General features: G+C 66.9%; 97 protein-coding genes, 1 tRNA gene, 2 pseudogenes and 2 riboswitches (2 of these 102 only partly in view). Of the genes and pseudogenes, 36 read left to right on the forward strand and 64 right to left on the reverse strand.

All coding sequences use genetic code 11. The annotated features are described in order from the left end of the window. Positions 1-1,587: the 5' portion of a TIGR04222 domain-containing membrane protein gene (locus tag JYG32_RS13845; protein WP_213263839.1), read on the reverse strand. 84 nt of this gene lie to the left of the window's left edge; only the first 1,587 of its 1,671 coding nucleotides appear in the window; it begins with the start codon at positions 1,585-1,587; its stop codon lies beyond the left edge, outside the window. 890 nt (positions 1,588-2,477) lie between these two features. On the opposite strand from JYG32_RS13845, the gene JYG32_RS13850 reads away from it, so the two are divergent. After that, positions 2,478-2,732 (forward strand): hypothetical protein, encoded by a 255-nt coding sequence (locus tag JYG32_RS13850; RefSeq protein ID WP_213263840.1) that lies wholly within the window; start codon positions 2,478-2,480, stop codon positions 2,730-2,732. Positions 2,733-2,859: 127 nt separating this feature from the next. Here JYG32_RS13850 and JYG32_RS13855 read toward each other — a convergent pair whose 3' ends face one another. From JYG32_RS13855 to JYG32_RS39590, 3 genes and pseudogenes are all read right to left on the reverse strand, one after another. Next, on the reverse strand, positions 2,860-3,537 hold the full coding sequence (locus JYG32_RS13855; RefSeq protein ID WP_213263841.1) for a hypothetical protein: 678 nt from the start codon (positions 3,535-3,537) through the stop codon (positions 2,860-2,862). A 60-nt stretch (positions 3,538-3,597) separates the two neighbouring features. After that, positions 3,598-4,311, reverse strand: coding sequence for a hypothetical protein (locus JYG32_RS13860; protein WP_213263842.1), 714 nt, complete (start codon positions 4,309-4,311; stop codon positions 3,598-3,600). A gap of 1,469 nt (positions 4,312-5,780) precedes the next feature. After that, a pseudogene (locus JYG32_RS39590) lies at positions 5,781-5,876 on the reverse strand (portal protein); the annotation flags it as partial. Here JYG32_RS39590 and JYG32_RS38900 point away from each other — a divergent pair. Beyond that, a pseudogene (locus JYG32_RS38900) lies at positions 5,877-6,047 on the forward strand (tyrosine-type recombinase/integrase); the annotation flags it as partial. Positions 6,048-6,101: 54 nt separating this feature from the next. On the opposite strand, the gene JYG32_RS13870 reads toward JYG32_RS38900, so the two are convergent. Then, positions 6,102-6,177 (reverse strand) — tRNA-Arg (locus tag JYG32_RS13870). Between the two features lie 252 nt (positions 6,178-6,429). Between JYG32_RS13870 and JYG32_RS13875 the strand changes: the two genes are divergently transcribed. After that, positions 6,430-7,323 carry a c-type cytochrome gene (locus JYG32_RS13875; RefSeq protein ID WP_213263843.1) on the forward strand — a complete coding sequence of 298 codons (894 nt, stop codon included), beginning with the start codon at positions 6,430-6,432 and terminating at the stop codon, positions 7,321-7,323. Between the two features lie 115 nt (positions 7,324-7,438). Here JYG32_RS13875 and JYG32_RS13880 read toward each other — a convergent pair whose 3' ends face one another. Continuing rightward, positions 7,439-9,526 (reverse strand): UvrD-helicase domain-containing protein, encoded by a 2,088-nt coding sequence (locus JYG32_RS13880; RefSeq protein WP_174384474.1) that lies wholly within the window; start codon positions 9,524-9,526, stop codon positions 7,439-7,441. A gap of 275 nt (positions 9,527-9,801) precedes the next feature. On the opposite strand from JYG32_RS13880, the gene JYG32_RS13885 reads away from it, so the two are divergent. The 8 genes from JYG32_RS13885 to JYG32_RS13920 all read left to right on the forward strand — a co-directional run bounded on the left by JYG32_RS13885 (position 9,802) and on the right by JYG32_RS13920 (position 20,081). Further along, on the forward strand, positions 9,802-10,509 hold the full coding sequence (locus tag JYG32_RS13885) for an SGNH/GDSL hydrolase family protein (protein WP_213263844.1): 708 nt from the start codon (positions 9,802-9,804) through the stop codon (positions 10,507-10,509). Positions 10,510-10,742: 233 nt separating this feature from the next. Next, positions 10,743-11,795 carry an oxidoreductase gene (locus tag JYG32_RS13890; RefSeq protein WP_174383858.1) on the forward strand — a complete coding sequence of 351 codons (1,053 nt, stop codon included), beginning with the start codon at positions 10,743-10,745 and terminating at the stop codon, positions 11,793-11,795. 139 nt (positions 11,796-11,934) lie between these two features. After that, positions 11,935-12,297: a hypothetical protein gene (locus tag JYG32_RS13895; protein WP_011350564.1), complete on the forward strand. Its 363-nt coding sequence runs from the start codon at positions 11,935-11,937 to the stop codon at positions 12,295-12,297. 113 nt (positions 12,298-12,410) lie between these two features. Continuing rightward, a riboswitch (glycine riboswitch) is annotated at positions 12,411-12,514 on the forward strand. A gap of 32 nt (positions 12,515-12,546) precedes the next feature. Next, positions 12,547-12,680: riboswitch (glycine riboswitch) on the forward strand. 84 nt (positions 12,681-12,764) lie between these two features. Further along, a complete protein-coding gene (gcvT, locus tag JYG32_RS13900; RefSeq protein WP_213263845.1) occupies positions 12,765-13,883 on the forward strand; it encodes a glycine cleavage system aminomethyltransferase GcvT in 1,119 nt (372 codons plus the stop codon). 116 nt (positions 13,884-13,999) lie between these two features. Then, positions 14,000-14,380, forward strand: coding sequence for a glycine cleavage system protein GcvH (gcvH, locus tag JYG32_RS13905; RefSeq protein ID WP_174383856.1), 381 nt, complete (start codon positions 14,000-14,002; stop codon positions 14,378-14,380). Between the two features lie 66 nt (positions 14,381-14,446). Beyond that, positions 14,447-17,374, forward strand: coding sequence for an aminomethyl-transferring glycine dehydrogenase (gcvP, locus tag JYG32_RS13910; RefSeq protein ID WP_213263846.1), 2,928 nt, complete (start codon positions 14,447-14,449; stop codon positions 17,372-17,374). Positions 17,375-17,525: 151 nt separating this feature from the next. Next, positions 17,526-18,662, forward strand: coding sequence for an alginate lyase family protein (locus JYG32_RS13915; protein ID WP_213263847.1), 1,137 nt, complete (start codon positions 17,526-17,528; stop codon positions 18,660-18,662). 30 nt (positions 18,663-18,692) lie between these two features. Then, on the forward strand, positions 18,693-20,081 hold the full coding sequence (locus tag JYG32_RS13920) for an L-serine ammonia-lyase (protein WP_174383853.1): 1,389 nt from the start codon (positions 18,693-18,695) through the stop codon (positions 20,079-20,081). A 115-nt stretch (positions 20,082-20,196) separates the two neighbouring features. Here the strand turns inward: JYG32_RS13920 and JYG32_RS13925 are convergent, their stop codons facing one another. Further along, positions 20,197-20,469, reverse strand: a complete 273-nt coding sequence (locus JYG32_RS13925; protein ID WP_213263848.1) for a type II toxin-antitoxin system RelE/ParE family toxin — start codon at positions 20,467-20,469, stop codon at positions 20,197-20,199. Next, complete coding sequence (locus tag JYG32_RS13930) at positions 20,466-20,939, reverse strand: hypothetical protein (RefSeq protein ID WP_213263849.1); 474 nt, start codon at positions 20,937-20,939, stop codon at positions 20,466-20,468. The genes JYG32_RS13925 and JYG32_RS13930 overlap by 4 nt, the downstream gene beginning before the upstream one ends. Positions 20,940-21,229: 290 nt before the next feature. On the opposite strand from JYG32_RS13930, the gene JYG32_RS13935 reads away from it, so the two are divergent. Continuing rightward, on the forward strand, positions 21,230-22,933 hold the full coding sequence (locus JYG32_RS13935; protein ID WP_213263850.1) for a thiamine pyrophosphate-binding protein: 1,704 nt from the start codon (positions 21,230-21,232) through the stop codon (positions 22,931-22,933). Continuing rightward, a complete protein-coding gene (locus JYG32_RS13940) occupies positions 22,930-24,027 on the forward strand; it encodes an ADP-heptose--LPS heptosyltransferase (RefSeq protein WP_213263851.1) in 1,098 nt (365 codons plus the stop codon). Before JYG32_RS13935 ends, JYG32_RS13940 begins: the two co-directional genes overlap by 4 nt. A 48-nt stretch (positions 24,028-24,075) precedes the next feature. On the opposite strand, the gene JYG32_RS13945 is transcribed toward JYG32_RS13940, so the two are convergent. From JYG32_RS13945 to exaC, 3 genes are all read right to left on the reverse strand, one after another. After that, entirely contained in the window at positions 24,076-25,110 is a 1,035-nt protein-coding gene (locus JYG32_RS13945; protein ID WP_174384270.1) for a helix-turn-helix domain-containing protein, read from the reverse strand. A gap of 204 nt (positions 25,111-25,314) precedes the next feature. Continuing rightward, a complete protein-coding gene (locus JYG32_RS13950; protein WP_213263852.1) occupies positions 25,315-25,857 on the reverse strand; it encodes a hypothetical protein in 543 nt (180 codons plus the stop codon). Between the two features lie 344 nt (positions 25,858-26,201). After that, on the reverse strand, positions 26,202-27,728 hold the full coding sequence (gene exaC, locus JYG32_RS13955) for an acetaldehyde dehydrogenase ExaC (RefSeq protein WP_174384272.1): 1,527 nt from the start codon (positions 27,726-27,728) through the stop codon (positions 26,202-26,204). Positions 27,729-28,059: 331 nt separating this feature from the next. Here exaC and JYG32_RS13960 point away from each other — a divergent pair, with 331 nt between their 5' ends. Next, positions 28,060-28,488 carry a pyridoxamine 5'-phosphate oxidase family protein gene (locus tag JYG32_RS13960; protein WP_213263853.1) on the forward strand — a complete coding sequence of 143 codons (429 nt, stop codon included), beginning with the start codon at positions 28,060-28,062 and terminating at the stop codon, positions 28,486-28,488. Between the two features lie 99 nt (positions 28,489-28,587). Here the strand turns inward: JYG32_RS13960 and JYG32_RS13965 are convergent, their stop codons facing one another. Then, positions 28,588-30,192 (reverse strand): MFS transporter, encoded by a 1,605-nt coding sequence (locus JYG32_RS13965; protein WP_213263854.1) that lies wholly within the window; start codon positions 30,190-30,192, stop codon positions 28,588-28,590. Between the two features lie 155 nt (positions 30,193-30,347). On the opposite strand from JYG32_RS13965, the gene JYG32_RS13970 reads away from it, so the two are divergent. Further along, entirely contained in the window at positions 30,348-31,232 is an 885-nt protein-coding gene (locus JYG32_RS13970; protein WP_213263855.1) for a LysR family transcriptional regulator, read from the forward strand. 31 nt (positions 31,233-31,263) lie between these two features. Here the strand turns inward: JYG32_RS13970 and eutC are convergent, their stop codons facing one another. The 4 genes from eutC to JYG32_RS13990 form a co-directional block, all read right to left on the reverse strand. Next, on the reverse strand, positions 31,264-32,058 hold the full coding sequence (gene eutC, locus JYG32_RS13975) for an ethanolamine ammonia-lyase subunit EutC (RefSeq protein ID WP_111015617.1): 795 nt from the start codon (positions 32,056-32,058) through the stop codon (positions 31,264-31,266). After that, entirely contained in the window at positions 32,055-33,452 is a 1,398-nt protein-coding gene (locus JYG32_RS13980) for an ethanolamine ammonia-lyase subunit EutB (protein WP_213263856.1), read from the reverse strand. Before JYG32_RS13980 ends, eutC begins: the two co-directional genes overlap by 4 nt. A gap of 101 nt (positions 33,453-33,553) precedes the next feature. After that, the gene (gene eat / locus JYG32_RS13985) at positions 33,554-34,966 is read right to left on the reverse strand and encodes an ethanolamine permease (protein ID WP_174383988.1); all 1,413 of its coding nucleotides are present in this window, start codon (positions 34,964-34,966) and stop codon (positions 33,554-33,556) included. A 186-nt stretch (positions 34,967-35,152) separates the two neighbouring features. Further along, positions 35,153-36,616, reverse strand: coding sequence for a mechanosensitive ion channel (locus JYG32_RS13990; protein WP_213263857.1), 1,464 nt, complete (start codon positions 36,614-36,616; stop codon positions 35,153-35,155). 276 nt (positions 36,617-36,892) lie between these two features. Between JYG32_RS13990 and JYG32_RS13995 the strand changes: the two genes are divergently transcribed. Then, positions 36,893-37,771 (forward strand): AraC family transcriptional regulator, encoded by an 879-nt coding sequence (locus JYG32_RS13995; protein ID WP_213263858.1) that lies wholly within the window; start codon positions 36,893-36,895, stop codon positions 37,769-37,771. A gap of 80 nt (positions 37,772-37,851) precedes the next feature. Here JYG32_RS13995 and JYG32_RS14000 read toward each other — a convergent pair whose 3' ends face one another. Together JYG32_RS14000 and JYG32_RS14005 are read right to left on the reverse strand one after the other, a co-directional pair. Next, the gene (locus tag JYG32_RS14000) at positions 37,852-38,253 is read right to left on the reverse strand and encodes a zinc ribbon domain-containing protein (protein ID WP_213263859.1); all 402 of its coding nucleotides are present in this window, start codon (positions 38,251-38,253) and stop codon (positions 37,852-37,854) included. A 10-nt stretch (positions 38,254-38,263) separates the two neighbouring features. Beyond that, on the reverse strand, positions 38,264-40,372 hold the full coding sequence (locus JYG32_RS14005) for a heavy metal translocating P-type ATPase (RefSeq protein ID WP_249744546.1): 2,109 nt from the start codon (positions 40,370-40,372) through the stop codon (positions 38,264-38,266). 4 nt (positions 40,373-40,376) lie between these two features. Here JYG32_RS14005 and JYG32_RS39695 point away from each other — a divergent pair, with 4 nt between their 5' ends. The 4 genes from JYG32_RS39695 to JYG32_RS14015 all read left to right on the forward strand — a co-directional run bounded on the left by JYG32_RS39695 (position 40,377) and on the right by JYG32_RS14015 (position 42,042). After that, the gene (locus tag JYG32_RS39695; protein WP_249744547.1) at positions 40,377-40,523 is read left to right on the forward strand and encodes a hypothetical protein; all 147 of its coding nucleotides are present in this window, start codon (positions 40,377-40,379) and stop codon (positions 40,521-40,523) included. Between the two features lie 5 nt (positions 40,524-40,528). Next, on the forward strand, positions 40,529-40,918 hold the full coding sequence (locus JYG32_RS39700) for a hypothetical protein (RefSeq protein ID WP_249744548.1): 390 nt from the start codon (positions 40,529-40,531) through the stop codon (positions 40,916-40,918). Between the two features lie 51 nt (positions 40,919-40,969). Next, a complete protein-coding gene (cadR, locus tag JYG32_RS14010) occupies positions 40,970-41,401 on the forward strand; it encodes a Cd(II)/Pb(II)-responsive transcriptional regulator (protein ID WP_011546785.1) in 432 nt (143 codons plus the stop codon). Between the two features lie 68 nt (positions 41,402-41,469). After that, entirely contained in the window at positions 41,470-42,042 is a 573-nt protein-coding gene (locus tag JYG32_RS14015; protein ID WP_174384161.1) for a PadR family transcriptional regulator, read from the forward strand. A gap of 45 nt (positions 42,043-42,087) precedes the next feature. Here JYG32_RS14015 and JYG32_RS14020 read toward each other — a convergent pair whose 3' ends face one another. From JYG32_RS14020 to JYG32_RS14035, 4 genes are all read right to left on the reverse strand, one after another. Next, complete coding sequence (locus tag JYG32_RS14020) at positions 42,088-43,518, reverse strand: FAD-binding oxidoreductase (RefSeq protein ID WP_213263861.1); 1,431 nt, start codon at positions 43,516-43,518, stop codon at positions 42,088-42,090. Between the two features lie 15 nt (positions 43,519-43,533). Next, positions 43,534-44,322, reverse strand: a complete 789-nt coding sequence (locus JYG32_RS14025; protein WP_174384163.1) for an ABC transporter substrate-binding protein — start codon at positions 44,320-44,322, stop codon at positions 43,534-43,536. A 58-nt stretch (positions 44,323-44,380) separates the two neighbouring features. Then, a complete protein-coding gene (locus JYG32_RS14030; RefSeq protein ID WP_213263862.1) occupies positions 44,381-45,535 on the reverse strand; it encodes a pyridoxal phosphate-dependent aminotransferase in 1,155 nt (384 codons plus the stop codon). Between the two features lie 209 nt (positions 45,536-45,744). Then, a complete protein-coding gene (locus JYG32_RS14035) occupies positions 45,745-46,413 on the reverse strand; it encodes a TetR/AcrR family transcriptional regulator (protein WP_213263863.1) in 669 nt (222 codons plus the stop codon). Between the two features lie 121 nt (positions 46,414-46,534). On the opposite strand from JYG32_RS14035, the gene JYG32_RS14040 reads away from it, so the two are divergent. Together JYG32_RS14040 and JYG32_RS14045 are read left to right on the forward strand one after the other, a co-directional pair. Then, positions 46,535-48,187, forward strand: a complete 1,653-nt coding sequence (locus JYG32_RS14040) for an acyl-CoA dehydrogenase family protein (protein ID WP_213263864.1) — start codon at positions 46,535-46,537, stop codon at positions 48,185-48,187. A 50-nt stretch (positions 48,188-48,237) separates the two neighbouring features. Continuing rightward, the gene (locus tag JYG32_RS14045) at positions 48,238-49,746 is read left to right on the forward strand and encodes a class I adenylate-forming enzyme family protein (RefSeq protein ID WP_213263865.1); all 1,509 of its coding nucleotides are present in this window, start codon (positions 48,238-48,240) and stop codon (positions 49,744-49,746) included. A 113-nt stretch (positions 49,747-49,859) separates the two neighbouring features. Here JYG32_RS14045 and JYG32_RS14050 read toward each other — a convergent pair whose 3' ends face one another. The 4 genes from JYG32_RS14050 to hemE all read right to left on the reverse strand — a co-directional run bounded on the left by JYG32_RS14050 (position 49,860) and on the right by hemE (position 59,198). Beyond that, positions 49,860-50,999 (reverse strand): branched-chain amino acid ABC transporter substrate-binding protein, encoded by a 1,140-nt coding sequence (locus tag JYG32_RS14050; RefSeq protein WP_174384501.1) that lies wholly within the window; start codon positions 50,997-50,999, stop codon positions 49,860-49,862. Positions 51,000-51,083: 84 nt separating this feature from the next. After that, positions 51,084-55,016, reverse strand: a complete 3,933-nt coding sequence (putA, locus tag JYG32_RS14055) for a trifunctional transcriptional regulator/proline dehydrogenase/L-glutamate gamma-semialdehyde dehydrogenase (protein WP_213263866.1) — start codon at positions 55,014-55,016, stop codon at positions 51,084-51,086. 377 nt (positions 55,017-55,393) lie between these two features. After that, positions 55,394-57,655 carry a primosomal protein N' gene (locus JYG32_RS14060; protein WP_174380350.1) on the reverse strand — a complete coding sequence of 754 codons (2,262 nt, stop codon included), beginning with the start codon at positions 57,653-57,655 and terminating at the stop codon, positions 55,394-55,396. 448 nt (positions 57,656-58,103) lie between these two features. After that, positions 58,104-59,198, reverse strand: coding sequence for a uroporphyrinogen decarboxylase (hemE, locus tag JYG32_RS14065; RefSeq protein WP_249744549.1), 1,095 nt, complete (start codon positions 59,196-59,198; stop codon positions 58,104-58,106). Positions 59,199-59,347: 149 nt separating this feature from the next. On the opposite strand from hemE, the gene JYG32_RS14070 reads away from it, so the two are divergent. After that, on the forward strand, positions 59,348-60,148 hold the full coding sequence (locus JYG32_RS14070) for a transporter substrate-binding domain-containing protein (RefSeq protein WP_213263867.1): 801 nt from the start codon (positions 59,348-59,350) through the stop codon (positions 60,146-60,148). A gap of 279 nt (positions 60,149-60,427) precedes the next feature. Then, the gene (locus JYG32_RS14075; RefSeq protein ID WP_213263868.1) at positions 60,428-60,583 is read left to right on the forward strand and encodes a hypothetical protein; all 156 of its coding nucleotides are present in this window, start codon (positions 60,428-60,430) and stop codon (positions 60,581-60,583) included. Positions 60,584-60,869: 286 nt separating this feature from the next. Here the strand turns inward: JYG32_RS14075 and JYG32_RS14080 are convergent, their stop codons facing one another. The 26 genes from JYG32_RS14080 to JYG32_RS14205 form a co-directional block, all read right to left on the reverse strand. Next, positions 60,870-62,597, reverse strand: coding sequence for an AMP-binding protein (locus tag JYG32_RS14080; protein ID WP_213263869.1), 1,728 nt, complete (start codon positions 62,595-62,597; stop codon positions 60,870-60,872). A 242-nt stretch (positions 62,598-62,839) separates the two neighbouring features. Continuing rightward, a complete protein-coding gene (locus JYG32_RS14085) occupies positions 62,840-63,265 on the reverse strand; it encodes a F0F1 ATP synthase subunit epsilon (RefSeq protein WP_006477288.1) in 426 nt (141 codons plus the stop codon). A 161-nt stretch (positions 63,266-63,426) separates the two neighbouring features. Next, positions 63,427-64,821: a F0F1 ATP synthase subunit beta gene (atpD, locus tag JYG32_RS14090; RefSeq protein WP_174380346.1), complete on the reverse strand. Its 1,395-nt coding sequence runs from the start codon at positions 64,819-64,821 to the stop codon at positions 63,427-63,429. Positions 64,822-64,886: 65 nt separating this feature from the next. Next, positions 64,887-65,762 carry a F0F1 ATP synthase subunit gamma gene (gene atpG / locus JYG32_RS14095; RefSeq protein ID WP_034183837.1) on the reverse strand — a complete coding sequence of 292 codons (876 nt, stop codon included), beginning with the start codon at positions 65,760-65,762 and terminating at the stop codon, positions 64,887-64,889. 69 nt (positions 65,763-65,831) lie between these two features. Continuing rightward, complete coding sequence (gene atpA / locus JYG32_RS14100; RefSeq protein ID WP_126359028.1) at positions 65,832-67,373, reverse strand: F0F1 ATP synthase subunit alpha; 1,542 nt, start codon at positions 67,371-67,373, stop codon at positions 65,832-65,834. A 44-nt stretch (positions 67,374-67,417) separates the two neighbouring features. Further along, a complete protein-coding gene (locus JYG32_RS14105; RefSeq protein ID WP_213263870.1) occupies positions 67,418-67,957 on the reverse strand; it encodes a F0F1 ATP synthase subunit delta in 540 nt (179 codons plus the stop codon). A 2-nt stretch (positions 67,958-67,959) separates the two neighbouring features. Next, entirely contained in the window at positions 67,960-68,430 is a 471-nt protein-coding gene (locus tag JYG32_RS14110; RefSeq protein ID WP_174380344.1) for a F0F1 ATP synthase subunit B, read from the reverse strand. 129 nt (positions 68,431-68,559) lie between these two features. After that, on the reverse strand, positions 68,560-68,832 hold the full coding sequence (gene atpE / locus JYG32_RS14115) for a F0F1 ATP synthase subunit C (protein ID WP_021160442.1): 273 nt from the start codon (positions 68,830-68,832) through the stop codon (positions 68,560-68,562). A 75-nt stretch (positions 68,833-68,907) separates the two neighbouring features. Next, positions 68,908-69,759 (reverse strand): F0F1 ATP synthase subunit A, encoded by an 852-nt coding sequence (gene atpB / locus JYG32_RS14120; protein ID WP_213263871.1) that lies wholly within the window; start codon positions 69,757-69,759, stop codon positions 68,908-68,910. A gap of 109 nt (positions 69,760-69,868) precedes the next feature. Further along, complete coding sequence (locus tag JYG32_RS14125; RefSeq protein WP_213263872.1) at positions 69,869-70,393, reverse strand: ATP synthase subunit I; 525 nt, start codon at positions 70,391-70,393, stop codon at positions 69,869-69,871. A gap of 567 nt (positions 70,394-70,960) precedes the next feature. Continuing rightward, a complete protein-coding gene (locus JYG32_RS14130; RefSeq protein WP_213263873.1) occupies positions 70,961-72,094 on the reverse strand; it encodes an SLC13 family permease in 1,134 nt (377 codons plus the stop codon). A gap of 7 nt (positions 72,095-72,101) precedes the next feature. Then, positions 72,102-72,995, reverse strand: a complete 894-nt coding sequence (locus JYG32_RS14135; RefSeq protein ID WP_174380341.1) for a ParB/RepB/Spo0J family partition protein — start codon at positions 72,993-72,995, stop codon at positions 72,102-72,104. A gap of 31 nt (positions 72,996-73,026) precedes the next feature. Next, a complete protein-coding gene (locus tag JYG32_RS14140) occupies positions 73,027-73,806 on the reverse strand; it encodes a ParA family protein (protein ID WP_174380340.1) in 780 nt (259 codons plus the stop codon). A gap of 49 nt (positions 73,807-73,855) precedes the next feature. Continuing rightward, on the reverse strand, positions 73,856-74,542 hold the full coding sequence (gene rsmG, locus JYG32_RS14145) for a 16S rRNA (guanine(527)-N(7))-methyltransferase RsmG (protein WP_213263874.1): 687 nt from the start codon (positions 74,540-74,542) through the stop codon (positions 73,856-73,858). Beyond that, positions 74,539-76,509 (reverse strand): tRNA uridine-5-carboxymethylaminomethyl(34) synthesis enzyme MnmG, encoded by a 1,971-nt coding sequence (gene mnmG / locus JYG32_RS14150; RefSeq protein ID WP_213263875.1) that lies wholly within the window; start codon positions 76,507-76,509, stop codon positions 74,539-74,541. The genes rsmG and mnmG overlap by 4 nt, the downstream gene beginning before the upstream one ends. Positions 76,510-77,132: 623 nt before the next feature. After that, complete coding sequence (locus JYG32_RS14155) at positions 77,133-77,888, reverse strand: ABC transporter ATP-binding protein (RefSeq protein ID WP_213263876.1); 756 nt, start codon at positions 77,886-77,888, stop codon at positions 77,133-77,135. Then, positions 77,888-79,672: a branched-chain amino acid ABC transporter ATP-binding protein/permease gene (locus JYG32_RS14160; protein ID WP_213263877.1), complete on the reverse strand. Its 1,785-nt coding sequence runs from the start codon at positions 79,670-79,672 to the stop codon at positions 77,888-77,890. The genes JYG32_RS14155 and JYG32_RS14160 overlap by 1 nt, the downstream gene beginning before the upstream one ends. A gap of 4 nt (positions 79,673-79,676) precedes the next feature. Continuing rightward, positions 79,677-80,732, reverse strand: coding sequence for a branched-chain amino acid ABC transporter permease (locus tag JYG32_RS14165; RefSeq protein ID WP_174380335.1), 1,056 nt, complete (start codon positions 80,730-80,732; stop codon positions 79,677-79,679). Positions 80,733-80,931: 199 nt separating this feature from the next. Continuing rightward, on the reverse strand, positions 80,932-82,089 hold the full coding sequence (locus JYG32_RS14170; protein ID WP_174380334.1) for an ABC transporter substrate-binding protein: 1,158 nt from the start codon (positions 82,087-82,089) through the stop codon (positions 80,932-80,934). A 473-nt stretch (positions 82,090-82,562) separates the two neighbouring features. Beyond that, positions 82,563-82,994, reverse strand: a complete 432-nt coding sequence (locus JYG32_RS14175; RefSeq protein WP_213263878.1) for a hypothetical protein — start codon at positions 82,992-82,994, stop codon at positions 82,563-82,565. Positions 82,995-83,208: 214 nt separating this feature from the next. Next, positions 83,209-84,183, reverse strand: coding sequence for a branched-chain amino acid ABC transporter permease (locus JYG32_RS14180; RefSeq protein WP_213263879.1), 975 nt, complete (start codon positions 84,181-84,183; stop codon positions 83,209-83,211). Continuing rightward, complete coding sequence (locus JYG32_RS14185) at positions 84,183-85,067, reverse strand: branched-chain amino acid ABC transporter permease (RefSeq protein WP_174380332.1); 885 nt, start codon at positions 85,065-85,067, stop codon at positions 84,183-84,185. Before JYG32_RS14185 ends, JYG32_RS14180 begins: the two co-directional genes overlap by 1 nt. 128 nt (positions 85,068-85,195) lie before the next feature. After that, positions 85,196-86,395, reverse strand: coding sequence for an ABC transporter substrate-binding protein (locus JYG32_RS14190; RefSeq protein ID WP_174380331.1), 1,200 nt, complete (start codon positions 86,393-86,395; stop codon positions 85,196-85,198). 77 nt (positions 86,396-86,472) lie between these two features. Beyond that, on the reverse strand, positions 86,473-87,228 hold the full coding sequence (locus JYG32_RS14195; RefSeq protein WP_174380330.1) for an ABC transporter ATP-binding protein: 756 nt from the start codon (positions 87,226-87,228) through the stop codon (positions 86,473-86,475). Next, positions 87,225-88,004, reverse strand: coding sequence for an ABC transporter ATP-binding protein (locus JYG32_RS14200; RefSeq protein ID WP_006477266.1), 780 nt, complete (start codon positions 88,002-88,004; stop codon positions 87,225-87,227). Before JYG32_RS14200 ends, JYG32_RS14195 begins: the two co-directional genes overlap by 4 nt. A gap of 451 nt (positions 88,005-88,455) precedes the next feature. After that, complete coding sequence (locus JYG32_RS14205) at positions 88,456-90,141, reverse strand: GMC family oxidoreductase (RefSeq protein ID WP_213263880.1); 1,686 nt, start codon at positions 90,139-90,141, stop codon at positions 88,456-88,458. Between the two features lie 406 nt (positions 90,142-90,547). On the opposite strand from JYG32_RS14205, the gene JYG32_RS14210 reads away from it, so the two are divergent. Continuing rightward, positions 90,548-91,447 (forward strand): LysR family transcriptional regulator, encoded by a 900-nt coding sequence (locus JYG32_RS14210; protein ID WP_174380328.1) that lies wholly within the window; start codon positions 90,548-90,550, stop codon positions 91,445-91,447. A 161-nt stretch (positions 91,448-91,608) separates the two neighbouring features. Further along, complete coding sequence (locus tag JYG32_RS14215) at positions 91,609-92,142, forward strand: class IV adenylate cyclase (protein ID WP_213263881.1); 534 nt, start codon at positions 91,609-91,611, stop codon at positions 92,140-92,142. 80 nt (positions 92,143-92,222) lie between these two features. Here the strand turns inward: JYG32_RS14215 and JYG32_RS14220 are convergent, their stop codons facing one another. Beyond that, positions 92,223-92,708 carry an Lrp/AsnC family transcriptional regulator gene (locus JYG32_RS14220; RefSeq protein ID WP_006408082.1) on the reverse strand — a complete coding sequence of 162 codons (486 nt, stop codon included), beginning with the start codon at positions 92,706-92,708 and terminating at the stop codon, positions 92,223-92,225. 106 nt (positions 92,709-92,814) lie between these two features. Between JYG32_RS14220 and phhA the strand changes: the two genes are divergently transcribed. Beyond that, positions 92,815-93,741, forward strand: coding sequence for a phenylalanine 4-monooxygenase (gene phhA / locus JYG32_RS14225; RefSeq protein WP_213263882.1), 927 nt, complete (start codon positions 92,815-92,817; stop codon positions 93,739-93,741). A gap of 136 nt (positions 93,742-93,877) precedes the next feature. Further along, on the forward strand, positions 93,878-94,186 hold the full coding sequence (locus tag JYG32_RS14230) for a 4a-hydroxytetrahydrobiopterin dehydratase (RefSeq protein WP_174380325.1): 309 nt from the start codon (positions 93,878-93,880) through the stop codon (positions 94,184-94,186). 92 nt (positions 94,187-94,278) lie between these two features. Here the strand turns inward: JYG32_RS14230 and JYG32_RS14235 are convergent, their stop codons facing one another. Next, complete coding sequence (locus JYG32_RS14235) at positions 94,279-94,509, reverse strand: DUF3717 domain-containing protein (RefSeq protein WP_034183818.1); 231 nt, start codon at positions 94,507-94,509, stop codon at positions 94,279-94,281. A gap of 122 nt (positions 94,510-94,631) precedes the next feature. On the opposite strand from JYG32_RS14235, the gene JYG32_RS14240 reads away from it, so the two are divergent. Then, entirely contained in the window at positions 94,632-95,324 is a 693-nt protein-coding gene (locus JYG32_RS14240; RefSeq protein WP_006401494.1) for a response regulator, read from the forward strand. Between the two features lie 116 nt (positions 95,325-95,440). Then, the gene (locus JYG32_RS14245; protein ID WP_174380324.1) at positions 95,441-96,925 is read left to right on the forward strand and encodes a sensor histidine kinase; all 1,485 of its coding nucleotides are present in this window, start codon (positions 95,441-95,443) and stop codon (positions 96,923-96,925) included. 151 nt (positions 96,926-97,076) lie between these two features. Here the strand turns inward: JYG32_RS14245 and JYG32_RS14250 are convergent, their stop codons facing one another. The 7 genes from JYG32_RS14250 to mnmC form a co-directional block, all read right to left on the reverse strand. Beyond that, positions 97,077-97,607 (reverse strand): SET domain-containing protein, encoded by a 531-nt coding sequence (locus tag JYG32_RS14250; RefSeq protein WP_174380323.1) that lies wholly within the window; start codon positions 97,605-97,607, stop codon positions 97,077-97,079. Between the two features lie 179 nt (positions 97,608-97,786). Then, positions 97,787-98,899 (reverse strand): NADH:flavin oxidoreductase/NADH oxidase, encoded by a 1,113-nt coding sequence (locus JYG32_RS14255; RefSeq protein WP_174380322.1) that lies wholly within the window; start codon positions 98,897-98,899, stop codon positions 97,787-97,789. Between the two features lie 213 nt (positions 98,900-99,112). Next, positions 99,113-99,823 (reverse strand): glutamine amidotransferase, encoded by a 711-nt coding sequence (locus tag JYG32_RS14260; protein WP_213263883.1) that lies wholly within the window; start codon positions 99,821-99,823, stop codon positions 99,113-99,115. Positions 99,824-99,851: 28 nt separating this feature from the next. After that, complete coding sequence (locus JYG32_RS14265; RefSeq protein ID WP_072442632.1) at positions 99,852-100,490, reverse strand: MarR family winged helix-turn-helix transcriptional regulator; 639 nt, start codon at positions 100,488-100,490, stop codon at positions 99,852-99,854. 507 nt (positions 100,491-100,997) lie between these two features. Continuing rightward, positions 100,998-102,113, reverse strand: a complete 1,116-nt coding sequence (locus JYG32_RS14270) for a YbdK family carboxylate-amine ligase (RefSeq protein WP_174380320.1) — start codon at positions 102,111-102,113, stop codon at positions 100,998-101,000. 14 nt (positions 102,114-102,127) lie between these two features. Beyond that, on the reverse strand, positions 102,128-103,342 hold the full coding sequence (locus JYG32_RS14275) for a cation:proton antiporter (protein WP_174380319.1): 1,215 nt from the start codon (positions 103,340-103,342) through the stop codon (positions 102,128-102,130). A gap of 673 nt (positions 103,343-104,015) precedes the next feature. Then, positions 104,016-105,962 carry a bifunctional tRNA (5-methylaminomethyl-2-thiouridine)(34)-methyltransferase MnmD/FAD-dependent 5-carboxymethylaminomethyl-2-thiouridine(34) oxidoreductase MnmC gene (gene mnmC / locus JYG32_RS14280; protein ID WP_213263884.1) on the reverse strand — a complete coding sequence of 649 codons (1,947 nt, stop codon included), beginning with the start codon at positions 105,960-105,962 and terminating at the stop codon, positions 104,016-104,018. Positions 105,963-106,350: 388 nt separating this feature from the next. On the opposite strand from mnmC, the gene JYG32_RS14285 reads away from it, so the two are divergent. Continuing rightward, positions 106,351-106,629 carry an HU family DNA-binding protein gene (locus tag JYG32_RS14285; protein WP_006401505.1) on the forward strand — a complete coding sequence of 93 codons (279 nt, stop codon included), beginning with the start codon at positions 106,351-106,353 and terminating at the stop codon, positions 106,627-106,629. A gap of 129 nt (positions 106,630-106,758) precedes the next feature. Here the strand turns inward: JYG32_RS14285 and JYG32_RS14290 are convergent, their stop codons facing one another. Then, the gene (locus JYG32_RS14290; RefSeq protein ID WP_283842728.1) at positions 106,759-108,072 is read right to left on the reverse strand and encodes a GTP-binding protein; all 1,314 of its coding nucleotides are present in this window, start codon (positions 108,070-108,072) and stop codon (positions 106,759-106,761) included. 146 nt (positions 108,073-108,218) lie between these two features. After that, complete coding sequence (locus tag JYG32_RS14295; RefSeq protein ID WP_174380316.1) at positions 108,219-108,668, reverse strand: lytic transglycosylase domain-containing protein; 450 nt, start codon at positions 108,666-108,668, stop codon at positions 108,219-108,221. A 366-nt stretch (positions 108,669-109,034) separates the two neighbouring features. On the opposite strand from JYG32_RS14295, the gene gspD reads away from it, so the two are divergent. From gspD to gspF, 3 genes are read left to right on the forward strand one after another with little or no spacing between them, the layout of a single operon-like run. Beyond that, the gene (gene gspD / locus JYG32_RS14300; RefSeq protein WP_213263886.1) at positions 109,035-111,365 is read left to right on the forward strand and encodes a type II secretion system secretin GspD; all 2,331 of its coding nucleotides are present in this window, start codon (positions 109,035-109,037) and stop codon (positions 111,363-111,365) included. Beyond that, positions 111,362-112,861 (forward strand): type II secretion system ATPase GspE, encoded by a 1,500-nt coding sequence (gene gspE, locus JYG32_RS14305; protein ID WP_174380314.1) that lies wholly within the window; start codon positions 111,362-111,364, stop codon positions 112,859-112,861. Before gspD ends, gspE begins: the two co-directional genes overlap by 4 nt. 4 nt (positions 112,862-112,865) lie before the next feature. Next, positions 112,866-114,083, forward strand: a complete 1,218-nt coding sequence (gene gspF, locus JYG32_RS14310) for a type II secretion system inner membrane protein GspF (protein WP_174380313.1) — start codon at positions 112,866-112,868, stop codon at positions 114,081-114,083. A gap of 33 nt (positions 114,084-114,116) precedes the next feature. On the opposite strand, the gene JYG32_RS14315 is transcribed toward gspF, so the two are convergent. Beyond that, positions 114,117-114,527, reverse strand: a complete 411-nt coding sequence (locus tag JYG32_RS14315) for a general secretion pathway protein GspC (protein ID WP_174380312.1) — start codon at positions 114,525-114,527, stop codon at positions 114,117-114,119. A 175-nt stretch (positions 114,528-114,702) separates the two neighbouring features. Between JYG32_RS14315 and gspG the strand changes: the two genes are divergently transcribed. Continuing rightward, a complete protein-coding gene (gspG, locus tag JYG32_RS14320) occupies positions 114,703-115,155 on the forward strand; it encodes a type II secretion system major pseudopilin GspG (protein ID WP_006759194.1) in 453 nt (150 codons plus the stop codon). A gap of 39 nt (positions 115,156-115,194) precedes the next feature. Continuing rightward, on the forward strand, positions 115,195-115,343 hold the beginning of the coding sequence (locus JYG32_RS14325) for a GspH/FimT family pseudopilin (protein WP_174380311.1). It continues 421 nt past the right edge of the window; only the first 149 of its 570 coding nucleotides appear in the window; it begins with the start codon at positions 115,195-115,197; the stop codon falls past the right edge of the window.

Genomic DNA, 115,343 nt, shown 5'->3' on the forward strand with positions numbered 1-115,343 from the left:
CGACGACGAGCAGTTGCTGTCGGACGCGCTCGAACCGCCGCCGGTCCTCGCCGCCCCAACCGAGAGTGGCGGCGGCGCCAGCACGATGCCCGAGTACGCAGCCCACGCGGTACCGGCCATTGCGCCTGCACCGAACAGCGCGGCGGTCCACACCAGGTCGTCCGCCGCCCCGCGCTCACCATTGCCCGCGTCGGGCGTACCGGCGGCATCCCGCACCACTCCGGCGTTGTGCACGGCACGCGCATCGTGCGAGATCCGGCGTGCAACGAGCGCCGCCCGTCCGGCGGACGTTGTCCCGCCCCGCCCGAAGCCCGTCAGACGCCGCACAAGAATCCGGTATGCGATCGCGAACGCCGCCATGCAAATGACGAGCAGCAGCACGGGTCGACCGCGACTCAGGCCGACCGCGAGTTTCGCGGCACCGGTGCCGAGCACGAGCAGCAAGATCGCGCGGGCGGCCAGGCGCGACACGCGCATCTCGCCGGGTGCCCAGAGCCAGCCCTGCGCGTGCAGCCCGTCGGCCAACTCTTGCGCATAACGCGCGAGCCGCTGGCGAAACACGCCGTAGCGCACTTCGCCGTCCGGCTGCTCGTTCAACCAAGAACAGTGGTCGTCATACGGGCCCGCGTGTTCCAGGTTGCCGATCTTCACATACCCGCCGTGTTTCGGGACGGTTCGCAACTCGATCGCGCCCGCATGCGCGAGCGACATCGTCACCACCTGCGCGAGCCGCGATTCGCCGCCGGTGAGAAAGGCGACCTCATCGGCCGTCAGGCCGTCGGACGTCTTGCGGGTGCGCCCACCCCAGCGCCGCCACCGGTACTCGATCCATTGCAGGCCCACGATCAGCAACAACGCGACAACGCAGGCCGGCACGTAGAACGCGAGAAACTGCGGCCCGGTGTAGTTCAGCACGTCGAAGTCCTGCGCCGACGCGCAGGTCGCGGCGACGCTCGCGGCGGCCGCGGGCCATACGAGTTTCGGCAGCCGGTTACGCCAGGACCTGCCGGCCGACGGGGGGGCCAGCGAATCCGGTTTCCCCGGCGCGCCCGCATCCGGCAGGTCCGGCTCCGGCAGGTCGGGCTCCGGCAGGTCGGGCTCCGGCGATCCGGGCTCCGCGTGCGAGCCGACGGGCCGCGGCCAGATCGACTCCGGCGGCTCGCTGCCGAACAGCCGCCGATAGCTGTCGAGCGTGTCGCGATAGCGCTGCGCGTACACGGCGGCTTCGTCCGGCGCGCCCGTGCCCGGCATGTGATGCAGCCGCGCGCGCAGCACGCCGGCGCAGAAGACGTCCCAGTATTCGAGTGTGTATTGCAGGTGGAAATGCCAGGCGGCATCGACCGCGACCGACGGCGTGACCGGATGCCCGGCCGCCTGCGCGAGAAACGCGAAGCGCTTGTATTCGTCGATCACGGCCAGCGCGTGCGCGTGCGACCAGCCTTCGGCCTCGGCAAGGCGCCGGCTGTACGGCAGCGGCGCGTCAGGGTCGTCGGGGGAATAGGCTTGCAGGCGCACGAGCAGCGCCTGCTGCGCATCGTTCAGCGCGCGGGCCTCGACTGCGGTCGAGGTAGACGGGATGGCAGCCATCGGGAGTCGGCGCGATGCGCGGACGGCCGCCGCGATCGACGCTTGGAGTTGTCGTTGCGGGCAATTCTCGCACAACAGTGCAGCGGTGCGATGCCGGTTCGCCGGCCCTGCCCGAAGCCGTGCGATGCGACAGGCCCCGGAAGGGGGGCGCGGTCGATCCCCTGCAAGACGGGACGCTCGATAGCACCGCGCCGCGTCTCAATACGGTCGTCGCGACCGAAGGGTGGCTGCGCCGCCAAATGTGTCGGATGACCAGCGCAACACCTACTGGGTGAAGCTATACAAAACGCCGAAACTCCATAACCCAGGCGCGTAGCCGTCTAGGCGCGACCGTCGTTCGCGCCAAATACTGTCTTCGGAGTTTTATCAGCGCACCGCAACCCCTTACAAATCAATGCCTTGCGCAACTCGCAATTTGCAAAACCAAGGCTAATTAAGGTCGATCAGCGCTACCCAAGCTCGTCCAAACTGTAATTTCACTGTAGTTGCGATAGTCGGAGCGAAACGGTTCAGCACGCCTCTTCGCTCACTGTTACACGCGTCTCGTCATCTCTGACAGGTGGCTACACGTCGATAGCACGTGCTACTGTCTGAGCAGATTTCGTCACAGGAAATCTGCGTAGGATTCGCGTTTGTTTGGAGGTAGATACAGCCTCTCACGGCTGCCGCATGCTCGTATGCGACCCGGTGCCAATCTTGCCGACGGGAAAGCTTTGGCGCTCCTTGGCCACGTTGTTTCGCGCCAGCATTGTCGCGGCGTCTTCCTGATCAATAAGGTGAAAGCCGGGCTCCCTCCGCATGACGGTCAACGGTCACCCAGTAGCACTCGAGGGCGACATGGCGCCGTGTTGAGCGCCGTTCATCGCACCCCGACCTCTTTGGAGAATGACATGAAGAAGAAGCTCACCGCCGCCCTGATCGCCTCGCTGTTCGCCACTGTTACGTACGCTCAGGCGCCCGGTTCCACCGCGCCTCCCCCGTCAAATTCGGCCTCCACCAATGTAGGTTTAGCGGAGTCCCCCTCTGCAACGCTCGGCACGACGCGCAGCGCCACCGAAGTGCACAAGCACAAGGTTAGCCATCACCGGAAAAAGCCGTTCATCCTTGACAAGGCGAACCCGGATGGTAAGTCGAGCCTGCAATAACAGCCTCAGACCCATTAGAACCCTGCTTCGCGGAGTTCCCCCGATCAAGGCGAAGTGAGTCTTTGGCCTTCTCAATGGCGAAGACCATGCACGGGAACCTTCGATGACATGCCTCAGCTTGGCGTATTCATCGTGACGGCATTAAATAGAACCTGTTCGCTGCAGTGCTGTACACCACATTCGCCTCGCTAGTACCGGCGTCATAAGTAAGCCGGAGTCGATCGGAGCGCACCTCGGGGCACACGGTGCCATTGATCTTGCACGACGAAAGAAATATCTCGACGACATGCTGTGGCTGGAAGAACGCTTGCATATTCCACGGCACATATGCCGCATTCGTCGCCGTGCGACTCTGTACTTTGTTGTTGACGATGGCGCTCTGCGCCAGCCCAAAGGCGTAGATTTGATTCGGAACCTGATTCACGACGCTGTACACGTCGAGGGCAGTCCGTCCTGTCGAATCGAGCGCGTCGAAATGGCCGTTCCTGAAGCGATATTCGATCCCGGCAACGGCGGGCAGATCCGTGATCGCATTGATATGGATCGTTTCCGCCGCGCGGAGCGGGGTCGTCGTCATGTACACGAACCAGGCATCTTCGATAACGACCTTATTTGACTTTAAGGGCTTGAACACGACCCACGCGATCGGGTACTCACCGGGCGCTTCTGACGAGCGCGCGTCGCTTCCCGCGCTGCCAACTACGGATGAAGCGACTGGCCGCGCCAATGCGCAAGTCAAGCCGTCAGCGTAAATCTTTTCGAGTCCGCTTTCATCGAAGGCGACGTTGATGATGAATGGCGTCATGGTGAGCTCCAGTCGTCGCCGCGCCGCATACAGTCACGGGCACGGCGACGAAATCGACCGTCAAGCTACGTGCAACCCCGAACGACCGCCTTCCCCAGCCACCTGAGCGGCAGCCAAGCTTCCGACAAAATCCTTCGAGCTTCGCAAGCCGGCTTTCTTCAGATAGAACGTGTTCGTTTGGTCATTGAAGCCAACGTCCGCCTGCGGACTGGTACTGCTCAGTGTGATATTGAGGGCGTTACTCGCGACTGCGGCAATAACCGAACCGTTGTTGCTGTAGGACGAGAGGAACAGTGACAATTTCTCGAGCGGCGTGAACGTCGCATTCACGTTGTAAGGCACGGATACGGCATTCAGCGGCGCCGACGTCTGCACGTTGTTGATCACCACCGGCTGAGCAAGACCGAAGCTGAAGTTACCGGGCGTCTGCTGATTCCTCAGGTTGAACGTCCCCGGATCGCCTCCCTGTGCCTCGGTGAACCTCCCTCGCTCAAACGAGTAGATCCAGCCCGGCTGGATCTGCGCATCCGTTTGCGATGTCATTTTGATAGTCGCACCGGATTGGAGGGTCGTCGTCGTCGCGTACATCGTAAATTGCTCTTGCCACGTAACCTGGTTCTCATGCAGTGGCTGGAACGACACCCATGCAACTGGAAGGGAGCCGCCGCTAATCGGGTTCGAGACTACGCTCTTGACCAGCGTCACGTATAGGCCGCTGTCATAAATGGTGTCGAGTCCTTTGGTGCTTATCGAAACGTTAATCTGGAAGTTCATTTTGATCTCCGATATTTAAAATGACGATACAAAGACACTCAATCGACCAACATACAGCAACAACAAGCCGCGACTACGCACCCCATCACTCAACGTATTTACGCTCGAACGAATGAGCTACAATGCGCCAACCAATGCATTTATTTTCGAAGTAAATCACCACCGACCCCGAATACGAAAATAATCCACAAACCAAAGTGTCACCGACAACAGAATCGCGACAACAATCATAAAACAGCTTATCACCTATCAACCATCCATTGGACGTGTAGACTTGATGGCATACCGAGCGCACGTCAATGAGTATTCAATACGGACACGCTGCAACTGAGCGCCAGTGCATCCGGCACGTGCATCGCACATACGACAATAGATAACTAGTTGCCCGTTGTGACACTCAATAATGGTATTGCCGAATTTTCATACGCACGCGCATCTTCTCCGACACACCCTTTTCAAGCGATGGTCTATTGATTTTATCTGCCAGCCCCATCAAACAAAAAATCAATAATCTTTCAATCGCAAATTACCTCCAAGAATAGACCACGGAATGAGGCACGTAAACCTCAATCGATCAAACAGAATCCCTGACAGTCCAACATGAAAATCAACCCGAAAAAGTCATCAAAACAAATAATTGTTCAATAAAAACAAGCCCATGAATTCGATTCACAAATCAAACCATTTAATAAAAAATTGCAAACCCTTACAACCGGCCGACTTCAATACCAAAATGATTAACAGGGTTGCAGCGCCGTGAATAAAATCGAAATGCCGGGGCTGTGTATCCAAGACGTATGAATCTGCAGTGAGTCCTCCTCCCCATCAACCTTCATGCGGCGGGTCCCTGGCAAATGGCGGACATGCGATCCGCCCTGACCAGCCTCGATGACACTCATCCTCTGCATCCCAGGGAGCAACTAGTAACTTTCGGAGGGTGTCCGGCTATGAGGCCAGGACGAGCACCGGCTTTCCACATACGCCACTCGCGTGGCCGGCTGATACTCGGGGACAGGCTTTTACTGCACGAAGCCGAAATTGTGCGATCAGCCCATTGTCGAGGAAGACCCAAGGCAGAACAGGAAAGCACGGAGACTGCATAACCACGGCGCATCAAAGTGCATAACAAAATCGCCCTGTCGATCGCCGGGCGGCCCGCAGCAGCCGGTGCATGCCTGCATAAGAACTGTTCATTTTTGCGGGCAGGTGGGGCGGGGGGCAACTGCGCGCACCGGGTCCGAATCGCCATCCCGGGGGCAGGGTCGGGCCCTTGGGTCGCCCCTCCGGCGCGTCAGGCGGCCCGCCACGGCCCTGCGGCGGGCTCGTCCGGCCCCTTTGGGGGTGCATCTAGGCGGCGGCCGCCCTGAGGTGCTCTAATCCGCCGAGGCCGCGCATGGGCGACAGACGTAAAAAAGCCGCCGGCACCGAAGTGCCCGACGGCTTTGCTGTGCCAGGTGTGCGCTCGGACGTCAGCCCTTCGGCATCTCAAAGTCGCTGAACCTCACGATCTCGATCCCGAGCCAGTCGTTCACCTCCCGGAGCCGCGCCTTCAGCGGTTCGATCTGTGGGTGAGCAGGCATGTGCAGCGCGGTACACCGTTACAGGTATTGAAGGAACTGGGTGGGTGGGAAACGCTGGAGATGGTGCAGCGCTACGCGCACCTGTCGGCTGACCACCTGGCGCATTGGGTCGCGCCACTGACGGCCGAGCCGGCACCGCGGTTAGCTGCAATTTAGCTGCAATGAGTCTGTCCGACGAGGGAAGGAAACCGCTGAGAGCCTTACTAGGCTTGGCGCGCCCGGCTGGGATCGAACCAGCAACCCCTGCCTTCGGAGGGCAGTACTCTATCCATTGAGCTACGGGCGCTTGTGACAGTGAAACGACCCCGATATACAGGCCGCCCACGATTGGCAAGACGGCAAGGATACCCGGTTTCCCATGATGCGTCCACCTTGCCCGCCGAATCGCCGCCGGGCCGCGCTGCGTGCGGGTAAACACGCGCCATCGCGCCGCTCGCCGTCATGTAAACGTTCCGTCTATAATCGTCCGTGCTTCATTGGACTGCCATTTTGCCGTTGCACCGCGCTCACAATTCCTATTCATGGAGACGAGGCAAGCATGAGCGAAGCACCCCACGAATCCCCCGTCAAAACCCCCGGGCAGCTGATTGCCGTCATCATCGCGTCGTTCGCGATCCCGATCGTCCTGATCATCATGTTCGCCACCTATGCGAACCATGTGTTCCGTTCCGGTGCCGGCACGGATGCGCTATCCGACGAGCAGGTCGCCGCGCGCATCGCGCCGCTCGCGCAGGTCGACGTGAAGGACGCCAACGCGCCACGCACGTACAAGACCGGCGAGGAAGTCTACAAGGCCGTGTGCGTGACCTGCCACGGCACGGGCGCCGCCGGCGCGCCGAAGTTCGGCAACAAGGACGACTGGGCACCGCGCATCTCGCAAGGCTTCGATACGCTGCTGAAGACGGCCCTCGCAGGCAAGGGCGCGATGCCGGCGCGCGGCGGCACGAGCCCCGACGACGTCAGCGACTATGAAATCGCCCGCACGATCGTCTACATGGCGAACAACGACGGCGCGAGCTTCCCCGAACCGGCCGCGCCGGCCGCCAACGCGGCGCAGCCCGCCAGCGGCGCTGCAGGCGCCTCGGGCGCAACCGACGCCGCAAGCGCGCAAATCGCCGCCGCGCAGGCCGCGATCGCCGCGATCCCGAAGGCCGGCGAACAGCCCGCGGCCGCACCGGCCAGCGCCGATGCCGCAACTGCCGGCAAGGCGCTGTACACGTCGACCTGCCAGGCCTGCCACGCGGCGGGCGTGCTCGGCGCGCCGAAGTTCGGCAGCAAGGAAGACTGGGCGCCGCGCCTGAAGGACTCGATGGATACGGTCTACAACTACGCGCTGCACGGCAAGGGCGCGATGCCGCCGAAGGGCGGGGCAAACGCATCGGACGCCGACGTGAAGGCGGCCGTCGACTACATGGTCAACGCGTCGAAGTAACGCCGGCCGGCCAGTAAAAAACCCCCGCGGCGCATGCGCATCGCGGGGGTTTTGTTTTGCCGGATCGCCGGCCGCCGGATCGCCGGGCCGCCGTGCGCCCGACGGCGCCGACGCATCACTTCTGCAGCAACGCCTTCAGGCTCGCGAGCCGGTCCTTCGGCGACATCGGCGCCTCTTCCGGCGTGGGCGGCGGCGCTTCGTCGAGCCCCATCTCGGGAATGAAGCGCGACGGCTCGCATACGACCGTCTCGCGCGCCCGCTTGCGCTTCTTGCACCAGTTCAGGTGCAGGCTGCGCTGCGCGCGCGTGATCGCGACGTACATCAGCCGGCGCTCTTCCTCGATCCGCTCGCTGTCGATCGGGCCGTCGTCCTCGCTGCCGCCGCGGTGCGGCATGATGCCCTCCTCGACGCCGACCAGGAACACGTGCGGATACTCGAGCCCCTTCGACGCATGGACGGTCGATAGCCGCACGGCATCCGGATCCTCGTCCTTGCCCTCGAGCATCGACATCAGCGCGACGGTCTGGATCAGGCCGAGCAGGTTCTTGCCCGTATCGGCGAGCCCGTCCGCGTTGTGGAAACCTTCCGCCTCGCCGTCGACGGCCTCCGTCTCGGGCTTCGTGCCCTTGCGCTTCAGCCATTCGAGGAATTCGAGCACGTTCTGCCACTTCGACTGCGCCTGCCGCTCGTCGAACGCGTCGTACAGGTACGCCTCGTAGTGGATCGCCTCCATCATGTCGTCGAGCACGACGGTCGCGGGTTCCTTGTCCGCGCGGTCGGTCAGGCGCTGGATGAAGTCGCAGAACATCCGCAGCGGCTCGACCTGGCGCGCGGACAGCCGCGCCTCGATGCCGCCCATGTACACGGCCTCGAACAGCGACACCTTCGCCTGCCCCGCGAACGAGCCAAGCGCTTCGAGCGTCGTGTTGCCGATCCCGCGGCGCGGCGTCGTGACCGCGCGGATGAACGCGGGATCGTCGTCGGCGTTCGCGATCAGCCGCAGGTACGCGCACAGGTCCTTGATCTCGGCCTTGTCGAAGAACGACTGGCCGCCCGACAGCACGTACGGGATCCGCTCGCGCCGCAGCACCTGCTCGAAGATGCGCGCCTGGAAATTGCCGCGATACAGGATCGCGTAGTCGCGGAACTGCGCGCGCCGCTCGAACTTGTGCGCGGACAGCCGGAACACGACCGATTCGGCTTCATGTTCCTCGTCGTTGCACGGCGTGACGGTGATCGAATCGCCCATTCCGTGCTCGGACCACAGCTTCTTCTCGAACAGCTTCGGGTTGTTCGCGATCACGTTGTTGGCGGCGGTCAGGATCCGCACCGTCGACCGGTAGTTCTGCTCCAGCTTGACCAGGTGCAGCTTCGGGAAATCCTTGCCGAGCTGCGCGAGGTTCTCGAGCGTAGCGCCACGCCAGCCGTAGATCGCCTGGTCGTCGTCGCCGACCGCCGTGAACGCGGCGCGCGGGCCCGCGAGCAGCTTCAGCAGCTCGTACTGGCACGCGTTGGTGTCCTGGTACTCGTCGATCAGCAGGTAGCGCAGCTTGTTCTGCCAGCGGTCGCGCACCTGTTCGTTCTTCGCGAACAGCTCGGCGGGCAGGCGGATCAGGTCGTCGAAGTCGACCGCCTGGTACGCATGCAGCGTCGCGACGTAGTTGCGGTAGACCAGCGCGGCCTGGTGCTCGTCCTCGTTGGCCGCGATCGCCATCGCCTCGTCGGGCATGATCAGACCGTTCTTCCACAGCGAGATGATGCTCTGGATCTTGCGGATCAGCCCCTTGTCGGTCGTGCCGAGCTGCTCCTGGACCATCCCGAAGCAGTCGTCCGAATCCATGATCGAGAACTGCGGCTTCAGGCCGACGTGCTCGGCCTCCTGGCGCAGGATCTGCACGCCGAGCGAGTGGAACGTGCAGACGGTGAGCTGGTTGACGGGCACCTTGCGGCCTTCCTTGCCGGGCGTGGTGAGCGTCTTGCCCTCAAGCAGCTTCCCCACGCGCTCGCGCATTTCGGCGGCCGCCTTGTTCGTGAACGTGACGGCGGCGATGTGGCGCGGCTCGAAGCCTTTCGCTTCGATCAGGTGCGCGATCTTCTGCGTGATCACGCGGGTCTTGCCGCTGCCCGCGCCGGCGAGCACGAGACAGGGACCGTCGAGGTAGCGCACCGCTTCGTTCTGGGCGGGATTGAGGCCTGCGGACATGATGACGGATGGTGTTGCGGTTGACGGCGGAACGCCGGGAGGATGCCGTGCGCGGCAGGCTGGCGAAGCAGGCGGACACGCGGGCAGGACGCGCATGTTAACACGTCGGCGGCGCGCATTTCGGGAGCGCCGCCGGACGGGGCCGCGCGGGCGGATCGCCCGGCCGCACCCTGTCCGTCCGGCCAATCCGGCCCCGTTCTCGCACCGATCGGCCACAATACGCAGACACCGGCGCCGCCCCGCGCCGGGCCCGCAAGAATCACCGGATCGACATCATGGGATACCCGTTCGCCACCGCTGCCCTCGGCCCGCTGCTGTTCGCGCAGGGGCGCTACGTGCGTCGCGTCACGCCGCGGCTGCCCGAGGCCGCCGGCCCGCGCGACGGCGTTGCCGGCGACGGCCCGCCGCTGCGCGTGCTGGTGGTCGGCGACTCGGCCGCCGCGGGCGTCGGCGTCGCGACGCAGTGCGACGCGCTGTCCGGGCAACTGGCGAACACGCTGGCGGCCACGCACCGCGTGAGCTGGAAGCTGCTCGCGCGCACGGGCCTGACCACGCGGGAGCTCGTCGACTGGCTCGCCGCCGAGCCGGCCGAACCGTTCGACGTGGCCGTGACGTCGCTCGGCGTCAACGACGTGACGGGCGGCGTGCCGCCGGCCCGCTGGCAGGCGCAGCAGGCCGAACTCGTCCGGCTGCTCGCCGCGCGCTTCCGGGTCCGGCACGCGATCCTGTCGGCGGTGCCGCCGATGGAACGCTTCCCGGCGCTGCCGCAGCCGCTCGCGTGGTATCTCGGGCAGCGTGCGAAGCGGCTCAACACCGCACTGGCCGATTGGGTCGCCACGCAGCCACACTGCACGTTCCTGCGGGTCGCGCTGCCGCTCGAGCGCCACCTGATGGCCGCCGACGGCTTCCACCCCGGCGAAGCGGCATGCGCCGTGTGGGCCGCCCAGGTCGCGGCGGCCGTGCGGCAGCGGGCGGCCGCATGACGCGGCGCGGCGCCCGCGCGCCGGCCTTGCGCCGCGAAGCCGGGCAGGCCACTACCCGCGCGCGGCGCACGGGTATGCGCAAAATGCCGGATTCCTTTGCGCACACGCCGCGTCGCGCCGCGCATTTCGCTCAACGCGCCAGTACAAGCGGCGGCGCCATGCCAAAATAGCCGATCGTCCTCGCGCCGCCTCGGCGCGCCATCCTTTAATTTCCTTCGCAGCCAGGAATTGCCATGTCGTCATTGCTCAGGATTGGTTTGATGGGTTTCGGTTTCGCCGGCGCGACGTTCCACGCGCCCGTGATCGCCACGAGCGGCCGCACTGAAGTCACCGCGATCGCGACGGGCCAGCCCGATCGCGCGCGGGCCGCGTATCCGAATGCGCGCGTCGTCCCCGACCTCGACACGCTGCTCGGCCTCGACGACATCGAGTGCGTGGTGATCGCCACGCCGAACGACACGCACTTCGCGCTCGCGCGCCAGGTGCTCGAAGCCGGTCGTCACGTGGTCGTCGACAAGCCGGTCACGCTCACCGCCGACGAGGCGCTCGCGCTCGCGCGGCTCGCGAACGCGCGCAGCCGGCTGTTCGCGCCGTTCCACAACCGCCGCTGGGACGGCGATTTCCTCACCGTGCGCCGCATCGTCGAATCGGGCGAGCTCGGCCGGCTCACCTACTTCGCGTCGCACTTCGACCGCTTCCGGCCGACGCCGCGCACGCGCTGGCGCGAGGAGCCCGCCCGCGGCGGCGGCCTGCTGCTCGACCTCGGCCCGCACCTGATCGACCAGGCGCTCGCGCTGTTCGGCGTGCCGGAAACCGTGAGCGCGACCGTCAAGACGCGCCGCGACAACGGCACGGCGCCCGATCTCGTGCACCTGCTGCTCGGCTATCCGGACAAGGACGTCGCGCTGCATGCGAGCGCGCTGGTGGCGATCGAGCCCGCGCGCTTCACGCTGCACGGCACGCGCGGCAGCTACCAGAAGTTCGGGCTCGACACGCAGGAAGACCAGCTCAAGGCCGGCCTCACCGCGGACGACGTCGAGTTCGGCGGCGGCAACCCGCCCGGCCTGTTGCGCGTGCTCGACGGCGAAGTCGAGGTCGAGCGCCCGGTGCCGACGCTCGACGGCCAGTATGCGGAGTTCTATCGCGCGCTCGCCGCGTCGATCCGCGACGGCGCGCCGTTCCCGGTCACCGCGCAGGACGCCGTCGACGTGATGACGATCATCGAGCTCGCCGCGCAGAGCGAGCACGACGGCCGCCGGCTGCCGTTCGTGCGCCGCACGGTCTGACACCGCGCGCCGGCCGGTTGCGCCTGGATCAGCCGGAACATTCGGTTACAAATACCGGGGGAACGAAAGTCAGCGGTACACCTGTCTGACGCGTTTCTCAAAAAAGTCGATCCGACACCAATCCGTCAGGAGAATGTTGATGCAACGGTTGATTCGCGCAGCAGCGTGCTGCGTGCTGGTTTCCTCGCTCGCGGCCTGTATCGTGCAGCCGCAGCAGCCGGTCCGTCCGGCGCCCCCGCCGCGGCCGAATCCGCAGGTCGTCGCGAACGAGCGAATGCAACAGATCCAGGGCCGGATCGACAACCTGCACCGCCGCATCGACGCGCGCGTGAACGGCGGCTACTACCCGCCGCCGTACGGCGCGCAGCTTCATCACCGCCTCGACGTGATCCGCCAGGAGTCGAACGACATGTCCGCGCAGCACAGCGGCGGCCTGTCCGGCGACGAGCAGCGCGTGCTGAACCAGGAACTCGACACGGCCGCGCGCGCGATCGGCGAGTAACGCGCCGGCGCCCGCCGGAGCGGAAAAAGCGGCGGCACAGGCTGCCGCCGCTTGTCGCGAAGCGACATTCTTTTGCTCAAATTGACAAGGCCCACCCGCTCGCGTACAGTCGCCCGCACGCGTCGGGAGAGCGTGTGACCGCGTAGCTAGCAACGCCGGTCGCGCCGCCGAAGGGGCACACCCGCAAACTCTCAGGCAAAAGGACCGACCGCGTCGGGGAATCCCGTCCGCGCATTGCGCGGGCCGCACTCCCCGCACTCTGGAGAGCGGCAGTAGCCCGCTGCGCACATGCTGCGCGGGCAAGCTGCCCACCGAAGGGGCGCGCGCTCGCCGGGCTTTGCCCGCAGTGCAATCTCTCAGGTATCGAGGACAGAGGGGCATGTACCGGATCGCTCGCAGCCCGTCGGCCGCGGCGGTCGGCACATGGCCGTTCTGATCCGCGCGCAAGCGCCTTGCCTGAGGCCTCGATGACTGCACTGAATCACACCCCGCTCAACGCCGCGCACCGCGCGCTCAATGCCCGCATGGTCGACTTCGGCGGCTGGGACATGCCCGTCAACTACGGCTCGCAGATCGAAGAACACGAAGCCGTGCGCACCGACGCCGGCATGTTCGACGTGTCGCACATGTGCGTCGTCGATTTCACCGGCAGCCGCGTGCGCGCATTCTTCGAGCACGCGATCGCGAACAACGTCGGCAAGCTCAAGACCCCCGGCAAGGCGCTCTACTCGTGCCTGCTCAATCCGCAGGGCGGCGTCATCGACGACCTGATCGTCTATTACTTCACCGAAGACTTCTTCCGCGTCGTCGTCAACGCCGGCACCGCCGAGAAAGACATCGCGTGGTTCAACCAGTTGAACGAGCAAGGCGGCTACGGCGTCACGATCGCGCCGCGCCGCGATTTCGCGATCGTCGCCGTACAGGGCCCGAACGCCCGCGAAAAAACCTGGACGACCGTGCCCGCCGCGCGCGCCGCAACGAGCGAGCTGAAGCCGTTCAACGCCGCGCAGGTCGCCGGCACGCCGTTCGGCGATCTCACCGTCGCGCGCACCGGCTATACCGGTGAAGACGGTTTCGAAGTGATCGTCCCGGCCGTGCATGTCGAAGCGCTGTGGAACGCACTGCAGCAAAACGGCGTGCGCCCGTGCGGGCTCGGCGCGCGCGACACGCTGCGCCTCGAGGCCGGCATGAACCTGTACGGCCAGGACATGGACGACACCGTCTCGCCGCTCGACGCGGGCCTCGCGTGGACGGTCGACCTCACCGCGCCGCGCGACTTCGTCGGCCGCGCCGCGCTCGAGCGCGACGGCACGCGCGCCGCGTTCGTCGGCCTGATCCTGCAAAAGGAAAACGGCAAGGCGGGCGGCGTGCTGCGCGCGCACCAGAAGGTCGTCACGCCGCACGGCGAAGGCGAGATCACGAGCGGCACGTTCTCGCCGTCGATGCAGGAATCGATCGCGTTCGCACGCGTGCCGGCGGCCGTCCAGGTCGGCGACACGGTCCAGGTGCAAATTCGCGACAAGAATCTTCCCGCGCGCGTGGTAAAACTGCCGTTCGTGCGCAACGGCAAGGTCCTCGCTGCGTAACGGCCGGGGGCCCGCCTCCCGGTAAGCCGGGAAATGGCGCCCGGCACAACCACACCCGGCGCGCCATGGCGGCGCGCCAGCAGAACGAATTACACCCTTTTATCCAGGAGCATCCGATGAGCAACGTCCCGGCCGATCTGAAATACACCGACGAACACGAGTGGATCCGCACCGAAGCCGACGGCACGCTGACGGTCGGTATCACCGATCACGCGCAGAGCACGCTCGGCGACATCGTCTTCCTCGAACTGCCGGCAGTCGGCAAGTCGGTGACCGCGGGCGACGCCGTCGGCGTCGTCGAATCGGTGAAGGCGGCATCCGACATCTACTCGCCGGTGTCCGGCGAGATCGTCGCCGTCAACACGGAAGCCGCCGACACGCCGGAAGAAGTGAACAGCGACGCATACGGCGTGTGGCTCTTCAAGATCAAGCTCGCGGCCGGCGCATCGACCGACAAGCTGATCGACGCAGCCGCCTACACCAAGCTGATCGACTAATTCCCTCACCCGAAACCGCGCGGGGCCGGCCAGCCGCCCTGCCCCGCGCGGGACCAGAGTCACGCCATGAAGCTCGAACACCCGGACCGCCTGATGAACCGCACGCCCCTCTCGCTCGCCGCGCTCGAAACGCACGACGCGTTCGCCGAACGCCACATCGGCCCCGACGCCGCCAGCCAGCAGGCCATGCTCGACACGCTCGGCTTTGCGTCGCGCGCCGCCCTGATGGACGCCGTGATCCCGGCCTCGATCCGCCGCGCCGAAACGCTGCCGCTCGGCCCGTTCGCGCAGCCGAAGAGCGAGGCCGAAGCCCTCGCCGCGCTGCGGGTTCTCGCGGACAAGAACCAGGTGTTCCGCTCGTATATCGGCCAGGGTTACCACGACACGCACACGCCGGCCGTAATCCTGCGCAACGTGCTTGAGAACCCGGCGTGGTACACGGCCTACACGCCGTACCAGCCCGAAATTTCCCAGGGCCGCCTCGAGGCGCTCCTGAACTTCCAGCAGATGGTGGCCGACCTCACGGGCCTCGCGATCTCGAACGCGTCGCTGCTCGATGAAGCCACCGCCGCGGCCGAAGCGATGACGCTGCTGCAGCGCACCGGCAAGCCGGCGTCGAACGTGTTCTACGTCGCCGACGACGTGCTGCCGCAGACGCTCGAAGTGATCCGCACGCGCGCGCTGCCGATCGGCATCGAGGTCAGGACGGGCCCGGCCGCCGACGCCGCACAATCGAACGCGTTCGGCGTGCTGCTGCAATACCCGGGCGTGAACGGCGACGTGCGCGACTACCGCGCGCTCACCGAAGCGATTCACGCGGCCGGCGGCCACGTGGTCGTCGCGGCCGACCTGCTGGCACTCACCGTGCTGACGCCGCCCGGCGAATGGGGCGCGGACGTCGCGATCGGCAACACGCAGCGCTTCGGCGTGCCGATGGGCTTCGGCGGCCCGCACGCCGCGTATCTCGCGGTGCGCGACGAATTCAAGCGCCAAATGCCGGGCCGCCTCGTCGGCGTGACGGTCGACGCGCAGGGCAAGCCCGCGCTGCGCCTCGCGCTGCAGACGCGCGAACAGCACATCCGCCGCGAGAAGGCGACGTCGAACGTGTGTACCGCGCAGGCGCTGCTCGCGATCATGGCCAGCATGTACGCGGTCTATCACGGTCCGCACGGGCTGAAGACGATCGCGCTGCGCGTGAACCGCATCGCGGCGCTGTTCGCCGCCGGCGTGAAGCAGCTCGGCTTCGCGACCGTCAACGACACGTTCTTCGACACGCTGACGATCGACACCGGCGTGCGCACCGCGCAGGTTCACGAATTCGCGAAGGCGAAGCGCATCAACCTGCGCCGCGTGAGCGACACGCAAGTCGGCGTGTCGGTCGACGAAACGACGACGCGCGACGACCTCGCCGATCTCCTCGCCGTGTTCGCGCAGGCCGCGGGCGGCACCGCGCCGGCCGTCGACGCGCTGGACGCGGGCGCAGCCGGCGTCGCCGCACTGCCGGCCGGCCTCGAGCGCACGAGCGCGTACCTGACGCACCACGTGTTCAACCGCCACCATTCCGAAACCGAGATGCTGCGCTACCTGCGCAGCCTGTCGGACAAGGATCTCGCGCTCGACCGCTCGATGATCCCGCTCGGCTCGTGCACGATGAAGCTGAACGCGACGTCGGAAATGCTGCCCGTCACGTGGCCCGAATTCGGCGGCATCCACCCGTTCGCGCCGGCCGACCAGACCGTCGGCTACCGCGAGATGATCGACCAGCTCGAGCAGATGCTCGTCGCGGCCACCGGCTACGCGGCCGTGTCGCTGCAGCCGAACGCGGGCTCGCAGGGCGAGTACGCGGGCCTGCTGATCATCCACGCGTACCACGCATCGCGCGGCGAAGCCCACCGCGACGTGTGCCTGATCCCGGCGTCCGCGCACGGCACGAACCCGGCATCCGCGCACATGGCCGGCATGAAGGTCGTGGTCGTCGCCTGCGACGCGCAGGGCAACGTCGACATCGCCGACCTGAAGGCGAAGGCCGACGAGCATTCGAAGGACCTCGCGGCGATCATGATCACGTATCCGTCGACGCACGGCGTGTTCGAGCAGAACGTCCGCGAAATCTGCGAGATCGTCCATGCGCACGGCGGCCAGGTGTACGTCGACGGCGCGAACATGAACGCGATGGTCGGCCTGACCGCGCCGGGCCAGTTCGGCGGCGACGTGTCGCACCTGAACCTGCACAAGACCTTCTGCATCCCGCACGGCGGCGGCGGCCCGGGCGTCGGCCCGGTCGCGGTCGGCGCGCACCTCGCGAAGTTCCTGCCGAACCAGCGTTCGACCGGCTACGCTCGTGACGAAAACGGCATCGGCGCGGTGTCGGCCGCCCCGTACGGCTCGGCGTCGATCCTGCCGATCTCGTGGATGTACATCGCGATGATGGGCGCGAAGAACCTGACCGCCGCGACGGAAACCGCGATCCTCAACGCGAACTACATCGCGAAGCGCCTCGCGCCGCACTATCCGGTCCTGTACTCGGGCCCGGGCGGGCTGGTCGCGCACGAATGCATTCTCGATCTGCGTCCGATCAAGGATTCGAGCGGCATCAGCGTCGACGACGTCGCGAAGCGCCTGATGGACTACGGCTTCCACGCGCCGACGATGAGCTTCCCGGTGCCGGGCACGCTGATGGTCGAGCCGACCGAATCGGAATCGCAGGAAGAACTCGACCGCTTCATCGCCGCGATGATCGCGATCCGCGAGGAAATCCGCGCAGTCGAGGAAGGCCGCGCCGATCGCGAGGACAACCCGCTGCGTCACGCACCGCACACGGCGGCCGTCGTCACCGCGAACGAATGGCCGCACGCGTACTCGCGCGAACAGGCTGCGTACCCGGTCGCATCGCTCGGCACGAACAAGTACTGGCCGCCGGTCGGCCGTGCGGACAACGCCTACGGCGACCGCAACCTGTTCTGCTCGTGCGTGCCGATGTCGGAATACGCATAACGCGCGCCAGGCCCGGAGCCGTCCGATGATGACAGCACCGCACGCAACTCCGTGTTGCGTGCGGTTTTTGCGTTCGCCGCTCGAACCGGTGCGCGTTCGTCCGCCAATCCGGCTAACATCACACGCGATCCAGCCAATGAAGGAGTTCCGCATGGTGCGTCCGATGTTTCCGGGCCATGGTGCAATGCAGAGCCGGCCGCGCGCGCGCCGGTTCGTGCCGATGCTCGTCGCGTCGCTGTCGTTCGCCGCTGCCGGCCTCGGCGCGGCCGGCAGCGCGCGCGCGGCGATGAATTTCTGCGCGGCGCCGGCACTGCAGGCGAGCGAGACGACGCAGGCCGAGCCGGGCGTGCAGGCGCTGATCCGCAGCGTCGACGCGCGCATCGGCGAGCAGCCGAAGGCGATGGCGCGCGTGCACACCGAGGGCACGCTGCCGCACGAAGGCATCTACGACCAGAGCGCGGCCGCGCTTAAGGACATGGACCTGATGCGCGACGCGGCGCTCGCGTGGCGCGTGACGAACGCGCCGCGCTACCTGCAGCTCGTCGACCGCTTCCTGTCCGCGTGGGTCGCGACCTACCAGCCGAGCTTCAACCCGATCGACGAGACGCGCTTCGAAAGCCTGATCGTCGCGTACGACATGACCGCGAGCGCGCTGCCGGTGAAGACCCGCAACGCGACGGCAGCGTTCATCGCGAAGCTCGGCGCGGGCTATGTCGCGCAGATCGACACGCAGAAGCGTCCGCTCGCCGGCACCTGGCGCAACAACTGGCAGAGCCACCGGATCAAGCTGATCGCGCTGTCCGCGTTCACGCTCGGCGACCGCAAGATGATGAACGCCGCGCAGCGGCTGTTCGTCGAGCATCTCGCCGACAACATCGGCCCGGACGGCAAGACGTGGGATTTCGAGGAACGCGATGCGCTGCACTACGCTGTGTACGACCTGCAGCCGCTGGTGACGGCCGCGCTCGCCGCGCGCCGCTTCAACCGCAACTGGCTGCGCGAGCGCGGCGCGAACGGCGCGACGCTCGAGGCCGCGCTCGACTGGCTCGTGCCGTACGCGCTCGGCGAGAAGACCCACGAGGAATTCGTGAATTCGCCGGTGCCATTCGACGCGAAGCGCCGCGAGGCCGGCCTGCCGGGCTACACGGGGCAGTGGGACCCGAAAAACGCCACCGAACTCTTTCATCTGGCCGCGCGGCTCGACGGGCGCTATGCCCGCGTCGCGCAGCAGCTTTCCCCAACGCCGCCCGCATGGCTCGCCGCGTGCCTGCCATTACAGGCGCGCTAGCACTACTCTTAAAGCAAGGCAGGTATCGAAATGGCAGTCAGCGTGTTTGACCTCTTCAAGATCGGCATTGGTCCGTCCAGTTCGCATACGGTCGGACCGATGCGCGCGGCGCTGATGTTCGTCCAGGGCCTCGAGCGCGACGGGCTGCTCGATGCGACGGCCCACGTGAAGGTCGAGCTGTACGGCTCGCTCGGCGCCACCGGCAAGGGCCACGGCACCGACCGCGGCGTGATGCTCGGCCTGCTCGGCGATGCGCCCGACACCGTCGATCCCGAAACCATCGACGCGCGGCTGGACGAGGTCCGCAAGTCGAAGAAGCTCGCGCTGCTCGGCACGCATCCGGTGCCGTTCGTGCTGAAGGAGAACATCGCGTTCTACCGCCAGGCGCTGCCCGAGCATCCGAACGGGATGAAGCTGCGCGCGTCCGACGCGAACGGCACGGTGCTGGTCGAGCGCACCTACCTGTCGGTCGGCGGCGGCTTCGTCGTGACGGCCGGCGCACCGAACACGAAGGTGCTGAGCGCGGCCGAGCAGATGACGCACCCGTTCCGCACCGGCGCGGAGCTGCTCGCGCTGACCGAATCGACCGGCAAGTCGATCGCGCAGCTGATGTGGGAAAACGAGCGCGCGTGGCACACCGAGGAAGAAACGCGCGACGGGCTGCTGAAGATCTGGGCCGTGATGCAGTCCTGCGTGTCGCGCGGCTGCGGGATCGGCAACCCCGATGCCGACGGCAACCTGCCCGGCCCGTTCCAGGTCAAGCGCCGCGCGCCGCAGTTGTACCGCACGCTGACGGGCAGCCCGGAGCGCGCGCTGCAGGACCCGCTGTCGATGATCGACTGGATCAACCTGTACGCGATCGCGGTCAACGAGGAAAACGCGGCCGGCGGCCGGGTCGTCACCGCGCCGACCAACGGCGCGGCCGGCATCATCCCGGCCGTGCTGCACTACTACACGCGCTTCACGCCCGGCGCGAACGAACAGGGCGTGATCGACTTCCTGCTGACGGCCGCCGCGATCGGCATTCTCTACAAGCTCAACGCGTCGATCTCGGGCGCGGAAGTCGGCTGCCAGGGCGAAGTGGGCGTCGCCTGCTCGATGGCGGCCGGCGCGCTCGCGGCCGTGCTCGGCGGCACGCCGCACCAGGTCGAGAACGCGGCCGAGATCGGGATGGAGCACAACCTCGGCCTCACCTGCGACCCGGTCGGCGGGATGGTGCAGATCCCGTGCATCGAGCGCAACGCGATGGCGTCGGTGAAAGCCGTCAACGCGGCGCGCATGGCGCTGCGCGGCGACGGCTCGCACTACGTGTCGCTCGACTCGGTGATCAAGACGATGCGCGAGACCGGCGCCGACATGAAGACGAAGTACAAGGAAACGTCGCGCGGCGGGCTGGCGGTGAACATCGTCGAGTGCTGAACGCCCCCGGGCCCATCGCTTCGCGCCAGGCCGCCGAGGGGCCTATTCCCCGAAGGGCCTCACTTCGAGGCCGAAAACCTGGAGCGCCCCCGCTTTTTCTTGAGAGCGCCGCGCATCACGGCCACTGCCGCCGCGCATGCAAGACGCGGAGAATCTCCACGATGTTGTCGGCCGGCCGGATGCGATATACGAGCACGTAGTTCGGCGCGACCACCAGCTCGCGCGTGCCCGCCACGCGCCCTTGCCGATACAGTTCGGCGCGCGCGGGCAACGCCGCGGCCCGCTCGTCCAGTTCGAGCGCGGCCAGCGGGTCGTCCTGGGCGATGTAGTCCATGATCGCGGCGCGGTCCTCACACGCCTTCGGATGCCAATGCAGCGCGAGGGTCAAACAGCATTACCCCGCTTGCCCGCAATCCGTTGACGCAGCGCGGCACGGCGCGACGCAAACTCTGCGCTGACCTCGGCATCGGGAATCGACGGGGGAATCGACGGGCGCGGATCGTCCAGCGCCTGCTGCACCTGCTCGCGAAACCAGCGGTCGTGGACAGCCGCTTCATGAGCCGCTTTCAGCGCGGCCGCACGATCGGGCCGCGCCGCCCGGCCGGCTGCATCCGGGTCGAAATCCGACGCGTCCACATCGAACCGGCTGATACCGATATCGCGCAGAAACCCGACCAACGTTTCAAAACGACGGAACACGCGCACGTCGCCGCGCTTGGCCGACAGGAGCCGTTCGCTTGCGCCGCAACGGGCCGAAACGGCCCAGCCGTTGCCGCAGCCGATCACACGCGCGGCGCGCACGGCGCCGGCCTCGACGAGCTGGACGAGCGTCTTTTGATCGATTGTTTCGGTTGCCATGCTGGATCCTCGATCCCGTTAGTCATCCCAGAAATTTTACTATTGAATGGCATCCCGTTTTATTATTATTCGGGAGGTACGACATCGATGCTCGAGACCTGTATTCGCGTCGACATCCGTAGCCCTCAATTCTCCCAGTCGAGCGATCACGCACAAGCCGCCCTTTCGGCCAACCGCCACCGGCGAACGCGGGCGACGCGCCGTCCGAATCACTCCGTGTTCCGACACTTTTCAGCGCCCCGCCGACAGGCGTAAGCTGTACATCCCGCTACCCAGGGAGACGGCAGCCCATGTCGCATTCCAAGGATCTCGAGCCGCGCGCCACCACCGGTGCGCGACTGCTCGTCGATGCGTTGCTCGCCAATCACGTCGAACGCGTGTTCTGCGTGCCGGGCGAGAGTTTCCTCGCCGTACTCGATGCGCTGGCGGACGACACCGCGCGCATCCAGACGGTCGTCTGCCGCCACGAGGCGGCCGCCGCGAACATGGCCGAGGCGGTCGGCAAGCTGACCGGCCACCCCGGCATCGCGTTCGTCACGCGCGGGCCCGGTGCGACGCATGCGTCGATCGGCGTGCACACCGCGTTCCAGGATTCGACGCCGATGATCCTGTTCGTCGGCCAGTGCGCGCGCGAGCATCTCGACCGCGAAGCCTTCCAGGAAATCGACTACCGCCGGATGTTCGGCCAGATGGCGAAATGGGTCGCGCAGATCGACGACCCGCGCCGCATCCCTGAATACCTGAGCCATGCGTTCCACGTCGCGACGTCCGGCCGGCCCGGGCCGGTCGTGCTCGCGCTGCCGGAAGACGTGCTGTCCGACGCGTGCGCGCCGCAACCCGTCGTGCCGGCCGCGAAACGCGTCGCCGCCGCTCCGTCGGCCGCGCAGATGGACGAGCTGCGCGAGCGGCTCGCGCGCGCGGAACGGCCGTTCGCGATCGTCGGCGGCAGCGGCTGGACGCCCGACGCGTGCGCGAACCTGCGCACCTTCGTCGAGCGCTGGCAACTGCCGGTCGCGTGCGCGTTCCGCTACCAGGACACGATCGACAACGCGCACCCGAACTACGCGGGCGACGTCGGGCTGGGGATCAACCCCGCACTCGCGAAGCGCATCCGCGACGCCGACCTGCTGCTCGTGATCGGGCCGCGCCTCGGCGAGGCGACGACCGGCGGCTACACACTGCTCGACATCCCGAAGACGCGCCAGACGCTGATCCACGTGCACCAGGGCGCGGACGAGCTCGGCCGCGTGTATGCGGCCGACCTGCCGATCGTGTCGGGGATGCCCGAGATCGCCGCGCCGCTCGCCGCGCTCGAGCCGCCCGAGCGCCCCGCGTGGGCCGGTGCGGCCGCAGACGCGCATCGCGCGTACCGCGAATGGCACGCGCCGCTGCCGATGCCCGGCGACGTCCAGCTCGGCGACGTGATGGTGCAGTTGCGCGAGCGCCTGCCGCACGACGCGATCCTGACCAACGGCGCCGGCAACTATGCGATCTGGCTGCATCGCCACTTCGCGTACCGGCACTTCCGCTCGCAGCTCGCGCCGACGAGCGGCGCGATGGGCTACGGCATCCCGGCCGCGCTCGCCGCGAAATCGCTGTACCCGTCGCGGACCGTCGTCGCGCTCGCGGGCGACGGCTGCTTCATGATGGCCGGCAACGAGCTCGCGACCGCGATGCAGTACGGGCTGAACATCGTCGCGATTGTCGTCAACAACGGGCATTTCGGCACGATCCGCATGCATCAGGAGCGCAACTACCCTGGCCGCGTGCATGGCACGGGACTCACGAATCCCGATTTCGCCGCATATGCGCGCGCGTTCGGCGCGCATGGCGAGACGGTCGAGCGCACCGCCGATTTCGCGCCCGCGCTCGAGCGCGCGCTGACCTGCGGGCTGCCCGCGCTGATCGAGATCCGCATCCCGCAGGACGCCAGCACGCCGGCCGCGACGCTCGAACAGATCCGCGAGCAGGGCCGCCGCGCGCGCGGCGGATGACGATGGACACGCGCACCGTGCCGCCCGGCGTCGCGCTGTCGCATGACGACGCGCTCGTGCTCCCCGGCACGCTGCTCGCGCCCGACGGCACACTCGTCGCGCCATACGACGTCGAGCACGGCAGCGCCCGCGCGGTCGGCCACGTGCCGGCTGCGTCCGCGCTTGGCCTGCTGCACGCCGCGCACCGGCCGTTCCGGCTCGACTACGACGGCGCGACGCATGTGCATGTGATCAACGGGATGGGCGTCACGCTCGGCGATTCGGTGATCGGGCTGACCGCGCTCGCCGCGCTGCGCGCAGCGCACGCGGGCCTGCGCTTCACGCTTTACCGGCCGGCCCGCGCGCCGCGCTATGTCGACGCGCTGTATGCGCTCGCGGCCGATGTCGTCGCGCCGTCGCGCACGCTGCCGTGCCCCGTCGAAGCGCTGCCCGCGGACGCGCCGTGCATCGACGTCGGCAATCACCTGTACTGGCCCGCGTTCGCGCGGCTGCCGATGATCGATTTCTTCCTCGACGCGCTCGGCGCCGACCCGGCCGCCGTGCCGGCCGCCGCGAAGCGCAACCGCTGGCTCGCGCGGCTGCCGCTGCCCGCGCTGCCGGCCGCCTGGCAGCGGCCGTACGTGCTGTTCTGTCCGAGCGCGAGCACCGCGGTGCGCAGCGTGCCGCCCGCGCTGCGCGCGGCGTTCGTCGACCGGCTCGCGCAACGCTACGGGCTGCCGGTGGCCGGATTCGGCCCCGTCGCGCATCCGGCCTATGTCGACGTGAGCGGCGACGCGACCGACACCGCACGCTTCATTGCTTGGGTCAAGGGTGCAAGCCTGCTGTTCGCGCCCGACACGGCCGCGCTGCATCTCGCCGACGGTTTCGACGTGCCGACGCTCGCGTGCTTCACGACGATCGGGCCGGCGCTGCGCGTGCGCGACTATCCGCATTGCGTGCCGGTCGAACTCGACGTGCCGGCCGAATTGCGCGGGCTGCATCGCAGCGAGCGGCCGGACGATCTCGCGGCGGTCGAAGCCGCATATCGCGCGATCGACTGGGATGGGCTTGCATGGCCGACGCCGCGCGAAGCGGCAGCGACCACCACCGGATAAGGAAACAGGACGCGACAGCCAGCCGGAACGCCGACCGCGCCGCCGTCGTCACCCCGCCGCGACCATCACCGCGCGATCGCGCAGCGTCTCCGACGGCCGCTTGCCGAACAGCCGCCGGTAATCGGTCGCGAACTGGCTGAGATGCCAGAAACCCCACGCCTCCGCGACATCCTGGACCGAGCCGGCCGTGCGGCCGCACAGATCGCGCCGCGCGCCGTTCAGCCGCAACGTGCGCAGATAGGACGCGGGCGCCATCCCGAGCACGTCCTGGAAGCAGTACTGCAGCGTGCGCCGGCTCACGTGCAACTGCTCGCACAGCTCGGGCACGCCGACCGGACGCGTGCGGTGCGCGAGCACGTAGTCGCGCGCCTGCTCGACGATCCAGCGGCGCGTCGACGGCGCGCGGCCAGCGCCGTCGTCGGCCGGTTGCGCGCACGCATCGAACAGCGCGGCCAGCACCTCGGCCTGCAGGTCGTCGCGCTGCGCATCGGGCAGCGGACCGGTCACGGCCACCGCGCCGTCGAGCCGGCGGCCGAGCAGCGCGCACAGGCGTGCGAGCCGCGCATCGCCGACCTGCATCACGCGCTGCGTAAACAGCCGCTCGTCGAGCGCGCAGCGTTCGACCTCCTCCGCATAGCGGCGCAGCACATCGCCGCGCACGACGACGCCGTAGATCGAGAACTGCGCGGGCGTCAGCAGTTCGAATTCGACGTTGCCGGGCCGGAACGCGAGCGCGCCGGGCCCGATGCGGCACGCATCGACGCGCGCCGTGCCGTCGTCCACGAGCGGGATGCCGAACCAGTACGCATCGCCGCGCACCTCGCATGCCTGGCGCAGCAGGTGGCTCGTCGATTCGCGAAACAGCTTCATCGTGTCGAGCGGCAGCTCGGTCAGCGTGCCGACGAAGCGGCCGGCCGCGAGCTGGTCGTAGGTCTGCCGCCAGCCGATCAGGTTGCGCGCCTGCTCGTCCGCGTCGTGCGCGACGCTGACGACAGCCTGCCCGGCCAGCGCGTCGTCGCCCTGCGCGTTGCGCCGCGTGTCTTCGGCCGTCGGTTCTTCGATACTCACCACCTGTCGATCCATCGTGTTCTCCCTCACCTGCCCGGAACCGCGCCTGTCACGCAAGTCCCGTGCCGAACCGCGTGGCCCGGCGAACGACCCGTCATTCCACGCTATCCGGCCGGTGTGCGCGATACGGGCGCACCCGAAGGCGGCGTGCCGCGCACGCCGCCGGTGCGATCCGCGCTGCGACCGCGCATATCCGCCGCCGCCGCTGCCGAATACCGGCTACCCGGCCGGCTTCAGCCGCACGACCCGCGTACCGCAATTGCCATACGCCTGCGCGACCGCCAGCTCGACGATCGCGCTTCCTGCCGGCCAGGGCGCCGCGTCCGCTTCGGGCAAATCGGCACGCAGCATGGCGCGGCCGTTGATCCGGTAGCGAATGCCGCGCACGAAATCGACGAACAGCAACCCGACACCGCTGCCGTCGCACGCTGCTGCGTCGATCCGGCCGCCGTCGCCGTATGCGAGCAACGCGAACCGCAGCGTCTTCGTGTCGACCACGCGGACGACGGGCAGCAGATCGCCGTTCGCGTCGCGCAGGCTCTGCACGATGTCGCACGTCACGGGTGCGCGCCCGCCGCATGCGGTGCCGACGAACATGAACGGCTGCGATTCGACGAACTGCCGCACGCCGATGCTCACGCGCGTCGTGACGACATCGCTCATCCGCGCGGCTTCGTCGGCCACGCCGAAGCGGTGCTGCGCGTCAAGTTCGCCCGCGTGGAATACGGGGTGGCGCGGAAAGGATCGGGGCGGTTCTGCCATGCTGGTTGTTGTTGCACGCATCGGCTCACCGTGCCGCCGCGCACACGCGACTGCCGGTATCGTTTCCGGCGCTGGCCGCGACGACGCGCGGCCGACGCCGGGGGGCGGATGGCGAAGTCGAAAATGGCGAAGTGCCGGGTGACCGGATGGCCCGATGGTCGGTAGTCAGCGCATCGCAACCGCGTGTGCGCCGCTCGACGGCCGGGCAAGTGCCGCCCGGCCGTCGAACATTCAACGCAGCCCGCGCGTCACGCGTATCACCATCGAACACGGCAACCATACCGGCCGGCGCTGCTTTGCCGACCGGCCGACCCCGGCGCTTCGCCACTGCCTTGACGATCAGGTCAGAAGAACCCGAGCGCCTCGGCCTGGTAGCTGACCAGCAGGCACTTCGTCTGCTGATAGTTCGACAGCGCCATCTTGTGCGTCTCGCGGCCGATCCCCGACTGCTTGTAGCCGCCGAACGCCGCGTGCGCCGGGTACAGGTGGTAGCAGTTGGTCCACACGCGGCCGGCCTCGACCTCGCGGCCCATCCGGTACGCACGCGTGCCGTTGCGCGTCCACACGCCCGCGCCGAGCCCGTAGAACGTGTCGTTCGCGAGTTCGATCGCTTCCTGCTCGTCCTTGAACGTCATCACCGACGCGACCGGCCCGAAGATCTCTTCCTGGAACACGCGCATCTTGTTGTTGCCGAGCAGCATCGTCGGCTTCACGTAGTAGCCCGTGCCGAGATCGGCGGCCGGCGCCGTGCGTTCGCCGCCCGTCAGGCATTGCGCGCCTTCGCCGCGACCGATGTCGATGTACGACAGGATCTTGTCGAGCTGCTGCTGCGACGCCTGCGCGCCGATCATCGTCTGCATGTCGAGCGGGTGGCCGGACTTGATGCGCTCGACGCGCGCGACAGCCTTCTCGATGAAGCGTTCGTAGATCGATTCCTGGATCAGGATGCGCGACGGGCACGTGCACACTTCGCCCTGGTTCAGCGCGAACATCGCGAGCCCTTCGAGCGCCTTGTCGAGGAACGCGTCGTCCTGGTCGAGCACGTCGGCGAAGAAGATGTTCGGGCTCTTGCCGCCCAGTTCGACCGTCGACGGGATCAGGCTGTCGGCCGCCGCGCGCAGGATGTGCTGGCCGACCGGCGTCGAGCCCGTGAACGCGATCTTCGCGATCCGCTTGCTGGTCGCGAGCGCTTCGCCCGCTTCCTTGCCGAAGCCGTTCACGATGTTGATCGTGCCGGCCGGGAACAGGTCGCCGATCAGCTCCATCAGCACGAGCACCGACGCGGGCGTCTGCTCGGCCGGCTTCATCACGACGCAGCAGCCGGCCGCGAGCGCCGGCGCGAGCTTCCACGCGGCCATCAGCAGCGGGAAGTTCCACGGAATGATCTGGCCGACGACGCCGAGCGGCTCGTGGAAGTGATACGCGACGGTGTTGTCGTCGATTTCGGAGATACCGCCTTCCTGCGCTCGGATGCAGCCCGCGAAGTAGCGGAAGTGGTCGACGGCGAGCGGCAGGTCGGCCGCCATCGTCTCGCGCAGCGGCTTGCCGTTGTCGATCGTCTCGGCCACGGCCAGCAGCTTCAGGTTCTTTTCCATCCGGTCGGCGGCGGCGAGCAGCAGGTTCGCGCGCTCGGCCACGGACGTCTTGCCCCACTTGCGGCGCGCGGCATGCGCGGCGTCGAGCGCCAGCTCGATATCGTCGGCGCCCGAGCGCGGAATGCGGCAGAACGGCTGGCCGTTGATCGGCGACACGTTCTCGAAATACTCGCCCTTCACCGGCGCCACCCATTTGCCGCCGATGTAGTTGTCGTACTGCTGACGGTACGGGTATTCGACGTCGAGGCCCAGTTGTTTCAGGTCAAACGGGTTCATACATGTCTCCTGTTCATCGTGCTTGTGTCAGTACAGCGCCGGTTGGATCGCGCTGCACCGGTTTACGCAACATGCGTGCCAAACAGGAACGAAGCGCAGCGGAAGCACCGCGATCGCGGCCGGCCCGTGTGCGCACCGTGCCGCGTTCAAGCATGCAGCACGGCGAGTGTGCCGATTCTGAACACCCCGATTGCGCAGCGCCGGGGCCGGTGTTTGAAATTTCCACAGTGCGCAGACGCGCCTGCATGCCAATCCAGGCCGCGACGCGTGGCATGTCGCTTGCATGCGAAACGCGGATCCACACGCAGCGGCGTTTGCGCCGACCGACACCATGAGCGACCCCGGCCCCCTGACCGACGACGCCGTCGCGTTCATCCGCGAGCAGGCGTTCCTGATCGTCGCGACCGCCGACGCGGCGGGCAACAGCGACTGCTCGTACCGCGGCCGTCAGCCGCGCGCCGACGGCGCGTTCGAGCCGCTCGTCGACATCCCCGACCGCCGCACGCTCGTGCTGCCCGACTTCGCCGGCAACAACCTGTTCAACACGATCGGCAACCTGCTCGTGAATCCGGCCATCGCGCTGCTGTTCGTCGATTTCATGCGTCAGACGACCTGGCTCGTGCAGGGCCGCGCGACGATCGACGAGGATGCGGGAAGCCGCGCGCACCTGTGGCCCCACGCACTGCGCCATGTGGTGATCGAGGTCGAGCGGGCGCAGGCGCGGGCGGATGCGGCGTTGCCGCCGCTCGTGCTGGCGTGATGCGTTTGGCGGATCGTCAGCGTGCGGATGCGGTCATGACGAAACACAACGGCACATCGGCTGCCACCGCCAAAGCGCCCATGCGCGACGACGCGACGCTCAACGCCCGTGCGTCTCCGCACAAGCCGGTTCGATCCGGCTGCGCGCCGGCGCGTCGGCATGCGCATGCCCGTCCGCGTCGTCGTCCGCTGCAGCCGCCGCGGGCCGCCCGCCGAGAAACAGGAACACCACCACCGCACACAGCACCGTGACGACGGCCAGCCCGGTCAGCAACCGGTCGAACGCATGCGTATAGCTCGCAAGCAGCGCCGCATGGCCGACACCCGGCAACGCAGCAGCCGCGCCCGCGAGATCGCCGGTCGCGAGCCGCGCGGCCGCACGCAGCGTCGCGTCGGGCGTGCCGGCGGCACCGGCCGCCTGCCGTAGCCCCGTCTGCGCGAGCGCGGCCAGCACCGCACCGACGATCGCGAGCGCGATCCCCTCGCCGGCCACGCGCGTCGTGCCGAAGATCCCCGTCGCCATCCCCGCGCGCTCCTTCGGCACGACGCTCACCGACAACCCGTCCATCAGCCCCCACGGCATGCCGGCGCCGACGCCGATCGCGAGCATCGGCGCGATCGCCGCCGGCCCCGCACCGCCGCGCAGCGCGACGCCCAGCCACACGAGCCCGCCCGCCGCGACCGCCAGCCCGAACGCCGAGATCACGCCGGCCGACAACCAGCGCGTGAGCGTCGCCGCGGCGAGCGGCACGACGAGCATCGGCGCGGAGATCGCGAGCATCAGCCAGCCTGCGTCGATCTCGCTGAAGCCGTCGATGCCGATGAAGCGCAGCGGCAGCACGACGAGCAGCACGATGTAGCAGCAGCAGGTCGACACCGGCAGCACCTGCACGCCGACGAAGCGCGCGATGCGGAACAGCGACAGGTCGAGCATCGGCCGCGCGACGCGCGTCTCGATCATCACGAACGCGCATGCGCCGAGCGCCGCGCCGGCCAGCAGCACGATCACGAGCGCGCTCGGCCAGCCGCGCGCGGGCGCCTCGATCACGCCGAACGTGAACAGCGTCAGCGCGGCCGTGAACGCGGCCGTGCCGGGCCAGTCGAGCCCCGTCGCATGCGGGTCGCGCGACTCGCGCATGCGCGGCAGCCCGAACCCGAGCGACAGCACGCCGGCCACCGCGCTCGTGACGAAGATCGCGCGCCAGCCGTAATGCCCGATCAGGCCGCCGGCCAGCACGGGCCCGAACGCAAGCCCGATGCCGAAGGTCGTGCCGAGCAGGCTGAACGCACGCGTGCGCGCCGCGCCGTCGAACTCCTGCGCGAGCGCGGCCGTGCCGCCCGCGAGCGCCGCGGCCGCCGCGAGCCCTTGCGCGGCGCGCAGCAGGTCGACCGCGAGCATCGACGGCGCGAACGCGAGCGCGACCGACATCAGCGTGAAACCGCCGACGCCGATCGCGAACAGCCGCTTGCGGCCGAACTGGTCGGCCAGCGCGCCGGCCGCCATCAGGAAGCTGCCGAACGCGAGCATGAACGCGTTGGTGATCCAGTTCATCGCGACCGTGCCGCCATGCAGGTCACGGCCGATCGCCGGCGTCGCGACCGCGCCGCCCGAAAACGACAGCGGCAGCGCGACGGCGGCCATGCAGACGGCGGCCAGCACCCACGCGCGCCGGCGCGCCGAAACCGCTGAAAACGGGTGATCCATCATCGCTCCTCGAAAAGCCGGCGCGGATGCGCCGCCGGAGCGACAGAAGATAAATCCGATTCAATCAGCGAAAAACTACGCGAAGTTCCACATATAACGGACTAGAATTCCGCAATTCACTCGGCCGCGCCCGTCGGCGCAGGCACTTCGATTCGATGGAAAACCTGACCGGCATCGTCGCCTTCGTCCGCACCGCCGAAGCGCTGAGCTTCGTCGCGGCCGGCCGCGCGCTCGGCATCTCGGCGTCGGCGGTCGGCAAGACGATCGCGAAACTCGAGCAGTCGCTCGGCGTGCGCCTGTTCAACCGCACGACCCGGCGCGTCACGCTCACTGAAGAGGGGCGGCACTTCTACGAACGCTGCCAGCGGATCCTCGAGGATTTCCGCGATGCGGAAGCGACCGTGACGGCATCGGCGCAACGCCCGCGCGGCAGGCTGCGCGTGAGCCTGCCGGTGATCGGCTACCGCTTCCTGCTGCCCGTGCTGCCCGAGTTCCGGCAGCGCTATCCGGACGTCGAGCTCGATCTCGACTTCAACGACCGGATGGTCGACGTCGTCGAAGGCGGCTTCGATGCGGTGATCCGCAGCGGCCCGCTGTCGGATTCGAGCCTGATGTCGCGGCGGCTCGGCCCGTTCGCGTTCGTGCTGTGCGCGACGCCCGCGTATCTCGCGCGGGCCGGCACGCCGCGCACGCCGCGCGATCTCGAAGCGCACGAATGCGTGCGCTACTGCTTTCCGACCACCGGCAAGCTGCAGGACTGGGCGCTCGCGGCCGACGACGGCACGCCGCTGAAGCTGCGCACCGCGATGACCTGCAACAACATGGAAGCGCTGCGCGGCACCGTGCTCGCGGGGCTCGGCATCGGCTACATGCCCGACTTCCTCGCGCGCGACGCGCTCGAACGCGGCGCGCTCGTCACCGTGCTCGACGACTACCGGATCGCGCCGGGGCAGTTCTCGATCGTGTGGCCGTCGAGCCGGCAGTTGTCGCCGAAGCTGCGCGTGTTCGTCGATTTCCTGTGCGAGCGGCTGTTCAGGTAGCCGCCCGGCATGCAGCCGCGCGCCGCCCCCGTCACGCCGCCCCGATCCGCTCCGCTTGCGCCGGCGGCAGCAGCGCGTCGCTGTCGTCCTTCAGCCCGACGCCCGTCAGCTGGAGCCTGCGCGCATGCGTCATCAGGTAATGCAGCTTGTGCGCGGCGGCCGCGTGCGGCAGCCCTTCGGGCCGCACGTTCGAGATGCAGTTGCGCAGCGCGTCGTGGCAGCCGACCTTCGGCGCCCACGTCAGGTACACGCCGAGGCTGTCCGGCGAGCTGAGCCCCGGCCGTTCGCCGATCAGCATCGCGACGACCTTCGCGCGCAGCAGCTCGCCGATCTCGTCGCCGAGCGCGACGCGCGCCTGCTTCGCGACCACCACCGGGCCGATCCGCCAGCCGTCCGCGTCGAGCCTTGGGCGCACGGCCTGCAGCAGCGGCAGCGCCTGCTTCGCGGCCGCGAACGCCGACAGCCCGTCGCCGACCACGAACACGACGTCGGGCGCATCGTCGAGCGCCGCGCCGTAACCGGCCAGCAGCCCGCGGCTGTCGTCCGACAGCTTGCGACCGAGGTCGGGCCGGCGCAGATAGTGGTCGCGGTCCGGCGCGGCGCTCTGCACGCCGAGCGTCGGCAGCAGGCCGGCCGCCTCGATCTCGCGCCGCAGCGCGTCCGCATCGAGCGGCTGGTGCACGGCGTCGCGCGCCTGCGCGTGCGACAGGTTGAAGGCCAGCAGCGGCGCGGTCGGCAGGCTGTTGCCCGCGCGGCCGAGCGCGATCCGCGCGTTCGTGAACGACTTCAACTGGCCCCACGGATTCTTTTCGACGGCATCGCTCATGCTGACAACCCCATCCAGTCGTTCGCGCCGGCCAGAAGCGGCGCGCGGGCCGTCGCGGCGCGCAGCGCGCCGTGCGAATCGGCGATCTCCATCGTCTCCAGCCATTCCTCGAACTCCGGTGCGCGGCGCAGGCCGAGCACCTCGCGCACGTAGAGCTGGTCGTGGAACGACGTGCTCTGGTAGTTCAGCATCACGTCGTCCGCGCCCGGAATCCCCATGATGAAGTTGATGCCGGCCGCGCCGAGCAGCGTCAGCAAGGTATCCATGTCGTCCTGGTCGGCTTCCGCGTGATTCGTGTAGCAGATGTCGCAGCCCATCGGCACGCCGAGCAGCTTCCCGCAGAAGTGATCCTCGAGCCCCGCGCGGATGATCTGCTTGCCGTCGTACAGGTATTCGGGCCCGATGAAGCCGACCACCGTGTTCACGAGGAACGGCTCGAACTTGCGCGCAACGGCATACGCGCGCACTTCGCAGGTCTGCTGGTCGACGCCGTGATGCGCGTTCGCCGACAACGCGCTGCCCTGGCCCGTCTCGAAGTACATCAGGTTGTTGCCGACCGTGCCGCGCTTCAGCGACAACGCGGCCTCGCGCGCCTCGCCGAGCAGCGCGAGCGAGATCCCGAAGCTTGCGTTCGCCTTCTCGGTGCCCGCGATCGACTGGAACACGAGATCGACCGGCGCGCCCTTCTCGATCGCCGCGATCGTGTTGGTCACGTGGGTGAGCACGCACGACTGCGTCGGCACGCCGTAGCGTTCGCGGAACCCGTCGATCATCGCCAGCAGCTTCACGATCGCCGCGAGGCTGTCGGTCGCCGGGTTGATGCCGATCATCGCGTCGCCGCAGCCGTACATCAGCCCGTCGAGCATCGACGCGGCGATCCCCTTCACGTCGTCGGTCGGGTGGTTCGGCTGCAGCCGCACCGACATCCGGCCGGCGAGCCCGACCGTGTTGCGAAAGCGCGTGACCACGCGGCGCTTGCGCGCGGCCGCGATCAGGTCCTGGTTGCGCATCAGCTTCGACACCGCCGCGACCATCTCGGGCGTGAGGCCCGGCGCGATCCGTTCGAGCGCCGCGCCGTCGGCCGCGGGCGACAGCAGCCAGTTGCGGAAATCGCCGACGGTGAGATGCGAGATTTCCGCGAACGCGGCAGCGTCGTGATCGTCGACGATCAGGCGCGTGACCTCGTCGTCTTCATACGGGATCACCGCTTCGCTGAGGAACGCCTTCAGCGGCACGCCCGCGAGCGCGATCTTCGCGGCGACGCGCTCCTCCTCGCTCGCCGCCGCGACGCCGGCGAGCTGGTCGCCGGAACGCAGCGGGCTCGCCTTCGCGAGCAGCGTCTTCAGGTCCGCGAAGCGGTACGTGCGCGGACCGATCGTCTCCGTATAGGACATCGTGCGAGTCTCCTTGCCCATCCTTGCCAAAAGCCGACGGCGCGCCCGTTCGACGGGGCGCGCCGGATGCCGTCAGGAACGGCCGTTCACCTGCGCCATGCTCACTCCTCCAGCAGCGCGTCGCCGGGCGCGCTCGCGCGCTGCGAACGGGTCGCGAGGAAATACGCGTAGCCGAGCGCGAGGAAGCCGACGAACACCAGCGCGACCAGCCCGTTGAAGTACACCATCGTACCGAGACAGACGAACGCCGCAAGAATCGCGAATGCCGGGAAGATCGGGTACAGCGGTGCGCGGAACGGCCGCGCCATGTTCGGCTGCGAGCGGCGCAGCTTGAACAGCGACGCCATGCTGACGATATACATCACGATCGCACCGAATACCGACATCGTCACGATATTCGCGGTCAGCGTCTGCCCGCCGAACTGGATCAGCTCGTCGCTGTAGATCGCCGCGATGCCGACCACGCCGCCCGCGAGAATCGCGCGATGCGGGGTCTTGAAGCGCGGATGCACCTTCCCGAGCCACTCCGGCAGGTAGCCTTCGCGAGCCAGCGCGAAGATCTGGCGCGAATAGCCGAGGATGATCCCGTGGAACGACGCGACCAGGCCGAACAGCCCCAGCCACACGAGCATGTGCATCCAGCCGCTGTTCGCGCCGACGATGTACTTCATCGCCTGCGGCAGCGGGTCGTTGATGTTCGCGAGCTTGGTCCAGTCGCCCGCGCCGCCGGCGAACACCATCACGCCGATCGCGAGCGCGACGAGGGTCAGGATCCCGGCGACATACGCGATCGGAATCGAGCGCTTCGGGTTCTTCGCTTCCTCGGCGGCCATCGCGACGCCTTCGATCGCGAGGAAGAACCAGATCGCGAACGGGATCGCCGCGAACATCCCGTGGAATGCGCCGACGCTGAAATGATCGGCGCCCGACCAGCCGCCCTTCATGAAATTGCTCCACGCGAAGCCCGGCGACACGACGCCCATGAACACCAGCAGTTCGAAAATGGCGAGCAGCGTGACGACGAGCTCGAACGTCGCGGCGATCTGCACGCCGACGATGTTCAACGCCATGAACACGAGATACGCGCCCATCGCCGCATGCTTCGGCTCGAGGCCCGGGAACTGCACGTGCAGGTATGCGCCGATCGCGAGCGCGATCGCGGGCGGCGCGAACACGAACTCGACGAGCGTCGCGGCGCCGGCGAGATAGCCGCCCGTCGGGCCGAATGCGCGGCGCGCATACGCGAACGGGCCGCCCGCGTGCGGGATCGACGTCGTCAGTTCGGTGAAGCTGAAGATGAAGGTCGTGTACATCGCCGCGACGAACAGCGCGGTGACGACGAACCCCAGCGTACCGGCACTCGCCCAGCCGTAGCTCCAGCCGAAGTATTCGCCTGAAATCACGAGGCCGACCGCGATGCCCCACAGTTGCCAGGTCCCGAGCGTCTGCTGCAGCGCGGGCTGGCCGGACGACTTGGCGCCGGCGGCGGGCCGGCCATTCGACTCTGCTTTCATCGGACTCTCTCCTCAAAGGCGCCGGGCCTGACGGCCTGCGCGACTGAGAATCGATGCTAGAGAGTCATTAAACGACGTGTTATCGAAATTCGGCAAAGATCGCGGCTGACATTTAGCTTTCTGAAACGCCGGCCGCGGTCGTTGCGAGTGCCATCCGGCCGCACGAGGCGGCCGGGCCCCCCACGCTTACTGGCCGCCGCTGCGCTGGTTGAACCAGCGGTCGAGCAGCTTGCCGGCCGCTTCGCGGCCGCCGAGGCCGAACGACAGCGCGACGGCCACCGCGATCGCGCCGAGCACGAGGCCGAACGCGAGCTGAACGATCTCGTTCGCGATGCCCATCGCGCGCAGCCCCATCGCGAACACGAGGCCGAGGATCGCGAATTGCGCGATGCGCGCGAACAGCACGCTATGCTCGCGGTCGGCCTGCTCGATCACGCGGCGCGCGAGGCCCGCGAGCCACACGCCGATCACGAGGATCACGCCGCCCATCAGCACATGGCCGCCGAATTCGATGAACAGCGTGACGACGTCGCGCACCTGCGAGAAGCCGAGCCGGTTCGCTGCCTCGACCGACGCGAACAGCATCGCGAAGAACACGATCAGCCGCGCGACCAGCACCGACGGCTGCAGGATCCCCGAGAACACGCGCTCGACGCCGAGCACGGCCGGCAGCCCGTCGACGCCGGCGGCTTCCAGCAGCTTCTGCGCGAGCGACGCGACGAAGCGCGCGAAGTAGAACGTGACGAGCACGATCACGATCGCCGCGACGATGTCCGGCACCGCGCCGAGGAACTGGTTCAGCATGTTGGTCGCGGGGCCCGAGATCGCGTCGATCTTCAGCGCGTCGAGTGCGGAGATCAGCGTCGGCACGAACACGAACACGTAGACGATCGTGCCGATCAGGCTCGACACGCGCACGGGCGTCGGGCTGTCGAGACGCTGCGTGAGGCGGTCGGCGCCGGCGGCGACGAGCAGGTTCGTCACGAGGCCGCGCAGCACGCGCGCAACGATCCAGCCGACAAAGCCGATCACCGCGGCCGCGAACAGGTTCGGCACGATCGCGAGCAGCTTGTCGACCATCCCCTGCACGGGCGACAACAGGCCCGACAGTGCGAACGACGCGAGGATCGCCGGCAGGAACATCAGGATCACGAGCCAGAACAGCACGTCGCCGAGGTAGCCGCTCATCGGCTGCATGCCCGCGCCTTCGGACAGCTTGTCGTCGATCTTGCTGGCCTTCAGCGCGCGGTTCGCGAGGCTGCGCAGCAGCGACGCGATGAGCCACGCGATCAGCGTCAGCGCCGCGCCGCCGATCAGGTTCGGCAGGTAGTTGACGATGTGCGTGACGAGCAGCGAGAACGGATTGGAGACCGCGTACAGGTTGAGCACGTTGAAGATGCCCACCGCGGTGACGAGCAGCACCAGCCAGAACAGGCCGCCGGCGATGATCCGCTCGACGTACGCACCCTGGCCGGTACTTTCGTTGATCCGCTGGTCGACCTTCAGCGCGTTGAGCAGGCGCAGCGCACCGGCCCGCACCACCACCGCGATCAGCCAGCCGATCACCAGGATGCCGATCGCGCCGGCGATCTTTGGCAGATATCCGCCTAGCGTGGTCTGCAGCGACGTGATGAAGCTGGAAGCATCCATTTCTTGTTCTCCCGAAAAACGTGGTGTTGCGATTGAACATCGACGAACTACCTGCGTACTTCGAAAAGCGTGCGTTGCCGCCTGAGCAACTTACCCGAGAAAAATGACGCCTTCACCCTATTTCACCGTCTTTAACTTTAGTCGTAGATATCAGGGGGGCAAGACCCCATTTCGGCAAAATAAAAAGGGGCGGATTCACCGGCCGCTACGCAATTCCGCAAGATTTATCCATTCGGGCCGTGCTACCGTGGCGTCGGTTCTTGTCCGGACACGCCGATGACAGTCGAAACGAAAACCGACAAACCCGCGTGGATCCGCTATGCGGCCAGCGTGGCACGCGTCCACGAGTACATCCGTGCGCATCTCGATGGCCCGCTCGACCTGAACCGGCTCGCCGAAGTCGCGTGCCTGTCGCCGTATCACTGGCAGCGCGTCTACCGCGCGCTGTACGGCGAATCGATCGTGCTGACGGTGCGGCGGATGCGGATCGTGCGTGCGTCCGAGGATCTCGTGTGCACGGCGCGGCCGATCGACGAGATCGCGCGGCGCGCGGGCTACGGTTCGACGCACGCGTTCGCCCGGGCGTTTCGCGACGCCTACGGCGTGCCGCCCGCGCAGCACCGGCGCACGGGCGTCCACCGGCCCATCTATCCGCTACAGAGAGGAGAGGAAGACATGTTCAAGCATGAAGTCGAGATCCGGCGCCTGCCGGAACTGCGCGGCTACGCGGTGGCGCATACCGGCGCGTACATGAAGGTCGGCGACGCATTCGCGCAGGTCGGCATGTGGGTCGGGCAACACGGGCTGATCGGCCCGGGCGCCAGGATGATCGGCATTTTCTACGACGATCCGGACACGACGCCCGAAGCGCAACTGCGTGCAAAGGCCTGCTTCATGCCGGCCGACAACGCGCCGGACGTGGAGCCCGTGCCGCCCGTCGAACGTGCGACGGTAGCGGGCGGCGAATATGCGGTGCTGCTGCATACGGGGCCGTATGCGGACCTGAAGACGGCCTACCAGTGGCTCTATGGCGACTGGCTGCGTCACTCTGGCCGCGAAGCCGCCGACGCGCCGCCGTTCGAGCTGTACCTCAACACGCCGATGGACGCGGCGCCGGCCGACCTGCGCACCGAGATCCACCTGCCGCTGCGCTGATCGACGGGCCGGTGCGCCGGCCCTGAAACGAAGCGCGCCGGCCGGCGTCCATGCGCCGCCGGCGCGAATGGCCGGCACGCTCAGGCGGCCTGCGTCCCGCACCCTGGACAAAAACGCGCGTCGGCAGCCAGCGCCGCGTGGCAGCGGCTGCAAGCCTTGCCGCGTTGCGCCGCACCGCACTGCGTGCAGAAACGCGCATCCGCCGCGTTGAGTGCGCCGCAACCCGCGCACGCAAGCTGGCTCAGCGGCACGTTGCCGCCCTGGCCGCCATGGCCGCCATGGCCGCCATGACCGCCATGACCGTCGGCCGGCGCCTGCCAGCCCCAGCCGTAGCGATCGCGGCCGCGCGCATCGTGGCCGCCATGCCCGTCCCGGCGCTGCCCGCCGTGATGCCCGCCGCCGCTGCCGCCGCTGCCGCTGTTGCCGTGCCCGCCGCCATGGCCACCGCCGTGGCCGCCCAGGATCCGTTTCAGAAAGCTCATCGCCCGCTCCTCAACGCCTGGCCTGCGCGCCGCCGAACACCCCGGAGGACGACAGCAGCCGCAAGCCGTTGGCCACGACGATCAGGCTCGCGCCCGCGTCCGCGAATACCGCCATCCACATCGTGCCGAGCCCCGCGACCGTGAGGCCGAGGAACACGATCTTCACGCCGAGCGCGAAGCCGATGTTCTGCACCAGCACGCGGTGCGTCGCCCGCGACAGCCGCACGAACGCGGGAATCTTGCGCAGGTCGTCGTCCATCAGCGCGACGTCGGCCGTCTCGATCGCCGTGTCGGTGCCCATCGCGCCCATCGCGAAACCGATGTCGGCGCGCGCGAGCGCCGGCGCATCGTTGATCCCGTCGCCGACCATCCCGACCGCGCCCGCGCCGCCGGCCGACAGTTCCTCGACAGCCGCGAGCTTGTCTTCGGGCAACTGGTTGCCGCGCGCGTCGTCGATGCCGGCCTGCTGCGCGATCGCCTGCGCGGTGTGCGGGTTGTCGCCCGTCAGCATCGCGGTGCGGATGCCGAGCGCATGCAGGTCGGCGATCGCGTCGCGGCTCGTGTCCTTGATCGTGTCGGCCACCGCGAAGACGCCGAGCACGCGCGCGTCGTCGACCAGCACCACAACGCTCTTGCCCTGCCGCTCGAGCGCATCGAGCTTCGCTTCGAGGGCAGGCGAACAACGTTCGAGCTCCTCGACGAGCCGGTGGTTGCCGAGCCAGTAGCGCACGCCGTCGATCGTGCCGCGTACGCCACGCCCGACCAGCGCTTCGAAGTCCTGCACATCGGCGAATGCCGCCGTTCCGGCACCGCGCGCCGCGGCCGCGATCGCTTGCGACACCGGGTGATCCGAGCGCGCGGCGAGGCTCGCGCCGAGGTGCCGGACCTGCGCGGCATCGGCGTCGGACGCATGCACGTCGAAGTCGGTCTGCACCGGCTTGCCGTGCGTGATCGTGCCGGTCTTGTCGAGCGCGAGCCACGCGAGCTTGCGCCCTTCTTCCAGATAGACGCCGCCCTTCACGAGAATCCCGCGCCGTGCGGCGGCCGCGAGCCCCGACACGATCGTCACCGGCGTCGAGATCACCAGTGCGCACGGGCATGCGATCACGAGCAGCACCAGCGCGCGGTAGATCCAGTCGTGCCACGCGCCGCCCATGACAAGCGGCGGCACCACCGCGACCAGGAGCGCGACCGCGAACACGATCGGCGTGTAGACGCGCGCGAACTGGTCGACGAAGCGCTGGGTCGGCGCCTTCGCGCCCTGCGCCTCCTCGACCGCGTGGATGATCCGCGCGAGCGTCGAGTTGGCCGCGACGGCCGTCACGCGGTATTCGAACGAACCCGCTTCGTTGATCGTGCCCGCGTACACGGCGTCGCCGGCCGTCTTTTCGACGGGCAGGCTCTCGCCGGTGATCGGCGCCTGGTTGACCGTCGAGCGGCCCGCGACGACTTCGCCGTCCAGCCCGATCCGCTCGCCCGGCTTCACGCGCACGACCGCGCCGAGCGCGACCTGCGCGGCCTCGATCGTGCGCCACGAACCGTCGGCATCCTGCACGGTCGCGGTGTCCGGCGCGAGTTGCATCAGGCCCTGGATCGCATTGCGCGCGCGGTCGAGCGACTTCGCCTCGATCAGCTCGGCGATCGTGAACAGCACCATCACCATCGCGGCTTCCGGCCACTGGCCGATCGCCATCGCACCCGTCACCGCGATGCTCATCAGCGCGTTGATGTTCAGGTTGCCGTTGCGAATCGCGATCCAGCCTTTCTTGTACGTGGTGAGCCCGCACGCGAGCACCGCCGCGAGCGCGAGCGCCGCGGACAGCCACACGGGCAGGCCGGCCCAGGTCGCCCCCTCGGACGCGATCGCGGCGACGCCCGCCAGCGCCAGCGGCCACCACGGCTTCGCGGGCGCGTCGGCGACGCGCGATGCCGGCGCGCCGGGCGACGCGGCCTCGGGCGTCATCCCGAGCGTGCGGATCGCGCTTTCGATCGACGGCTGGGCGCCCGGCACGTGTTCGACGGTCAGCATCCGCTGCATCAGGTTGAATTCGAGCGCCGACACCTCGCTCATCCCGCCGAGCTTCTTGCGGATCAGCGTTTCCTCGGTCGGGCAGTCCATCTGCATGATCCGGAACGCGGAGCGCACGTGGCCCGACGCGGTCGCCTGCGCGACCGGCAGCGGCGCGAGCGTCAGCGCGGCTGGCGCGCAGCAGTCGCCGGCCGCGTGGTCGTGGTCGTGGTCGTGGTCGTGGTCGTGGTCGTGGTCGTGACCGGCATGATCGTGCGCGGCGTGGTCGTGCGAGCACGCGACACCATGTACATGCGCGTCGCCGTGCGCATGATCGTGGTCATGACCCGCATCGTCGTGCGCGGCATGGCCGTGCGAACACGTGGCGCCGCGCTGATGCGCGTCGCCGTGTGCATGATCGTGATCGTGCCCGTTACCGCCGCCGTGCCCGTGATCATGGTCATGGTCGTGGCCGCGCGATGCGGCCTCGCCGTGCGCGCGCTCGCCGGCCGCCGGCACCGCGTCGGCAACGGCCGCCGTCTGCGTGTCGCGCGCGTCGGCGCAGCACGTATCGGCGCCGTCGGCATGACGGTGTCGTCGGTCGTGGGTACGCTGGGCGTCGGTCATGACAACCTCCTTTATGGCTTGACGGTGTAGAGTTAACACCCTGAAGCCACTACAAGGTCAACCCTTGCACGGGAGAAAGGCATGAAGATTGGCGAACTGGCCAAAGCGGCCCGCTGCACGCCCGAAACGATCCGCTTCTACGAGAAGGAGGGGCTGATGCCGGATGCGGAGCGCACCGATTCGAACTACCGCAACTACACCGACGTGCACGTCGAACGGCTGCGCTTCATCCGCAACTGCCGCGCACTCGACATGGCGCACGACGAGATTCGCGCGCTGCTGCAGCTCACCGACACGCCGGCCGACCGCTGCGATTCGATCAATTCGCTGCTCGACGACCACATCGGACACGTCGACGCGCGCCTCGCGGAACTCACGCATCTGCGCGACCAGCTCACCGAATTGCGCCGCCAGTGCGTCGGCGAGCATTCGGTCGAGGATTGCGGGATCGTGCACGGTCTCGCGACGATGGAAACCGTCGCGCCGGCCGCGAAGCGCTCGCACCTCGGCTGAAACCCTTGCGAAATATGATATTCAGGTTGAGAATAGTTATATTATTACTAGGAATATCATAACTATTCATGTCTACGAGCCGCCCGTCCCCGCTCGCGCTCGCGGTCCTCGCGACGCTCACCGAAACGCCGATGCATCCGTACGGGATGCTTCAGCAACTGAAGGCTCGCGGGTACGACGAAGTCGTCAACGTGCGGCAGCGCACGAGCCTCTACCAGACGATCGACCGGCTGCTGCGCGACGGGCTGATCGCCGTGCACGACACCGAGCGCGACGGCGCCTTTCCGGAGCGCACGCTGTATGCGCTGACCGAGGCCGGGCACTCGGCCGGGCAGACGTGGTTGCATGCGCTGCTCGCGGAGCCCGCGCGTGAATTTCCCGCGTTCGGCGCCGGCCTCGCGTTCCTGCCGCTGCTTGACGCTGAAGATGCGCGGCACCAGCTCGAGCTTCGGATTGCCCGGCTCGACGCCGAGCGCGGGCGCCTGGAAGCGCTGCGCAACGCCGCGCAGGCCGACCAGGTGCCGCGCCTGTTCCTGCTGCAGAACGAACATGCGCTCGTGCTGCTCAATGCGGAGCTCGACTGGGCGCGCAGTGTCGTCGAACACCTGAAGATCGGCGCGCTGCGCTGGGTGGATGGCTGACAAGTAACAAAGGCCGATTCCCGCCATTAACGGGAATCGCCCCCGTCAAAGCACCTTGCCGGGATTCAGGATGCCGCGCGGGTCCAGCGCGGCCTTCAGGCGCCGCATCAGCCCGATTTCAGCGTCGCTGCGCGTGTGCGCGAGATAAGGACGCTTCAGCGCGCCGATCCCGTGCTCCGCCGACACCGAGCCGCCCATGTCCCGCACCACCGCGTACACGCAGTGATCGAGCGCGTCGGCGTCCGCGTCGGTCATGCCGGCCAGCGACACGCCGATATGCACGTTGCCGTCGCCGACATGGCCGAAGAACAGGCACGTGACGTCCGGCCAGCGCGAGCGCAGCGCCGCCTCGCAGCGTTCGGCGAACGCGCCGAGCTCGCCGGTCGGCAAACTCACGTCGAAGTTGACGAGCTGCGGCAGCGCATCGATCGCGAGGCCTTCGCGCAGCGTCCACAGGTCGCGCGCCTGCCGCTCCGACGTCGCGAGCACCGCGTCGTCCACCAGCCCTGCATCGATCCCCGCCGCGAGGCCGGTTTCCAGCGCGTGATACGCGTCGCCGCCCGGCGCGCTCGTCGCGCACTCGATCAGCACCGCGAAACCGCCGTCGCCCGTGAACGGCGCGGCAACGCCCGGCGTATGGCGCGCGACGTAGTCGTAGAACGCCGGCCACATCGCCTCGAAGCTGACGACCTCGGGCAGCGTGCGCACGCGGTTCCACAATGCGGCCACCGCGTCGTAGTCGCGCACGCGGCACAGCGCCGTGGCCGGTGCGGCGAGCAACGGGTGCAGCCGCAGCACGGCGCGCGTGACGACGCCGAGCGTCCCCTCGCTGCCGATGAACAGCTGCTTCAGGTCGTAGCCCGCGTTGTTCTTCAGCATCCGGTTCATCGACGACACGACCGTGCCGTCCGCGAGCACGGCCTCGAGCCCGAGCACCTGCTCGCGCATCATCCCGTAACGGATCGCGCGCGTGCCGCCCGCATTGGTCGCGAGCATGCCGCCGATCTGGCACGAGCCGCGCGCGCCGAGATCGACGCCGAACGTGAAGCCCGCCGCTTCCGCGGCTTCCTGCACCGTCTGCAGCGGCGTCCCGGCGCGCACGGTCATCGTGCCGGCCGCCGCATCGAGCGCTTCGATACCCGCGAAGCGCTCCATCGACAGTACGACCTCGCCGCCGAGCGCGACGGCGCCGCGTGCGAGCCCCGTCAGCCCGCCTTGCGGCACGACCGGCTGGCCGAGCCGCGCGCACAGTGCGAGCGTGCGCGACACGTCGTCGACGCTGCGCGGGCGCACCAGCGCGCGCGGCCGTACGCCGACCGGCTCGTTGTACGCGGTGAAGTAGCGTGGATCGATGTCGGCCGAGCGCGTGACGAGCGCGTCGCCCAGTTCGGCGACGAGCACGGCTTCGAGCGCATCGCCCGACAGCGGCGCGCCGTCCTGTTCGCCGCTCGCGGCGGCCGGGTTCGGATTCTGCATCGCGCGCGGCCCCGCTTACTTCGTCGAGATGTCGATATCGCCGAAATACTTCAGCCCGAGCGACTTCACCGTGCCGTCCGCCTTCAGCTTGTCGATCGCCGCATCGAGCTTCGCCTTCAGCGCGTCGTCGCCCTTGCGCAGGCCGAATGCGATGCCGCTGCCGAGGATCCGGTCGTCGTGCACGGGCTGGCCGACGAACGAGAAGCCCTTGCTGTCCGGGCGCGACAGGAAGCCGCGCTGGCCGGACGGTGCCAGCACGAGCGTCGCATCGAGGCGGCCCGACACGAGATCCGCATACGCCTGGTTCTGGTCCTGGTACGCGACGATCGCGACGCCGGCCGGCTCCCAGTGCGCCTTCGCGAAGGTTTCCTGGATCGACGCCTGCAGCACGCCGACGCGCTTGCCCTTCAGCGATTCGGGCGTCGGCAGCAGGCCGCTGCCGGTGCGCGCGATCAGCTGGGTCGGCACGCGATAGATGATCGTCGTGAAGTCGATCGCCTGGCGCCGCTGCTCGGTCGCGTTCATCGCCGAGTTGATCGCGTCGAACTTGCGGCCCTTCAGCGCGGGAATCAGGCCGTCGAACGACGTCTCGACCCATTTGCACGACAGCTTCGCCGTCTGGCAGACGGCATTGCCGACGTCGATGTCGAAGCCCTGCAGGTCGCCGTTCGGCGCTTTCGATTCGAACGGCGGGTATTGCGCTTCAAGGCCGAAGCGCAGCGTCTGCGCGTCGGCGAGCGCCGCGCCGGAGCCGATGGCGCACGCGAGTGCGAATGCGAGTTTCAGGGTTGCCGTGTGCTTCATCGTGATCTCCTTGTGTCCGGTCGATGCGACGTCCCCGTCGCCGGTTTCCGTACGGGCCTTACAGCGAACGCAGCCGCCGCGCGCCTTCGACCAGCGTCGCGTCGTCCTTCGAAAAACTGAGCCGGATCACGCCGGCGTCGGTGCCGTCGGTATAAAACGCCGACAGCGGAATCGTCGCGACGCGCGCATCGCGGATCAGGCGCAGCACGAAGTCGCTGTCGCGTTCGTCCGAGAAGTGCCGGAAGCGCGCGAGCATGAAGAACGAGCCTTCGCTCGGCAGCAGCTCGAAACGCGAATCGGCCAGCTCGCGCGCGAGCAGGTCGCGCTTGGCCTGGTAGAACGCCGACAGGCCGAGATAGCTGTCCGGCCGCGCGAGGATCTCCGCGAACGCGACCTGCATCGGCGTGTCGGCCGCGAACACCATGAACTGGTGCACCTTGCGGATCTCGTCCATCAGCCCGGCCGGCGCGAGGCAATGACCGACCCGCCAGCCCGTCACGTGGAACGACTTGCCGAACGACGACACGATCACGCTGCGCTCGGCCAGCTCTCGGTGGCGCGCCACGCTCTGGTGCTGCGCGCCGTCGAACACGACGTGCTCGTAAACCTCGTCGGACAGGATCACGATGCCCGTGTCGCGCGTGAGCTGCGCGAGCCGCTCGAGATCGTCGGCCGAGAACACGGTCGCGGTCGGGTTGTGCGGCGTGTTCACGATGATCATCCGCGTGCGCGGCGTGATCGCCGCGGCCACCTCGTCCCAGTTCACGCGGAAATGCTCGGCCGACAGCTTGATCGCGACCGGCGTCGCGCCCTGCAGCCGCACGATCGGCGCATAGCTGTCGAACGACGGTTCGAAATAGATCACCTCGTCGCCCGGATGCACGAGCGCGCTGATCGCCGCGTACAGCCCTTCGCTCGCGCTCGCGATCACGGTGATCTCGGTCGCCGGGTCGTAGCGCGCGCCGTACAGCGCCTCGGTCTTTTCGGCGAGCCGCTCGCGCAGCGCCATCACGCCAGCCATCGGCGCGTACTGGTTGTGCCCGTCGCGCATCGCGCGCGCGACGCCTTCGACGAGCGCCGGATCGGGCGCGAAATTCGGCGCGCCCTGCGACAGGTTCAACGCATCGTGTTGCGCGGCCAGTTGGCCGATCACCGTGAAGATCGTCGTCCCGACGTCGGGCAGTTTCGAACGGGGCGCGGTGGCGCTTCGCATGACTCCTCCTTCTGATGTCCTTCGGGCTGGCCCGCGCGACGCGCGGCCCTGCATCTGCCGCATGATTTAGCCCCAGCCAATATCGGCGGACAATCGAAAGTTCGTCATGGCCGCCATGCATTTTTCTCATGGCTCGCGGTGTGAAGCACGCAGAAGCATGGCTGGCCCGCCAGCCTGACATGCAAATCAGGCATTACCCGTAGGGGATGCTACGCGCCCGCCGCCGCCAGATACGCGAGCAGCACGGCCCGCAGCTCGCCGCGCAACGCGGCGAAGTCGAGCGCGGGCCCGAGCGTCAGCAGCGCCTGCGAGAGGCCGCCGTAGCAGACCGTGTGCGCCATCCGCGCGAGCCCGTCGAGCCGCGCGGCCGGCGGCGGATCGGCCGCGCGCGCAAGCGCGTCGCGCCACAGTGCGACATACGCGTCGTAATGCCGGCGATATGCGGCGAGCGGCGACACCTGTCGCTCCAGCGCGAAGAACGCGCCCCACAGCGCCGCGTCGGCGCCGATCGCGTCGACCTGCAGGTCGACGAGCGCGGCGGCGAGTTCGGCCCGCGGCGCGCCGCGCAGCCGCTCGGCCACATCGCGCAGCCGGTCGGCGATCGCCAGCACGTGCCGGTGGATGCAGAACGCCGCGAGGCTCTGCTTGTCGCCGAAATACTCGTAGAAGGTGCCGATGCTCACGCCCGCGACGGCCGCGATCTCGCGGATCGTCGCCTTCGCGTAGCCGCGTTCGAGCAAAAGCTGAACGAACGCCTGCTGCAGCGCGTCGGAGCTCGCCTGCGCGCGCGACTGGCGCGGCCGGCGACGCAACGCGGGCGCGGGTTGCGCCGCCGGCTGGCCGGGCGGCGCCGGAACCTGAACATGTCGCGGCGGCATATTTGCTACTCTGGAATTCAGCAGGACATGCGTTTTACCGGGAGCCGGAACCGGCGCCGACGCGCCACCCTCGTTGCGTGACGCCGGCCGCCCGCGAAGCATGAGACCGGAGACCACCTCGATGACCGAATCGACTCACGCCGTCACGAACCAGTTCGACGAACTCGTCGACTATAACCTCTTCGCGACGGATATCGCGCTGCGCGACGCGCTCGCCCGCGCAGGCGCCGACTGGGCCGTGCCGCAGCTCGACGCGTACGGCGCGCGGCTCGGCAGCGCCGACACCGCGCAACTCGCCGACGAAGCGAACCAGCACCCGCCGGAACTGCACACGTTCGACCGGCGCGGCCGGCGCATCGACCGTGTCGATTTCCACCCGGCGTGGCACGCGCTGCTCGGCCAGTACCGCCACGAAGGCTTCGTGTCGCTCGCATTCCGCGATACGCGCCGCGGCCGCTGGGCCGCGACCGCCGCCGGCTTCTACCTGCACGGCCAGATCGAGGCCGGCACGCTGTGCCCGGCGACGATGACGCAGGCCGCGATTCCCGTGCTGCAGAAGGAACCCGCATTGTGGGGCCTGCTGCGCGACAAGCTCTACAGCGACGACTACGATCCGCGCGACGTGCCGGTCGCCGACAAGCGCTCGATCTGGTTCGGCATGGGGATGACCGAGAAACAGGGCGGCTCCGACGTGCGCGCGAACACGACGCTCGCGACCGCCGTCGGCGCGGGCGGGCGCGGCGGCGAATACCGGCTGCGCGGCCACAAGTGGTTCTTCTCCGCGCCGATGTGCGATGCGCACCTCGTCGTCGCACACACCGAAGGCGGGAGCCCGTCGTGCTTCTACGTGCCGCGCTGGCGGCCGGACGGCACGAAGAACGCCGTCGAGATCCAGCGGCTGAAGAACAAGGTCGGCAACCGCAGCAACTCGAGCAGCGAGATCGAGCTGAACGACGCGTGGGGCATCATGCTCGGCGACGAAGGCCGCGGCATCCCGACCATCATCGAGATGGCCACCTACACGCGGCTGAACTGCGTGCTCGGCAGCGCGGCGATGCTGCGCCAGGGCGTCGTGCAGGCGATCGCGTACACACGCCAGCGCCATGCGTTCGGCCGCGCGCTCGCCGAGCAGCCGCTGATGCGCACCGTGCTCGCCGATCTCGCGCTCGAAAGCGAGGCCGCGCTCGCGCTCGCGATGCGCGTCGCCGATGCGTTCGAGCGCGACGACTCGCCGCGCGAACGCGCATGGAAGCGGATCGTCACGCCCGCCGTGAAATTCTGGGTCTGCAAGCGCGCGGTCGAGCTGACCGGCGAGGTGATGGAAGTGTTCGGCGGCAACGGCTATGTCGACGACGGCCCGATCGCGCGGCTGTTCCGCGAGGCGCCCGTCAACTCGATCTGGGAAGGCTCGGGCAACGTGATGTGCCTCGACGTGCTGCGCGCGGTGTCGCGCGAGCCCGACGCGGCCGCCGCGCTGTTCGCCGAACTCGCCGACCTCGGTGCGGGCGAACCGCGCATCCGCGCGGCGCTCGACGCGCTTCGCGCGATGCTCGCCGCGCCGGCCGACACGCTCGAAGGGTCGGGCCGCGTGTTCGCGCAGCGGCTCGCAATCGTCGCGCAGGCGTGCCTGCTGCGCCGCGATGCGCCGGCGGCCGTCGCCGATGCGTTCGTCGCGACGCGGCTCGCCGCGCCCGACTGGGGCCGCATCGCGGGCGGCTTCGATCCGCAAGCGATCGACGTCGCCGCGCTGCTGCAGCGCGCGTACCCGGCCTGACGCCGGTTCGTCCGCCTGAGTTCGCCTTCGTTCGTCCGCCCGGAGCCCTGATGAACCTCGTCGCCGCCCTCGACCGCGCCGCCCGCGCGACGCCCGACAAGCCGTTCCTCGTCAGCGAATCCGCGACGATCACCTATGCCGCCGCGCGCGAGCGCTCGCACCGCGCGGCGGCCATGCTGAGCGCGCTCGGCATCGCGGCCGGCGACCGTGTCGCCGCGATGTGCTTCAACACGCCGTCCTTCGTCGACCTGATGTTCGGCGTGTGGCGGCTCGGCGCGACGTTCGTGCCGGTCAACCACAAGCTGCAGGCGCCGGAAGTCGACTACGTGCTCGAACACAGCCGCAGCAAGGCGCTCCTGTTCGACGTGGCGCTCGCGCCGGTGGTCGAACGCATCGTTCATCCGGCGCGGCGGCTCGTGACCGAAGGCGAGCTGGACGGCGTGCCGTGCTTCGACACGATGTGTACGACGATGGACGGCGTCGCGGGCATCGAGCCGGCCGACGGCGACATCGCGCAGATCCTCTACACGTCCGGCACGACCGGACGCCCGAAAGGCTGCATGCACAGCCACCGCACCGTGACGCTCGCCGCGATGTCGGCGGCGCTCGCGACCGGCATCGGCCGCAACGAGCGCACGCTGATGGCGATGCCGATCTGGCATTCGTCGCCGCTCAACAACTGGTTCGGCGGCACGCTGTACGCGGGCGGCACCGTCGTGCTGCTGCGCGAATACCATCCGCTGCGCTTCCTGCAGGCCGTCGAGCGCGAGCGCGTGACGCTGTATTTCGGCGCGCCGGTGTCGTACACGCTGCCGCTCGACACGATCGACGGCTTCGCGGCGTTCGACCTGTCGAGCGTGCGCGCGTGGCTGTACGGCGGCGGCCCGATCGGCGCCGAGCAGGCCGAACGGCTCGCGCGTGCGTATCGCAGCGATGCGTTCTTCCAGGTGTACGGAATGACGGAAACGGGGCCGGCCGGCACGACGCTGTATCCGGACGAGCAGATCGCGAAGGCCGGTTCGATCGGCCGCCACGGCGGCCCGGGCGTCGACCTTCGCGTCGTGCGGATGGACCGCATCGACGCGCAGCCGGGCGAGACCGGCGAGATCTGGCTGAAGGCCGACAGCATGATGCTCGGCTATCTCGACGACGCGGCCGCGACGCGCGCCGCGTTCGCACCGGGCGGCTGGTATCGCACCGGCGACATCGCGCGGATCGATCAGGATGGCTATCTGTTCATCGTCGACCGGCTGAAGGACATGATCGTGACCGGCGGCGAGAACGTCTATTCGAAGGAAGTGGAAGACGTGCTCGGCGCGCATCCGGACATCGCCGAGGCGGCCGTCGTCGGCGTCCCGCATCCCGACTGGGGCGAGACGGTCGTCGCGCACGTCGTGCTGCGCGCGGGCGCGGTGCCCGATGCGGACGCGCTGCGCGCGTTCTGCGGCGAGCGGCTCGCCGCGTACAAGATCCCGCGCGAGTTCGCGTTCGCGCAGGCGCTGCCGCGCACGCCGACGGGCAAGCTGCAGAAGTTCCTGCTGCGCGTGCGCAGCGAGTAGCCCCCCGCTCACGCCGATAAAAAAAGCCACCGGGCCCGACGGCCCGGTGGCTTTTTCGCATGATCCGCCCGCCGGGCAACGACCTTCGCCGCCGCCCGCGATTCACCGGCTGCTTACTTGCCGCCGATGCTCTTCAGCGGCTTCCACTCGCCCTTCTCGACCTTGTACATCGTGATGCCGCCGTTCTTCAGGTCGCCCTTCGCGTCATACGCGACGTGCGTCGACGTGACGCCCGCCATGTCGCTCTTCGCGAGCACCGGCAGGTACTTCGCCGGATCGGTCGAATCGGCCTTCTTCATCGCGTTGAGCATCGCCATCGCGCCGTCGTAGGCGTACGGCGAGTAGGTCTGCACATCTTCGCCGAAGCGCTTCTTGTATTTGTCGGCGTAGGCCTTGCCGCCAGGCATCTCTTCGAGCGGGAGACCCGCCAGCGACGCGATCGTGCCTTCCGACGCATTGCCCGCGATCTTCAGGAACGTCGGCGTCTTCACCATTTCGCCGCTCATCAGCGGTGCCGTGATGCCGAGCGTCTTCATCTGCTTGACCATCGGCGCTGCCTGCGAATCCGCGCCGCCGTAGTAGACGAGGTCCGGCTTCACGGCCTTCAGCTTGGTCAGGATCGCCTTGAAGTCGACGGCCTTGTCGTTCGTGAACTCGCGGTCGACGATCGTCGCGCCGCCGGCCTTCGCGGCCTTCTCGAACTGGTCGGCGAGACCCTGGCCGTAGGCCGTGCGGTCGTCGACGATCGCGATCTTCTTCATGCCGAGATCCTTCGACGCGAACGTACCGGCCACCGAGCCCTGCTGCGTGTCGGACGTCATCATGCGGAAGGTCGTCTTGTAACCCTGCTGCGTGTATTCCGGCGCCGTCGCCATCGCGATTTCCGGAATGCCCGCGTTCGCGTAGATGCGCGAAGCCGGGATCGTCGTGCCCGAGTTGAAGTGGCCGAGCATGCCCTTGATGCCGTCGTCGACGAGCTTCTGCGCGACCGTCGTGCCCGTGCGCGGGTCGGCCTGGTCGTCCTGCGTGCTGAGCACGAACTTCACCGGCTTGCCGCCGATCTTCGGGTTCGTCGCGTTGAAGTCTTCCAGCGCGAGCACGATCCCGTTCTGCATATCCTTGCCGTAGTGCGCCTGCGCGCCCGTCATCGGCCCTGCGTAACCGATCTTCACGTCATCCGCATGGGCCGTCCCCGCCAGCGACATGACGGCGACAAACGTCGCGCCTGCCAGCTTTTTCATCGTGTGTTGCATAGCATCTCCTTGGTACCAGGGTAAATGGAGCGGCTTCGGGATCGCCTAGCCGCTTCCTTTGTTTGATCCGAACGGCAAGGATGATCAGCCGATCGTCATCAAATTCGCATTGCCGCCCGCCGCGGCCGTATTCACGCTGACCGAGCGCTCGGTCAGCAGCCGCTCGAGCGCGTAGTCTTCCGCGTCGCCGTTCTCGAACGCGCCCACCGACACGCCCTGCACCGACACGATCGGGCCCGGCCGCTGCGCGACGTCCTTCACGAGCGTCTGCAGTTCGTCGCTGTCGCCTTCGAACAGCACCGCGTCGAACGCCGCATCGGCCTGCTTGCGCACGGCCGCATGCGCCTTCAGCGACGCCGGCAGCGCGGCGACGAGCGCCTCGCCGGCCGCGCCGGCGAACAACGCGCGATTGCCCGTCGCCAGCACCGCCGCGAACTGCGCGCGCGCGCCGCCCGGCGTCGCCGCGACACACAGCACCGTGCCGCGCGGGCCGAGTGTATACGTGTTTCGCTCGCCCGTCGGGCCGGTCAGCACCGCGGTCGCACCGGCCGGCACCTGTGCGAGATAACCGTCGCAACGCGCGGCCAGCGCCGGTTCGCGCTGCTCGATCAGCCAGTCGCGCAGCGTCGTGAGCGCCGCCGCCGGGTTGCCGCGCGCGTCGCCTTCGACCGCGCCGTCCGCCATCAGCGCCTGCGCGAGCGAGCGCGGCAGGCCCGGCGGACGCGTCGCGAGCAGGCGCTGCAGGTACAGCGCGCCGCCGGCCTTCGGGCCCGTGCCCGACAGCCCTTCGCCGCCGAACGGCTGCACGCCGACCACCGCGCCGATCACGTTGCGGTTCACGTAGATGTTGCCGACGTGCGCGTTCGAGATCACGTGCGCGATCGTCTCGTCGATCCGCGTGTGGATGCCGAGCGTCAGGCCGTAACCGGTCGCGCGGATCTGCTCGAGCAGCTTGTCGAGCTGGCTGCGGCGATAGCGCACGACGTGCAGCACGGGGCCGAACACTTCACGCTTGAGCTCGTCGATGCTGCCGATCTCGATCAGCGTCGGCGGCACGAACGTGCCGTTCGCGCAAGCATCGGGCGCCGGCAGTTGCGTGACAGCGTGGCCCTTGTCCTTCATCGCCGCGACGTGCGTGTCGATCGTCTGCTTCGCTTCGCCGTCGATCACCGGGCCGACGTCCGTCGACAGCCGGTCGGGGTTGCCGAGCGCCAGCTCGTGCATCGCGCCCTTCAGCATCGTCAGCGTGCGGTCCGCGACATCGTCCTGCAGACACAGAACGCGCAGCGCCGAGCATCGTTGACCGGCCGAGTCGAACGACGACTGCATCACGTCCGCGACGACCTGCTCCGCGAGCGCCGACGAGTCGACGATCATCGCGTTCTGGCCGCCCGTTTCCGCGATCAGCGGGATCGGCTTGCCGTCCGGGTCGAGGCGAGCGGCGAGCGTCTTGTTGATCAGGCGCGCGACTTCGGTCGAGCCCGTGAACATCACCGCGCGCGTGCGCGGATCGGCGACCAGTGCCGCGCCGACGGTTTCGCCGTCGCCCGGCAGCAATTGCACCGCGCCGGCCGGCACGCCGGCCTCGCGCAGCAGGCGCACGGCTTGCGCGGCGATCAGCGGCGTCTGTTCGGCCGGCTTCGCGAGCACCGTGTTGCCGGCTGCGAGCGCCGCTGCCACCTGGCCCATGAAGATCGCCAGCGGGAAATTCCACGGGCTGATACAGACTACCGGCCCAAGCGGACGGTGCGTGTCGTTCGAGAATTCGTCGCGGATCTGCGCGGCGTAGTAGCGCAGGAAGTCGACCGCTTCGCGGATCTCGGCGATCGCGTTCGGCAGCGACTTGCCGGCTTCGCGCACGATCAGGCCCATCAGCGTGTGCATCTGCGCTTCGAGCAGGTCGGCTGCACGCACCAGGCAATCGGCGCGCGCGTCGACCGGCGTCGCCTGCCAGATCGGCGCGGCGGCCACCGCGTGCGCGAGCGCCGCACTCACGTGTTCGGCCGTCGCTTCGCTGACCGTGCCGACCGTGTCGCGCTGGTCGGCCGGGTTGCGTACGTCGCGGGCCGGTGCGTCGGCGAGCGCGTCGTCGGCGAGCATCGGCGCCGCGCGCCACGGGAAATGCGCGCTCGCGAGCAGCGCGGACGACAGCGACGCGAGACGGTGTTCGTTCGACAGGTCGAGCCCCATCGAGTTGGGACGCTCGTCGCCGTACAGGTTGCGCGGCAACGGGATCTTCGCGTGCGGCGCGCCGAGCGGCACGATCTTCGCCGCTTCGTCGGCCGGATCTGCGACCAGTTCCTTCACCGACACGGTTTTATCGGCGATGCGGTTCACGAACGACGTGTTCGCGCCGTTTTCGAGCAGGCGGCGCACCAGGTACGCGAGCAGCGTCTCGTGCGTGCCGACCGGCGCGTAGACGCGGCACGGACGGTTCAGCTTGTCGCGGCCCGTGACTTCCTCGTACAGCGGCTCGCCCATCCCGTGCAGGCACTGGAATTCGTACTGGCCCGGGTAGTAGTTCTGGCCCGCGAGCTGGTAGATCGCGGCCAGCGTGTAAGCGTTGTGCGTCGCGAACTGCGGGTAGACGGCGTCCGGCGCCGCAAGCAGCTTCTTCGCGCACGCGAGGTACGACACGTCCGTGTAGATCTTGCGCGTGTAGACCGGATAGCCTTCGAGGCCGTCGACCTGTGCACGCTTGATCTCGGAATCCCAGTACGCCCCCTTCACGAGGCGGATCATCAGGCGGTGACGGCTGCGGCGCGCGAGATCGATCAGGTAATCGATCACGAACGGGCAGCGCTTCTGGTAGCCCTGCACGACGAAGCCGATGCCGTTCCAGCCCGCGAGATCCGGATCGAAGCACAGTGCCTCGAGCAGGTCGAGCGACAGTTCGAGGCGGTCGGCTTCTTCCGCGTCGATGTTCAGGCCGATGTCGTAGCGGCGCGCAAGCAGCGCGAGCAAGCGCACGCGCGGCAGCAGCTCGCTCATCGTGCGGTCCTGCTGCGAGCGCGAGTAGCGCGCATGCAGTGCCGACAGCTTGATCGAGATGCCCGGGCCTTCATAGATGCCGCGGCCGCCGGCCGCCTTGCCGATCGCGTGGATCGCCTGTTCGTACGATGCGTAATAGCGCTGCGCGTCCTCTTCGGTCGTCGCCGCTTCGCCGAGCATGTCATACGAGTAGCGGAAGCCGCGCGCTTCGTACTTGCGGCTGTTGGCCAGCGCTTCGGAGATCGTTTCGCCGGTGACGAACTGCTCGCCCATCAGGCGCATCGCCATGTCGACGCCCTTGCGGATCAGCGGCTCACCGCCGCGGCCGATCAGGCGCGTGAGCGCCGACGACAGCCCCGCTTCGCTGTTGGTCGTCACGAGCTTGCCGGTGATCATCAGCCCCCAGGTCGCCGCGTTCACGAACAGCGACGGCGCGTGGCCGACGTGCGAGCGCCAGTCGCCCTTGCTGATCTTGTCGCGGATCAGCGCATCGCGGGTCGCGCGGTCGGGAATACGCAGCAGCGCTTCGGCGAGGCACATCAGCGCGACGCCTTCCTGGCTCGACAGCGAGAATTCGTGGATCAGCCCTTCGACGCCGCCACCCGAGCTCTTCTCGCGCAGCGCTTCGACGAGCTTCGTCGCGAGCGCCTGCGCGTCCGCCTGCAGGTTCGCGGGCAGGCGCGCCTGGCCGAGCAGGAACGGCACGCATTCCGGCTCGGGGCGGCGATACGCGGCCGTGATCGCCGCGCGCAGCACCGATTGCGGCTGCACGTTCTGCGCGAACTCGAGGAACGGATGCGGCGAGTTGTCGTCGTCGCTGTCCGCAGCCTGACCGTCGGCGAGCTCCGTGACGCCGCTGTGGCCCGACAGCTCGGGCGGCAACTGGCCGTGCTCGATCCGCTCGAGATACGCGAAGATCGCCTGCTTGATCAGCCAGTGGGGAGTGCGCTCGAGACGCGCGGCGGCGTCCTTGAGGCGCGAGCGGAGAAGGTCGTCGACTTTGACGCCGAGAGTCGTGCTTGCCATGGTGGGTTCGTGCGCCGGTGCGAGCCCGGCAATGTGGTGTGAGAGGATGCGCGAAATCCTACGGCACGCAATAAAAAGGTGCAACCAAATTGAGAGGCAGGTTGCACCCTTTGGTTAGTCAATATAATCAGCCACTTAGCAGGTTGCAACCTAGGGGTTGCCCGTGGTCCGGGGATCGGTGTTTTCCCTGATCGGGCCGATTCGACATGCGCGTGCAACCTCCGGCGGGTACGGAAGCGGACGAAACCGGGTTGCACTGGGTATGACGGCGAGCGTGCCGCCAGGGTATGAGCGCACGACGAGAGACAGTTCGAAGGTGCCCGGCGCCCCGGGCTTCAACGCGGCAGCGCGCCGCGCGACGGCTGCGCGCTCGCCGCTCAGATATCCAGCGGATCGACCTCGACGCTCCACCGCAGCACGCCCTTCAGCGCGCGCAGCTCCAGCAGCCATGCGCGCAACGCATGCTGCAGCGCCGCCCGCGACGCGCTTTCGAGCAGCAACTGCGCGCGATGGACGTTCGCGACCTTGACGATGGTCATCGGCACCGCGTCGTACACGGTCACGCGATCGGCGCCCGGCAGCCCCGGCAATGCGGCCGCGGCCTGCAGCAGGAACGCGAGCGCCGCGTCGAGCGTGCGCCCTTCGGCGCGCAGCAGCGCCTGGTAGACGAACGGCGGCAGGTGCGCGTCGCGGCGCTCGCCGAGCGTCGAATTCGCGAAGCCGACGTAATCCTGCCGCCCGAGCGCGTGGTACAGCGCGTGACGCGGGTAGCGCGTCTGCACCAGCACCTCGCCCGGCAGCCCGGCGCGGCCCGCGCGGCCGCTCACCTGCATCAACTGCGCGAACAGCCGCTCGCTCGCGCGGAAGTCGTGCGAGAACAGCGCGGTGTCGGCGTTGAGCACGCCGACGAGCGACACGCGCTGGAAGTCGTGCCCCTTTGCAATCATCTGCGTGCCGACGAGGATGTCGACCTCGCCCGCGTGCACGTCGGAAAAGAGCGCCTGCGCGCTGCCCTTGCGGCGCGTGCTGTCCGCGTCGATCCGCAGCACGCGCGCGCCGGGCACAGCCTCGGCGAGCGCCTCCTCGATGCGCTGCGTGCCGCGCCCGAGCGGCGCGATGTCGACGTTCCCGCACTCGGGGCACGACCGCGGAATGCGCGCTTCCCAACCGCAGTGATGGCAGCGCAGCGCATGCTCGGGCTTGTGCAGCACGACATACGCGCTGCAGCGCGGGCAGCCCGCGACCCAGCCGCAGGCGTCGCACGCGAGCTGCGGCGCGTAGCCGCGCCGGTTCAGGAACACGAGGCTCTGTTCGCCGCGCTCGAGCCGCGCCTTCAGCGCCGCGACGAGCGGCCCCGACAGCCCGCCCAGCGACGCGCGCCCGCGCCGCCGCTCTTCTTCGAGATCGATCAGCCGCACGGTCGGCAGCGTTGCGTCGGCCACCGCGCGGCGCGACAGCGTGAGCCGTGTGTAGCGGCCCTGCTCGGCCTGCCACCAGCTTTCGAGCGACGGCGTCGCCGAGCCGAGCACGATCGTGATGCCGAGCTGCTTCGCGCGCCACACGGCGAGATCGCGCGCCGAATAGCGCAGCCCTTCCTGCTGCTTGTACGCGGGCTCGTGCTCCTCGTCGACGACGATCAGCGCAAGCGTCGGCATCGACGCGAGCACCGCGAGGCGCGTGCCGAGCACGATCCGCGCGCGGCCCGTGTGCGCGGCGAGCCAGTTGCGCGCACGCTCGCCCTCGGCGAGCCCGCTGTGCAACGTTACGATCGCATCGTCGGCAAGCGCGCCCGCGAAGCGCGCGCGAAACGCAGCCTCGAACTGCGGCGTCAGGTTGATTTCAGGGACGAGCACGAGCGCCTGCGCGTCCGGCCGCCCGTCGAGCAGCGACGCCAGCGCATGCAGATAGACCTCGGTCTTGCCGCTGCCCGTGACGCCGTGCAGCAGGAACGGCGCGAAACCCTGCGCGGCGCGGATCGCGTCGAGCGCCTCGGCCTGCTGGTCGGTGAGCGCCGGCGGCACAGCTCGTCCACCGGTTGTCGACAGGTTATCCACAGCTTTGGGCACAGGCGCGTCGGCCCAGCCGATCTCCTCGACGTCGACCCAGCCGTGCGCCGCCCAGTCGTCGAGCGTCGCGGCCGCCTTCGGATGCAGCGCGCGCGCGTCGGGCAGCCCCAGCGAGCCGGTGTCGACGAGCGCCTGCGCGAGCCGCCGCAGCGCGGCCCCGCGGGCGGGCAATGCGTCGGGCAGCGCCGCGCGGCCGGCTTCCGTCGGCCGGTAGCGCACCTCCGGCGCCAGCAGCCGCCCCCAGCGCCCGGCGTCCCGCAGCGCCTGCGGCAGCGCCGGCAGCGCGACCTCGCCGCGCCCGCGCTGATAGTAGTCGGCGGCAAACGACACGAGCGCGAGCCAGTCCGCCGACAGCGGCGGCAGGTCGGCGCAGATCGCGTCGATCGCGCGCAGCCGGGACGGCGGCACATCGGTGTGAGTCGTCACTTCGCAGACGAGCCCGACGGCCTGCCGCTTGCCGAACGGCACCTGCACGAGCGTGCCGGGCACGGGTGCCGGCTGCGCATCGCAGCGGTAGTCGAACAGGGTCGCGAGCGGATGGTCGAGCGCGACGCGCAGGTAGGTGCCGTCCATCACGGCGCTCCGGCGGCGGCACGCGCCGCGTGGACGGCTTGCATCCGCGCCCGCATCGCGGCGGCGAACTTAAAGTAAAACTTCAGATTCGGCGCTAAGTTTTGGATTCGCATTAGGAATCGCCGTATACCCTGCCCAGCCTGTGGATAACTTTGTTGAGAACTCGCCGTTCAATGGCCGCAACGCACGCGGGGCCGTGCTTTCCGCTGTTTTCCGCCGCTTGCGACGGTGTCCCGCGGAGCCTTATTCCATAAGGCTGCTATTCAAATTACCAAACCATAGCGAGACAATTTGACCGATACGGGGCTCTACCGCGCTGCAACGTGGAAAATGTGTATAAGTCAAGTCTTGACAAGCAACGAATCGGCAACCGGTGCGGGGTTGCGCCCTGTTTAGTGCCAACAACGAAACGCTGTCACCCCGCGGTGCAGCATGACAGCGCTTGCGTTCAGCCGGCGGCTCCGCTACGGATTGCGCGGCTGTGGTTATGCACCTCGTCGACGAGTTCGGCGACGTGATCGGGCGACGTGAATTGCGAGATGCCGTGCCCGAGGTTGAACACGTGGCCCGGGTGGTTGCCGTAGCTGTCGAGCACTGCGCGCGCCTGCTCGCGCACCGCGGCCGGCGGCGCAAACAGGATCGTCGGATCGAGGTTGCCCTGCAGCGCGACGCGCCCCGCGACGCGCTCGCGCGCGGCGCCGAGGTTGACCGTCCAGTCGAGCCCGACCGCGTCGACGCCGGTCGCCGCGATCTCCTCCAGCCACAGCCCGCCGCCCTTCGTGAACGTGATCACCGGCACGCGCTCGCCGTCGTGCTCGCGCTTGAGCTGCGCGACCACGCGACGGATGTAGTCGAGCGAAAAACGCTGGTATGCGCCGTCCGCCAGCGCGCCGCCCCAAGTATCGAAGATCATCACGGCCTGTGCGCCCGCTTCGATCTGTGCGTTCAGGTACGCGGCCACCGCCTGCGCGTTCACGTCGAGAATCCGGTGCATCAGGTCGGGACGCGAATACGCCATCGACTTCACGGTGCGGAAATCGTCCGAGCCGCCGCCTTCGACCATGTAGCACGCGAGCGTCCATGGGCTGCCCGAGAAGCCGATCAGCGGCACGCGCTGGCGGCCCTGGCCGTCGGTGAGCGCGCGGCGGATCTCGCGCACGGCGCCGGTCACGTAGCCGAGCGTCGCTTCGATGTCCGGCACCGCGAGCTTCGCGACGTCGGCCTCGGTGCGCACCGGATGCGCGAACTTCGGGCCTTCTCCGACCTGGAAGTCGAGGCCGAGCCCCATCGCGTCCGGAATCGTCAGGATGTCCGAGAACAGGATCGCGGCGTCGAGCGGGAAGCGCTCGAGCGGCTGCAGCGTCACTTCGGTCGCGTAGTCGGGATGCTTCGCGAGACCGAGGAAGCTGCCGGCGCGCGCGCGCGTGGCGTTGTATTCGGGCAGGTAGCGGCCCGCCTGACGCATCAGCCAGATCGGCGTGTACTCGGTCGGCTCGCGCAGAAGCGCACGCAGGAAGGTGTCGTTGAGCAGGTTATGGGCCACGGTAGGAGCGACGATGCGAAGGCAAAGCGGCATTTTACCGGACAGTCGCCTTCAGGCTGCGCATGCCGACGCGATGGCGGCCATATGACGCGCGCGATGGCTCCGTTATGATCGGATGCTCATATCGAATGAAACGAAGGAGGAGACCGATGGAGACATTCGCCACGCTCGCGGCAGCCGCGCTGCTCTGCTGCGCCGCCGCGCACGCGCAGACCGGCGCCGGCACTTTCGTGGCCGCACCGGGCGCCGGCTCGCGGCTCGACGACGTGCTCGCGCGCGGCGCGCTGCGCGTCTGCACGACGGGCGACTACAAGCCGTATTCGTACTACCGCGCGGACGGCCGCTTCGAGGGCATCGACATCGACATGGCCGAATCGCTCGCGAAGTCGCTCGGCGTGAAGACCGACTATGTGAAGACGAGCTGGTCGAACCTGACCGGCGATTTCGTCGCGAAATGCGACATCGCGGTGGGCGGCGTATCGACGACGCTCGAGCGCCAGAAGCGCGTGTTCTTCACGCAGCCGTACGTCGTCGACGGCAAGACGCCGATCGTGCGCTGCGCGGACGCCGACAAATACCAGACCGTCGCGCAGATCGACCGGCCCGAAACACGCGTGATCGTGAACCCGGGCGGCACCAACGAACGTTTCGCGAAGCAGTACTTCACGCACGCGAACCTGACCGTCTATCCGGACAACGTAACGATCTTCAAGCAGATCCTCGCGGGCAAGGCGGACGTGATGGTGACGGATGCGTCCGAAACGCTCCTGCAGCAAAAGCTGAATCCGGGGCTGTGCTCGGTCCATCCGGACAAGCCGTTCCAGTTCGGCGAGAAGGCGTACATGGTGCCGCGCGGCGATGTCGCGTTCCAGCAGTACGTCGACCAGTGGCTGCATCTCGCGCTGTCGACCGGCGAATACCAGGCGCTTTCGGACAAGTGGCTGAAGTAGGCGGGCACGCGCGCGGCGGCCGATACGGGCACCGACCCCGTGGCCGCCGCCCGCCGAAATCGCTGCACGGCGGCGGCCTGCCTGCCGCCGTTACATATCGCGGCCGCGCCGGCGCGACCCGCAACAGGCGCGAAATCTCCCGAATCGGCCGAACGGCCGACTTCCGCGTAATCCGATCGCGTTTCAAAATCTTTCCGACGAATGAATCGTCATACGCGGTATCTGCCGCGCGGCGCACTTTCTCGCGTGTAAATCGGCAATTCATCGCGCCCGATACGCATGAAAAACGCGTCGTGCGCATGTGATGAAAACGCTGCGGAAAATATGGGTAAAAATGACCTTTTTCAGGATCCCGAAAACAGCAAAAAATCCCGGGAAGCCTTATCTGGCGGGCGTTACAACCTGAAACACTTTGTTACCGCGACGGGTCATTAATTCGCCCACAATGGCCTCAACGGTTTCAACACGGATGCGGTCTCGTGTGCCAAGTGTGAGCGGACGCGAAGCGCTGCGAGCCAGTCGGTCACGTACCGAAGCCCTTCCAAGGGGCATCCCTGTTGGAGTCGTTTCCGGCCCCCCGCCGGACTCGGTTTCATCTTTGGTCTCCTCGCGCTAACCCCGTAGCGTGTGGTTTTTAGCGGGCTAATAAGCCCGCTTTTTTTCGTCCATCGAAAACGCGACGGCCCGCAGGCCGCCACGTTTTTCTCGCCGCCGGGCCGCGTTATGCGGTCTTCTGCACGTCGAGCTTCAGTTCCTCGATCATCCGGTCGCGCATCACGAACTTCTGCACCTTGCCCGTCACCGTCATCGGCAGCTCGTCGACGAAGCGGATATAGCGCGGAATCTTGTAGTGCGCGATCTGCCCGTTGCAGAACGCGCGCACGTCGTCCTCGGTCATCTGCTCGTCCGCGCGCAGCACGATCCACGCGCACAGCTCCTCGCCGTATTTCGCATCGGGCACGCCGAAAACCTGCGCGCTCTGGATCTTCGGATGCCGAAACAGGAATTCCTCGATCTCGCGCGGATAGACGTTCTCGCCGCCGCGAATCACCATGTCCTTCAGGCGGCCGACGATGTTGCAATAGCCGTCCGCATCGAGCGTCGCGAGGTCGCCCGTATGCATCCAGCCGTCGACCAGCACCTCACGCGTCTTCGCGTCGTCGTCCCAGTAGCCGAGCATCACCGAATAGCCCTTCGTGCACAGCTCGCCCGTCGCGCCGACCGGTACGATGCCGCCGTTCGGATCGACGATCTTCACTTCCAGATGCGGCTGGATGCGTCCGACTGTCGTCGTGCGCTTCTCGAGCGGATCGTCGGTCGAGCTCTGGAACGACACGGGGCTCGTCTCCGTCATCCCGTACGCGATCGTGATCTCCGACAGGTGCATCTGCGACACGACGCGCTTCATCGTCTCGATCGGGCACGGCGAGCCGGCCATGATCCCGGTGCGCAGCGTCGACAGGTCGAATGTCGGGAACGCCGGATGATCGAGTTCCGCGATGAACATCGTCGGCACGCCGTGCAGTGCGGTGCAGCCTTCGTCGGCCACGGCCGCGAGCGTCGCGACCGGGTCGAACGCTTCGCCCGGGAACACCATCGCCGCGCCCTTCGACACGCACGCGAGCACGGCCAGCACCATCCCGAAGCAGTGGTACAGCGGCACCGGGATGCACAACGTGTCCTGCTCGCTGAAACGCATCGCCGTCGCGATCGAGCGCCCGTTGTTGACGATGTTGCGATGCGTGAGCGTCGCCCCCTTCGGGCTGCCGGTCGTGCCGCTCGTGAACTGGATGTTGATCGGGTCGTTGGCCGCGAGCGTCGCGCCGATCGCGTCGAGCAATGCGGGGTCGACGGCCTGGCGGCCGCGCGTCATCACGTCGGCGAAACGGAACATGCCGGCCGGCGCGACGTCGCCCATCGATACGACGATACGCAGGCTCGGCACGCGTGCCGCGTGCAGGTCGCCCGGTGTCGCGCTCGCGAGCTCCGGCGCGATCGTCTGCAGCATCTCGACATAGGCCGACGATTTGAAGCGCTCGGCCGCGATCACGGCCTTGCAGCCGACCTTGTTCAGCGCGTACTCGAGTTCGGCGAGCCGGTAGGCCGGATTGAGGTTGACGAGCACCGCGCCGATACGCGCGGTCGCGAACTGCGTGAGCAGCCATTCGCTGCGGTTCAGCGACCAGATGCCGACGCGATCGCCCTTCACGATCCCGAGCGCGGCGAGGCCGGCCGCGAGCACGTCGACCTCGCCTGCGAACTCGCGCCAGGTCCAGCGTACTTGCTGCTCGCGGAACACGACGGCCGGACGGTCGGGAAAGCGGCCGGCGGTATCGCGCAGGAACCGGCCGATCGTCGCGTCGGATAGCGGCACGTCGGTCACGCCGCGCACGTACGACAGTCCGTTTTCGGGCGCAATCAGCGCCCCCACGCCAAGGTCTGCTGCCATGAATGTCTCCGTCCTTTTTGTCTGATCGGCCCGCGCGCGCTTGCCGCGCCCGCCTCCGCCGCCGCAATCGCGACGGGTGGCCTCACCGCGGATGATGACGCGCTCCGTTGACGACACTCTGACATCAATTCGCGGCGGACGGATGAAATAGCACGACCGGACGAAACACCGCGGCACGCAAAGGACAGACGAAAAAAAAGCAGCCCGAAGGCTGCTTTCTTTCGCGGGATACGCGGCGCGGCTCAGTGCCGGCTGCGAATCTTCGCCAGACGCTGGATCGCCTCGAGCTGCGCCATCGCGGTCGCGAGCTCGGATTGCGCCTTCGCGAGGTCGAGGTCCGACTTCGCGTTCTGCAGCGTTTCCTCGGCGCGCTTGCGCGCTTCCTCGGCTTTCGCCGCGTCGAGGTCCTTGCCGCGGATCGCGGTATCGGCGAGCACCGTCACGGCGCCCGGCTGCACTTCGAGAATGCCGCCCGCGACGAACACGAATTCGTCGTTGCCGCCCTCGACTTCGATGCGCACCGCACCCGGACGAATCCGCGTGATCAGCGGCGTGTGGCCCGGCAGAATACCCAGCTCACCCGTTTCGCCCGGCAGCGCGACGAATTTTGCCTCGCCCGAGAAGATCTGCTCTTCCGCGCTGACGACGTCTACTTTGATGGTTGCCATATCGACTCCTGTCGACGGGAGTTAGCGCTTCAGCGCTTACTCCCGTCCCATGCACGGCGGTTGAGCGTGTTGCGGTCGGCGCGACCGGCCGTGAAGCAAATCGACAACTGCGATTCACTGCAGCGTGGCCGGATCGCGCCAGCGTGCTACCACTCAGACCTTTACTGGATCTTCTTGGCCTTTTCGAAGGCTTCGTCGATCGTGCCGACCATGTAGAACGCCTGTTCCGGCAGGTGGTCGCACTCGCCGTCGACGATCATCTTGAAGCCGCGGATCGTTTCCTTCAGCGGCACGTACTTGCCCGGCGAGCCCGTGAACACTTCAGCAACGTGGAACGGCTGCGACAGGAAACGCTGGATCTTACGTGCGCGCGCGACCGACAGCTTGTCTTCCGGCGACAGTTCGTCCATGCCCAGAATCGCGATGATGTCGCGCAGTTCCTTGTAGCGCTGCAGCGTCTGCTGAACGCGACGGGTGATCGAGTAATGCTCTTCACCGATCACGTTCGGGTCGATCTGGCGCGACGTCGAGTCGAGCGGGTCGACCGCCGGGTAGATACCCAGCGAAGCGATGTCACGCGACAGAACGACGGTTGCGTCCAGGTGGCCGAAGGTCGTAGCCGGCGACGGGTCGGTCAAGTCGTCCGCAGGGACGTACACGGCCTGGACCGACGTAATCGAGCCCTTCTTGGTCGACGTGATGCGCTCTTGCAGCTTGCCCATTTCTTCAGCCAGCGTCGGCTGATAGCCCACTGCCGACGGCATACGGCCGAGCAGTGCCGACACTTCGGTACCGGCCAGCGTGAAACGGTAGATGTTGTCGACGAAGAACAGCACGTCGAGGCCTTCGTCACGGAAGTGCTCGGCCATCGTCAGGCCGGTCAGCGCGACGCGCAGACGGTTGCCCGGCGGCTCGTTCATCTGGCCGTACACCAGCGCGACCTTGTCGAGAACGTTCGAGTCCTTCATTTCGTGGTAGAAGTCGTTCCCTTCACGGGTACGCTCGCCCACGCCCGCGAACACGGAGTAACCGCCGTGTTCCTTCGCGATGTTGTTGATGAGCTCCATCATGTTGACGGTCTTGCCCACGCCGGCACCGCCGAACAGGCCAACCTTGCCGCCCTTTGCGAACGGGCAGATCAGGTCGATGACCTTGATACCCGTTTCGAGCAGTTCGGTCGACGGCGACAGTTCGTCGAACGCCGGGGCCTTCTGGTGGATCGAGCGCGTGTTTTCGCTCACGATCGGGCCAGCCTCGTCGATCGGACGGCCGAGCACGTCCATGATCCGGCCGAGGGTCGGCTTGCCGACCGGCACCGAGATCGGCTTGCTCGTGTTCTTCACGGTCAGGCCGCGGCGCAGGCCGTCGGATGCACCCAGACAGATGGTTCGGACCACGCCGTCGCCCAGCTGCTGCTGGACTTCGAGCGTCAGTTCCGAGCCATCGAGAATAAGCGCGTCGTAGATCTTCGGCATGCTGTCGCGCGGGAATTCCACGTCGATAACGGCGCCGATGCACTGTACGATCTTGCCTTCTACCAAAGCAGCAGTACTCATCGCTTTTCCTTTAAATACCTGATTCTTTACTCGCGCAAAGGCGCAGTTGTCGTCCGGGCGCGCGCTTAAACAGCAGCTGCGCCGCCGACGATCTCCGACAGTTCTTTCGTAATCGCGGCCTGACGGCTCTTGTTGTACACGAGCTGCAGTTCGCTGATCACCGTCTTCGCGTTGTCGGACGCGGCCTTCATCGCGACCATCCGCGCCGATTGCTCGGACGCCATGTTCTCCGCGACGGCCTGGTACACCAGCGCCTCGACGTAACGCACGAGCAGTTCGTCGACGACTGCCTGCGCGTCCGGCTCGTAGATGTAGTCCCACGACGTGGCCGGCGTACCGTCATCGGCTTCGAAGTGTTCCGACGACAGCGGCAGCAACTGCTCGATCACGGCTTCCTGCTTCATCGTGTTGACGAAGCGCGTGTAAGCGATATAAACCGCCGACAGCTTGCCTTCCGAGTACAGGTCGAGCTGCGTCTTCACCGCGCCGATCAGCTTGTCCAGATGCGGGGTGTCGCCGAGGTGCACGACCTGCGACATCACCTTCGCGCCGAAGCGGTTCAGGAACCCGAGGCCCTTGCTGCCGATCGCCGTGGCTTCGACCTTCTGGCCCTTCTCTTCCAGCTCCTTGAACTTCTGCACCGTCGCACGCAGCACGTTGGTGTTCAGACCGCCGCACAGACCCTTGTCCGTCGTGACGAGGATGATGCCGGCCGTGTTCGTGCCGTCGTTCGCCACCATGAACGGGTGGCGGTACTCGGGGTTCGCGCGGCTCATGTGCGCGGCGATGGCACGGACCTTGTCCGCATACGGACGAGCGGCGCGCATGCGTTCCTGCGCGCGGCGCATCTTCGATGCGGCCACCATCTCCATCGCCTTCGTGATCTTGCGCGTGTTCTGCACGCTCTTGATCTTGCCGCGAATTTCCTTCATTCCAGCCATAGCTTGCTCCTTGACCGAAGCGGCGCGGGCGCATCAGCACCCGCGCGGCCTCAGTGTGTCACTCGCGGATCAATAGGCACCGGACTTCTTGAAGGATTCGATCGCCGAGCGCAGTGCGCCTTCGTCGTCCTTCGAGAGATCCTTGGTGTCTTCGATGCGCTTGATGAGGTCAGCGTTGCTGGTCTTCAGGCTTTCGCGCAGGCCCTTCTCGAACGGCAGCACTTGCTTCACGTCGAGGTCGTCGAGGTAGCCGTTGTTCGCGGCGTACAGCGACACGGCCAGTTCCCACACCTGCAGCGGCTGGTACTGCGGCTGCTTCAGCAGTTCCGTCACGCGGCGGCCGCGCTCGAGCTGCTTGCGGGTCGCTTCGTCGAGGTCCGATGCGAACTGCGCGAATGCAGCCAGTTCACGGTACTGCGCGAGGTCGGTACGAATACCGCCCGACAGCTTCTTCACGACCTTCGTCTGAGCGGCGCCACCGACTCGCGACACCGACACGCCGGCGTTGATTGCCGGGCGGATGCCTGCGTTGAACAGGTCGGTTTCCAGGAAGATCTGGCCGTCGGTAATCGAGATCACGTTCGTCGGAACGAATGCGGTCACGTCGCCTGCCTGCGTTTCGATGACCGGCAGTGCCGTCAGCGAACCGCTCTTGCCCTTCACTTCGCCGTTCGTGAACTTCTCGACGTACTCTTCCGACACGCGAGCCGCACGCTCCAGCAGACGCGAGTGCAGATAGAACACGTCGCCCGGGTATGCTTCACGGCCCGGCGGGCGGCGCAGCAGCAGCGAGATCTGGCGGTATGCCCAAGCCTGCTTGGTCAAGTCGTCATAAATGATCAGCGCATCCTGGCCGCGATCGCGGAAGTATTCGCCCATCGTGCAGCCGGCGTACGGTGCCAGGTACTGCATCGCGGCGGAATCCGATGCCGTGGCGGCGACGACGATCGTGTATTCCATCGCGCCCGTTTCTTCGAGCTTGCGAACCACGTTCATGATCGACGAAGCCTTCTGGCCGATCGCGACGTAGATACAGATCAGGTCCTTGCCCTTCTGGTTGATGATCGCGTCGAGCGCCACCGCGGTCTTGCCGCACTGACGGTCACCGATGATCAGCTCACGCTGGCCACGGCCGATCGGCACCATCGCGTCGATCGACTTGATGCCCGTCTGCACCGGCTGCGACACCGACTTGCGCCAGATCACGCCCGGGGCGATCTTTTCGATCGCGTCGGTCAGCTTCGCGTTGACCGGGCCCTTGCCGTCGATCGGGTTGCCGAGCGCATCGACCACACGGCCGACGAGTTCCGGACCAACCGGGACTTCCAGAATGCGGCCCGTCGTCTTGACGATGTCGCCTTCCGAGATGTGTTCGTATTCGCCGAGAATCACCGCGCCGACCGAGTCGCGCTCGAGGTTCAGCGCGAGGCCGAACGTGTTGCCCGGAAACTCGAGCATTTCGCCCTGCATCACGTCCGACAGGCCGTGGATGCGCACGATACCGTCGGTCACGGAGATCACGGTGCCCTGGTTGCGAACGTCTGCGCTCGCTTCAAGGCCCTGGATCCGGCTCTTGATCAGCTCGCTGATCTCAGAGGGATTGAGTTGCATTATTCGCTCCTGATAGTCAATTCTGTTGCGTGCCGGCGTGGCGCTCAGGCGGTCAAGGCAGCCTGCATCGATGCGAGGCGCGCGCGAACCGAGGTGTCGAGCACTTCGTCGCCGACCGTCACGCGCACGCCGCCGATCAGCGACGAATCGACTTCGACCGTCGGTTTCAGCTTGCGCTTGAACTTGCGTTCGAGGCCCGAGACGAGACTCTCGAGATCCGCGCCGTTCAGCGGGAACGCGCTCACGATCTCGGCGTCGGCTGCACCTTCACGTTCGTTCTTGAGCGCCTCGAACTGCTCGGCAATTTCCGGCAGCAGCGCGATGCGATGATTGTCGACCAGCATCTGCACGAAGTTCTTCGCTTCGGCGCCGGACGCGAGCGGCGACTTCACCGCAGCAAGCAGCAACTCGGCTACTTGCGTGCGCGTCACCTTCGGGCTCGACGCGACCGACAGCACTTCCGGCAGATGCGCAACCTGGGCCAGCTCTTGCACGAGGGTGGACCAGGCGGCGATGTCACCGCCCTCGGCCACGCGGAACAGCGCTTCTGCGTAAGGGCGGGCGATGGTTGCAAGTTCGGCCATGATCAGAGCTCGGCTTTCAGTTGATTCAGCAGTTGGGCGTGGGCCGTTTGATCGACTTCGCGCTTCAGGATCTGCTCGGCGCCCTTCACGGCCAGCGAGGCGACTTCGCCACGCAGCGTTTCACGCGCCTTCACGATTTGCTGTTCTGCTTCCGCCTTCGCCTGGGCGACGATGCGGGCGGCTTCAGCCTGGGCGTTGGCCTTGATTTCCTCGGCGACCGCCTGGGCACGCTTTTCAGCGTCGGCGATGCGCTGCTGGCCGTCGTTGCGGGCCTGCGCGAGTTCCTGGTCCACGCGCTTGTGCGCTGCGTCGAGTTCCGCCTTGCCCTTTTCCGCGGCGGCGAGGCCGTCGGCGATCTTCTTCGAACGTTCGTCGAGGGCGTTGATCAACGGCGGCCACACGAACTTCATCGTGAACCACGCGAGGACCAGGAACACGACCATTTGCGCAAACAGAGTTGCGTTGAGATTCACGGTGTTTCCTTATCTGCTATTCCGGAAAAATGAAACGGTAAGGCGCTCATCGAGTTGCATTCGATCAGCGCCCCAAGTCTCCGTTCCGCCCTGCGCCGGCTTGCGCCGGACGCATATTTCCGAGGAACCTTAGCCTGCGACGAGCTTCGACAGGAGCGGGTTCGCGAACGCGAACAGCATTGCGACACCCACGCCGATCAGGAATGCAGCGTCGATCAGGCCAGCCAGCAGGAACATCTTCGTTTGCAGCGGGTTGATGAGTTCCGGCTGACGTGCGCAGGCTTCGATGTACTTGCCACCCATCAGCGCGATACCGATACAGGCGCCGATTGCACCCAGGCCGATGATGATGCCGATACCGATGGCGGTCAGACCCTGGATGTTGGCGATGTAAGCTTGCATGATCACTCCTTTGTGAAAAGACTTGGAACTGAGATTTAAAAAACTAAAACGAAGACTCTTTCTTGCACGCCGCGCTTAGTGCTTGTCGTGCGCCTGGCCGAGATACACCAGCGTCAGCATCATGAAAATGAATGCCTGCAACAGAACAATCAGGATGTGGAAGATTGCCCAGACGCTACCCGCGATCACGTGACCAACGAAGCCGAGGAACGTTGCGTCGCCACCGAAGCTCCACATGCTGCCGAGCAGGGCGATCAACAGGAACAACAGCTCACCCGCGTACATGTTGCCGAACAGCCGCATACCGAGGGAGACGGTCTTCGCGAGGTATTCGACGATGTTGAGCGCGAGGTTCGGGATCCACAGCAGCGGGTGGGCGCCGAACGGGGCCGACAGCAGCTCATGCACAAAGCCGCCCGCGCCCTTGATCTTGATGCTGTAGTAGATCATCAGGACGAACACGCCGAGCGCGATGCCGAGCGTGCCGTTCAGGTCGGCCGTCGGGACGATGCGATGGTGGGAAATCATGTCCGACAGACCGAGCAGGCCGATCACGCGGCCCGGCAGGTCGACCGGGAGGAAGTCGAGGGAGTTCATCAGCGCGACCCACACGAACACCGTGAGGGCGAGCGGAGCGATGAAGGTACGATTGCCGTGGACGATGGCCTTCGACTGGTCTTCGACCATTTCGACGAGCATCTCGATGGCGCACTGGAAACGGCCCGGCACGCCCGACGTCGCCTTGCGGGCGGCCAGACGCAGCACGAGGATCGTCACGATGCCGCAGACGATCGACCAGAACAGCGTGTCGAGATTCCAGACGTGGATGTCGAAAATCGACGTCTGATGCGAGGTGGAGAAATTCTGCAAGTGGTGCGCAATGTACTCGGACGGATCCGGACCGCGCGTGCCTTCGCTAGCTGCCATATCGTTAATGCCACCCAAATTGTCGAAAATCGTTTTGCCTGTTCCGCAACACGCTATTGCGGGAACGGGCCGGTGCGGTTCGTTGTCGAAACCGCACGCTGCTTGTTGCTTACCGCCAGGCCAGCGCGATCCAGTACGTCTTCAGCACGACGAGGTACGTGAGGAGGAACGGCACCCAGTGCACGCCGGCCCAGCCGAACGCCACTGCTGCGAACATCCCGATCGTCAGGCCGAGCTTCAGGGCTTCGCCCATCACCCAGCTCATCACGGTGGCCGAGCCACCTGCCTTCAGTCGTGCCACGAACAACGCACTTGGCACCCAGCCAATCGCTCCGCCCAGAAACGCGGATTGCGCAGCGGCGCCCGGCGACTTCGAAAACAGCCACCACGCCAGCGTTGCAACCAGGGACAAGGCCACTTGCGCGAACACCACCTTGTAGGGGGTCACGCGCGAGGGCTTGCTCACGTCCGGACCGAACAGCCTCTCGGCCTCAGCCCGTGTGAGCGGAACGATGTTGTTATCTTGCTGCTCGACATCCCAGTCATCGTCGAATTCGCGCCGCTCGCCGGCCGCTGAAGCGGTGCGTTGCGTGCGCTGATCGTCGTGCCTGTCGTCCGGCGCCTGACCCGCCATCGCAATCTTCCGCAAAATCCTTGAACCCGGCCCCAAGCTTTCTGAAAGCTTTCAGGGGTGCCTAGCTAACAAATCCGGGCGATTGTAAGCGATAGTTGCAAGTGATTCAAGGCTTTAGACGCGACAAAAACCTGCATAAAACGACGCCTCATCATGTGAAAAAACACCCGATTCGACGACGTACGATGACAGTTGTAAGGTCGGTTTTTGGCACCGGTATTTCTTGCCCGAAAAATGTCCGGTGACGGTGGATGGCTTGGAAACGAAGCCCGACGCGGGCTCGAACGGAGCGGCACGATCGCCGCCGAAAATTCGCTGTGATGCAGTCACCTGGAACAGTTCGACGCGACGCCCCGGAACAAGCGAAACGCCGAGACCGGTCGGCCGCGCCCGATGCGCGAAATTCGATCGGATGCTCGCGCATCGAATCATCCAATCAGTTGTCGCATCACCACAGACGATCGACTGTGGATCGCCACACTTATCAACAGCCCCGCACCATCGCGAACGCTGTGCGCCCTCCCCGCCACTCGAACGGTGCGCCTGTGCCACACGCACCCGCATCGCTCAACCGTGCACGAGCAGCCACGCGCCGAGTGCTGCGCTCACGAGCGCGAACGGAATCGAGACCAGGTGGAACGGCAGCCACATGCGCGGCTCCTTCGCGAGACGCACCGCGATCAGGTTCGCGAGCGAACCGATCGCGAAGCCGAAGCCGCCGACCGATACGCCGAACGCGAGCGCGCGCCAGTCGTGTGTGAATTCCGACAGCAGGATCGCGGCCGGCACGTTGCTGATCCCCTGCGACAGGACGGCGCCGGCCGAAAATACGCGCAGCGGCGAATCGAGATGCGCGCGCGCGATCGCGTCGTGCACGACGGGCAGCGCAGCCGCGCTGCGCAACACCACGAACATCAGCACGAAGATCAGCAGCAGCAGCCAGTCGATCTTCAGGACTGCGTCACGTTTTACGACGAACAGCACGATCGAGACAGCAACCAGGCCGGGCAGCGGATGGTGCGCATCGGCGAGCAGCACGAATGCCGCGAACAGCACCGCTGCAATCAGTGCGTGCATGCGCTGCACGGGAAATGCGACGACGTCGCCGGACAGGTCGAGCGGTTTCGCGCGAAACGCGCACGCGGTCAGCGCGAGCAACAGCGCCATCAGCGCGAGCGCAAGCGGCCCGAGCGTGACCACGAAGCGGCCGAACGACACACCGCTCAATTGCCACAGGAAAAGATTCTGGGGATTGCCGAGCGGCGTCGCGACGGACCCCGCGTTGACTGCCAATGCAACGACGATCACGAGCCGCCGGAACGGCAGCGGCGTCAGCGCTCGCAGCGACACCATCAACGGCACGACGACGAACAGCGCGACGTCGTTGGTCAGCCACATCGACAGCGCCGCGGCGAACACGACGAGCAGCATCGCGAGCCCGCGTTCGGAATGCACATGATGCACGATGCGGTGCGCGAGCCACATCAGACAGCCGGACAACTCGAGTGCCTTGGTCAGCATCAGCAGGCCCGCGAGCGTCGCGACCGTCTGCCAGTCGACACGACCGGCGAGTACGGAAAATGGTTGCGGACGCACCCATAGCAGCACGATCAGGCCAAGCGCAAGCACCGAAAGTACAGGTTCCTGCGCAAGCCATCCGAGCCACCGGCGCGGCGCCGGTGCGCCCGTCTCCTCGATCATCCGCTCGTTACTCTTCGGTCGCTACGTTGCCGCGCAGCCGCACAAGAATGCCCTCGAGTGCATCGAGGTTGCCGAAGTCGATCATCACCTGCCCTCGCCCGCGGCGGCCGAGCTTGATCTTCACCGTCGACGCGAGCAGGTCGGACAACTCCTCCTCGAGACGGCGCGTGTCGCGGCCGCCGTCGTCCTTTGCGCGCGCCTTCACGGCCGGCGCTTCCTTCGTCGTGTGCGCAACAAGCTTTTCGGTCTCGCGCACCGACATGCGCTTGTTGACGACCTGATGGGCGAGCGTGATCTGCGTGGCCGCGTCGACGGCGAGCAGCGCGCGCGCGTGCCCCATGTCGAGATCGCCGGCCAACAGCATCGTCTGCACCGGCGATGCGAGGTTCAGCAGGCGCAGCAGGTTCGACACCGCACTGCGCGAACGGCCGACCGATTCGGCCGCCTGTTCGTGCGTGAAACCGAACTCGTCGAGCAGGCGCTGGATGCCATGCGCCTCTTCAAGCGGGTTCAGATCCTCGCGCTGGATGTTCTCGATCAGCGCCATCGCGGCGGCAGCCTGATCGGACACATCCTTCACGAGCACCGGCACTTCGTCGAGGCCGGCCAGGCGCGCCGCGCGGAAACGCCGCTCGCCCGCGATGATCTCGTATTTGTCTGATGAAATAGGCCGTACCAGGATCGGCTGCATCACGCCCTGCGCGCGGATGCTCGCCGCGAGCTCCTGCAGGCTGCCTTCGTCCATCCGCGTCCGCGGCTGGTACTTGCCGGCCTGCAGCTTGCCAAGCGCGAGCGTGTTCGGCGCCCCTTCGATCTTCACCGCTTCGGTGATATCGGCGCTGCCGCCGAGCAGCGCTTCGAGGCCACGTCCCAAGCCCTTCTTCTTTGGTACCGCACTCATGTCTTTCTTCCTCGCTTCGCTCATGTCCGGATCACGACACCTCGAACGCGCGGACGCGTTCGATCATCTCGGCACCGAACTGGAGATACGCTTGCGCACCGCGCGAGCTGCGGTCGAACACGACGCCCGGCAGCCCGTAACTCGGCGCTTCCGCCAGGCGCACGTTACGCGGAATCACCACGTCGAACACCTTGTCGCCGAAGTGCGCTTTCAGTTGATCGGAAACTTGCTGCTGCAGCGTGATGCGCGGATCGAACATCACGCGCAGCAAGCCGATGATCTTCAGGTCGCGGTTCATGTTCGCGTGAACCTGCTTGATCGTATTGACGAGGTCCGACAACCCCTCCAGGGCGAAGTACTCGCATTGCATCGGGATCACGACGCCATGCGCCGCGCACAGCCCGTTCAGCGTCAGCAGCGACAGCGTCGGCGGGCAATCGATCAGCACGAAGTCGTAGTCGTCGGCCACGTGCTCGAGCGCGGCCTTCAGCCGGCGCTCGCGGTTGTCGATGCTGATCAGTTCGATCTCGGCACCGGACAGCTCGCGGTTCGCGGGCAGCACGTCGTAGGTGACGCCTTCCGGACGCACGCGTGCGTCGGTCACCGACACGCCGTCGACCAGCACCTCGTACACGGTCGCTTCGCACGCGGCCTTGTCGATCCCGCTGCCCATCGTCGCGTTGCCCTGCGGGTCGAGATCGATCAACAGGACTCGTTGCTCCTGCGCGGCAAGACTTGCGGCGAGATTGACCGATGTCGTCGTCTTGCCGACGCCCCCCTTCTGGTTCGCAACGCAGAAGATCTTTGCCATCGTTGGTGTGTTCCCTTTACCTTCAAACAAACGGCGCAACCGCGCGCCTTCAATTCGCCTCGTCGACGGCCACTTCGATCAGATGCCTTTCGGCATCGAGCATCGGCACCGCCAGCCGCATCGTCTGCTTCACGCGGCTGCCTTCCGGCAACCGTGCAATCTCGTCATCCGGATGTACGCCCTTCATTGCCCAGATCGATCCGCCCGGCGCGACCAGATGTCGAGCAAGTTTAACGAAGTCGGACAGATCAGCGAAGGCGCGGGATACGATCATGTCGAATTTTTCCGGCACTTCGACGCCCGGCTGCAGCGATTCAACCCGGCCGGTGACCACCGACAGGTTCGCGAGCTTCAGCTCCGCGCGCATCTGCGTCTGGAATGCAGACTTCTTCTGCACGATATCGTTCAGCGTGACGTGCCAATCCGGCTCGACGATCGCCAGCACGATACCGGGCAACCCGCCGCCCGAGCCGACGTCGAGCACACGGGCCGACGCGCGGCCACGCAGATGCGGGACGATGGAAAGCGAATCGAGAATGTGCTGAATCAGCATCTGCTTCGGGTCGCGGATCGCGGTCAGGTTGTAGACCGCGTTCCACTTGCCGAGCAGCGCGACATAGTCGAGCAACTGGTTGCGTTGTGCATCCGTCAGCGCGAGGTCGAGCGCCATCGTGCCGTCGACGAGCATCCGTTCCAGTACGTCCCGATTAACCGCCGGCGCGCGACGCGCCGTCATTGTTGCGTCGGGACGGCGCCGTCCCCCTGCTCCGCTGCCTCTGCGGCAGTGCCATTACGGCGGCCCAGACCGCGGCGCTTCAGGTGCACCATCAGCAGCGAGATCGCTGCCGGCGTGATGCCCGAAATGCGTGATGCCTGCCCGATCGTTTCCGGCCGGAACTCGTTGAGCTTCTGGCTCACCTCGAACGACAGGCCGCGAACTTCGCGGTAATCGATACCGTCCGGCAAACGCGTGTTCTCGTTCGCGTCGTTGCGTTCGATCTCGGATGCCTGGCGCTCGATATAGCCCTGATACTTGATGCCGATCTCGACCTGCTCCTTGATCTGCTCGAGCAGCACCGGATCGTCGGCCAGCGGCTCGGCCGGGCCGCATTCGCCGCCTTTCAGGCCGCACACGCCGTCATAGCTGACGCCCGGACGGCGCAGCAGCTCGGCGAGGCTGTATTCGTGATCGATCGCCTTGCCGAGCAGCGCGGTCGCCTCTTCCGGCGGCAGCGTCTTCGGCGTGACCCACGTCGACTTCAGGCGTTCGGTTTCACGTGAAACAGCGTCGCGTTTCCGGCTGAATGCGTCCCAGCGCACGTCGTCGACGAGCCCCAGTTCACGGCCGATCTCGGTCAGGCGCATATCGGCGTTGTCTTCCCGCAGGCTCAGGCGATACTCGGCGCGGCTCGTGAACATCCGGTACGGCTCGGCCACTCCGCGCGTCACGAGATCGTCGACCAGCACGCCAAGGTATGCCTGGTCGCGGCGCGGGCACCATGCGTCCTGCTCCTGCACGTAGCGGCCCGCATTGAGACCGGCCAACAGGCCTTGCGCGGCCGCTTCTTCATAGCCGGTCGTGCCGTTGATCTGGCCCGCAAAGAACAACCCGTTGATCGCCTTCGTCTCGAGCGACGCCTTCAGCGCGCGCGGGTCGAAGTAGTCGTACTCGATCGCGTAGCCGGGGCGCAGGATATGCGCGTTCTCGAGGCCGCGCATCGAATGCACGAGCTCGAGCTGGACGTCGAACGGCAGGCTCGTCGAGATCCCGTTCGGATAGAACTCGTTGGTCGTCAGCCCTTCCGGCTCGAGGAAGATCTGGTGCGATTCCTTCGATGCGAACCGGTGGATCTTGTCCTCGATCGACGGACAATAGCGCGGCCCGACACCTTCGATCACGCCTGTATACATAGGCGAACGGTCGAGACCGCCGCGAATGATGTCGTGCGTGCGCTCGTTCGTGTGCGTAACCCAGCACGGCAACTGCTGCGGATGCTGCTCCGCGCGGCCCAGGAACGAGAACACGGGGACCGGATCGAGGTCGCCCGGCTGCTCGTCCAGCTTCGAGAAGTCGATCGTACGGCCGTCGATACGCGGCGGCGTACCGGTCTTCAGGCGGCCCTGCGGCAGCTTCAGTTCCTTCAGGCGCGACGACAGCGACACGGCCGCCGGATCGCCCGCGCGACCGCCCGTGTAGTTGTTCAGGCCGACGTGGATCTTGCCGTCGAGGAACGTACCGGCCGTCAGCACGACTGCACGCGCACGGAAGCGGATGCCGATCTGCGTGACGGCGCCCACCACATGGTCGCCTTCGACCATCAGATCGTCGACGGCCTGCTGGAACAGCCACAGGTTCGGCTGGTTCTCGAGCCGGTGGCGGATCGCGGCCTTGTACAGGATGCGGTCAGCCTGCGCACGCGTCGCACGCACGGCCGGGCCCTTCGACGAATTGAGGATCCGGAACTGAATACCGCTCTCGTCCGTCGCGGCGGCCATTGCGCCGCCCAGTGCGTCGACTTCCTTGACCAGATGGCCCTTGCCAATGCCGCCGATCGACGGATTGCAGCTCATCTGCCCGAGCGTTTCGATGTTGTGGGTCAGCAGCAGTGTCTTCGCGCCCATACGGGCGGACGCCAGCGCGGCCTCCGTGCCGGCGTGACCGCCACCGACGACGATGACGTCAAATTCTGTGGGAAAAAGCATGGTGGATTCCGGACGCAGGACTGCGCACGAACCTATCAGAGAAATGTATGGGCCGAATTATAGCGGGTTCGCTTTTCACCCGAAGACCGTCCGAATGGTAGGGTCCGTTCATTTCATCGCCTTTTCGACTCCGGATGGATGAATCCGTGGTGTCGAGCCAGCTCCAGCAATGCTCCGGGCCGGGTCGCCGCACATCGTTGTGCCTGTGAAAAAAACCGACCGCCGGGAAAATAGCCGGCGGAACAGGCGAGAATCGACACCTGTGGTCGGCGCAACAGCCGGGACGCAGCACTCTGCGCCCCGCCTCCTCACAGACTTTCCGGATGTTCGCCCGACACTTATCCCCCGAGATTCGGCACATCGCCAGCCTGTGCAGAGTTCCATGCGCCGGGAATCCAGTCTGTGGCGCACGCTGCCGTCGACGACCGAGCAAGACGCAGGTTGGTCACCCGCTCTGTGGACACCTTATCCACCGCCACCGCACAGAACTTCCGACTATTCTCCCTGCACTTATCCCCTGCCCTTAATCCATCGAGGCACCAGGCATCGCCCCGACCCCACAAACAAAAACGGCGTGTTTCACGTGAAACACGCCGCCCGCTTCCCGCCAACCGCCCGAACGATCAAGCCGTCTTCTTCGCCAACCCGAGGTACGTCTCAATCACGCGCGGATTCTGCGCAAGTTCGGCCGCCGGCCCTTCCAGCGCAAACTCGCCCGTCTCCAGCACATAGCCGTAGTCGGAGATCTGCAACGCAGCCCGTGCGTTCTGCTCGATCAGCAGCGTCGCAACACCCGTCCCGCGCAACGCGCTGATGATATGAAAGATCTCCTTCACGATCAGCGGCGCGAGCCCCAGGCTCGGCTCGTCGAGCATCAGCAGGTCGGGCTTGCCCATCAGTGCGCGACCAACCGCGAGCATCTGCCGTTCGCCGCCTGACAGTGTGCCGGCCGCCTGCTTGCGGCGCTCCTTCAGCCGCGGAAACAGCGTGAACACGTGATCGAGCTGGTCGAGGAAGTTCGATTCACCGGCCTGCTTGCGCCGATACGCGCCCAGCACGAGGTTGTCCTCGACCGTCATCGTGCTGAACAGCTCGCGCTTTTCCGGCACGAGGCACATCCCGCGCGCAACACGCTGCTCGACCGGCAACGCGCCGACGTCGTTGCCGCGATACACGACCGCGCCCGACGCATGCCCGGTCACCGGCAGCGCGCCCATGATCGCGTTCAGCAGCGTCGATTTGCCGGCACCGTTCGGGCCGATCACGCTGACGATCTGCCCCGCCCCGACCTTGATCGCCGCGCCGTGCAGCGCCTCCACCTTCCCGTACCGGACAGCCAGCCCGCAGACTTCGAGAATCGGCATCGTCGTGTCCGTCATCACTCCACCCCGCCCAGATACGCTTCGAGCACCGCCGGATCCTGCTGCACGTGCTGCGGCAGCCCTTCCGCGATCCGCGTGCCGAATTCCATCACCACCAGCCGGTCGGTGAGGTTCATCACGAAGTCCATGTCATGTTCCACGAGCAACACGCTCATTCCTTCCGCCTTCAACCGCCGCAGCAGGTCGGCGAGTTGCTGCTTCTCCTGGTAACGCAGCCCGGCGGCCGGTTCGTCGAGCAGCAGCAGCGTCGGGTCGCAGCACAGCGCACGCGCGATTTCAAGAATGCGCTGCTGGCCGAGCGCGAGGCTGCCCGCGTCGTCGTACATGTGCTTCTCGAGCCCGACGCGGCGGATCTGGCGCGCGGCTTCGGCCAGCAACTGCGCTTCCTCCTGTGCATTGAGCCGCGCGACGCTGCGCCAGACACCCGTATGGCCGCGCAGATGCGCGCCGATCGCGACGTTCTCGAGCACCGTCATTGCCGGCAGCAGCTTGACGTGCTGGAACGTGCGGCCGATGCCGCGGCGGACGATCTGGCGCGACGTGAGCCCGTCGATGCGCTCGCCGCGGAACGTGATCGTGCCGCCCGTCGGCTTCAGTACGCCCGTCACCAGGTTGAACGTGGTCGACTTGCCGGCGCCGTTCGGGCCGATCAGCCCGATGATCTGCCCCGCGTTCACGTCGAAGCTGACGTCGTTGACGGCCACGAGCCCGCCGAACTCCTTGCGCGCATTGTCGACGACCAGCAATGGCTCGCCGGCCGCGGGCTTCGCGCGCTGCGGCAACGGCTCGGCGTGCTCGGGCACATGCGCGCGCGGCCCGCGCGGGAACAGCCTCGCGACGAACGGCCACACGCCCTGGCGCGCGTACTGCAGCAGCAGCACCATCAGCACACCGAACACGATGATCTCGAAGTTGCCTTCCGAGCCGAGCAGCTTCGGCAGCAGCGTCTGCAGGTAGTCCTGCAGCACGGTGAGGATCGCTGCGCCGAGCACCGCGCCCCACACGTGCGACACGCCGCCGACCACGGCCATGAACAGGAATTCGATCCCGTGGTTCAGGCCGAACGGGGTCGGGTTCACCGCGCGCTGCAGGTGCGCATACAGAAAACCCGACACGGCTGCGAGCACGGCTGCGTAGACGAAGATCACGACGCGCATCCACGCGGTGTTCACGCCCATCGCCTCGGCCATCACGCCGCCGCCGCGCAGCGCGCGGATCGCGCGGCCCGGCCGGCTGTTCAGCAGGTTCTGCACCGACACGATCGCGGCCAGCACGACGGCCCAGATCAGGAAATACAGGCTGCGGCCGCTTTCGAGTTGGATGCCGAACAGGTTCAGCGCCGGAATCCCGTTGATCCCGTCGTACTTGCCGAGCAGTTCGAGGTTGCCGAACAGGTAGAACAGCGCGAGGCCCCACGCGATCGTGCCGAGCGGCAGGAAATGCCCGGAAAGCCGCATCGTGACCGCGCCGAGCACGAGCGCGACGAGCGCCGTCAGCACGACGCCGACGATCAGCGCGAGCCACGGCGACACGCCGTAGCGCGTCGTCAGGAACGCGGTCGCATACGCGCCGATGCCGACGAACGCGGCCTGCCCGAAGCTCGTCATCCCGCCGACGCCCGTCAGCAGCACGAGCCCGATCGCGACGATCGCATAGAGGCCGATGTAGTTCAGCAGCGTGATCCAGTACTCCGGCACGTGCAGCGCGCCGGGCAGCACCGGCAGCGCGAACAGCACCACGAGAAACACCCAGAAGGTCTTGTTGCGTACCATGGTCTTCATCGCGTCACTCCTCTTCCTCTTCCGCGTGCGGCGTCACGAAACTCCGCCACAGCAGCACCGGAATGATCAGCGTGAACACGATCACCTCCTTGTATGCGCTCGCCCAGAACGACGAATACGATTCGAGCACGCCGACGAGCAGCGAGCCGGCGGCCGCGAGCGGATAGCTGACGAGGCCGCCGATGATCGCGCCGACGAAGCCCTTCAGGCCGATCAGGAAACCCGAGTCGTAGTAGATCGTCGTCAGTGGGCCGACGAGGATCCCGGACAGCACGCCGAGCCCCGCCGCGAACGTGAACGCGAGCCGCCCTGCCTCGGTCGTGCCGATGCCGACGAGCTGCGCGCCGAGCCGGTTCACCGACGTCGCACGCAGCGCCTTGCCGGCGATCGTGCGGCCGAAGTACACGTAGAGCGCACCGATCAGCACGAGCGCGGTGACGACCACCAGGATGCTCTGCACCGACACCGTCATGCTGCCGATCGACAGCGACGCATCCGAGAATCCGTTGGTGCGAGAGCCTTCCGCGCCGAACATCACGAGCCCGAGGCCGACCATCGCGAAATGGACGGCGACCGACACGATCAGCAGCAGCAGCGTCGTGCCTTCGGCGATCGGCTGGTACACGAGCCGGTAGACGAACGGCCCCATCGGCACGACGATCGCGAGCGTCAGCGCGATCTGCGCGAGCATCGGCATCGGCTGCGCGGCAAAACTGCGCGTGATCGCGAACACCGCGAGCGGCAGCAGGATGTAGCGGCTGCCGAGCGTCGCGAGCGTACGGCCGAGCTGATGACGCCGTTCGCGATGCCGGATCAGGCCGCCGACTTCGAGCAGGAAGCACGCGACGCCCATCACGAACAGCAGCCAGCAGGTGGCGGGGAATTTCTGCGCCTGCAACGCCGCAAGCGTCAGCGCACCATAGGCGACGAATTCGCCCTGGGGAATGAAGATCACCCGCGTGACGGAAAACACCAGCACGAGCGCCAGCGACAGCAATGCATAAATGGCGCCGGTCGTGATGCCGTCTTGCGCGAGGATCGCCGCAATCGAGAGATCCATACGTGTCGTGTATCGAGAATGCTGCGGAGAAACGGCGACGGGAACGGCCTGGGCGGACGCACGGCAAGATCGGCGCGTCAGGCGCCACGCGGCGGGCCCCGGTGGTTCCATGCGGCAGGGCGCGGCCCGTCAGGCCCGGCGCCCTGCCAACGGCATGCACGGCGCCGTTCGCGCCGCGCACGCCGGTTTCACGTGATGCTTACTCGGCCTGCAACTTCCACTTGCCGTCGACGATCTGCACCATCACGCGCGCACGCGTATCGAAGCCGTTGTGATCGGTCGCCGTCATGTTGATCACGCCGTGCGACACCGGCAGGTCCTTCACGCTTTCGAGCGACGCGCGCAGCGCCTCGCGGAATGCCTCGGTGCCCGGCTGGCCCTTCTTCAGCGCGTCCGGAATCGCGCGCTGCAGCAGCAGCCCCGCATCCCACGCATGGCCGCCGAACGTCGCCAGCGAGCCCGCGCCGTAGGCCTTCTCATACGCGGCCTTGTAACCGAGCGCCGCCTTCTTCACCGGGTTCGAATCCGGAAGCTGGTCGGTCACGAGCACCGGGCCGGCCGGCAGGATCTCGCCTTCGCAATCCTTGCCGCACACGCGCAGGAAGTCGTTGTTCGCGACGCCGTGCGTCTGGTACACCTTGCCCTTGTAGCCGCGCTCCTTCAGCGTCTTGGCCGGCAGCGCCGCCGGCGTGCCGGAGCCGGCGATCAGCACCGCGTCGGGATTCGAGCCCAATAGCTTCAGCACCTGCCCCATCACCGACGCGTCGGTACGGTTGAAGCGCTCGTTCGACACGAGCTTCAGGCCGTTCTTCTCGGCGGCCGCGCTGAACGTCTTGTACCAGCTGTCGCCGTACGCATCGGCGAAGCCGATGAAGCCGACCGTCTTCACGCCGTGCTTCGCCATGTAGCCGGCGATCGCGTCGGCCATCAACTGGTCGTTCTGCGGCACCTTGAACATCCACGCGCGCTTCGCGTCCATCGGCGCGATGATCTGCGCGCTCGCCGCGAGCGAGATCGTCGGCGTCTTGCCCTGCGACACGGGGTCGAGCATCGCGAGCGAGTTCGGCGTGACCGACGAGCCGATGATCGCATCGACGTGGTCTTCGTCGATCAGCTTGCGCACGTTCTGCACCGCGCGGCTCGTGTCGGATGCGTCGTCGAGCACGATGTACTGCACGCTCTTGCCCGCGATTTCCTTCGGCAGCAGCGCGATCGTGTTCTTTTCCGGAATCCCGAGCGAGGCGGCCGGCCCCGTGGCCGACAGCGTCACGCCGATCTTCACCTGCGCCGACGCCGTAGCCGCCGCGCACACGAGGCCCACGGCAAGCACGGCCTCCATCCATCGATTCATCTTCATTTACGTTGTCTCCAAACGCTGCTCGAAAAATCCGCGGGTCGCTCGGGCGGCTCCCGTTCCCCAAACAAGTTAATAATTTAACTATCTCGTCTTGACGCGCCTACGCTCGTTTTCCCGTGAAGCGCCGCCACCGCGGCAGGGTCCCGACGGCGCGGCGCACGTGCAAGCGTGTGCATCGCAGCCGACACGTTCGTTCGACCGCCACGATGCGCAGCAGCAGTGTCGTCAGGATGAAGAAGGCGAAGAAATGCGGGATCGTGCGGGCGATCGATGCGTGCGCAACGATCGCCGGAAGGTGCGCCGGCCTGGCTCGGCCCGGCCACGCGCGTTGGCGGCGCAAGATCGGAAAAGCGGCGGCTCATGCCGAGACAGGTGCGAACGCAACGACCGGCGAAGGCGCCATGCCGGCGAATCGCGCAGGAACGCACGTACCGGCCGCAGGACGGCTCGGAAAGGCCGGGAAGCACCCATGCTCACCCAACGACGAACGAGCGGCGCCAGCCGCCCCTCCTGCCCCGATCCATCGTCCTGCGCTGCTCATCCAACCGTACTCCCTCTTCTGCATTCTGCTTGTAGGAGAACTGCCGACCGATTTTCCCGACCGTGCGGTCGGCGAAAGGCAAGTGTAACGGACGCGTTTCGCGCACGCCAACCGGGTAAGCCCGGACAGCGTGCAGATGACTGCGCACCGTCTGCGACCGGATGGCGGGAAAGGAAAAACGGGGGATGCGGCGAAGCACGGAAGCGGCGCGGTGCGGATGCAAGCGCGGGATACGGCAATTGCGCAGGCCCATGCACCATTGATGGAAATCCGTGCACGCAAATGAAAAAGCGCTGTTGGATTCCGTCCAACAGCGCTTTGGGGTCCGGGCACTTTGTGCCTCGATTGTCTCCTCGTTCTCCACCTGCAAATTCGTTTCGCGGTGCATCAGAACTAGAACGAATCTTAAAGAGGCTTAAGCACCACGACAACTTAGCATTTACCCCTATGGTGCATCGCCGCACGAAAATGGGGCGCCAGTCTGCCGCGCGGCACCGGCCGGGGCCCGCTGCGACGCCCTTCCGGAGTGCGCCGGATGGTGCTTCGCATCAACGTGCCGCGACGCGCGCGGCACGCGCTCAGGACGCCCTGAGCGGTTTGATCCGCGCGATCATCTCGCCGACGATGCCGCGCCGGAACGCGAGCACGCACGCGATGAAGATCAGCCCGGTGACGATCGTCGTCGATTCGCCGAGCGAATGGAACCACGCGACGCCCGTCGTCGACGCGAGCCATTCGCCGATGTCGCCGAGGCGGTCTTCCAGCGCGACGATCAGCGCCGCGCCCAGCAGCGGCCCGAACAGCGTGCCCATCCCGCCGACGAGCGTCATCAGCACGACGAGGCCCGACATCGTCCAGTACGCATCGGAGAGCGTCTCGAAGCCGAGCACGAGCACCTTCAGCGAGCCGGCCAGCCCCGCGATCCCGGCCGACAGGATAAACGCGACCAGCTTGAAGCGGTCGGTGTCGTAGCCGAGCGAGATCGCACGCGCCTCGTTCTCCTTGATCGCGACCAGCACCTGGCCGAACGGCGAATGGACGACCCGCACGATGAACGCGCACGCGGCGACCACCACCGCCAGCACGACGTAGTACAGCGCGACGTCGTTCGACAGGTCGAGCACCCCGAACAGGCGGCCGCGCGGCACGCCCTGCAGGCCGTCCTCGCCGTGCGTGAACGGCGCCTGCAGGTAGATGAAGTAGACCATCTGCGCGAACGCGAGCGTGATCATCGCGAAGTAGATGCCCTGCCGGCGGATCGCGAACAGCCCGACGACGAGCCCGAGCAGCGTCGCGGCGACGGTGCCGACGAGCACGCCGAGCTCCGGCGTGAAACCGAGCGTCTGCATCGAATAGCCGGTCGCGTAACCGGCGGTCGCGAGGAACATCGCATGGCCGAACGACAGCAGCCCCGTATAGCCGATCAGCAGGTTGAACGCGGCCGCGAACAGCGCGAACGTCAGCACCTTCATCACGAACACCGGATACGCGCCGATGAACGGCGCGGCGAACAGCGTGGCGAGCAGCACGCCGTAGAGCACTTTTCTCTGCATCATTTTTCCTTGCCGAAGAGGCCCGCCGGGCGGAACAGCAGCACGATCGCCATGATCACGAACACGACGGTGGCAGACGCTTCGGGATAGAACACGCGCGTGAAGCCCTCGATCACGCCGAGCAGCAGGCCCGTGACGATCGAGCCGAGGATCGACCCCATCCCGCCGATCACGACCACCGCGAACACGGTGATGATCATCGGCTGGCCCATCAGCGGCGACACCTGGATCACCGGCGCGGCCAGCACGCCCGCGAACGCGGCGAGCGCGACGCCGAAGCCGTAGGTGAGCGTGATCATCATCGGCACGTTCACGCCGAACGCCTCGACGAGCTTCGGGTTCTCGGTGCCCGCGCGCAGGTAGGCGCCCAGGCGCGTCTTCTCGATCACGAACCACGTCGCGAGGCACACCGCGAGCGACGCGACGACGACCCACGCGCGGTAGTTCGGCAGGAACATGAAACCGAGGTTGGTCGCGCCGGAAAGCTGCGACGGCACGTCGTACGGCTGGCCGGACGATCCGTAGATCGACCGGAACACGCCTTCGACGACCAGCGTGAGGCCGAACGTGAGCAGCAGCCCGTACAGGTGATCGAGCTTGTACAGCCAGCGCAGCATCGAGCGCTCGATCGCGATCCCGAACGCGCCGACGAGCAGCGGTGCCAGCACGAGCATTGCCCAGTACGGCAGCCCGAAGTACGACAGGCCCATCCACGCGAGCATCGCGCCCAGCATGAACAGCGCGCCGTGCGCGAAGTTGATCACGTTGAGCAGCCCGAAGATCACCGCGAGCCCGAGGCTCAGGATCGCGTAGAACGAGCCGTTGACGAGCCCGAGCAGCAACTGGCTCAGCATCGCCGGCAACGGAATGCCAAAGATTTCCATCGACTCAACCGTCAGAATGAGTTTCGTTGCGTGCGCAACCTTTCTGCATTGCGCACGCGGGCGGCGCAACGGGCACATCGCTGCAGCCGCCACCGAGCGGCGCGCCCGCGCGCGCCGCTACGTCGCGCTTACTTCCACAGCGCGCAGCGCGATTCCTGCTTGGTCGTGAACGCCTGTTCGCCCGGAATCGTCGCGAGCACCTTGTAGTAGTCCCACGGCTCCTTCGATTCCGACGGCTTCTTTACTTCCATCAGGTACATGTCGTGGATCATGCTGCCGTCCGTGCGGATGTAGCCCTTCGCGTAGAAGTCGTTGACCTTGATCTTCTTCAGCTCGGCCATCACCTTGTCGGAGTCGGTCGTGCCGGCAGCCTGGACGGCCTTCAGGTAAGTCGTCACCGACGAGTAGTCGGCCGCCTGCAGGCTCGACGGCATCTTCTTCATCTTGCCGAAGTAGCGCTGCGCCCACTGGCGCGATGCCGCGTCGCGGTTCCAGTACCAGCTGTCGGTCAGCACCAGGCCCTGGGTCGTCTCGAGGCCGAGGCTGTGCACGTCGTCGATGAACATCAGCAGCGCGGCAAGCTTCATCGATTTCGTGATGCCGAACTCCTTCGCGGCCTTGATCGCGTTGATCGTGTCGCCGCCGGCGTTTGCGAGACCGAGGATCTGCGCCTTCGACGCTTGCGCCTGCAGCAGGAACGACGAGAAATCCGACGCGGACAGCGGGTGACGCACCGTGCCGAGCACCTGGCCGCCGTTCGCCTTCACGACATCCGACGTGTTCTTCTCGAGCGCCTTGCCGAACGCGTAGTCGGCGGTCAGGAAGAACCACGACTTGCCGCCCTGCTTCACGACCGCCGAACCGGTGCCCTTCGCGAGCGCCATCGTGTCGTATGCGTAGTGGACCGTGTACGGCGTGCACTGCTCGTTGGTCAGCGTGTCGGCGCCCGCGCCGATGTTGATGTAGACCTTCTTCTTCTCGGCCGCGACGCTGTTCATCGACAGCGCGGTGGCCGAGTTCGTGCCGCCGACCAGCAGGTCGAGCCCGCCGCGGTCCATCCATTCGCGCGCCTTCGACGCGGCGATGTCGGCCTTGTTCTGGTGATCGGCATAGACGACCTCGATCGGCTTGCCGAGCACCTTGCCGCCGAAGTCGGCGACCGCCATGCGGATCGCCTCGAGGCCGCCCTGCCCGTCGATGTCCGCGTAAAGCCCCGACATGTCGGTGATGAAGCCGATCTTCACGGTATCCGCGGCCTGCGCGGCGCCGGCAGTGAACGCGGCGGTCGCGAGCGCGAGACAGGCGTGTGCGAGGGTCTTCATTTTCATTGACGTCTCCTGTTGTTCTGATGCGTTGTGGTTGTTCGAGGGCCGCCACGGCTAGCGGCAAGGGAAACGGGGCGGCGTCACACCCCGAGCAGGTCGTGCAGGGTCGGCATCTTGCTTTCCAGTTCGGCCGCACCGAAATGCTCGACGATGCGGCCGTGCTCCATCACGTAGAAGCGGTCGGCAAGCGGCGCGGCGAAGCGGAAATTCTGTTCGACCATCACGATCGTGTAGCCGCGCGCCTTCAGCGCGACGATCATCCGTGCGAGCGTCTGCACGATCACCGGCGCGAGGCCTTCGGAAATCTCGTCGAGCAGCAGCAGGTTCGCGCCGGTGCGCAGGATCCGCGCGACCGCGAGCATCTGCTGCTCGCCGCCGGACAGCCGCGTGCCCTGGCTCTGCCGGCGCGACGCGAGGTTCGGGAACATCGCGTAGATCTCGTCGAGCGACATCGCGTGCTCGCGCGGCCCGATCGGCGGCGGCAGCATCAGGTTCTCCTCGCACGACAGGCTGGAGAAGATCCCGCGCTCCTCCGGGCAGTAACCCACGCCGAAATGCGCGATGCGGTGCGTCGCGAGGCCGATCGTCTCGTTGCCCGCGACCTTGATCGACCCGTTGCGGCGGCCCGTGAGGCCCATGATCGCGCGCAGCGTCGTCGTACGGCCCGCGCCGTTGCGGCCGAGCAGCGTGACGACCTCGCCGCGATGCACCGTCAGGTCGACACCGTGCAATATGTGGGATTCCCCGTACCAGGCCTCCAGGCCCGTGATCTCCAGCGCGGGCGTAGCACTCTCGACGCCGCTCAATTCGCGTTCCTCCCGTTCGCTGTGCTTCATGCGTGCGCCCCTGCGAGCGCCGCATCGGCACTGCCCATATAGGCTTCGATGACGAGCGGATTCTTCGACACTTCCGCATACGAGCCTTCGGCCAGCACCTCGCCGCGTTGCAGGACGGTGATCGTGTCGGAGATGCCCGCGATCACGTTCATGTTGTGCTCGACCATCAGGATCGTGCGGCCGCTCGCGACCTTCTTGATCAGCGCGGTCACGCGGTCGACGTCCTCGTGGCCCATCCCCTGCGTGGGCTCGTCGAGCAGCATCAGTTCGGGCTCCATCGCCAGCGTCGTCGCGATCTCGAGCGCGCGCTTGCGGCCGTATGCAAGCTCGACGGTCGGCACGTGCGCGAAATCGGTGAGGCCAACCTGCGTCAGGAGATCCATCGCGCGGTCGTCGAGCCGCTTCAGCGTGCGTTCGCTGCGCCAGAAATGGAATTCGGTGCCGAGCGCGCGCTGCAAGCCGATGCGCACGTTCTGCAGCGCGGTCAGGTGCGGGAACACGGCCGAGATCTGGAACGAACGGATGATGCCGCGCCGCGCGACCTGCGCGGGCCGCTCGTCGGTGATGTCGATCCCGTTGAAGACGATCTGGCCGGCCGTCGGTGTCAGGAACTTGGTGAGGAGGTTGAAGCAGGTGGTCTTGCCCGCGCCGTTCGGCCCGATCAGCGCATGAATCGCGCCGCGACGCACACGCAGGTTGACGCCGTTCACGGCGGTGAAACCCCTGAATTCCTTCGTCAGTCCGCGTGTTTCCAGAATCGTGTCGCCGAGAATCATGTTCCCTTCCGTACGAAGTCAGGCGAAGCACCGGGATGCGTGGTGCAAGCGACCGCGAACAGGTCAGCGGATCAGCCGGCTGCCCCCGGGCGCCGTGGTACGCCTCGAGGGTGGTCTCCCGCGCCGACGCGTATGCACATTGCGCAACATTGTCGCGCCGTTGGTGCAGTGCAATCATCGGGATTTGCACTTATAGGGCTGGCCGCCATGCGGCATGACGCCATGCATGGTTTTTCGCCACGCTTTTTTGACACGTGCATCATCGACCGTTGATCGCGCTCAACGTGCGGCACGCATGTAATTGAAAAAGCCGCGCGACTGCGCGGCTTGCATGAATCTTGCCGTCCGATCCGCCGCAACCGGCACGGCCACAGCAACGGCAGCTTGTTTCGCATATCGAATCAGCGGGCGCCAGCATGACGGCCCGCTGTCGTGCGTGTCAGCCGTTCCGTCACGCGGCCGTCACCACCGCCTCCGTTCGCACCGGCGTCGCGTCGCGCGCCGCGCGGCGATCGGCACGGATCATGTCGCTCGCGCGCTCGGCGATCATCAGCGTCGGCGAATTGGTGTTGCCCGATGTAATGAACGGCATCACCGATGCATCGACGATGCGCAATCCGGCGATGCCGCGCACGCGCAGCCGGCTGTCGACAACCGCGTGCTCGTCATCGGCACGCCCCATCCGGCAGGTGCCGACCGGATGGAAGATCGTCGTGCCGACGGCGCCGGCCGCATCGATCAGCTCGGCCTCGGTCCGATACTGCACGCCCGGCAGGATTTCCTCGGGACGATAGCGCGCAAGCGCCGGCGCGGACGCGATCCGGCGCGTGAGGCGCAGCGCGTTCGCGGCGACATGGCGATCGTGGTCGGTCGACAGATAGTTCGGCGCGATCGCGGGGGCCATGCCCGGATCGGCGCTCGTGACATGCACGCTGCCGCGCGACGTCGGCCGCAGATGGCAGACCGATGCCGTAAACGCATTGAAGCTGTGCAGCGGCTCGCCGAAGCGTTCGAGCGACAGCGGCTGCACGTGGTATTCGAGATCGGGGCGCGTGAGCGCGGGATCTTCGGGATCGGATTTCGCGAATGCGCCGAGTTGCGACGGCGCCATCGACATCGGCCCGCGCTGCAGCAATGCATATTCCGCGCCGATCATCAGCTTGCCCCACCAGTGCGCTGACAGCGTGTTGAGCGTGCGCACGCCTTCGACGCGAAACGCCATCCGCAATTGCAGGTGGTCCTGCAGGTTTTCGCCGACGCCCGGCAGATCCTGCACGACATCGATGCCGAGCGCCTGCAGGCGCCGGCCGTCGCCGATACCGGACAGTTCGAGCAGTTGCGGCGAATTCACCGCGCCGGACGTCAGCAGCACTTCCGCACGTGCCCGCGCGACGTACTCGGTGCCGCCGCCGCGATACTCGACGCCGACCGCGCGCCGCCCTTCGAAGATCACGCGCTGCGCCTGCGCGCCGGTGATCACGGTCAGGTTCGGGCGCGCCATCGCGGGCCGCAGGAACGCCTTCGACGTATTCCAGCGCACGCCGCGCTTCTGGTTCACCTCGAAATAGCCGACCCCCGAATTGTCGCCGCGGTTGAAATCGTCGGTCGCCGGGATGCCCGTCTGCTGCGCGGCCTGCGCGAACGATTCGAGGATCTCCCAGCGCAGCCGCTGCTTCTCGACGCGCCAGTAGCCGCCCGCGCCGTGCGCGTCGCTCGCGCCCGCATGGTGATCCTCGCTGCGCTTGAAGATCGGCAGCACGCTGTCCCACGACCAGCCGGCGTCGCCGGTTTCCTGCGCCCAGTTGTCGTAATCCTCGCGCTGGCCGCGCATGTAGATCATCCCGTTGATCGACGAGCAGCCGCCGAGCACGCGGCCGCGCGGATACGACAGCGCACGGCCGTTGAGCGCCGCTTCGGGCTGCGTCTTGTACAGCCAGTCGGTGCGCGGGTTGCCGATGCAATACAGATAACCGACCGGGATATGGATCCAGTGATAGTCGTCCTTGCCGCCCGCTTCGAGCAGCAGTACGCGGATATCGGGATCCTCGGTCAGACGGTTCGCGAGCACGCAGCCCGCGGTGCCCGCGCCGACGATCACGTAATCGAATTCGCCTTCGAGCGTGCGTTGTGTATTCACGGCTTGTCTCCTGTCGATCAGAGTTAGCGCTTCAGCGCTTACTCTGATCCCATGGCGTGGCTGGATGGAGTTGGCGCTTCAGCGCCTACTCCATCCCCACGGCGGTCGATCAGAGTTAGCGCTTTAGCGCTTACGCTGGTCCCATGGCGTGGTTGGATTGAGTCAGCGCTTGCGCTGGTCCCATGCAAAGCTTGTTGTTGTGCGCCGCGCGGCGCGATGCCGCGCGTCATTTCAAGCATAGTGCGTCGCGGGCCGAGCGAGCCTCCGCCCGCCCCTGCCGTACCCCCGGCCCGATGCCGGCCAAAATCCGCCGGGCGACGCGACCGATGAAGCGTACTCCGGCTGCCGGCCGCCGATCCAATGAGTTATGCTGAACTGCGTTATAAGCAGCGCTCATATCACGACGATGGATCTCACCCTGCTCCGCGCGTTCGCGACGGTCGCGCGCGAAGGCAACCTGACGCGCGCCGCCGCGCAACTGCACCTGACGCAACCGGCCGTCAGCCTGCAGATCAAGCATCTGCAGGAAACGCTCGGCGTCGCGCTGTTCACGCGCACGTCGCGCGGGCTCGCGCTCACGCGCGACGGCCAGACGCTGCTGCCGCATGCGGAACGCGCGCTCGCCGCGGCCGCCGACGTGCAGCGCGCCGCTGCCGCGCTGCGGCACGAGGTGCGCGGCCGGCTGCGGATCGGCACGATCCTCGATCCGGGCTTCCTGCGGCTCGGCGGCTTCCTGCGCGCGCTGGTCGAGACCCATCCGCAGATCGAGACTGCGCTGCGGCACGGGATGTCGGGCTGGGTGATCGAACAGGTGCGCGCGCAGGCGCTCGACGTCGGCTACTACATCGGCCGGCCCGGCGAGGACGATCCGCTCGACGGCGCGCTGTTCCATACCGTCACGCTCACCCGTTTCCAGTACCGCGTGCTCGCGCCGGCCGGCTGGAAGGAGCGTGTGCAGCGCGCGCACGACTGGCGCGCGCTCGCCGCGCTGCCGTGGATCTGGACGCCGCCGGAGTCCGCGCATCACCGGCTGCTGTCGCGGCGCTTCGCGCAGGCCGGCGCGCAGCCCGTGAAGGTCGCCGAGGTCGACCAGGAGCAGTCGATGCTCGACCTCGTCAAATCAGGCATCGGGTTGACGCTCGCGCGCGACTCGACCGCGCTGGCGGAAGCGCACGCACATGCGCTGACGATCGTCGAGCGCGTGACGGTGCCGACCGAACTGACGTTCGTGACGCTTGCCGAGCGGCGCGGCGAACCGGCGATCGCGGCCGCGCTGCGGCTGATCGAAGCTCAGTGGGCAATATGAGCGGTGCTGATGAAGGCGCAACCGGCCATGCACCGGACGCCGGCGCCGGGCACGCACGCGGCATCTCGCCACGCCCCCCGCCCGCCGTCACGCCACCATCCCTGCCTTTTTGCTAGATTGTGCGTTCGCACACCGCGAGACCCCTCTTGAAGGAGACCCGCATGGCCCGCAACATCGAGATCAAAGCCCGCGCCCGCGAATTCGACCGGCTGCGCGAACGCGCGGCGACGCTCGCGACCGAAGCGCCGCTGTTCTACCGCCAGCAGGATTTCTTCTATGACGTGCCGCGCGGCCGGCTGAAGCTGCGCCGCTTCGAGGACGGCACGCCGGCCGAGCTGATCTTCTACCAGCGCGACGACCGCGACGGCCCGAAGGCGTCGTACTACACGCGCAGCCCCGTGACGAATCCCGACGCGATGCACGCGCTCCTCGCGACCGCACTGACCACGCGCGGAATCGTGACGAAGGAACGGCACGTGTACCTCGCCGGCCGCACGCGCATCCACCTCGACCGCGTCGACGGCCTCGGCGACTTCATCGAACTGGAAGTCGTGCTCGGCCCCGACGACGACGAAGCCGGCGGCGAAGCCGAAGCGCACGACGTGTTCACGAAGCTCGGCGTATCGCAGGACGATCTCGTCGCGCTCGCGTACGTCGACCTGCTGAACGCGGACACGCAGCACGAAGCGGCCTGATCCGACCCCGCCGGCGGCGGTGCGGCACTCACCGCCTAGGGCCCGTTCCCGCTAATAACGGGCTTGCGCCGGCTGCCGCGTCACGCGGCGCCGGGCGCCAGGTGCGCGAGCGGCAGCGCGCCGTTGCGCTTGAAGGTCGTCAGCACGATGTTCGAGCGCACGCTGTCGACGCCCGGCACGCGCATCAGCTTCTTCATCACGAACTGCGACAACGCGTTCAGGTCGGGCGCGACGATCCGCAGCAGGTAGTCGGCGTCGCCCACCACCGCATGGCATTCGAGCACTTCGGGCAGCACGTCGATCTGCTGCTGGAACTGCTCGATGATCGAATCGCCGTGGTGCTTGAGCTTCAGGCTCGTGAACGCGGTGACGCCGAGCCCGAGCTTTTCGGGCCGCAGCATCACGCGGTAGCCCTCGATCACGCCTGCCGCCTCGAGCCGCTGCAGCCGCCGGCCGATCTGCGACGGCGACAGCGGCACCTCCTCGCCGAGCTGCTGATGCGTCGCGCGACCGAAGCGCTGCAGCACGTCCAGCAGCGCGAGATCGAAGTGATCGAGTTCCAGCATGAGCATTCTCCGCATTGATTCATGATTTGATGCGCGATTATCGCATCAATAAGCAAATCAACGCCAACTTTGCGCCCATTCCGCGCGCAGGCCGCTCTACACTTGCATGGTTCCCAACCACAGCGTGCAGAGCCTGATCATGTCCACCGTCGTCACAGCGAAACTGCAGGAGCAGTTCGACGCGGGCCTCGAAACCCGCGCAGATTTCACCATCGACCAGCCGCTCGAACGCTACGGCCAGGTCGACCATGCGGTGTGGAAGCAGCTCTATGCGCGCCAGTCGGCGCTGCTGCGCGGACGCGCATGCGACGCGTTCGTCGCGGGGCTCGGCAAGATCGACCTGCCCGCCGACCGCGTGCCGTCGTTCGCCGACGTGAATCGCCAGTTGAAGCCCGCAACGGGCTGGAAGATCGTCGCGGTGCCGGGCCTCGTGCCCGACCGCGTGTTCTTCGAGCATCTCGCGAACCGGCGTTTTCCGGTCACCTGGTGGATGCGCCGTCCCGACCAGCTCGACTACCTGCAGGAACCCGACTGCTTCCACGATCTGTTCGGCCACGTGCCGCTGCTGATCGACCCGGTGTTCGCCGACTACATGCAGGCGTACGGCCGCACCGCGCTCGCCGTGGCCGACGACGAAGCGGCGCTTGCGCGGCTCGCGCGCCTCTATTGGTATACGGTCGAATTCGGGCTGATCCGCGACCCGCGCGGCACGAACGGGCTGTCGATCTACGGCGCCGGGATCGTGTCGAGCAAGGGCGAAAGCCTGTACAGCCTCGAAAGCGCGGCGCCGAACCGGCTCGGCTTCGACCTCGAACGCGTGATGCGCACGAAGTACCGGATCGACACGTTCCAGAAGACCTACTTCGTGATCGACGATTTCGCGCAACTGTTCGCGCTCGCCGACGTCGACGGCCGCGCGCTGGCCGACCGGCTCGCGGCGCTGCCCGAATTCGCGGCCGGCGCGGTGCTCGATACCGACCGCGTGCTGCATCACGGCACGGGCGAAGGCTGGCCCGACGACGCCGACGCGTGATGCGCAGGGGCCGGATCGCCGCCCCCGGATGGCCGTCCCCGGATGCCCGTCGCACAACTATGAAACAATGACCGGTGCCGGCCGCACCGCGCGGCGCAACCGCGCGCGGGCGCCGTTACCGAACGAGAGGTGCAAGATGATCCACAAGCTCACATCAGAAGAACGCAAGACCCGACTCGAAGGCCTGCCGCTCTGGACAGCCGTGCCGGGCCGCGATGCAATCCAGCGCAGCCTGCGCTTCGCCGATTTCAACGAAGCGTTCGGCTTCATGACGCGCGTCGCGATCAAGGCGCAGGAAATGAACCACCATCCGGAATGGTTCAACGTATACAACCGCGTCGACGTCACGCTGTCGACCCACGACGCCGACGGCCTGACCGAACGCGACATCGAACTCGCGCTGTTCGTCGACCGCGCCGGCGCGCACGCGAAACCGGCCGCCTGAGGCCTTCCTCTACCGCCGCGCATCTTTCGATGCGCGGCGCGTCAACTTTTCATTTCGATGAACGTTTTCTAGGATGTAGTCAGCGAAAGCCTTCAGCTTTCCAAGCCATCCTTAAGGCGCACGTAAGTCTCGTAGGCTTTCCGTGCCTTGGGGTCCAAACCTTCCAGTTGCAGCGCGCTTTCGCGCTGTACAATCAGCAGCGCATACGGCTTGGAGAGCGCGCTGGCCTCTTCGCAGAGTTTGAGTTCGTCGCCGCTCGATGGCGAGCGGGCGCGCCAGAAATTGATCGCGGCTTCGAGGTCGTTGATCGAAATATCGGACATGTTTGGATTTAATCGTTCGCTGGCCGCCATGCTTGATGTCACGCGATGCGGCGCCCCTGTGGAAACGGCTTCGTGCTGTCCGCGTGCCTGAACCGCCAACCCATTGTACTTGAGCGAACTTCATGCGACTCCTTCTGATCGAAGACGACCGCCCCATCGCACGCGGTATCCAGAGCAGCCTCGAGCAGGCTGGCTTCACCGTCGACATGGTGCATGACGGCATTTTTGCCGAACAGGCGCTGGCACAAAACCGCCACGAACTCGTGATCCTCGACCTCGGCCTGCCGGGCATCGACGGGATGACGCTGCTCACGCGTTTCCGCCAGACCAACCGCCACACGCCCGTCATCGTGCTGACCGCACGCGACGAGCTGAACGACCGGATCCAGGGCCTGAACTCGGGCGCCGACGACTACATGCTCAAGCCGTTCGAGCCGGCCGAGCTCGAAGCGCGCATCCGCGCAGTGATGCGCCGCAGCGGCCCGCACAGCGACATGCCGCGTCCGGAAGTGTCGCTCGGCGGCGTCCGCCTGTCGGGCGTCGATCGCCGCATCTTCAACGACGACAAGCCGCTCGAACTGTCGCCGCGCGAGTTCGCGGTGCTCGAGATGCTGCTGCTGCGTCACGGCCGCGTCGTCAGCAAGGCCCAGTTGCAGGACCACCTCACGCACTTCGGCGGCGATCTCGGCGACACCGCGATCGAAGTCTATGTGCACCGCGTGCGCAAGAAACTCGAGCAGTGCCGTGTCGAAATCGTCACCGTGCGCGGTTTCGGCTACCTGCTGCAGGAAATCCGCCAGACCGCGAGCGTCTGAGCGGCGCCGTGCCGGCCGGCCGCGTGCCGCCGGCGTATGCGCCCTGCTCCGCGTCGTCGCCCGGCGCACGACCGCGCCGCTCCCCGTGAGCGGCGCTTATCCATTTGCCCGTCGAAATGTCTCCTGATCCGGCTGTGACCACCAGCCTGCGCCGCTCGCTGCTCCGGCGCCTCGCCGCACCGCTGTCGATGCTCGCGCTGATGAGCGGCCTGATCGCCTACTGGCTCGCGTGGCAATACACGCAGCACGTGATCGACCGCTCGCTCGCCGATCTCGCAACCGCCATCTCGAAACAGATCCAGATCGCCGGCCCCGACGCGCCGTTCACGGTGCCGCCGCTCGCGCAGGCGATGTTCTCCGATCCCGCGGAAGCGCTGATCTACCGGATCAGCGACGGCGAACAGGAGCTCGCCGGCGATCCGAAGCTGCCGCTGCAGGGCATCAACGTGCGCCGCATGCATCACGCCTACGTGTTCGAGGCCGAGTACGACAACCGTGCGGTGCGGGTCGCGCAGGTGCGCGTCGACGACGTCGAAGGCGGCAAGCCGATGGTCGTCGAGGTTGCGCAGCCGGTGCGGCACCGCTACCGGATCGCGGCCGAATTCCTCGTCGCGATCATGATGCCGCTGCTGCTGCTGCTGCTCGCGGGCTGGGGCATCGTGTGGCGCGTGGTGAACCAGCAGCTCGGCCCGCTCACGCATCTCGCCGATTCGCTGAACCGGCAGACCCACACGTCGCTGGAACCGGTGGACGAAACCGAGGTACCGTTGGAGATCCGGCCGCTGACGAGCGCGATGAACGCGCTGCTCGGCCGCCTGAAGACCGCGCTCGACGCGCAGCGCAAGTTCATCGCCGATGCCGCGCACCAGTTGCGCACGCCGCTCACGGCCGTGAAGCTGCACGCGGAGCAGGCAGCCGTCGCGCGCGACCCGCACCAGACCTTCGCCGCGGTGCGCGAACTGCGCGCGGCCGCCGACCGCGCGGTGCGGCTGTCGAACCAGTTGCTGTCGCTCGCCCGCGCGGAACCGGGCGAGCAGGCCGCTCGGTTCGTCGACGTCGACCTTGCGGCGATGGCGTTCGAGACGGGCGCCGAATGGGTGCCGCGCGCGCTCGCGTCGCATGTCGACCTCGGCTTCCAGCGCAGCGACGACCCCGGCGACGACGAGAAGCTGATGGTCCGCGGCAACCCCGTGCTGCTGCGCGAGGTGATCGCGAACCTGCTCGACAATGCGCTGAAATACGTGCCGCTCGCGCGGCCGGACGGCGCGCGGATCACGGTGAACGTCGCGCGCAGTGCGCTCGAAGATGGCCTGCCGGCCGCCGAGATCGTCGTCGAGGACAACGGCCCGGGCGTCCCGGCGAACCAGCAGGCCGACCTGTTCAAGCGCTTCTTCCGCGGCGACGCGCAGAGCGGCAACGGTGTCGAGACGGGCGCCGGGCTCGGGCTCGCGATCGTGCACGACATCATCGCGATGCATGGCGGCACCGTGTCGTACGAGGATGCGCCGGAAGGCGGCTCGCGCTTCGTGGTGCGGGTACCGCTCGCGCAGCGCACGGAAAAGCCCGCCAGCGAAACGCCGGCCGCCGCGTCGGCGCATTGAGCGATTCCCCGGGCGAATTCGCGTCGGGTGACCGTTGACCGGGCCGCCCGGCGGACAAGGAAACGGAAAGGACTGCCGCGCAACGCGGCAGCCGTATGCGGCAGCGGCAGCGGCAGCGGCAGCGGCAGCGCACGATGCGCCGCCGCCGGCGTCACTTCTTGTTTTTCTTGTCCTTCGCCCTGGACTCGGACTTGCCGTCCTTCTTGTCCTTCTTCTTTTTCTTCTTCTCGCCGTCGTCCGACGTTGCGAGCAGCGTGCCGCGGCACGAAGCCGCGCCGCAATGGCATGCGTATTCGCGCTTGAGCGTCTTCGTCAGCTTCGCGTCGATCACGAGGCCGTAGTCGTAGAACAGCTCCTCTTCCGGCCCGATGTCGCGCAGTGCGTGGATGTACACGCGGCCTTTGACTTCCTCGGCTTCGCAGTTCGGCGCGCACGAATGGTTGATCCAGCGCGCGCTGTTGCCGTCGATCTTGCCGTCGATCACGCCACCTTCGTCCAGTGCGAAGTAGAACGTATGGTTCGGCTCGCTCGGATCGTGCGGATGGCGGCGCAGCGCTTCCTTCCACGAAATTCGCTCGCCCTTGTATTCCACTACGCGTTCGCCGGCCTTGATCGGCGCCACCGCGAACACGCCCTTGCCGTGTACTCCCGAGCGGCGCACCGCGATCCTGCGTGAACTCATCGAACGAATCCTTGTGAAGACGAATGAATGGAAGACGGCCGCGATCGCGACCTGGCGTCGCGCCAAACGAAAACGCGGCACCGGTTGGTGCCGCGTCGGGGCATGCGGCGAATCACCCGCATCCTACACGTTCGATATTGCTTCGTTCAACATCGCGCGCAATATTGCGCGCTTGACGCTCAACGCTGGCCGAACGCGATGTCGCCGAACAACGCCTTGTGCTCGCGCGGCTGCGAGCGCCAGTACTGAGGCGGCGCCGTCACTTGCGCGCCGAGTTCGGCGGCCGCGTGCCACGGCCAGCGCGGGTCGTAAAGCATCGCGCGCGCCATCGCGACGAAATCGGCATCGCCGGCCTCGATGAGCCGGTTCGCATGCGCGGGCTCGTTGATCAGGCCGACCGCCATCGTCGGCATGCCGACCGCGCGCTTCACGGCCTGCGCGAACGGCACCTGGTAGCCGGGCGACAGTGGAATCTTCTGCAGCGGCGACACGCCGCCGGACGACACGTCGATCCAGTCGCAGCCACGGCGCTTCAGTTCGTGCGCGAATGCGATCGTGTCGTCAAGCTCCCAGCCGCCTTCGACCCAGTCGGTCGCGGACACGCGCACGCCGACCGGCCGGTCCTCCGGAAACGCCGCGCGCACGATCTCGAAGATCTCGAGCGGAAAACGCATCCGGTTCTCCCGCGAGCCGCCGTATTCGTCGGTGCGCCGGTTCGCGAGCGGCGACAGGAACTGGTGCAGCAGGTAGCCGTGCGCCGCGTGCACTTCGATCGCGTCGATGCCGAGCCGCGCGGCCCGCTTCGCGGCAGCCGCGAACGCGTCGCGGATCCGGTTCAGGCCCGCGGCGTCGAGCGCGAGCGGCGGGGTCTCGCCTTCCTTGTGCGGCACGGCCGACGGCCCATGCGGCAGCCAGCCGCCGTCGGCGACCGACACGAGCTGGCCGCCCTGCCAGGGCACGGCGCTCGACGCCTTGCGTCCCGCATGCGACAACTGCATCGCGACGGGGACCGGCGAATGCTTGCGGATCGCGGCCAGTACGGGCTTCAGCGCCGCTTCGGTCACGTCGTCCCAGAGGCCGAGGTCGCCATGCGTGATGCGCCCTTCGGGTTCCACGGCGGTCGCCTCGATGCAGAGCAGGCCCGCGCCCGACAGCGCGAGATGGCCGAGGTGAATCATGTGCCAGTCGGTCGCTTCCCCGCGTTCGGCCGAGTACTGGCACATCGGGGAGATCACGATCCGGTTCGGAAGGGTCACGCCGCGCAGCGTGAACGGGGAAAACAGCGCAGTCATGGAGGCCGCTCGCCTGGAAAGGGAAAGAGCGGACGAGCGTAGCACGCAGGCTTGAAGCGTGCAGACGGCACGATCGGCAGTAAGCGGATGGTCAGGTACGGCCGGCAACCTGTTGCCGGCGCGGCGGGAAACGCATCGCATGCAACGATGCGCCGGCCCGCAACGGATACAGGCCGGGCCAAAAATTCGCGGCGAACGGCGCCGCCGCCGGCGTCAGAGCCCGACGCTGCCGAGCCACTCCGCGAACATGCGCCGCGCGGCCGTCTCGAGCGCGGGGCCGTGCTGCGCGGTATCGGCACGCAACTGGCGCGCGTCGATGCCGGGCGTCGACGCGATTTCGCCCGCGTTCCCGATCAGCCAGGGTTCGAAGCGGTCGGTGCGGATTTCCGGATGGCATTGCAGCGCCAGCACGTGCTGCCCCCACGCGAATGCCTGGTGGCGGCAGGCCGGCGTCGACGCGAGATGGATCGCGCCGCCCGGCAGGTCGAACGTATCGCCATGCCAATGCAGCATCGACGTCGCTGTGCCATCGAGATGGCGCAGCGGCGACGCGCGCCCGGCATCGGTGAGCGTCAGCGGCGCCCAGCCGAGTTCGTGCTGCGCAGCCGGATAGACGCGCGCGCCGAGCGCCCGGGCGATGAACTGCGCGCCGAGGCAGATGCCGAGGATCGGCAGCCCCGCGTCGATGCGCTGGCGCACGAGCGCGGCGAGCGGCGCGATCGTCGGATACTGCGCGTCGTCGTACACGCTGAGCGGCCCGCCGAGCACGACGAACAGCGCCGGCTCGAGCACGTCGAGCACCTCGATCCGCGACGACCCGACGTCGACGTAGCGCACCCGCCGGCCCCGTTCGCCGAGCACCTGCTCGAAGCTCCCGAGATCCTCGAAATGCACGTGGCGGATCGCCACGACTTCAGCGTTCATCATCGGCCTCCCGGTCGATCGACGGACGTCAGCCTGCGAAAATCTTCCAGGTCTTCTTCTGCGTCGCCGCGTCGGCTTCTTCCTGCACCGAGCAGTCGAGACGCAGGTCGCTGTCGGACATCGAGATGTCGAGCGCCGCGCAGTAATGCACGGTCTTCTTCGACAGCTTGCCCGGCTGGAAGTGGGCGCACGTCACGCACATGCGCTGCGGCGGCGTCGCACCGGCCACCTGCAGTTCGCGCAGCGTCTTCAGCAGCGCGCGATACAGTGCACCCTGCTCGTCCGCGCCGAGCTTGCCGACCGCTTTCGTCAGGAATTCAGGCCATTGCAGCGCCTTCTTCGCGGCCGTGCGGCCACGGGCCGACAGGCGCACGGCCAGCGCGCGGCCGTCGTCCAGCGCCCGGCGCTTCTCGACCAGCCCCTTCGTCTCGAGCGTGCTGACCGCGTCGCTCGTGGTCGCCGCGGTGAGCTGCGTCTCGCGCGCGATCTCGCCGAGCCGCATCGGGCCCTTGCGCTGCAGCAGCAGCACGAGGATCTCGCCCTGCGTCGGCGTGAGGCCCGCGCCTTCCGCCCAATCCCATGCCTGGCTTCGCATGGCCGTACTCAACCGCAGCAGGCTGTGGGTGACACGTCCCGAAGCCTGGTTCCCGTAAACGCCTTCGCTCATAGTCTTTTCGCTTTGCCGCCGCCCGGATTACCGAGCGGCCGTAGTGTGGAGATCGAATGTCCATCTCAAAACAGACGCACTCTTGCGAGTGCATCAGCACGGCCGTCGCGAGGCACACGCGGCGGTCGCGTTCGCGGCGACCGGTGAGACACGCGTCGTTCCGGTGTCCGCAAAGCCGACATTCTAAGCGAGAGCGGAAAATCGCACAGCTAAGTTATCCCCTGCATTCTGTGGAAAATCGCTGGATAACCGAAATTTTTCGTAGTGCATGCAATGCCGCGCGCCTGCGGAACGGGGCGCGCCAACATTTTCCTGTTCGGATCGACCATCGGGTCGATGGCAATGATCCACCGGGTTATCCCACCCGCAGATCGTTGACTTTGCAGCAGAATATCGGGTTATCCACAGATTTTCGGGGCGACTGGCAACGATTTCGGCACGAAATGGCGCCGACCGTCGTTCAGCGAATCGCGACACGGTCGAGCCTGCAATCTGCAAAACATTTTTTCATTCACGCCAACGTAAGCACTGCTGCCGGACCGTCTCGTTCAGCGATTTTTCCTGTTTGAAAACGGTTCTCAACCACGATGCGTCGTTCACGCGCGCCTTGGCAAGCGCGCCGATCTCGTCGAGCGCCGCGCGCGAACCGAGCGCGGCCGCATGCGGCGCGATCCGGTCGAGCGTGTCGAGGATGTCCTCGGCGATCGTGCGGCGTTCACCCGTCTGAGGATTCACGCAGGTGCCCTCGAGCCCGAAGCGGCACGCTTCGAAACGGTTGAATGTGTAGACGAGGTAGTCGTCCTCCGACAGCTTCAGCGGCCGGTCGGTCAGCAGGTAGCGCGCGAGCGTCTGGATGTAGCAGGCGATCGCCGCCGCGCGGTCGACCGACAGCGGCGTATCCATCACGCGCACCTCGATCGTCCCGTAACCGGGCTTCGGACGGATGTCCCAGTAGAAGTCCTTCATCGAGTTGACGACGCCCGTGTTCACCATCTTCATGAAGTACTCCTCGAAGCTGTCCCAGGTCAGCACGAACGGCGCGCGGCCCGACAGCGGGAACGCGAACACCGAATTCAGGCGTGCCGAATGGAAGCCCGTGTCGACGTTCTGCACGAACGGCGACGACGCGGACAGCGCGATGAAGTGCGGAATGAAGCGCGACATCGAGTGCAGCAGGAACAGCGCGCTGTCGGGATCGGGACAGCCGATGTGCACGTGCTGGCCGAACACGGTGAACTGTTTGGCCAGATAACCGTACAGCTCGGAGATGTACTGGAAGCGCGGCGCATCGTAGATCTGCCGGTCGCTCCATTGCTGGAACGCGTGCGTGCCGCCGCCGGCGAGCCCGACGTTGAGCTGGTCGGCCGCCTTCACGAGCACGTCGCGGATCGCATGCAGCTCGCCGACCGCCTGCTCGTGCGAATGGCAAATGCCGGTCGACAGCTCGATCATGCTCTCGGTGATTTCCGGCGTGATGTTGCCCGGAAAGGTCTCGCCCTGGATCAGGCGCATCAGGTCGGATGCAGCCTTGGTCAGGTCGTAGTTGTGCGTGTTGACGACCTGGATCTCCAGTTCGACGCCGAACGTGAACGGTTCGGAATTGACGAAGGTTTCGAGTGCCATGGCAGGTTCCGGAATCAGTTGCTGTCGCTGCGTTCGCCGACCGCCGACAGGCAGCGGTAGACGACGAACGGGCTGACGAGCTGCAGGATCACGATCGTGCACATCACGATCGCGCGCAGGTGCGGGTCGAAATTCGGATAGAGCTGGTAGGTATCGTCGACGAGCAGGTACGACAGCGCGGACATCGGCGTCAGCGCGATGCCGAGCGCGACGCCCTGCTTCATCCCGATGCCGCTCGGCTTCGCGAACGCGACGACACCGGCGAGCTTTGCAACGAGCCGCGTGGCGATCAGCACGATCGAGAGCAGCCCGCCGAGCGCGATGTCGCCCCACGTGAACGACGTGAGCGTCAGCACGAACAGGATCACCGTCAGCAGCCAGCCGGCCGTGCCGAAATGCTCGGGCCACAGCTGCGGGCGCGCTTCGAGGTTCTTCACGATGATGCCCGCCAGGAGCAGCGTGAGCAGCGTCGACAGCTTCAGCGCCTGTGCCACCGCGATCGCGAGCATCACGAGCCCGAACAGCGCGACGAACGAATGCTCGTCGCGCATCGTCGACGTCATGTGACGGAACAGGAAATTGCACGAACGCGCGACGAGATACGCGACGATGAACGAACCGACGATCAGGTAGACGGGTTGCAGGATCGTCGCGAAAACGTTGCCGTACGCTTCCTGATGGAGCCAGCTCGTCACGAGCTTGGTCAGCACGATCGCATACACGCTGTTGAGCGCGGTGAGCGTGATGAGACGTTGCGACACCTGCCCTTCCGCACGCAGTTCGGTCTTGAGCTGGATCACCATCGACGGCGACGTCGCGATCGCGATCGCGGACAGCACGAGCGCGACCATGCCCGATACACCGAGCGCGAGCATCACGAACAGCACGAGCACGAACGTCAGCGTGGCCTCCGCAAGGCTCGACGCGACCAGCCACGGATTGCGCCGGATCCAGCGCAGGTCGAGGCGGCTGCCGAGCTCGAACAGCAGCAGGCCGAGCGCGACGTCGATCAGCAGCCGCGACGTTTCGTCGGTGCTTGCGTCGATCACGCCGAATCCGAACGATCCGGCGACGAGACCGATCACCGCGTAGCCGGTGATGCGTGGCAGGCGCCATGCGCGATAGCACAGTTCGCCACACAGGCCGGCCGCGAACAGCGCGAGCCCGGCCCAGAACACGGCATCCGGCGCGAGCGGCCAGTTGGGCAGGAATGAGAACGCCGACTTCATCGTGGTGACTTCTCCTTTGGAAGCAACCGCCAGCGACGCGGGGTCAAGCGTCAGAAATGGATGCGCGCCGGCTGGGTATCGCCCCGAATGTGATTGTTGTGGTCGACGACGGCGGGACATGGGGTCCGCCTGTTCCGCCATTCGGCGGCAAGTCGCACAGGGTGCCGATCTGGATTGTCGGCCTGGTGTGTGAACGGACTGCGCAGTCTCGATGATTCAGATTCGAAATCGTGCCGACCGTTCCATTGAAGCATGTCCGGCGCCTGGCCGGACGAACGCGAAGGACACCGATTGTGCCACAGCTTTTTCGGTCTGGAACCCATTGAATACGACTCGCGGCGCTGTGCGGCACCACAGGTCTTTGGTTTCAAAGGTTTACTTGTATATATACGTAGTAGAAGTTAACAAAGGCCGCACAGTTCTGTGGATAACTTTGGTTTACGCTGACGGATCAAGGAGTTGGCGAAACCATAACCCGTTGCACAGGCTGTTCGTGCACAGAAGTTTGATATGAGCAACTTTTGGGCCGTCCCACAGCTGTGCCGAGTTGCCCAGTTTACGTCCACTGTGATTACACACGAAGTGCGCGCGGATTCCGCGCGGTTATCCACAGCACCGGGTGGATAACCTTGCGCCTGGAAATCGGGAAACTGTGAACGATTCGTGCGGCCGTTCAGCCGGTTGAACCGACGCGGCGCGCGCGCAGCGCGCGAATCAGGAAGCGTGCGGGATCGACGGCTTCGGCGAGTTCGCGCTCGAGCGGCCACGGCTCGCCTTCGAGTTGCGATGCGATCAGTTCGGCGCCGAGCGCGGCCCACACGAGGCCGCGCGAGCCAAAGCCGAAGGCGCCGTAGAGGCCGGGCGTGCGCGGCAGGTCGCGCGCCTTTGCGCCGCTCAGCGCGCGTGCGTTCGCGACGGCTTGCGCTTCGTCGGCGAGCGGGCCGATCAGCGGCAGGCGATCGCCGACGACCCAGCGGAATGCAACGCGGCCGCGCAGCGTGTCGAGATCCGGCACGTCGCCGATCAGGCCCGGCAGCAGGTGCCGCACGCGGTCGAGGTTTTCGATGTGGCCGGCCGTGCGCATCGCGGGATCGACGTCGTCGGGTTCGAACGTCGCGCCGATCAGCAGCGTGCCGTCGTCGAGCGGTACCGCGTAGCCGTCGCCGATCGCCGGGCACGGCAGCGCCGCCGTGCTGCCCGGCGGCAGCAGCGTGAGCTGGCCGCGCACCGGTTGCAGCACGACATGCTGCAGGCCCGCGAGACGCACGGCGTCGCCCGCGTTCGCAAGCACGACGACGGGCGCTTCGGCCAGCAGGCCGCCCGCCGCATCGAGCGTATGCCATGCGTCGCCCCGTCGTTCGAGCCGCGCGACGCCGGTGGACGCGAGCAGGCGCACGCGTTCCCCGGCCGCCGCGCATTGCGCCGCACACAACCCGGCCGGCCAGACGGCGCCGCCGTGCGGAAACAGCAGGCCGCCATGCGCGACCGGCAGGTTCAGATGCGCACGCGCGGCATCGGTATCGAGCAGCGAGACATAGTCGGACGGCGCGCCGAACGCATCGAATGCGTCGCACATCCGCGCGAAATCGTCAGCCGATTCGGCGAGATGGATCATCCCGTGCGTGCTGCGCGCGAACGCATGGCCCGCGCGTTCGAGTACGCGCCAGCGTGCGATCGCGTGCAGGAAGCCGCTGCGCGTGAGCCGGCTTGCGACGTTGTCGTCGCGCGTCATCAGCGGGTGGAATACGCCGGCCGGATTGCCTGACGCTTCGCTCGCGATTCGTTCGTGCCGCTCGATCAGCGTGACGTCCCAGCCGCGCGCGGCCAGGCGTTCGACGACCGCGCAGCCGGCCAGGCCCGCGCCGATCACGATTGCGCGGCGCGCCGCAACGGGCAGTGCGCGCGGCGGCTCGTGCCGGCGCGCGCGCCAGCGCGGCGCATATTCGCCGACGAGCCGATCGTCGACCTCGCGATACGTGAAACCCGATTCGCCGAGTGCGTGTTTCACGGCGGCGGAATTCGCCTGCGTCGCAAACGTCGCGCCTTCGCCGGCGATCTTCGCGAGCGCGCGAACGACATCGGTCGAGTGCAGATCCGCGTCGTTCGACGACGTGAAGCCGTCAAGATAGAACGCGTCGGCGCGCGCGACGAGCTTCGTCAACATGTCGATTGCAGCGCCGAACGCGAGCGTGAGCACCACGCGCCCTTCGTCGAATTCGAGCCGGTGCAGGCCCGGCACGAGCATCGGCCACGCGTCGACCAATGCGTCCATGTCGGCCGATATGGTTGTGTTGGCAACGATATGGGAAGCGATGCGGCGCAGGTCGTCGCGCGAGAACGGATGCGGCTCGACGGCGACGAAATGCAGCCGCTCGCAGCGCGCGGGATCGTCGCGCCACGCGGCCCACGTCGCGAGGAAGGGGCTGCCGGTGCCGAAGCCCGTCGCGACGATCGTGAACGTGCGGCGGCCTTGCCAGCGCGCCGGCAGCCTGTTGCCGGAGACGAACACGTGAAGTGCGAGCGCGCCAGACGCGCCGCGATGGAGGTCGCCGTACTCGGGCGAAACGAGCGTGCCGTCGTCGCGAAGCGCGAGCGTGGCGGGAACAAGTCGGTCGGGCATGCGAAACAAAAAACGTGGCAGCCAAGCCTGGCAAGGGATTGCGCGGGGCCGTCCGACCGGTCGTTGGAAAAAGCCAACGGCGCGGCGCACGGGCGGACCGCACTGAGTATCCTGTCCGGTTGGCGCAGGTCAAAAAACGGGCAGTCGACGATTCATTCGGCGAAATACTGACGAAAATCTTTGAAACCCTTGTCGTTATTGGGTTTGCGCTGCGCTATCATAGCAACGCCGTACCGCGGGGTGGCCGCCGGCAAGCCGGAGGGCGCGTCGCGCGGGCCAGGATTCGGCGCTGTGTCGTCGGAGTCTGACTCTCGACGGCACGGTTCGCGCACGTATAATCGGCGCGTTCGCGCTGTTCGTGTCAACCTAACCTGATAAAGGAACCTTAATGAACAAACAGGAACTGATCGACGCCGTCGCCGCCCAAACGGGCGCCAGCAAGGCTCAAACCGGCGAAACGCTGGACACGCTGCTCGAAGTCATCAAGAAGGCCGTGTCGAAGGGTGATGCGGTTCAGCTGATCGGCTTCGGCAGCTTCGGTTCGGGCAAGCGCGCAGCACGTACGGGCCGCAACCCGAAGACCGGCGAAACCATCAAGATCCCGGCAGCCAAGACGGTCAAGTTCACGGCTGGCAAGGCGTTCAAGGACGCCGTCAACAAGCGTTAAACCAGCGCCTGTTCAAAAAAAACCCGCCTTTCGGCGGGTTTTTTGTTGGGCGCGCGCGGCATTTTCGCCACAGTCCGCGCCGCACCTTGCAAGATTTAACGGTTGTTTTTACAAGCCGTTACCGAGGCGTCATGCGTGCACGATTTGCGTGTCGCCGTGATCGTCGTCGTCGTGCGAATCGACATCCCACGCCGGGAACGGATCGTCGAATGCGCTCCATCCCGCCGCGCCGACGGCGAATTCCGCATCGGTCAGCAGGCATGCATCGAGTTTCTCGCGCCATGCATCGGCGTCGAGCGCGATGCCGATCAGCACGAGTTCCTGGCGGCGATCGCCGACCGTGCGATCGTCGAGATCGCCGTGCCATTCGGCGCGGATTTCAGCGAGCAGCTCGTCGTCGTCCGGCCATTCCGCGCGATCCTGCGCGGCCCACCAGAGACCCGCCGGCCCATGCCGGCACACGCCGCCCGCTTGCGACAGCGAGCCCGCGATGTCGTTGCGCGTTGCGAGCCAGAAGAAGCCCTTGCTGCGCAATACACCCGGCCACTCCTGGTGCAGCAGCGCCCAGAGTCGTGCCGGATGGAACGGCCGGCGCGCGCGGTAAACAAAATTGCCGATCCCGAATTCGTCGGCTTCGCCGTGCACGTGCGCATGATGTTCGTCATGGCAGTCGGGGTCGTCGCAATGCGTGTGATCGTGATCGAGCGACGCGAGCCAGCCCGGCGCATTCGCGGCCTCGTCGAAATCGAAGCGTCCCGTGTTCAGCACTTCGTCGAGCGGCACGTCGCCGAACGTCGACACGACCTGGTGCGCGCGCGGATTGAGCCGCGCGAGGATGTGCTGCAGGCGCGCGAGTTCGTCCGCGCCGACGAGGTCGGCCTTGTTGATCACCAGCACGTCGCAGAATTCGATCTGCTCGATCAGCAACTCGACGAGCGTGCGGTCGTCTTGTTCCGACGCGGCGATGCCGCGCGTCGCGAGTGCGTCGTCGGAGCCGTAGTCGCGCAGGAAGTTGTACGCGTCGACCACGGTGACGAGCGTGTCGAGCCGTGCGATTTTCGACAGCGACTCGCCGTCGTCGTCGACGAACGTGAAGGTTTCGGCGATCGGCATCGGCTCTGCGATACCGGTCGATTCGATCATGATCGCGTCGAAGCGGCCTTCGGACGCGAGATTGCGGATCTCGACGAGCAGGTCGTCGCGCAGCGTGCAACAGATGCAGCCGTTCGACATTTCGATGAGGCGTTCCTCGACGAGCGACAGCGCCTGCGTGTCGCGCACGAGCGACGCGTCGATGTTGACCGCCGCGAGATCGTTGACGATCACGGCGACTTTCAGGCCCGCGCGGTTCGCGAGGATGTGATTGAGCAGCGTGGTCTTGCCGGCGCCGAGGAAGCCGGACAGCACGGTGACGGGCAACGGCTGGTTCATTGGGGTACGCACCAACGGAAAAGATGAAAAAGCGGCCGCGGCGCCCTTCGGGGGCGCGATCGGCCCGCGGACGGGCGAACTTGCGGCGTGAGCCCGCATTGTGCATCAAACGCGCGCCGGCCGGCCGGCACCGCGTCAGGCCGCGATGCGGCGCAGCGTCATGGCGCGGGCGGCAGCAGCTTCCATTGCGTCAGGATGCCGGCGATCTGCCGCGCATACTTGTCGCGCAGCGACGGCGTTTCGGAATGATAGGCGCCGACGGCCTGCCAGGTGTTGCCGTAGCGGTTCATCTTCTGTTTCAGATGCCACGCGGCGATGTAGACGTTCTTGCACGGTTCCATCAGCGTGCCGCGGTCGATCCCGTAGCGCGACAGCGTCGGCAGGTGGATCGAATTGATCTGCATCAGGCCGTAGTCGATCGAGCCGTTCGTGTTCTTGTTCAGCGCACCGGGCCGGTTGCGCGATTCCTGCCATGCGATCGCGCGCAGGATCAGCGGATTGACCTGCTGGTATCTGGCGGCCTCGTCGAAACAATCCGCGCGAGCGTTTGCACTGGCGAACCACGCGCCGGCGGCGATCAACGCGATCGAAGCGAACCGTCTGTTCATGGTGCGGAAACGAAAAGGAATGGCGCGCGGGTCGGGAAAACCCGTGCCTGTTATTCGTGCGACGAGAAACTTGCCGCCCGTATCATACCGGCAGTCCGTCACGTGACAACATGCGGAAACACGGCAGCCCGGTTATACCGCATTTTCGTGTCGCTTCATCGCGAAACGGGGGCGATGGCCGGCATGCCGGCATAGCACCGAATCTTACATATTGCATACGACTCGCCGGATACATGTCGTATGTGAGACAGTCCTCGGATCAATGTGATATTTCGGACATGAAAAACTGCTAATGTCGCCTCTTTCGGACTTGGATCCCAGTACTACCGCCGGAAGTGGCCTGAGCCGGCATCGACCCATTCATCCATGACAAGAAATCGCTTCGTTATGCGGCGCATTGCCACGACCCTCATCGTCGCCGGCATCATCGTCTCGCAGGCCGCCTACGCTCAGGTCACGCTCAACTTCGTGAATGCGGATATCGACCAGGTCGCGAAAGCGATCGGCGCCGCGACCGGCAAGACCATCATCGTCGACCCCCGTGTGAAGGGGCAGCTCAACCTCGTCGCCGAACGTCCGGTGCCGGAAGACCAGGCGCTGAAGACGCTGCAGTCGGCGCTGCGCATGCAGGGCTTCGCGCTCGTGCAGGATCACGGCGTGCTGAAGGTCGTGCCCGAGGCCGACGCGAAGCTGCAAGGCGTGCCGACCTATGTCGGCAATGCGCCGCAGGCGCGCGGCGACCAGGTGATCACGCAGGTGTTCGAGTTGCACAATGAATCGGCGAACAACCTGCTGCCCGTGCTGCGGCCGCTGATCTCGCCGAACAACACGGTGACGGCCTACCCGGCGAACAACACGATCGTCGTGACCGACTACGCGGACAACGTGCGCCGCATCGCGCAGATCATCGCGGGCGTCGACAGCGCCGCGGGCGCGCAGGTGCAGGTCATTCCGCTGCGCAACGCGAACGCGATCGACCTCGCCGCGCAACTGCAGAAAATGCTCGACCCGGGCGCGATCGGCAACAGCGACGCAACGCTGAAGGTGTCGGTCACGGCCGACCCGCGCACCAACTCGCTGATGCTGCGTGCGTCGAGCGCATCGCGCCTTGCGGCCGCAAAGCGCCTCGTGCAGCAGCTCGACGCGCCGAGCGCGGTGCCCGGCAACATGCACGTCGTGCCGCTGCGCAACGCCGATGCGGTGAAGCTCGCGAAGACGCTGCGCGGGATGCTCGGCAAGGGCGGCACCGACAGCGGCTCGTCGGCGTCGTCCAACGATGCGAACAGCTTCAACCAGAGCGGCGGCTCGTCGTCGAGCGGCAACTTCTCGACCGGCACGTCCGGCACCCCGCCGCTGCCGTCGGGCGGCCTCGGCGGCTCGTCGTCCTCGTCGTCGTCGTACGGCGGCTCGTCCGGCAGCGGCGGCCTCGGCTCCGCCGGCCTGCTCGGCGGCGACAAGGACAAGAGCGACGACAACCAGCCGGGCGGGATGATCCAGGCCGATGCGGCGACCAACTCGCTGATCATCACCGCGTCCGATCCGGTTTACCGGAACCTGCGCTCGGTGATCGACCAGCTCGACGCGCGGCGTGCGCAGGTCTATATCGAAGCGCTGATCGTCGAGCTGAACTCGACGACGCAGGGCAACCTCGGCATCCAGTGGCAGGTGGCGAGCGGCCAGTTTCTCGGCGGCACGAACCTGGCGGCCACGGCCGGCAGCGTGGCGGGCAACAGCATCATCAACCTGACGACCGGCGGCACGGCGGCCACCACCGGGCTGGCGGCCAACATCGCGGGGCTGAACCAGGGCCTCAACATCGGCTGGCTGCACAACATGTTCGGCGTACAGGGGCTCGGCGCACTGCTGCAGTATTTCTCGGGCGTAAGCGACGCGAACGTGCTGTCGACGCCGAACCTGATCACGCTCGACAACGAGGAAGCGAAGATCGTCGTCGGCCAGAACGTGCCGATCGCGACCGGTTCGTATTCGAACCTGACGAGCGGCACGACGAGCAATGCGTTCAATACCTACGACCGTCGCGACGTCGGCCTGACGTTGCACGTGAAGCCGCAGATTACCGACGGCGGAATCCTGAAGCTGCAGCTCTACACGGAAGATTCGGCGGTCGTTAGCAGCACCACGAACGCGCAGACCGGCCCGACCTTCACGAAGCGCTCGATCCAGTCGACGATCCTGGCGGACAACGGCGAGATCATCGTGCTCGGCGGGTTGATGCAGGATAACTACCAGGTGTCGAACAGCAAGGTACCGCTGCTCGGCGACATCCCGTGGATCGGCCAGTTGTTCCGTTCGGAATCGAAGCAGCGCCAGAAAACCAACCTGATGGTGTTCCTGCGCCCCGTGATCATCTCCGACCGCAGTACCGCGCAGGAAGTCACGGCCAACCGCTACGACTACATCCAGGGTGTGACGGGTGCATACAAGTCGGATAACAACGTGATCCGCGACAAGGACGATCCGGTCGTCCCGCCGATGCCGCTCGGCCCGAGCCAGGGCGGTACGCCAGCCGGGAACCTGTTCGATCTCGACAAGATGCGCCGCCAGCAGTTGCAGCGCCAGGTGGCGCCGGTCCCGGCCCAGCCGTTGCCGGAGCAGACACCCGTGCAGCCGCAGAGCGTGCCGCAGCAGGCGGTACCGCAACAGCCGCTGACCGCCACGCCGGGAGCCTCGCAGTGACCGACCTGCCCGCATCTTCCGCCCACGACGGCGCGCCGGGCGAACGGCAGCCGCCGTCGCCGCTCGCCGCGCGCCTGTTGCCGTACGGCTTCGCGAAGAGCGGCCAGGTGCTGATCGCGCACCAGCTCGACGACACGCTCGAGGTGTGGATCAGCGAACGCACGAGCGACGCCGCGCTCGCGGAGATCGCGCGCAACTTCGGCTCGATTTCCGTGCACCGCGTGCCGGCCGACGAACTCGCGCAGGCGATCAACCAGGCCTACTCGCGTCATGACGGCAGCGCCGCGCAGGTGGTCGGCGAGGTCGAAGGCGAAGTCGACCTGTCGCGGCTGATGCAGGACATCCCGGAAGTCGAGGATCTGCTCGAGTCGGAAGACGACGCGCCGATCATCCGGATGATCAACGCGCTGCTCACGCAAGCGGCGCGCGAACAGGCGTCGGACATTCACATCGAGCCGTTCGAGAATTCGTCCGTCGTGCGCTTTCGCGTCGACGGCACGCTGCGCGACGTCGTGCGCCCGAAGAAGGCGCTGCACGGCGCACTGATCTCGCGGATCAAGATCATGGCGCAGCTCGACATCGCGGAGAAACGCCTGCCGCAGGACGGCCGCATCACGCTGCGCGTCGGCGGCCGGCCGGTCGACGTGCGCGTATCGACGCTGCCGACCGGGCACGGCGAGCGCGCGGTGCTGCGTCTGCTGGAAAAGGATGCGAAGCGCCTGAATCTCGAAGCGCTCGGGATGGGCCGCGACACGCTCCGCCAGTTCGACAAGCTGATCGCGCGACCGCACGGCATCGTGCTCGTCACGGGCCCGACGGGTTCGGGCAAGACGACGACGCTGTATGCGTCGATGTCCCGGCTCGAAACCGCGACGACCAACATCATGACCGTCGAGGACCCGATCGAATACGACCTCGGCGGCATCGGCCAGACGCAGGTGAACGAGCGGATCGGGATGACCTTTGCCCGTGCGCTGCGCTCGATCCTGCGCCAGGATCCGGACGTGATCATGATCGGCGAAATCCGCGACCTCGAAACCGCGCAGATCGCGGTGCAGGCGTCGCTGACGGGCCACCTCGTGCTCGCGACGCTGCACACGAACGATGCGGCGTCGGCCGTCACGCGTCTGACCGACATGGGCGTCGAGCCCTACCTGCTCGCATCGTCGCTGCTCGGCGTGCTCGCGCAGCGCCTGGTGCGGCAGCTCTGCCCGGTCTGCAAGGAAGAGCGGCATGAGGACGGCCGCATCGTGTGGCATCCGGTCGGCTGCGACAAGTGCGGGCATTCGGGCTACTCGGGCCGGCGCGGCGTATACGAACTGCTGCTGGTCGACGACTCGATCCGCGCGCTGATCCACCGCAACGCGGCCGACGCGGAGATTCTGGCCACCAGCCGCGCGGAAGGGATGCGCACGCTGCGCGACGACGCCGAGCGCTGGCTCGCGTCCGGCGCGACGTCGCTCGAGGAAGTGCTGCGTGTGACGGGAGGCGCATAGCGCGATGCCGGCATTCCGTTTCGAAGCGATCGATTCGGCGGGACACGCGCAGAAAGGCGTCATCGATGCCGACAGCGCACGTGCCGCGCGCGGCCAGTTGCGCACGCAGGGGCTCACGCCGCTCGTCGTCGAGCCGGCCGCCAGCGCAACGCGCGGCGCGCGTACGCAGCGGCTCGCGTTCGGCCGCAAGCTGTCGCAGCGCGAACAGGCGATCCTGACGCGCCAGCTCGCGAGCCTGCTGATCGCGGGGCTGCCGCTCGACGAAGCGCTCGGCGTGCTGACCGAGCAGGCCGAGCGCGACTACATCCGCGAGCTGATGGCCGCGATCCGCGCCGAGGTGCTCGGCGGCCATTCGCTCGCGAATGCGCTGGGCCAGCATCCGCGCGATTTTCCGGAAATCTACCGCGCGCTCGTCGCGGCGGGCGAGCACACGGGCAAGCTCGGCATCGTGCTGTCGCGGCTGGCCGACTACATCGAGCAGAGCAACGCGCTGAAGCAGAAGATCCTGCTGGCCTTCACGTATCCGGGCATCGTCACGCTGATCGCGTTCGGCATCGTCACGTTTCTGCTGAGCTACGTCGTGCCGCAGGTCGTCAACGTGTTTGCGAGCACGAAACAGCAGTTGCCCGTGCTGACGATCGTGATGATGGCGCTGTCGGATTTCGTGCGGCACTGGTGGTGGGCGATCCTGATCGCGGTCGCGCTGATCGTGTGGTTCGTGAAGGCGACGCTGTCGCGCGACGGGCCGCGGCTCGCGTTCGACCGCTGGGTGCTGACCGCGCCGCTCGCGGGCAAGCTCGTGCGCGGCTACAACACGGTGCGCTTCGCGAGCACGCTCGGCATCCTCACCGCGGCCGGCGTGCCGATCCTGCGCGCGTTGCAGGCGGCCGGCGAGACGCTGTCGAACCGTGCGATGCGCGCGAACATCGACGACGCGATCGTGCGCGTGCGCGAAGGCTCCGCGCTGTCGCGCGCGCTGAACAACGTGAAGACGTTTCCGCCGGTGCTCGTGCACCTGATCCGTTCAGGCGAAGCGACGGGCGACGTGACGACGATGCTGGATCGCGCGGCCGAAGGCGAAGCGCGCGAGCTCGAACGCCGCACGATGTTCCTGACGAGCCTGCTCGAGCCGCTGCTGATCCTGGCGATGGGCGGCATCGTGCTCGTGATCGTGCTGGCCGTGATGCTGCCGATCATCGAGCTGAACAACATGGTGCAGTGACGGCCCCCTGATGGTCGGTGAGGCCGTCGCCGTTCAGCGCATGTAGATCGCGGGGGACGGCGTGTTCGCCGGGAGCTGGATTTCGGCGCGCGCGCCGTTGCGGTCGACGACGATCGAGCGGGGGCGGACTTCGGCGAGCTTCGCGCCGGGCGTGACGTCCGCGCCGAGCGACACGGCGCGCGGCGGTTCGCCGCCGACGCCGACGATCGCGGCGGCGCCGCGATCGAGCGAGAGGATGCCGAACAGGTGGATGTCCTGCACGGGGTTCTTGTCGAGCTGACCGCCGAAGAGCGCCGCGGCGTCCTCGGTGCGGATCGGCGGCCGCGCGGCGGCGGCGGGCAGCGGTGCTTCGCGGGCCGACAGCGTGACGACCCAGTAGGTGGCCGTCGCGCACAAACCCGCGAAGAGGGCTAGGGAAAGGATCCGGATCGAGAGCGCGTTCATGCGCGCTATTGTACGGATGTATATGAAATTTGCGTTGGGTGAAAGCCCTCGGCGATGCGCGCCTTACAATGCGTGCTCCGCGCCCGCGGGTTCGGAAGGTTGCCGTCAGGTCATCATCCGGTGCACGGGGTGCGTCACTCAATCGACGACATTTTTTGGAAAGAGGTAGTCAGTCATGCAAACGTGGATCACTCGCCGCAACGCGGCCGTGCGTCGTCAGCGCGGTTTCACGCTGATCGAGATCATGGTGGTGGTCGCGATCCTCGGGATCCTGGCGGCGCTGATCGTGCCGAAGATCATGAGTCGCCCGGACGAGGCGCGCCGCATCGCCGCGAAGCAGGACATCGGCACGATCATGCAGGCGCTCAAGCTGTACCGTCTCGACAACGGCCGTTATCCGAGCCAGGAGCAGGGCCTGAACGCGCTGATCCAGAAGCCGTCCACCGATCCGATCCCGAACAACTGGAAGGACGGCGGTTACCTCGAGCGCCTGCCGAACGATCCGTGGGGTAACGGGTACAAGTACCTGAACCCGGGCGTGCACGGCGAGATCGACGTATTCAGCTACGGTGCCGACGGCAAGGAAGGCGGCGAGAGCAACGACTCCGACATCGGTTCGTGGCAATAAGCCGGCGCTGATCGTCCCGACGCTTCGTTCCCGCTCTTCATGCTCGCCATTCGCACGACTTCCCGCTGCGGCCGCGATTGCCGTGTGCTTCGCGGCGCGGCGCCGTCCGTATCGGCACGCGCCGAGGGCGGGCCGCTGAAGCACGGCGTGCGGCACGTTCGCGCGAGCGGCTTTACGCTGCTCGAAAT

Source organism: Burkholderia pyrrocinia, assembly GCF_018417535.1.
GTDB classification, from domain to species: Bacteria; Pseudomonadota; Gammaproteobacteria; order Burkholderiales; family Burkholderiaceae; genus Burkholderia; species Burkholderia pyrrocinia_E.

Excerpts from the sequence above, each read along its gene's own strand:
- JYG32_RS13850 (WP_213263840.1), top strand. The coding sequence starts at position 2,478 with ATGAAGAAGAAGCTCACCGCCGCCCTGATCGCCTCGCTGTTCGCCACT.
- JYG32_RS13855 (WP_213263841.1), bottom strand. The coding sequence starts at position 3,537 with ATGACGCCATTCATCATCAACGTCGCCTTCGATGAAAGCGGACTCGAA.
- JYG32_RS13860 (WP_213263842.1), bottom strand. The coding sequence starts at position 4,311 with ATGAACTTCCAGATTAACGTTTCGATAAGCACCAAAGGACTCGACACC.
- JYG32_RS13875 (WP_213263843.1), top strand. The coding sequence starts at position 6,430 with ATGAGCGAAGCACCCCACGAATCCCCCGTCAAAACCCCCGGGCAGCTG.
- JYG32_RS13880 (WP_174384474.1), bottom strand. The coding sequence starts at position 9,526 with ATGTCCGCAGGCCTCAATCCCGCCCAGAACGAAGCGGTGCGCTACCTC.
- JYG32_RS13885 (WP_213263844.1), top strand. The coding sequence starts at position 9,802 with ATGGGATACCCGTTCGCCACCGCTGCCCTCGGCCCGCTGCTGTTCGCG.
- JYG32_RS13890 (WP_174383858.1), top strand. The coding sequence starts at position 10,743 with ATGTCGTCATTGCTCAGGATTGGTTTGATGGGTTTCGGTTTCGCCGGC.
- JYG32_RS13895 (WP_011350564.1), top strand. The coding sequence starts at position 11,935 with ATGCAACGGTTGATTCGCGCAGCAGCGTGCTGCGTGCTGGTTTCCTCG.
- gcvT (WP_213263845.1), top strand. The coding sequence starts at position 12,765 with ATGACTGCACTGAATCACACCCCGCTCAACGCCGCGCACCGCGCGCTC.
- gcvH (WP_174383856.1), top strand. The coding sequence starts at position 14,000 with ATGAGCAACGTCCCGGCCGATCTGAAATACACCGACGAACACGAGTGG.
- gcvP (WP_213263846.1), top strand. The coding sequence starts at position 14,447 with ATGAAGCTCGAACACCCGGACCGCCTGATGAACCGCACGCCCCTCTCG.
- JYG32_RS13915 (WP_213263847.1), top strand. The coding sequence starts at position 17,526 with ATGGTGCGTCCGATGTTTCCGGGCCATGGTGCAATGCAGAGCCGGCCG.
- JYG32_RS13920 (WP_174383853.1), top strand. The coding sequence starts at position 18,693 with ATGGCAGTCAGCGTGTTTGACCTCTTCAAGATCGGCATTGGTCCGTCC.
- JYG32_RS13930 (WP_213263849.1), bottom strand. The coding sequence starts at position 20,939 with ATGGCAACCGAAACAATCGATCAAAAGACGCTCGTCCAGCTCGTCGAG.
- JYG32_RS13935 (WP_213263850.1), top strand. The coding sequence starts at position 21,230 with ATGTCGCATTCCAAGGATCTCGAGCCGCGCGCCACCACCGGTGCGCGA.
- JYG32_RS13940 (WP_213263851.1), top strand. The coding sequence starts at position 22,930 with ATGACGATGGACACGCGCACCGTGCCGCCCGGCGTCGCGCTGTCGCAT.
- JYG32_RS13945 (WP_174384270.1), bottom strand. The coding sequence starts at position 25,110 with ATGGATCGACAGGTGGTGAGTATCGAAGAACCGACGGCCGAAGACACG.
- JYG32_RS13950 (WP_213263852.1), bottom strand. The coding sequence starts at position 25,857 with ATGGCAGAACCGCCCCGATCCTTTCCGCGCCACCCCGTATTCCACGCG.
- exaC (WP_174384272.1), bottom strand. The coding sequence starts at position 27,728 with ATGAACCCGTTTGACCTGAAACAACTGGGCCTCGACGTCGAATACCCG.
- JYG32_RS13960 (WP_213263853.1), top strand. The coding sequence starts at position 28,060 with ATGAGCGACCCCGGCCCCCTGACCGACGACGCCGTCGCGTTCATCCGC.
- JYG32_RS13965 (WP_213263854.1), bottom strand. The coding sequence starts at position 30,192 with ATGGATCACCCGTTTTCAGCGGTTTCGGCGCGCCGGCGCGCGTGGGTG.
- JYG32_RS13970 (WP_213263855.1), top strand. The coding sequence starts at position 30,348 with ATGGAAAACCTGACCGGCATCGTCGCCTTCGTCCGCACCGCCGAAGCG.
- eutC (WP_111015617.1), bottom strand. The coding sequence starts at position 32,058 with ATGAGCGATGCCGTCGAAAAGAATCCGTGGGGCCAGTTGAAGTCGTTC.
- JYG32_RS13980 (WP_213263856.1), bottom strand. The coding sequence starts at position 33,452 with ATGTCCTATACGGAGACGATCGGTCCGCGCACGTACCGCTTCGCGGAC.
- eat (WP_174383988.1), bottom strand. The coding sequence starts at position 34,966 with ATGAAAGCAGAGTCGAATGGCCGGCCCGCCGCCGGCGCCAAGTCGTCC.
- JYG32_RS13990 (WP_213263857.1), bottom strand. The coding sequence starts at position 36,616 with ATGGATGCTTCCAGCTTCATCACGTCGCTGCAGACCACGCTAGGCGGA.
- JYG32_RS13995 (WP_213263858.1), top strand. The coding sequence starts at position 36,893 with ATGACAGTCGAAACGAAAACCGACAAACCCGCGTGGATCCGCTATGCG.
- JYG32_RS14000 (WP_213263859.1), bottom strand. The coding sequence starts at position 38,253 with ATGAGCTTTCTGAAACGGATCCTGGGCGGCCACGGCGGTGGCCATGGC.
- JYG32_RS14005 (WP_249744546.1), bottom strand. The coding sequence starts at position 40,372 with ATGGACTGCCCGACCGAGGAAACGCTGATCCGCAAGAAGCTCGGCGGG.
- JYG32_RS39695 (WP_249744547.1), top strand. The coding sequence starts at position 40,377 with ATGATCCGGAACGCGGAGCGCACGTGGCCCGACGCGGTCGCCTGCGCG.
- JYG32_RS39700 (WP_249744548.1), top strand. The coding sequence starts at position 40,529 with ATGATCGTGCGCGGCGTGGTCGTGCGAGCACGCGACACCATGTACATG.
- cadR (WP_011546785.1), top strand. The coding sequence starts at position 40,970 with ATGAAGATTGGCGAACTGGCCAAAGCGGCCCGCTGCACGCCCGAAACG.
- JYG32_RS14015 (WP_174384161.1), top strand. The coding sequence starts at position 41,470 with ATGTCTACGAGCCGCCCGTCCCCGCTCGCGCTCGCGGTCCTCGCGACG.
- JYG32_RS14020 (WP_213263861.1), bottom strand. The coding sequence starts at position 43,518 with ATGCAGAATCCGAACCCGGCCGCCGCGAGCGGCGAACAGGACGGCGCG.
- JYG32_RS14025 (WP_174384163.1), bottom strand. The coding sequence starts at position 44,322 with ATGAAGCACACGGCAACCCTGAAACTCGCATTCGCACTCGCGTGCGCC.
- JYG32_RS14030 (WP_213263862.1), bottom strand. The coding sequence starts at position 45,535 with ATGCGAAGCGCCACCGCGCCCCGTTCGAAACTGCCCGACGTCGGGACG.
- JYG32_RS14035 (WP_213263863.1), bottom strand. The coding sequence starts at position 46,413 with ATGCCGCCGCGACATGTTCAGGTTCCGGCGCCGCCCGGCCAGCCGGCG.
- JYG32_RS14040 (WP_213263864.1), top strand. The coding sequence starts at position 46,535 with ATGACCGAATCGACTCACGCCGTCACGAACCAGTTCGACGAACTCGTC.
- JYG32_RS14045 (WP_213263865.1), top strand. The coding sequence starts at position 48,238 with ATGAACCTCGTCGCCGCCCTCGACCGCGCCGCCCGCGCGACGCCCGAC.
- JYG32_RS14050 (WP_174384501.1), bottom strand. The coding sequence starts at position 50,999 with ATGCAACACACGATGAAAAAGCTGGCAGGCGCGACGTTTGTCGCCGTC.
- putA (WP_213263866.1), bottom strand. The coding sequence starts at position 55,016 with ATGGCAAGCACGACTCTCGGCGTCAAAGTCGACGACCTTCTCCGCTCG.
- JYG32_RS14060 (WP_174380350.1), bottom strand. The coding sequence starts at position 57,655 with ATGGACGGCACCTACCTGCGCGTCGCGCTCGACCATCCGCTCGCGACC.
- JYG32_RS14070 (WP_213263867.1), top strand. The coding sequence starts at position 59,348 with ATGGAGACATTCGCCACGCTCGCGGCAGCCGCGCTGCTCTGCTGCGCC.
- JYG32_RS14075 (WP_213263868.1), top strand. The coding sequence starts at position 60,428 with ATGAAAAACGCGTCGTGCGCATGTGATGAAAACGCTGCGGAAAATATG.
- JYG32_RS14080 (WP_213263869.1), bottom strand. The coding sequence starts at position 62,597 with ATGGCAGCAGACCTTGGCGTGGGGGCGCTGATTGCGCCCGAAAACGGA.
- JYG32_RS14085 (WP_006477288.1), bottom strand. The coding sequence starts at position 63,265 with ATGGCAACCATCAAAGTAGACGTCGTCAGCGCGGAAGAGCAGATCTTC.
- atpD (WP_174380346.1), bottom strand. The coding sequence starts at position 64,821 with ATGAGTACTGCTGCTTTGGTAGAAGGCAAGATCGTACAGTGCATCGGC.
- atpG (WP_034183837.1), bottom strand. The coding sequence starts at position 65,762 with ATGGCTGGAATGAAGGAAATTCGCGGCAAGATCAAGAGCGTGCAGAAC.
- atpA (WP_126359028.1), bottom strand. The coding sequence starts at position 67,373 with ATGCAACTCAATCCCTCTGAGATCAGCGAGCTGATCAAGAGCCGGATC.
- JYG32_RS14105 (WP_213263870.1), bottom strand. The coding sequence starts at position 67,957 with ATGGCCGAACTTGCAACCATCGCCCGCCCTTACGCAGAAGCGCTGTTC.
- atpE (WP_021160442.1), bottom strand. The coding sequence starts at position 68,832 with ATGCAAGCTTACATCGCCAACATCCAGGGTCTGACCGCCATCGGTATC.
- atpB (WP_213263871.1), bottom strand. The coding sequence starts at position 69,759 with ATGGCAGCTAGCGAAGGCACGCGCGGTCCGGATCCGTCCGAGTACATT.
- JYG32_RS14125 (WP_213263872.1), bottom strand. The coding sequence starts at position 70,393 with ATGGCGGGTCAGGCGCCGGACGACAGGCACGACGATCAGCGCACGCAA.
- JYG32_RS14130 (WP_213263873.1), bottom strand. The coding sequence starts at position 72,094 with ATGATCGAGGAGACGGGCGCACCGGCGCCGCGCCGGTGGCTCGGATGG.
- JYG32_RS14135 (WP_174380341.1), bottom strand. The coding sequence starts at position 72,995 with ATGAGTGCGGTACCAAAGAAGAAGGGCTTGGGACGTGGCCTCGAAGCG.
- JYG32_RS14140 (WP_174380340.1), bottom strand. The coding sequence starts at position 73,806 with ATGGCAAAGATCTTCTGCGTTGCGAACCAGAAGGGGGGCGTCGGCAAG.
- rsmG (WP_213263874.1), bottom strand. The coding sequence starts at position 74,542 with ATGACGGCGCGTCGCGCGCCGGCGGTTAATCGGGACGTACTGGAACGG.
- mnmG (WP_213263875.1), bottom strand. The coding sequence starts at position 76,509 with ATGCTTTTTCCCACAGAATTTGACGTCATCGTCGTCGGTGGCGGTCAC.
- JYG32_RS14155 (WP_213263876.1), bottom strand. The coding sequence starts at position 77,888 with ATGACGGACACGACGATGCCGATTCTCGAAGTCTGCGGGCTGGCTGTC.
- JYG32_RS14160 (WP_213263877.1), bottom strand. The coding sequence starts at position 79,672 with ATGAAGACCATGGTACGCAACAAGACCTTCTGGGTGTTTCTCGTGGTG.
- JYG32_RS14165 (WP_174380335.1), bottom strand. The coding sequence starts at position 80,732 with ATGGATCTCTCGATTGCGGCGATCCTCGCGCAAGACGGCATCACGACC.
- JYG32_RS14170 (WP_174380334.1), bottom strand. The coding sequence starts at position 82,089 with ATGAAGATGAATCGATGGATGGAGGCCGTGCTTGCCGTGGGCCTCGTG.
- JYG32_RS14180 (WP_213263879.1), bottom strand. The coding sequence starts at position 84,183 with ATGCAGAGAAAAGTGCTCTACGGCGTGCTGCTCGCCACGCTGTTCGCC.
- JYG32_RS14185 (WP_174380332.1), bottom strand. The coding sequence starts at position 85,067 with ATGGAAATCTTTGGCATTCCGTTGCCGGCGATGCTGAGCCAGTTGCTG.
- JYG32_RS14190 (WP_174380331.1), bottom strand. The coding sequence starts at position 86,395 with ATGAAAATGAAGACCCTCGCACACGCCTGTCTCGCGCTCGCGACCGCC.
- JYG32_RS14195 (WP_174380330.1), bottom strand. The coding sequence starts at position 87,228 with ATGAAGCACAGCGAACGGGAGGAACGCGAATTGAGCGGCGTCGAGAGT.
- JYG32_RS14200 (WP_006477266.1), bottom strand. The coding sequence starts at position 88,004 with ATGATTCTCGGCGACACGATTCTGGAAACACGCGGACTGACGAAGGAA.
- JYG32_RS14210 (WP_174380328.1), top strand. The coding sequence starts at position 90,548 with ATGGATCTCACCCTGCTCCGCGCGTTCGCGACGGTCGCGCGCGAAGGC.
- JYG32_RS14215 (WP_213263881.1), top strand. The coding sequence starts at position 91,609 with ATGGCCCGCAACATCGAGATCAAAGCCCGCGCCCGCGAATTCGACCGG.
- JYG32_RS14220 (WP_006408082.1), bottom strand. The coding sequence starts at position 92,708 with ATGCTGGAACTCGATCACTTCGATCTCGCGCTGCTGGACGTGCTGCAG.
- phhA (WP_213263882.1), top strand. The coding sequence starts at position 92,815 with ATGGTTCCCAACCACAGCGTGCAGAGCCTGATCATGTCCACCGTCGTC.
- JYG32_RS14230 (WP_174380325.1), top strand. The coding sequence starts at position 93,878 with ATGATCCACAAGCTCACATCAGAAGAACGCAAGACCCGACTCGAAGGC.
- JYG32_RS14235 (WP_034183818.1), bottom strand. The coding sequence starts at position 94,509 with ATGTCCGATATTTCGATCAACGACCTCGAAGCCGCGATCAATTTCTGG.
- JYG32_RS14240 (WP_006401494.1), top strand. The coding sequence starts at position 94,632 with ATGCGACTCCTTCTGATCGAAGACGACCGCCCCATCGCACGCGGTATC.
- JYG32_RS14245 (WP_174380324.1), top strand. The coding sequence starts at position 95,441 with ATGTCTCCTGATCCGGCTGTGACCACCAGCCTGCGCCGCTCGCTGCTC.
- JYG32_RS14250 (WP_174380323.1), bottom strand. The coding sequence starts at position 97,607 with ATGAGTTCACGCAGGATCGCGGTGCGCCGCTCGGGAGTACACGGCAAG.
- JYG32_RS14255 (WP_174380322.1), bottom strand. The coding sequence starts at position 98,899 with ATGACTGCGCTGTTTTCCCCGTTCACGCTGCGCGGCGTGACCCTTCCG.
- JYG32_RS14260 (WP_213263883.1), bottom strand. The coding sequence starts at position 99,823 with ATGAACGCTGAAGTCGTGGCGATCCGCCACGTGCATTTCGAGGATCTC.
- JYG32_RS14265 (WP_072442632.1), bottom strand. The coding sequence starts at position 100,490 with ATGAGCGAAGGCGTTTACGGGAACCAGGCTTCGGGACGTGTCACCCAC.
- JYG32_RS14270 (WP_174380320.1), bottom strand. The coding sequence starts at position 102,113 with ATGGCACTCGAAACCTTCGTCAATTCCGAACCGTTCACGTTCGGCGTC.
- JYG32_RS14275 (WP_174380319.1), bottom strand. The coding sequence starts at position 103,342 with ATGAAGTCGGCGTTCTCATTCCTGCCCAACTGGCCGCTCGCGCCGGAT.
- mnmC (WP_213263884.1), bottom strand. The coding sequence starts at position 105,962 with ATGCCCGACCGACTTGTTCCCGCCACGCTCGCGCTTCGCGACGACGGC.
- JYG32_RS14285 (WP_006401505.1), top strand. The coding sequence starts at position 106,351 with ATGAACAAACAGGAACTGATCGACGCCGTCGCCGCCCAAACGGGCGCC.
- JYG32_RS14295 (WP_174380316.1), bottom strand. The coding sequence starts at position 108,668 with ATGAACAGACGGTTCGCTTCGATCGCGTTGATCGCCGCCGGCGCGTGG.
- gspD (WP_213263886.1), top strand. The coding sequence starts at position 109,035 with ATGACAAGAAATCGCTTCGTTATGCGGCGCATTGCCACGACCCTCATC.
- gspF (WP_174380313.1), top strand. The coding sequence starts at position 112,866 with ATGCCGGCATTCCGTTTCGAAGCGATCGATTCGGCGGGACACGCGCAG.
- JYG32_RS14315 (WP_174380312.1), bottom strand. The coding sequence starts at position 114,527 with ATGAACGCGCTCTCGATCCGGATCCTTTCCCTAGCCCTCTTCGCGGGT.
- gspG (WP_006759194.1), top strand. The coding sequence starts at position 114,703 with ATGCAAACGTGGATCACTCGCCGCAACGCGGCCGTGCGTCGTCAGCGC.